Origin of the sequence: Pinibacter aurantiacus (assembly GCF_019130065.1) — a bacterium.
In the GTDB taxonomy this organism is placed as follows: Bacteria; Bacteroidota; Bacteroidia; order Chitinophagales; family Chitinophagaceae; genus Pinibacter; species Pinibacter aurantiacus.
Map to the genome: position 1 here is coordinate 346029 of NZ_JAHSPG010000015.1, position 115343 is coordinate 461371.

83 protein-coding genes (2 of these 83 cut by a window edge) are annotated in these 115343 nt (G+C 41.5%); 45 read left to right on the plus strand and 38 right to left on the minus strand.

All coding sequences use genetic code 11. The annotated features are described in order from the left end of the window. Window positions 1–27, minus strand: the 5' portion of a protein-coding gene (locus KTO63_RS19895; protein ID WP_217793601.1) for a TolB-like translocation protein. It extends 2841 nt beyond the left edge of the window; the window shows 27 of its 2868 coding nt (coding positions 1–27); the start codon lies at window positions 25–27; its stop codon lies off the left edge, out of view. Between the two features lie 290 nt (window positions 28–317). Between KTO63_RS19895 and KTO63_RS19900 the strand changes: the two genes are divergently transcribed. Next, on the plus strand, window positions 318–845 hold the full coding sequence (locus KTO63_RS19900; RefSeq protein ID WP_217793603.1) for a GNAT family N-acetyltransferase: 528 nt from the start codon (window positions 318–320) through the stop codon (window positions 843–845). A 146-nt stretch (window positions 846–991) separates the two neighbouring features. On the opposite strand, the gene KTO63_RS19905 is transcribed toward KTO63_RS19900, so the two are convergent. Together KTO63_RS19905 and KTO63_RS19910 are read right to left on the minus strand one after the other, a co-directional pair. Further along, a complete protein-coding gene (locus KTO63_RS19905; RefSeq protein WP_217793606.1) occupies window positions 992–1795 on the minus strand; it encodes a queuosine precursor transporter in 804 nt (267 codons plus the stop codon). A gap of 88 nt (window positions 1796–1883) precedes the next feature. Continuing rightward, complete coding sequence (locus tag KTO63_RS19910; RefSeq protein ID WP_217793608.1) at window positions 1884–2156, minus strand: hypothetical protein; 273 nt, start codon at window positions 2154–2156, stop codon at window positions 1884–1886. A 169-nt stretch (window positions 2157–2325) separates the two neighbouring features. Here KTO63_RS19910 and KTO63_RS19915 point away from each other — a divergent pair, with 169 nt between their 5' ends. Genes KTO63_RS19915 through KTO63_RS19925 form a run of 3 tightly spaced genes read left to right on the plus strand, consistent with a single transcriptional unit; the run spans window position 2326 to window position 6905 of the window. Then, window positions 2326–4974, plus strand: a complete 2649-nt coding sequence (locus KTO63_RS19915) for a YfhO family protein (RefSeq protein WP_217793610.1) — start codon at window positions 2326–2328, stop codon at window positions 4972–4974. A gap of 2 nt (window positions 4975–4976) precedes the next feature. After that, window positions 4977–5990, plus strand: a complete 1014-nt coding sequence (locus tag KTO63_RS19920) for a glycosyltransferase family 2 protein (protein WP_217793612.1) — start codon at window positions 4977–4979, stop codon at window positions 5988–5990. Between the two features lie 57 nt (window positions 5991–6047). Continuing rightward, on the plus strand, window positions 6048–6905 hold the full coding sequence (locus KTO63_RS19925; protein WP_217793614.1) for a glycosyltransferase family 2 protein: 858 nt from the start codon (window positions 6048–6050) through the stop codon (window positions 6903–6905). An 8-nt stretch (window positions 6906–6913) separates the two neighbouring features. Here KTO63_RS19925 and KTO63_RS19930 read toward each other — a convergent pair whose 3' ends face one another. Genes KTO63_RS19930 through rfbF form a run of 7 tightly spaced genes read right to left on the minus strand, consistent with a single transcriptional unit; the run spans window position 6914 to window position 13356 of the window. Next, window positions 6914–7936: a glycosyltransferase family 2 protein gene (locus KTO63_RS19930; RefSeq protein ID WP_217793616.1), complete on the minus strand. Its 1023-nt coding sequence runs from the start codon at window positions 7934–7936 to the stop codon at window positions 6914–6916. A gap of 16 nt (window positions 7937–7952) precedes the next feature. Continuing rightward, entirely contained in the window at window positions 7953–8825 is an 873-nt protein-coding gene (locus KTO63_RS19935) for a glycosyltransferase family protein (RefSeq protein ID WP_217793618.1), read from the minus strand. Window positions 8826–8863: 38 nt separating this feature from the next. Continuing rightward, window positions 8864–9721, minus strand: a complete 858-nt coding sequence (locus tag KTO63_RS19940; protein ID WP_217793620.1) for an NAD-dependent epimerase/dehydratase family protein — start codon at window positions 9719–9721, stop codon at window positions 8864–8866. 1 nt (window position 9722) lies between these two features. Beyond that, entirely contained in the window at window positions 9723–10949 is a 1227-nt protein-coding gene (locus KTO63_RS19945) for a class I SAM-dependent methyltransferase (RefSeq protein ID WP_217793623.1), read from the minus strand. Between the two features lie 15 nt (window positions 10950–10964). Then, window positions 10965–11510 (minus strand): dTDP-4-dehydrorhamnose 3,5-epimerase, encoded by a 546-nt coding sequence (gene rfbC, locus KTO63_RS19950; protein ID WP_217793625.1) that lies wholly within the window; start codon window positions 11508–11510, stop codon window positions 10965–10967. Next, entirely contained in the window at window positions 11507–12595 is a 1089-nt protein-coding gene (rfbG, locus tag KTO63_RS19955; RefSeq protein WP_217793628.1) for a CDP-glucose 4,6-dehydratase, read from the minus strand. Before rfbG ends, rfbC begins: the two co-directional genes overlap by 4 nt. Continuing rightward, window positions 12580–13356 (minus strand): glucose-1-phosphate cytidylyltransferase, encoded by a 777-nt coding sequence (gene rfbF, locus KTO63_RS19960; RefSeq protein WP_217793629.1) that lies wholly within the window; start codon window positions 13354–13356, stop codon window positions 12580–12582. The genes rfbG and rfbF overlap by 16 nt, the downstream gene beginning before the upstream one ends. 291 nt (window positions 13357–13647) lie before the next feature. On the opposite strand from rfbF, the gene KTO63_RS19965 reads away from it, so the two are divergent. Then, window positions 13648–19758: an Ig-like domain-containing protein gene (locus KTO63_RS19965; protein ID WP_217793631.1), complete on the plus strand. Its 6111-nt coding sequence runs from the start codon at window positions 13648–13650 to the stop codon at window positions 19756–19758. A gap of 94 nt (window positions 19759–19852) precedes the next feature. Here KTO63_RS19965 and KTO63_RS19970 read toward each other — a convergent pair whose 3' ends face one another. The 5 genes from KTO63_RS19970 to KTO63_RS19990 form a co-directional block, all read right to left on the minus strand. Continuing rightward, on the minus strand, window positions 19853–20308 hold the full coding sequence (locus KTO63_RS19970) for a hypothetical protein (protein WP_217793633.1): 456 nt from the start codon (window positions 20306–20308) through the stop codon (window positions 19853–19855). A 95-nt stretch (window positions 20309–20403) separates the two neighbouring features. Then, on the minus strand, window positions 20404–21246 hold the full coding sequence (locus tag KTO63_RS19975) for an FkbM family methyltransferase (RefSeq protein ID WP_217793635.1): 843 nt from the start codon (window positions 21244–21246) through the stop codon (window positions 20404–20406). Window positions 21247–21467: 221 nt separating this feature from the next. Beyond that, complete coding sequence (gene dnaK / locus KTO63_RS19980) at window positions 21468–23372, minus strand: molecular chaperone DnaK (protein WP_217793638.1); 1905 nt, start codon at window positions 23370–23372, stop codon at window positions 21468–21470. Between the two features lie 521 nt (window positions 23373–23893). Then, a complete protein-coding gene (gene tamL / locus KTO63_RS19985) occupies window positions 23894–26194 on the minus strand; it encodes a translocation and assembly module lipoprotein TamL (protein ID WP_217793642.1) in 2301 nt (766 codons plus the stop codon). 149 nt (window positions 26195–26343) lie between these two features. Continuing rightward, a complete protein-coding gene (locus KTO63_RS19990) occupies window positions 26344–31413 on the minus strand; it encodes a translocation/assembly module TamB domain-containing protein (protein ID WP_217793645.1) in 5070 nt (1689 codons plus the stop codon). A 260-nt stretch (window positions 31414–31673) separates the two neighbouring features. On the opposite strand from KTO63_RS19990, the gene KTO63_RS19995 reads away from it, so the two are divergent. Further along, the gene (locus KTO63_RS19995; RefSeq protein ID WP_217793647.1) at window positions 31674–31874 is read left to right on the plus strand and encodes a hypothetical protein; all 201 of its coding nucleotides are present in this window, start codon (window positions 31674–31676) and stop codon (window positions 31872–31874) included. A 284-nt stretch (window positions 31875–32158) separates the two neighbouring features. On the opposite strand, the gene KTO63_RS20000 is transcribed toward KTO63_RS19995, so the two are convergent. Then, window positions 32159–32674, minus strand: coding sequence for a cupin domain-containing protein (locus KTO63_RS20000; RefSeq protein WP_217793649.1), 516 nt, complete (start codon window positions 32672–32674; stop codon window positions 32159–32161). Then, window positions 32674–33639: a hypothetical protein gene (locus tag KTO63_RS20005; RefSeq protein ID WP_217793650.1), complete on the minus strand. Its 966-nt coding sequence runs from the start codon at window positions 33637–33639 to the stop codon at window positions 32674–32676. Before KTO63_RS20005 ends, KTO63_RS20000 begins: the two co-directional genes overlap by 1 nt. Before the next feature lie 277 nt (window positions 33640–33916). Between KTO63_RS20005 and KTO63_RS20010 the strand changes: the two genes are divergently transcribed. From KTO63_RS20010 to KTO63_RS20020, 3 genes are all read left to right on the plus strand, one after another. After that, on the plus strand, window positions 33917–34252 hold the full coding sequence (locus tag KTO63_RS20010) for a hypothetical protein (protein WP_217793653.1): 336 nt from the start codon (window positions 33917–33919) through the stop codon (window positions 34250–34252). 200 nt (window positions 34253–34452) lie between these two features. Next, window positions 34453–34938 carry an FKBP-type peptidyl-prolyl cis-trans isomerase gene (locus tag KTO63_RS20015; protein ID WP_217793656.1) on the plus strand — a complete coding sequence of 162 codons (486 nt, stop codon included), beginning with the start codon at window positions 34453–34455 and terminating at the stop codon, window positions 34936–34938. A gap of 143 nt (window positions 34939–35081) precedes the next feature. After that, window positions 35082–36506 carry an L-serine ammonia-lyase gene (locus KTO63_RS20020; RefSeq protein ID WP_217793660.1) on the plus strand — a complete coding sequence of 475 codons (1425 nt, stop codon included), beginning with the start codon at window positions 35082–35084 and terminating at the stop codon, window positions 36504–36506. Window positions 36507–36654: 148 nt separating this feature from the next. On the opposite strand, the gene KTO63_RS20025 is transcribed toward KTO63_RS20020, so the two are convergent. Continuing rightward, the gene (locus KTO63_RS20025) at window positions 36655–40323 is read right to left on the minus strand and encodes a cache domain-containing protein (protein ID WP_217793661.1); all 3669 of its coding nucleotides are present in this window, start codon (window positions 40321–40323) and stop codon (window positions 36655–36657) included. A 238-nt stretch (window positions 40324–40561) separates the two neighbouring features. Between KTO63_RS20025 and KTO63_RS20030 the strand changes: the two genes are divergently transcribed. Further along, window positions 40562–41032 (plus strand): DinB family protein, encoded by a 471-nt coding sequence (locus KTO63_RS20030; protein WP_217793663.1) that lies wholly within the window; start codon window positions 40562–40564, stop codon window positions 41030–41032. Between the two features lie 114 nt (window positions 41033–41146). On the opposite strand, the gene KTO63_RS20035 is transcribed toward KTO63_RS20030, so the two are convergent. The 6 genes from KTO63_RS20035 to fucP all read right to left on the minus strand — a co-directional run bounded on the left by KTO63_RS20035 (window position 41147) and on the right by fucP (window position 47779). Further along, the gene (locus tag KTO63_RS20035) at window positions 41147–42799 is read right to left on the minus strand and encodes a UxaA family hydrolase (RefSeq protein WP_217793665.1); all 1653 of its coding nucleotides are present in this window, start codon (window positions 42797–42799) and stop codon (window positions 41147–41149) included. Window positions 42800–42998: 199 nt separating this feature from the next. Continuing rightward, the gene (locus tag KTO63_RS20040) at window positions 42999–43658 is read right to left on the minus strand and encodes a beta/alpha barrel domain-containing protein (protein ID WP_217793667.1); all 660 of its coding nucleotides are present in this window, start codon (window positions 43656–43658) and stop codon (window positions 42999–43001) included. Window positions 43659–43863: 205 nt separating this feature from the next. Further along, entirely contained in the window at window positions 43864–44892 is a 1029-nt protein-coding gene (locus KTO63_RS20045) for a sugar kinase (protein ID WP_217793669.1), read from the minus strand. A gap of 171 nt (window positions 44893–45063) precedes the next feature. Further along, window positions 45064–45897, minus strand: a complete 834-nt coding sequence (locus KTO63_RS20050) for an amidohydrolase family protein (protein ID WP_232373259.1) — start codon at window positions 45895–45897, stop codon at window positions 45064–45066. Between the two features lie 206 nt (window positions 45898–46103). Continuing rightward, window positions 46104–46436 carry an L-rhamnose mutarotase gene (locus KTO63_RS20055; protein WP_217793671.1) on the minus strand — a complete coding sequence of 111 codons (333 nt, stop codon included), beginning with the start codon at window positions 46434–46436 and terminating at the stop codon, window positions 46104–46106. A 62-nt stretch (window positions 46437–46498) separates the two neighbouring features. Further along, window positions 46499–47779, minus strand: coding sequence for an L-fucose:H+ symporter permease (fucP, locus tag KTO63_RS20060; protein ID WP_217793674.1), 1281 nt, complete (start codon window positions 47777–47779; stop codon window positions 46499–46501). Window positions 47780–47803: 24 nt separating this feature from the next. Here fucP and KTO63_RS20065 point away from each other — a divergent pair, with 24 nt between their 5' ends. Continuing rightward, on the plus strand, window positions 47804–48091 hold the full coding sequence (locus tag KTO63_RS20065) for a hypothetical protein (protein WP_217793676.1): 288 nt from the start codon (window positions 47804–47806) through the stop codon (window positions 48089–48091). Continuing rightward, window positions 48042–48914, plus strand: coding sequence for an AraC family transcriptional regulator (locus tag KTO63_RS20070; protein ID WP_217793677.1), 873 nt, complete (start codon window positions 48042–48044; stop codon window positions 48912–48914). The genes KTO63_RS20065 and KTO63_RS20070 overlap by 50 nt, the downstream gene beginning before the upstream one ends. 103 nt (window positions 48915–49017) lie before the next feature. Here the strand turns inward: KTO63_RS20070 and KTO63_RS20075 are convergent, their stop codons facing one another. Continuing rightward, a complete protein-coding gene (locus KTO63_RS20075; protein WP_217793679.1) occupies window positions 49018–50244 on the minus strand; it encodes an LA_2272 family surface repeat-containing protein in 1227 nt (408 codons plus the stop codon). A 252-nt stretch (window positions 50245–50496) separates the two neighbouring features. Here KTO63_RS20075 and KTO63_RS20080 point away from each other — a divergent pair, with 252 nt between their 5' ends. From KTO63_RS20080 to KTO63_RS20110, 7 genes are all read left to right on the plus strand, one after another. Further along, a complete protein-coding gene (locus KTO63_RS20080) occupies window positions 50497–51078 on the plus strand; it encodes an RNA polymerase sigma-70 factor (protein ID WP_217793681.1) in 582 nt (193 codons plus the stop codon). Between the two features lie 3 nt (window positions 51079–51081). Beyond that, complete coding sequence (locus KTO63_RS20085) at window positions 51082–52068, plus strand: FecR family protein (RefSeq protein WP_217793684.1); 987 nt, start codon at window positions 51082–51084, stop codon at window positions 52066–52068. Window positions 52069–52143: 75 nt separating this feature from the next. Beyond that, on the plus strand, window positions 52144–54069 hold the full coding sequence (locus KTO63_RS20090; RefSeq protein WP_217793687.1) for an STN and carboxypeptidase regulatory-like domain-containing protein: 1926 nt from the start codon (window positions 52144–52146) through the stop codon (window positions 54067–54069). A 209-nt stretch (window positions 54070–54278) separates the two neighbouring features. Further along, on the plus strand, window positions 54279–56636 hold the full coding sequence (locus KTO63_RS20095) for a TonB-dependent receptor (RefSeq protein WP_217793689.1): 2358 nt from the start codon (window positions 54279–54281) through the stop codon (window positions 56634–56636). 251 nt (window positions 56637–56887) lie between these two features. Beyond that, entirely contained in the window at window positions 56888–57604 is a 717-nt protein-coding gene (locus KTO63_RS20100) for a head GIN domain-containing protein (protein WP_217793692.1), read from the plus strand. A gap of 85 nt (window positions 57605–57689) precedes the next feature. After that, window positions 57690–57908, plus strand: coding sequence for a hypothetical protein (locus tag KTO63_RS20105; RefSeq protein WP_217793695.1), 219 nt, complete (start codon window positions 57690–57692; stop codon window positions 57906–57908). Between the two features lie 194 nt (window positions 57909–58102). Further along, window positions 58103–59791, plus strand: coding sequence for a DEAD/DEAH box helicase (locus tag KTO63_RS20110; protein ID WP_217793698.1), 1689 nt, complete (start codon window positions 58103–58105; stop codon window positions 59789–59791). A gap of 297 nt (window positions 59792–60088) precedes the next feature. On the opposite strand, the gene KTO63_RS20115 is transcribed toward KTO63_RS20110, so the two are convergent. Beyond that, window positions 60089–60823 (minus strand): RNA methyltransferase, encoded by a 735-nt coding sequence (locus tag KTO63_RS20115; RefSeq protein WP_217793700.1) that lies wholly within the window; start codon window positions 60821–60823, stop codon window positions 60089–60091. Window positions 60824–60847: 24 nt separating this feature from the next. Between KTO63_RS20115 and KTO63_RS20120 the strand changes: the two genes are divergently transcribed. Beyond that, entirely contained in the window at window positions 60848–63211 is a 2364-nt protein-coding gene (locus tag KTO63_RS20120) for a BamA/TamA family outer membrane protein (protein WP_217793702.1), read from the plus strand. Window positions 63212–63356: 145 nt separating this feature from the next. Here KTO63_RS20120 and truB read toward each other — a convergent pair whose 3' ends face one another. The 3 genes from truB to KTO63_RS20135 form a co-directional block, all read right to left on the minus strand. Further along, window positions 63357–64037 carry a tRNA pseudouridine(55) synthase TruB gene (gene truB / locus KTO63_RS20125; protein WP_217793705.1) on the minus strand — a complete coding sequence of 227 codons (681 nt, stop codon included), beginning with the start codon at window positions 64035–64037 and terminating at the stop codon, window positions 63357–63359. Between the two features lie 172 nt (window positions 64038–64209). Then, window positions 64210–66687, minus strand: a complete 2478-nt coding sequence (locus KTO63_RS20130) for a DUF5686 and carboxypeptidase regulatory-like domain-containing protein (RefSeq protein WP_217793707.1) — start codon at window positions 66685–66687, stop codon at window positions 64210–64212. A gap of 118 nt (window positions 66688–66805) precedes the next feature. After that, window positions 66806–67888: an aminotransferase class I/II-fold pyridoxal phosphate-dependent enzyme gene (locus KTO63_RS20135; RefSeq protein WP_217793709.1), complete on the minus strand. Its 1083-nt coding sequence runs from the start codon at window positions 67886–67888 to the stop codon at window positions 66806–66808. A gap of 180 nt (window positions 67889–68068) precedes the next feature. Here KTO63_RS20135 and miaE point away from each other — a divergent pair, with 180 nt between their 5' ends. The 7 genes from miaE (at window position 68069) to KTO63_RS20170 (ending at window position 74084) form a co-directional block, all read left to right on the plus strand. After that, window positions 68069–68683, plus strand: coding sequence for a tRNA-(ms[2]io[6]A)-hydroxylase (gene miaE / locus KTO63_RS20140; protein ID WP_217793712.1), 615 nt, complete (start codon window positions 68069–68071; stop codon window positions 68681–68683). A gap of 138 nt (window positions 68684–68821) precedes the next feature. Beyond that, window positions 68822–69598, plus strand: a complete 777-nt coding sequence (locus tag KTO63_RS20145; RefSeq protein ID WP_217793714.1) for a (Fe-S)-binding protein — start codon at window positions 68822–68824, stop codon at window positions 69596–69598. Window positions 69599–69654: 56 nt separating this feature from the next. After that, window positions 69655–70302 (plus strand): alpha/beta fold hydrolase, encoded by a 648-nt coding sequence (locus KTO63_RS20150; RefSeq protein ID WP_217793716.1) that lies wholly within the window; start codon window positions 69655–69657, stop codon window positions 70300–70302. Window positions 70303–70435: 133 nt separating this feature from the next. Next, entirely contained in the window at window positions 70436–70945 is a 510-nt protein-coding gene (locus KTO63_RS20155) for a hypothetical protein (protein WP_217793718.1), read from the plus strand. Window positions 70946–71550: 605 nt separating this feature from the next. Then, window positions 71551–72366, plus strand: a complete 816-nt coding sequence (locus KTO63_RS20160) for a hypothetical protein (RefSeq protein WP_217793720.1) — start codon at window positions 71551–71553, stop codon at window positions 72364–72366. 50 nt (window positions 72367–72416) lie between these two features. Continuing rightward, window positions 72417–73226 carry a hypothetical protein gene (locus tag KTO63_RS20165; protein WP_217793722.1) on the plus strand — a complete coding sequence of 270 codons (810 nt, stop codon included), beginning with the start codon at window positions 72417–72419 and terminating at the stop codon, window positions 73224–73226. Between the two features lie 36 nt (window positions 73227–73262). Then, on the plus strand, window positions 73263–74084 hold the full coding sequence (locus KTO63_RS20170; RefSeq protein WP_217793724.1) for a hypothetical protein: 822 nt from the start codon (window positions 73263–73265) through the stop codon (window positions 74082–74084). A 99-nt stretch (window positions 74085–74183) separates the two neighbouring features. On the opposite strand, the gene KTO63_RS20175 is transcribed toward KTO63_RS20170, so the two are convergent. Continuing rightward, entirely contained in the window at window positions 74184–75521 is a 1338-nt protein-coding gene (locus KTO63_RS20175) for a sensor histidine kinase (RefSeq protein WP_217793726.1), read from the minus strand. Then, window positions 75511–76872 carry a sigma-54-dependent transcriptional regulator gene (locus KTO63_RS20180; RefSeq protein ID WP_217793728.1) on the minus strand — a complete coding sequence of 454 codons (1362 nt, stop codon included), beginning with the start codon at window positions 76870–76872 and terminating at the stop codon, window positions 75511–75513. Before KTO63_RS20180 ends, KTO63_RS20175 begins: the two co-directional genes overlap by 11 nt. A gap of 367 nt (window positions 76873–77239) precedes the next feature. On the opposite strand from KTO63_RS20180, the gene KTO63_RS20185 reads away from it, so the two are divergent. From KTO63_RS20185 to bioA, 13 genes are all read left to right on the plus strand, one after another. After that, window positions 77240–77434, plus strand: a complete 195-nt coding sequence (locus KTO63_RS20185; protein WP_217793730.1) for a hypothetical protein — start codon at window positions 77240–77242, stop codon at window positions 77432–77434. 13 nt (window positions 77435–77447) lie between these two features. Then, the gene (locus KTO63_RS20190; protein WP_217793732.1) at window positions 77448–78707 is read left to right on the plus strand and encodes an efflux RND transporter periplasmic adaptor subunit; all 1260 of its coding nucleotides are present in this window, start codon (window positions 77448–77450) and stop codon (window positions 78705–78707) included. A gap of 135 nt (window positions 78708–78842) precedes the next feature. Continuing rightward, window positions 78843–79520 carry an ABC transporter ATP-binding protein gene (locus KTO63_RS20195; RefSeq protein WP_217793734.1) on the plus strand — a complete coding sequence of 226 codons (678 nt, stop codon included), beginning with the start codon at window positions 78843–78845 and terminating at the stop codon, window positions 79518–79520. Window positions 79521–79674: 154 nt separating this feature from the next. Continuing rightward, complete coding sequence (locus KTO63_RS20200) at window positions 79675–82074, plus strand: ABC transporter permease (protein ID WP_217793737.1); 2400 nt, start codon at window positions 79675–79677, stop codon at window positions 82072–82074. A 173-nt stretch (window positions 82075–82247) separates the two neighbouring features. Next, window positions 82248–84608 carry an ABC transporter permease gene (locus KTO63_RS20205; protein ID WP_217793739.1) on the plus strand — a complete coding sequence of 787 codons (2361 nt, stop codon included), beginning with the start codon at window positions 82248–82250 and terminating at the stop codon, window positions 84606–84608. Between the two features lie 161 nt (window positions 84609–84769). Continuing rightward, the gene (locus tag KTO63_RS20210; RefSeq protein ID WP_217793741.1) at window positions 84770–87151 is read left to right on the plus strand and encodes an ABC transporter permease; all 2382 of its coding nucleotides are present in this window, start codon (window positions 84770–84772) and stop codon (window positions 87149–87151) included. A gap of 160 nt (window positions 87152–87311) precedes the next feature. Then, a complete protein-coding gene (locus KTO63_RS20215) occupies window positions 87312–89738 on the plus strand; it encodes an ABC transporter permease (RefSeq protein ID WP_217793743.1) in 2427 nt (808 codons plus the stop codon). A gap of 186 nt (window positions 89739–89924) precedes the next feature. After that, entirely contained in the window at window positions 89925–92330 is a 2406-nt protein-coding gene (locus KTO63_RS20220) for an ABC transporter permease (protein WP_217793745.1), read from the plus strand. Window positions 92331–92532: 202 nt separating this feature from the next. Continuing rightward, the gene (locus KTO63_RS20225) at window positions 92533–94935 is read left to right on the plus strand and encodes an ABC transporter permease (RefSeq protein ID WP_217793747.1); all 2403 of its coding nucleotides are present in this window, start codon (window positions 92533–92535) and stop codon (window positions 94933–94935) included. A gap of 328 nt (window positions 94936–95263) precedes the next feature. Next, window positions 95264–95944 (plus strand): ABC transporter ATP-binding protein, encoded by a 681-nt coding sequence (locus KTO63_RS20230; RefSeq protein ID WP_217793749.1) that lies wholly within the window; start codon window positions 95264–95266, stop codon window positions 95942–95944. Window positions 95945–96078: 134 nt separating this feature from the next. Further along, on the plus strand, window positions 96079–97491 hold the full coding sequence (locus KTO63_RS20235; protein WP_217793752.1) for a TolC family protein: 1413 nt from the start codon (window positions 96079–96081) through the stop codon (window positions 97489–97491). A 312-nt stretch (window positions 97492–97803) separates the two neighbouring features. After that, on the plus strand, window positions 97804–99522 hold the full coding sequence (locus KTO63_RS20240) for an amino acid permease (RefSeq protein ID WP_217793754.1): 1719 nt from the start codon (window positions 97804–97806) through the stop codon (window positions 99520–99522). A gap of 147 nt (window positions 99523–99669) precedes the next feature. Beyond that, complete coding sequence (gene bioA, locus KTO63_RS20245; protein WP_217793756.1) at window positions 99670–100959, plus strand: adenosylmethionine--8-amino-7-oxononanoate transaminase; 1290 nt, start codon at window positions 99670–99672, stop codon at window positions 100957–100959. A 156-nt stretch (window positions 100960–101115) separates the two neighbouring features. Here the strand turns inward: bioA and KTO63_RS20250 are convergent, their stop codons facing one another. From KTO63_RS20250 to sppA, 6 genes are all read right to left on the minus strand, one after another. Beyond that, window positions 101116–101613, minus strand: coding sequence for a DUF2911 domain-containing protein (locus KTO63_RS20250; protein WP_217793758.1), 498 nt, complete (start codon window positions 101611–101613; stop codon window positions 101116–101118). A gap of 302 nt (window positions 101614–101915) precedes the next feature. After that, a complete protein-coding gene (locus KTO63_RS20255) occupies window positions 101916–102398 on the minus strand; it encodes an SRPBCC family protein (RefSeq protein ID WP_217793760.1) in 483 nt (160 codons plus the stop codon). Window positions 102399–102532: 134 nt separating this feature from the next. Then, window positions 102533–103456, minus strand: coding sequence for a hypothetical protein (locus tag KTO63_RS20260; protein ID WP_217793762.1), 924 nt, complete (start codon window positions 103454–103456; stop codon window positions 102533–102535). 8 nt (window positions 103457–103464) lie between these two features. Beyond that, complete coding sequence (locus tag KTO63_RS20265) at window positions 103465–104910, minus strand: MBOAT family O-acyltransferase (protein ID WP_217793764.1); 1446 nt, start codon at window positions 104908–104910, stop codon at window positions 103465–103467. 248 nt (window positions 104911–105158) lie between these two features. After that, complete coding sequence (locus tag KTO63_RS20270) at window positions 105159–106265, minus strand: ABC transporter permease (RefSeq protein ID WP_217793766.1); 1107 nt, start codon at window positions 106263–106265, stop codon at window positions 105159–105161. Window positions 106266–106725: 460 nt separating this feature from the next. Then, the gene (gene sppA, locus KTO63_RS20275) at window positions 106726–108498 is read right to left on the minus strand and encodes a signal peptide peptidase SppA (protein ID WP_217793769.1); all 1773 of its coding nucleotides are present in this window, start codon (window positions 108496–108498) and stop codon (window positions 106726–106728) included. A gap of 69 nt (window positions 108499–108567) precedes the next feature. On the opposite strand from sppA, the gene folK reads away from it, so the two are divergent. The 3 genes from folK (at window position 108568) to KTO63_RS20290 (ending at window position 111405) form a co-directional block, all read left to right on the plus strand. After that, entirely contained in the window at window positions 108568–109050 is a 483-nt protein-coding gene (folK, locus tag KTO63_RS20280; RefSeq protein ID WP_217793771.1) for a 2-amino-4-hydroxy-6-hydroxymethyldihydropteridine diphosphokinase, read from the plus strand. A 127-nt stretch (window positions 109051–109177) separates the two neighbouring features. After that, the gene (locus tag KTO63_RS20285; RefSeq protein WP_217793773.1) at window positions 109178–109810 is read left to right on the plus strand and encodes a deoxynucleoside kinase; all 633 of its coding nucleotides are present in this window, start codon (window positions 109178–109180) and stop codon (window positions 109808–109810) included. 347 nt (window positions 109811–110157) lie between these two features. Continuing rightward, window positions 110158–111405, plus strand: coding sequence for an MFS transporter (locus KTO63_RS20290; protein WP_217793775.1), 1248 nt, complete (start codon window positions 110158–110160; stop codon window positions 111403–111405). 177 nt (window positions 111406–111582) lie between these two features. Here KTO63_RS20290 and KTO63_RS20295 read toward each other — a convergent pair whose 3' ends face one another. Then, window positions 111583–113799, minus strand: coding sequence for a cation:proton antiporter (locus KTO63_RS20295; protein ID WP_217793777.1), 2217 nt, complete (start codon window positions 113797–113799; stop codon window positions 111583–111585). A gap of 299 nt (window positions 113800–114098) precedes the next feature. On the opposite strand from KTO63_RS20295, the gene KTO63_RS20300 reads away from it, so the two are divergent. Together KTO63_RS20300 and KTO63_RS20305 are read left to right on the plus strand one after the other, a co-directional pair. Continuing rightward, entirely contained in the window at window positions 114099–114866 is a 768-nt protein-coding gene (locus KTO63_RS20300) for an ABC transporter ATP-binding protein (RefSeq protein WP_217793780.1), read from the plus strand. Between the two features lie 214 nt (window positions 114867–115080). Next, a protein-coding gene (locus tag KTO63_RS20305) for a hypothetical protein (protein WP_217793782.1) crosses the window boundary here: on the plus strand, window positions 115081–115343 show its start. It continues 1402 nt past the right edge of the window; 263 of the gene's 1665 nt are visible here — the first part of the coding sequence; its start codon is at window positions 115081–115083; its stop codon lies beyond the right edge, outside the window.

A 115343-nucleotide genomic window follows, 5' to 3' on the forward strand; every position in this document is an offset into this window, starting at 1 on the left:
AGCATTGTTGGGAGTAATACGATTCATCGGTGTGTTATAATTCTTGATCAACCTACTATCTATTTGGTGTACAAAATAGGTATTGACATTGAATAACATGCAATTGAGGGCGGAGAAAATGTGAAATTTGAACCGGAACGCAGATTTTCAAGATTGTCACGATTTGTTATGATTTTTTAGAATTACGATGATTGATTTATTTACCGATAATAAAGCGATCAACCAATCCTCCTTTATTTATCTTCATTAATCATGACAATCTTGAGAATCTGCGTTCTCCCTCCATTTTCAAATTTTCGAATCTTCAAATTTTCAAATTGACTGCGAACAATGTAATTTGCAGCATGGAAGACACGCTCGTTATTCGCCCCGCGGACATTGAAGATATTAATGCTATCGGCTTTCTGGCTTACCAAACATGGCCCTCCGCCTACAAAGACATTCTTACTCTTGAGCAGCTGCAATACATGCTTCAAATGATGTACAGCCCGGCGGCACTGCAGGAACAAATGCTGCAAAAACACCACCACTTCTTCATTGCAGAAATTGACGAACATGAAGTCGGCTTTACTTCCTACTCAGAAACTGAGCCCGGCACCTTTCGAATCCACAAAATATACGTACTCCCCGGCCTGCAAGGCAAGGGCGTTGGCAAGGCACTGATGGATACCATTATTGAAGAGGGAAGAGAGCAAGGTGCAAAGAAGATCCAGCTAAACGTTAACCGCAACAACAAAGCCATCAGCTTCTACGAAAGCAACGGTTTTAAAATCATCAAAGAAGAAGACATTAATATCGGGAACGGGTATTTTATGAATGATTTCGTGATGGAGGTTTCAATTTGAAAATTTGAAGATTTGAAAATTTGAAAATTCGTTGAGTGTGACATTCGTTACAAAAGGCATATTCTCTAAACCCTGGAGATTTAGTCACTCACTTTTAAAGCCTGAACCCAAAGCATTTTCAAATTAACATATTTTCAAATTGGTTGCTAGCCAGCAACCACCGGCTCATCCGACACCGGCGCTCCCATTGCTGCGGCTTTCATTTTCTGAGCGGTTTCGTGACCAAGGTATCGCTCTATCATTCTTTCCATTAAATAGATCAATGGTGTTAAAACGATGGCCATGGTAAACTTGTAAGTGTAGTTCACTATACAAATTGCCAATACAAGCTGCCAGCTCCAGTTGTTACCAATTTTAAAAGCGATGAACAACACAATAAAACTATCTACGAACTGTGAGATAACGGTAGAACCGGTTGCTCTTAACCAAATCCATTTATCTCCTGTTGCTCGTTTAATGCGATGAAACACCGTAACGTCAACTATCTGGCTCACAAGAAAGGCACACAAACTTCCGAAGATGATCCACATGCCCTGTCCGAAAATTGCATTAAAAGCGCCTTGCATATCTGGTACACCCTGGTCCTGCTTGCTTCCCAGCCAAAAATTTGCGCCCGGTAAATGGATCGCGAAATAAAACATTACAAATGCATAACTGATCAACGCAACGGCTATGTAAGAAATCCTTCTAACTGCTTTGGGGCCATAATATTCATTTACAATATCTGTCAGTACAAATTCCAATGGCCACAGTATAACGCCACAGGTCAGGTTAAATGACAAACCTGATTGGCCAAATAAAGTAAAGGACGAAGGCTTCATACCCAGGAAGCTTTCCAGAGAGAATATCTTTCCGCCTATACATTCTGCTATAAGGGCATTTGCCACAAAAAATGCCGCAAAAGCCACAAACAGCTTGGTAGGTTTATCTTTAAGTATCTGGTGTATCATTGGTGAGTTGAGAGTTGAAAGTTGAAAGTGGAGAGTTGTAAGTGGTAAAAGTCTCATGACTTAGAACGTACTACTCATTACTTAAAACTTATTTTAACAATAAATAGATCTGTAAAATAAAGAAAAGTCCGTTTATCAAAAGTAACCAGCGGGGTAATAGGTTTTGCTTTTTGAAAAGCAGCAGCAATAGCACCCAAACATTCACCACCGCGTTTACCACAAAAGAGAGTACATATCCCGGAATTGCAAGTGCATTTTTAAAATTACCATCCGGTAAAAAATGGAAATATTTGGTAAGTATCAGCAGCAAAAAGCAAAGATTGAAGATAAAAGCCACTTTTGCCAATAATGAGATCTTCATAATGGGCGTGAAGATAGGAACGGTTCAGGAATTAGGAGTCAGGAATTAGAAATTAGCTGGATCTGGTTGCATTTTCCCCCTCTAATTCCTAATTCCTGACTCCTAATTCCTAATCCATCATCGGAATCAGTAAAATAGTATTATTTTGCCAACCAAAATTTTTTCAGCAATGCAACCAACCTGGCTTAAGAAGGTCCTACCTCACGTAATTGCAATATTAGTTTTTCTTGTTATTACCGTTATTTATTGTAGACCAGCTCTTGAAAGTGGTGTGACAATGGTACAGTATGATAATACCGGCGTCGAAGGAATGACACATCAGTTAAAAGAGCATCAAAAAGCCACCGGTGTTGCACCGCTCTGGAATACGAATGCGTTTAGCGGAATGCCGAATTTTAATATCTTATATCCGCTGCCTACATCTCCACTAAATATAATAGACAGTGCATTGCATTTGTGGCTGCCACAGCCAATGAGCTTCTTTTTCCTGGCTTGCGTATGTTTTTATATACTCTGTCTATGCGTTGGGATTCGACAGGCTGGCATTGCGATCATTGGTAGTATAGCCTTTGCGTATTGCACCTACGACCCTATCATTGTTGCAGCGGGTCACACAACCAAGATGCTCGCGATGGCATATATGCCGGCATTATTGGGGGGTGTTCTTTTATTATATCGAAAAAAATACATTGCCGGGTTTGTCCTGACAACGTTATTTACCGCCTTACATCTCGCGCAAAATCATCAGCAGATAAGCTTTTACATTTTCATCGTTATTGCGATCGCGTCATTGAGCTTTATCATTTTCTCTGTTAAAAAAGGAGAAATAAAACCAATGCTGATGTCGCTTGGATTAGTTGCCATTGCAGGGTTGCTGGGTCTTGCAGCAAACTCCTGTAACCTGTTGACCATTGCAGATTATACAAAAGACACAAAGAGAGGTGGCGTGTTGGTAATGGACCAAAAAGGAGAAGCTTCTCATAAAAGTGAAGGTTTAACTTCTGAATACGCGTTCATGTGGAGCTATGGTAAAATGGAGACATTCTCTTTAATGTTTCCTGCTATCCAGGGTTACGGTTTCCACTATGCTCAAAAAGATGGCGACCAGTGGATGTTCCCAAAACTGGACGAAAGTTCAAAAACTGCTAAATATTTTTCCGAAAAATTAAATGTTCCTGAAGATCAAGCTGCAGGCTATGCCATGCAAATGAGCCAAAGTCTTTATTGGGGACCGCAACCATCTACTGATGGCCCTGTGTTTTTAGGAGCAGTAGTTTGTATTCTGTTCATCATTAGCATGTTCTTTATTGACAAAGAATATAAATGGTGGCTACTTGCGGCCAGCATTGTTGCCGTTCTGATGGCCTGGGGCAGCAATTTTGCAGCGTTTAACGATATGCTGTTTAAGTATTTGCCTTTGTACAACAAGTTCCGTGCACCATCCATGATACTTGTTATTCCGCAATTATTGTTCCCGCTGGGAGCAGTTTTAGGCATTCAACAAATCTTAGCTGCAACTGACGAGAAGGATACCTGGAACAAAATCAAAAAGGCAGCATACGTTGCAGGTGCCATTTTTGTAATAGTAGGTGGATTTTATTTTACCAGCGATTTCAGTAAAGAAAATAAAGAAAGAAAAGCGGCTTTTGTGGACATGCTGAAAACTGATTCTACCCATATGCAAGCTGCATACAATGCATTGAATCAAAAATACCAGCCGAAAACGGATAACCAGCTCTTCGAGCAACTTATGTTCAATACAGGAAAAGAAGATGTGGCAAGTGGAGTGGTGAAAGCTGTTCGCCAGGATAGGGCCGATTTCCTGAAGAAAGATATTTTGATCGCATTGCTGTACTCCCTGCTTGTGTTTGGATTGCTATATGCATTTATCACAAAGAAAGTAAACGCAACGGTTCTGCTTGTTGGTATTGGCGTGGTGATGGCTATTGAACTGTTTACCATTAACACGAAATATCTAAACAACTACAACTTCGATTCGAAGGAAAAATTCCAGGAAGATGCGTTTCCTATGACTGATGCAGATAAAGCTATTTTGCAGGATAAAGATCCCAACTACAGAGTGCTTAACCTTGCTGAGCGTGCCGATCCTTTCCAGGATGCGAAACCATCTTATTATCATAAATCAGTTGGTGGTTACCACGCTGCAAAACTTAGCATTTACGATGATCTTATCAGCTACCAGCTCTCAGGCAAATTGAATTTACCTGTGCTGAACATGTTGAATACAAAATACCTGATTCAGTCCAACCCGCAAACCAATAAACCAATGGCAGTTCCGAACCCGGAGGCTCTTGGCAATGCATGGTTCGTGAAAGGAGTGCAATATGTAAATGGCCCTGCTCAGGAAATGAAAGCGCTTGATCAGTTCTCACCTAAAGACACCGCTGTTGTGGATGAGAAATACAAGCAAGTTGTAAACGGACAATTTGTATTTGATAGTACTGCATCTATCAAACTAACCAAGTTTGACAACGATGCCATTACTTACGAAAGCAACGCGGCAACTGCACAGTTAGCGGTATTCAGCGAAATTTATTACAAAGACTGGAACGCATACGTAGATGGCAAAAAGACAGATGTGATCAAAGCCAACTATGTTTTGCGTGCATTGGTTGTTCCTGCAGGCAAACACACGATCGATTTCAAATTCGAGCCTAAAGTTTATTTGAGAAGCTTTACCATCGATACGATCGCCGGCTGGTTGATATCAATACTGGCGCTTGGCTGGCTTGTAAAAGAGTTTTTAAACAGTAGAAAATCGACGCAACCGGCACCGGCGCAAAAAAGCAAGGCTTAGCAATGACAGATCTATCGATCATATTTGTAAATTATAAATCAGCCGGATTATTAATTGATTGCCTGGATAGCATTTATAAAGAAACGACAGGCACTTCCTTCGAAATCATTGTAGTAGACAATAACTCTGAAGATAATAGTCAGGAAAAAGTAACCAGGTTGTATCCAGATTTAAAATGGATACAACTTGATTACAATGCCGGTTTTGCACGCGGCAATAACGCAGGCATTCCACATGCTACAGGAAGAAACATTCTGCTCTTAAATACCGATACGATTATCCAGGAAAATGCATTGTATAAAACAGTAGCATTGTTTGAAGCGCATAAGGAATATGTTGCCTGCGGCGTTCAATTGCTGAATACAGATGGCACGCACCAGATTTCCGGAGCGCATGTTATGAAAGGCGGTTTGAATACACTGCTTCCACTGCCTTATCTTGGGAGTTTTGTAAGATACTGGGGCTATAAACTCAATGCAAAAATTCCGAGCGTTACAACTGTTGCTGCCATTACCGATGTAGACTGGGTGATCGGCGCTTTTGTGATGGTAAGAAAAGATGTCCTCTCCCGCTCCGGTTTACTTGATCCCGATTTTTTCATGTACGCAGAAGAAATAGAATGGTGCGCAAGACTAAAGAAACAGGGCAAGCTTTGCTTGTTTGAAGAACCCAAAGTGGTTCATATTGGAGGCGGTACCAGCAGCGACTTTTATGATGAAAAGGAATGGAACAATGGCAAAAATCTCTGGAACCGGAGAGGCCGCCAGGTTATAGTATCAACGCAACTACGCATCCGCAAAGAGTTTGGTATTGGTTGGTTCCTGGTGCTCACATTCTTTTACGCGATTGATGTGCCGGTTTTCTTTTTCGGATTAATAATAGAGAAGCTGTTTAAGGGCAAGAAAGCAAGGTACAGCTGGCAAAATTTTATTGAGTACAGTAAAAACATTGGCGTGTTGCTCAGTTACTTTTTCAAGATGCTTGGCAATAAACCATATTTCTATAAAGTAAAATAAGGAAGTTACAGGCGGTGAAAAAACTCACAACTCACCACTCATAACTCATCACTAACAATGCAGTTATCCATCATTATTATCAACTACAATACTTTTACGCTAACGTGTAATTGCATTCGTTCCATACACGAAAAGCTCATTGGCCTTTCGTATGAAATTGTATTGGTAGATAATGCCTCTGTAGAGCGTGATCCAAACGAATTCAAGACACTGTTTCCCGATATAGTACTAGTTGCCAGCGACACAAATACGGGCTTTACAGGTGGGAATAATCTGGGAATAAAACATGCATCAGGAGAGCACGTCCTTTTGCTTAACAGCGATACCGAATTAATCAACAACGCTCCTAAAATCACTTACGATTATTTAATAGAACATCCTGACACTGGCATGACCACCTGCCAATTGTTGTATCCTGATGGACGGAAGCAATACAATGCCCGCAGGTTTCGCACCATTGGCTGGGAATTGCTGGAAGTATTTCCTTTCTACAAATTGCTGCCTAAAGAAAAGAGAGAGTCTTTAATGCTGCACCATTACTTCGATCATGAGAGAGAAATGGATTGCGATTGGGTGTGGGGCACATACATGATGTTTCCTAAAAGAATAATCGATCAACTGCCCAACAAAGAACTGTCAAACATTTTCTTTATGTACAGCGAAGACACGCTCTGGTGCTGGGAATTCAGACAGTTAGGTTATAAGATCCATTTTCTGCCACAGGCCAAGGTAATGCATATACATAAGGGAAGCTCAAGCAAGGAAAAACATTTGCAGGTTAGAAAAATGGGCATTAAGAACCATGCAGCTTTCATGCATAAGTTCTATCCCGATTGGCGCTGGTATGTGTTCGCTGCTATTTATTACACAAAGCAATATGCAGCATTGACGGCAACCAGATTGCTAAACAAATAAGTTCTCCATTACTTTAGAACAGGTTTTGAATACATTTTCTTGAACATAAGAAATAAGTTCCGGCCAAGCTTGCTTTTATCGATCAATGCCGCAAGCTTTATGCTTGACTCCTTCATTGGATCAAATGGTTTGCCAGGAATCAATCGCTTAGCGTATCCCACAAAAGTATCTACAGTATTCTTAACGCTTAATTCAGTGGTTCCATTTTGCCTTGGTGTTCTTAACAAACGGTGGCACATTGCCTTGCATTCGCTCAATAAAAATGCTTCACCATTTTCAAGAATAACGTTGCGATATTCAGGCCCTGAAGCTTGTACATCCTGAAGATATTTTACAAACCTTTCAAAAGCATCCTGGATCTTTTTATCAGACGAAGTGGTGGTAGCACTTTGATGAATTCTAAAAGAAAAACAAACTTCTTCTGCTGTTACTTTATAACCAATCTTTGTGAGATTCAACCACAGTTCGTAATCTGCGAACAGCAGGCCGGGATAATCAGGAATACCCCCGAGCTTATCGTAGTCAGCGCTTCTCATCAAAAATCCGGTGCCAACAATATCAAATCTCTTAGTCATTATGCTCGTCAGGAAAGACTCCGCATCTTCCACCGCCTGCATTGGCCTTGAAGGTCGTATGACCTTACTTTGAGAATCGATCAAATTAAAGTGCGTCTGAAACAAACTGGCATCAGGGTATTTTTTTATCAACTTTTCCATTACCTCCAGGTAATTACTTTCCAGCACATCATCATGACCTATCAACGTAATAAACTCATTTTTCGGCACACCAACGGTCCTTGCCCAATTTTCTTCGATTGACAAAGATTTATCGGAACGGTAAATAACAATTCTTGGATCATTTAGACTTTCAAGCCATTCCGCAGTACCATCTGTGCTGCAGTTATCAAGTACAATAAAATTGAAGTTGCCGTATGTCTGCGAAAGAATGCTTTTCGCACATTCCTTTACATATTCGCCACCGTTGCGAACGGGTAGTATGATGCTGAATTGAATATTGTTAGATAACTCCACTTGTATGCCTGTTGTTTTAAGAAAGTCTGCCTAGTTTATTTCTTTTAAAATCAAAGTATCCTTTGATGATCATTTGCAAAGATTTAAACTTCTGCAAATTATACAACAAATTGTTTTTGTAAACATGAAGCAGATGTATATCTCTTTTTTTAAAAACCTCAGGGAAGTGCTTCTTGTACTTTTTCTTCATTAACAGATGATTCCTTGTCATGTAGTACAGCCTTACAGGCGGATGCAATGTGCGAAGAGATTTAGCGCCTGTTTTTACTGATCGTCCCTCCTTCAAGGTCCCTAAACTATGCAGCAAATAAATGCCTTTGCAGACCAATGTTTTCCAGCCGGCGAGTGCAATTCTATACGAAAAATCGGAGTCAACTTCGTCTATAAACAAGTCCTCATTCATCAGTCCCACTTCGTTCAAACACTTAATATTAATAAATGTTCCTGATGTAATAATGGCAAGCTCTTCCTGCAAAACAACATGCTCGTTAGGGGTTCGCACCTCGTTACTAAACTCAACTCCCAGCTGGGCTATTTTACTATCATTGATATTTATGGCCCTTACCGTTTCAATATACTTTGAAAAATTGTCGAAAGTAAAGCTTGAATCCTGGTCCATTGTAAGCAACCAATCAAAGCCATTGCGCCTGCATTCTTCCAATGCATAATTTATGCGGGGGCCAATCCCCCTATTTACTCCATCCTGTATAAAGGTTACATTTAAAAAACTGTTGGAAAAGATAGCCGGGTCAATTAATCCTTCTTCTGAATTATCTATCACCCAAAGCTTCTCCAGTTCAGCGGAATAGCTTCCTATATTTTTTTTCACCTCCTCAATATCTGGATTGTAGAGTATGACAACTCCGGCAAGGCGCTTTTTAAAATTCATACGGTAAAAATAGCGTGATTGTTATCTGCCTTAACGTATTACTCAAGATGTAATATTTGACTGATCTTTTTATTATCTCCCCAAAAAGCCATGGGCTCGTAATCGGGGTATGGATAAAATCCGAGATTAAGTTTTATGTCTTTATTTTTCTCTTTCAAATAATTCAGCACCAGTTCTTTCACTGTGATTGGAACGCCACTGCAACAATTTATAACGCCTGTTACTTCTTTTTGTAAAGCAACTTGTACAATATATCCGGCAACTTTTGTCACTGGCAAATAATCGCGAACCTGCTCCCCTCCACTCATATTGAACACGGGTTCACCGGCATCCAACGCTCTATCCAACTGTGATAATAATGATTTGGGATTTTGCCCCTTCCCGTACATGTAAAACAACCGGAGCCATTTAAACGAAAACGAAAAACTATTTTGCAATGCCTCGACTTGTTTTCTCAATTCATCTTTTGCTTTGGCATAATAGTTATCCGGGTGCACCGGCATATCCTCGCTTAGTTTGCCTTCCTGCATTCCGTATTCAAAACAGGTACCGGTTATGTTGATATCCTTAGCTCCGTTCCTAACCATGTTGCTTATAAATTGAAAATGCCTTGGCAGATTAACTTCGTAATGGTAAGCTTCCTTATAAAAAGGCAATCCTTCCCAGGCAAGATGAATAACAACATCCGGCTTGCCGAAAAAATCAAAGTAATCTGTATTATCGTCAAAGAGCGTAAAATCAAAAGCTTTATAGATCACTTGTGAAAACCAGCTAAACTCCTTTGCTTTATCAATGTTTGATGATGAAGCGACCACCATGCATTCGTTCTTCAACAATTCGTTTACCACATAGTTTCCAATAAAGCCTGTGGCACCGGTTACAAGTACCTTCTTCATTTTACAATATTTGCAGTTGAGGTATTGGAATTACGAATTTTCCACCCCAATCTTTAATATAAGCAAGCTGATTCACTATTTCCTCTTTCAGGTTCCATGGAAATATGATGACAAATTCTGGTTTCTGAGCTTTCAAATAAGCTTCGTTCACAACTGGTATATGACTTGCCGGTAAGAACTTATTTTGTTTATGCGGATTGGCATCTACTACAAAATCAATCAGGTCATTCTTAATGCCGCAATAGTTCATCAGCGTATTTCCTTTTGCAGCAGCGCCATATCCGGCCACTCTTTTATTGTTTCTTTTTTGTTCCAATAAAAAACCGAGAAGGTCCAGTTTTATTTTCAGCGCCTTGTCCTGGAAGTTATTGTAGTACTCCATAGACAGCATGCCCTTGTTCTTTTCTTTTAGAAGAAGCGCTTCTACATTTGGAGAAAGGTTTTTTGAACCGTCTTCTTTATGTTTTGCATATATTCTCAACGATCCGCCGTGTGTTCGGATCTCTTCTACGTCAAACATTTCCAGCCCTTGCGCTGCAAAAATTTCTTTTACTGTATAGAAAGATAAATAAGAGAAATGTTCATGATAAATGGTGTCGAACTGGTTATTATCCACCAATTGCATTAAGTGAGGAAACTCCATAGTGATCACACCATCATCCTTCAAAATCGTTTTCATTCCCTTCACAAAATCAACGATGTCAGGAACGTGAGCAAGCACATTATTACCCAACAACAAATCAGCTTTGGTACCTTTATCGGCAAGCTTTTGCGCAAGTGTTGTTCCAAAAAAATCTACAACAGTTTCAATGCCTTTTCCCACTGCTACCTCAGCCGTGTTCGAGGTTGGCTCAATCCCCAACACAGGAACATTTTTTTCCTTGAAATATTGAAGAAGATAACCGTCATTCGATGCTATCTCAATCACCCGTGAATTGCTGTTGAACCCAAAACGGTCGCACATCTTATCAGCATATTTTTTTGCATGTTGCAACCAGCTTGTAGAATAAGAAGAAAAATATACATAGTCGCTATTGAAAATAGCATCAGACTTTTTGTACTCATCTACCTGCACCAGGAAACATTTAGGGCAAGTGTACACCTTCAATGGATAAAAGGCTTCCGGCTCGTTCAATTGCTCCTTAGTTAAAAAAGAGTTCGATGCCGGAGAATTGATGAGATCAATAAAAGTGTCGGTTAATTCTGTTTTACAAAACCTGCAATGCATATTATATTTCGCTTATTATATTCCTTTAAAATTATTGTCTATTAATGGATGGTTCAAATCCCTGTCTGATACATTCACAGCCGCCAAGGGCCATTGAATGCCAATCGCCGGATCATCATATCTTATACCACTTTCCACACCGGGCTTATAAAATTGGCTATGATGGTATATTAATTCCGCATTTTCCGTTACTGCCTGGAACCCGTGTGCAAAGCCCTTTGGAATGTATAACATCTTCCTGTTCTCAGCAGAAAGTTCTGTTCCAAAATATTGCAAAAAAGTTGCCGAATCTTTTCGAAGATCAATTATCACATCATACACCGCACCACTGATGCAACGCACCATCTTTATTTCTTCAAATGGAGGCAACTGAAAATGCATTCCGCGGATGGTTCCTTTTTTAGTTGTAAAAGAATGATTCATTTGCACCCACTCAGCATCGTGCCCAATTTGCGCAAACTCGTCTTTGCAATAAGTCCGGGCAAACCATCCTCTACCATCTCTAAATACATTCAGGTCAATTACAAAACTACCCTGCAGCGATGTTGGTGTAAAAATCATAGCCCAAGGTATTTTTTTATCTGCTCAAAAGTAAAATCGAGTTTGTCTGCGTTCGTTTGCTTGTACCAATTCAAAGTCCATTCTATCGCCTGTGCGGCGTCAAGTTTAGGTTGCCATTCTAATTCCGTTATTGCTTTTGTAATATCAAGTTGCAACAAACCGGCCTCATGCGGCTGATTCTTATCGGAAATATCGTTCCAACTTCCTGCGCCCCAGGCTTTGATTGACACTTCTACAAGTTCTTTAACTGACAAGTGATCTTTGGGTTGCGGACCAAAATTGTAGGCTCCGCTATATTTCGCCGGCTCAGCATCAAGCAGTGCTCCCAGGATCAAATAGCCACACAATGGCTCGAGCACGTGTTGCCACGGACGTACGGCATGTGGATTGCGAACATCAATCGCAAGTTCAGCAATCAACGATCGCACGATGTCAGGAACAATTCTGTCCTGGCTCCAATCACCACCACCAATTACATTTCCTGCCCTTGCGCTGGCTAATGCTTTTTTATGGGAAGCGTATTTCTGTACATTAAAAAAAGAGCTTCTGAACGAATTCACCACCAATTCTGTACAAGCTTTGCTCGCACTGTAGGGATCGTAGCCGCCCAGCACGTCGCTTTCCTTATATAATGTTCCGTTTTCTTTATTCTCGTACACCTTGTCTGTAGTGACCACCACCACAGTACATTTTTTCTGCAGAGCGTTTACTGCTTCAAGCACATTCGCCGTACCTACCACATTTACTTCAAATGTTTCAGCGGGAACTTTATATGATCTTCTAACCAGTGGCTGTGCAGCCAAATGAAAAACAAAATCCGGCTGAAAACTTTCTATCTCAGCATTTAACTTTTGCTTGTCTCTTATATCCGCAATAACACTTTGTTCTATTAAGTTTTGCTCTGCAAGGTGGGCGTACAAACTGTCTGCATATTCCGGTTCCAGCGCATAACCTTTTACGTTAGCACCCAATATGCGCAAAACAGAAACGAACCAACTGCCTTTAAACCCAGTGTGGCCCGTTACAAAAACTTTCTTTCCCCGATATGAATTTTCAAGACGGTTCATCGTTACCAAACTTTCCATTTTGCCTGATTATTTTTCCATAGATCTTCCAATTCAATCTTATCTCTTAGTGCATCCATGCATTTCCAAAATCCTTTATGCTGGTAAGCTACGAGTTCGTTGTCCTCTGTAAGTTTTTCCAAAGGTTCGTCTTCCCACATCATCTGGCTCATATCTGCTTGCAGGTATTTAAAGACTTCTGGTTTCAACACGAAAAAGCCTGCATTGATCCACTTTCCTTCATCCTTTGCTTTTTCTCTGAATGATTCAACTTCGCCATTGGCCGCAAGATCCATCCCGCCAAAACGGGCTTCGAGCTGCACTGCAGTAACAGTGGCAATTTTGTTATGGGATTTGTGAAAAGCAATCAACTCATCCATATTTACGTCGCATACACCGTCTCCGTAGGTCAACATAAAATCTTCGTTACCTATATACTTTTGCACTTGCTGAAGCCTGCCTGCAGTTTTTGTATTAAGACCAGTTTCTACGAGGGTTATTTTGAAATTTTCACTCTGTGTGCCCAGAACTTCCATTTTGTTGTTTGCAACATCTATTGTTATATCCGAATTATGCAAAAAGTAGTGCATAAAATATTCTTTAATAACATACCCTTTATAGCCGAGACAAACGATAAAATCATTAAAACCATAATGACTATAAATCTTCATGATATGCCACAAAATGGGCTTACCACCAATTTCAACCATTGGTTTTGGTCTAATGTCTGTTTCTTCGGAAATCCGTGTTCCTAAGCCACCGGCGAATATGACAACTTTCATTAATATTATTTTTTCTAAGCTGCTAAAATCAACAAACTACACATTACAAAAACTACACTTAACTTAACATAAACCGGGTAAAACTAATACTTTATAGAATACTATCATCAGCCCCGGTCTTTTTTGCTGTTTTTTTATTTCTTTCCAAATCAAGCCAAAACGTTTGTACTAAAGCGTTTAAAAGGTTCCTTATAAAAGCATCTCCCATTCACAAACTAATAACATGAAAATTTAGCACCCTCGAAAAAAAGTGTTTTTTTTGCACCTACCCCAAACTCCCGGTAAACCCTTATGGCATTAGAAAAAGTATTTAAGCCTGTCCTATTTTGTTTTTTATTTGTTTGCTTTTTGACAACTGTGGGTTCTGCCAATGATGGCGGAAAATCACGATTTAAAAAAAACAATGTAAAACTAGACAATACAACCAAAGAAAACGCGCCACCTTGTCCAACGCTTTCCGGCACACTTACAGGAAGTACGACATGCATAAACAGTCAACCAACATTAACGTTTACCTCCACAACCGGCCAGGCTCCATATACAATAACATTTACCAATGGAACTAAAAACTTCACTGCAACGAATGTAAAAAGTGGTGTATCATTTACAGTTGCTGAAACCATTGCAAACAACACTTATTATTCTCTCCTAAGCATTACTGATGCAAATGGCTGTTCTAATAACGTGTCCTCGACCAGCACAGGAACAAACCTTATTGCAAACGGGGATTTTTCACAAGGCAATACCGGTTTTACATCCTCATATCATTATACCCCAAACAATGTTACAGAAGCAGAGTATTATGTAGGATCAAACTCCTACGTTTGGAACCCCCACACTGCCCAATGTTTTGATCACACCAGCGGGAATGGAAATATGATGCTTGTGAATGGAGCACCCACGGTAAATGTGGGCGTTTGGAAACAAACGATAACTGTAACGCCAAACACGAATTATGTCTTCTCGGCGTGGATCGAATCTATTTCTCCCAACAATCCGGCAATGCTGCAGTTCTCGATAAATGGTGTTCAGCTCGGAAATGTGTTTCAGGCTTCCACTACCACGTGCTACTGGCAACAGTTTTATACAACCTGGAATTCGGGCAATAATACAACAGCAGTTATCAGCCTGATCAACCAAAATAATATTGTGCAGGGAAATGATTTTGCGATCGATGATATTGTTTTTTCAGGAATAAAGCCGGCAAACGAAAAGACCTTAGTAGAGGTAAAAGATTGCAGTACGCCTTCGGCGAGCTTCACAGCACCAGATACAGTTTGCGTAAACACACCTGTACAAATCACAAACACATCTGTTGCCGGCAGTAGCTATTATTGGAATTTTTCTGTAGCTGATATCAATAAAACGCCTATCGGACAAAACATAGGCAATGTTGGAGGAATGCTTTCAAGCCCGGTTTTTATCGACATTGTTTCAGACAATGGCAACTACTATGGATTCCTTACCAATTATGTTGGCGGACATCTTATAAGATTTGATTTTGGTAACAGTATGCTCAACACGCCTGTTGCAACGGATCTTGGCAACTTTGGAATAATGCCCTTGCCAATAGGCGTAGAAGGTATACAGGTAGTAAAAAATAATGGAAAATGGTACGCAATTATTGTAGGGGGAAGCGCCATTGCGGGAAATAGTGCCAGGATAATCAAGATAGATTTCGGAACAAATATTGCCAACAATTCTCCTACCGCCACCAACTGGGGCAATCTTGGAAACATGGAGCAGCCAATTGATTTGAACATGTTTGAAGAGAACGGAAATTGGTACGGCTTTACCGTGAACGCAGAGAACAACACTGTTACGAAGTTCTCTTTTGGCAATAATTTCAACAACCCTCCCGCGGCCACCAATCTCGGTGGATTTGGTTTGCTTAGTTATCCGACAGGGATCAATGCTATTCACGAAAACGGCAATTGGTATGTGTTCATAACAAATGCCACCAGCTCAACAATTACGAGACTCGATTTTGGCAGCTCACTAACTAACACTCCCACAGCAGTAAATCTTGGCAATCCAAGCAATGCATTGAATCAGCCAAGGGATTTAATTATCATGCGTTTTTGCGGTCAACTGATTGGTTTTGTAGCAAATGGCAAGGACCCCAATCGCCCATCATCAAACGATCTTACTAAACTTGATTTTAATGACCTGATCACCAATTCGCCAACAGGTACATCTTTGGGCAATATTGCCAATTTCCAGTTTCCGCACTCTTTGTCAAGGCTGTTCCGCGAAGGCTCGGATCTTTATACATTTATTCCAAACGTACAGAATAACACGCTCAGCCGTTTGAAATTCGCAGGAAGCAGTGATGTCAATATTCCCAACTCATCATCGAAGACACCTCCTACCGTCACCTATTCCAAACCCGGCATTTACAACATCAATTTGCTGATGGACGAAGGCTTACCTACTCAAAGTTCGTATTGTAAATCTGTTGTCGTAGTTGCACCCGAAACAGCATTCCTTGGAAAAGACGTATCTACTTGTGACAAGACCTACACAATAGATGGAACAAGACCCAACGCCAAAAGCTATTTATGGAGCAATGGTGCAACCACCCCAACGATAGCGGTTAACCAAACGGGTGATTACTGGGTAGAGGTTACAACAAATGCGCCTTGTCCTGCAAGAGACACCATCAACATTCAGTTTAAAACCTGCGCCATTGCCGGTTTCACCGCACCTGATACAGTATGCGTAAATACGCCACTAAAGATTACGAACACTTCAGTGCTTGGCACCAGTTTTTATTGGAACTTTTCTGTTGCCGATATAAACAAAACGCCTTTAGGTGAAAATCTTGGTAACGTTGGCGGAGCACTTTCAAGCCCGGTTTTTATAGACCTTGTTTCGGATAACGGCAAATACTATGGTTTTCTGACCAACAATATACCAAGTCATTTGATACGATTCGATTTTGGCACCAGCATGACAAATACTCCTGTGGCCACGGACCTCGGCGATTTGGGCGCATTGCCAATGCCGCAGGGGCTTGAAGGTATACAGGTAATTAAAAATAACGGCAAATGGTATGCGATCATGGTTGGAGGGGACCCGGGCGCCGGCAGCACTCCGAGAATTGTAAAGGTAGATTTTGGCACCAACCTGGAAAATCCAAACCCTACCGCAACGAACTGGGGAAATCTTGGAAATCTATTAACTCCTGTTGATTTAAACATCTTCCAGGAAAACGGGAAATATTACGGCTTTACTGTAAATGCCAACAATAACACCGTAACAAAATTTGATTTTGGCACCGACTTTAACAATCCTCCTGTTGCAACGAATCTTGGTGGATTTGGTTTACTCAATTATCCGACGGGCATTAACGCAATTAATGAAAATGGCAATTGGTATGTGTTCATCACAAATGCAGGCAGCTCAACAATTACAAGACTTGATTTCGGCAGTTCGCTAAACAATATTCCTGTAGCTGTTAACCTCGGCAACCCAAGCAACGCATTGACCCAACCGAGAGACCTGACGATCATGCGTTTTTGCGGACAACTGATTGGCTTTGTCGTTAATGGTAAAGTGCTTGGTGGAACAACTGCTAACACACTTACCAAGCTTGACTTCAACGATCTTATTACCAATGTGCCAACCGGCATTAACATGGGCAATAATGCCAACTACAGCTTTCCCCATTCTTTATCGAAAGTTTTCCGTGAAGGAAATGACCTTTACACGTTTATTCCAAATGTCGACAACAACACACTCAGCCGTTTGAAATTTGCAGGAAGCAGCGATGTTGACATTCCGAATTCGCCGTTGCAAACGCCACCACTTATTACCTATTCCAAGCCCGGCATTTACAATATCAATTTGTTGATGGATGAGGGTTTGCCTACACAAGGCTCTTTCTGTAAATCAGTGCTTGTATTACCTGCACCAGATGCACGCCCGACACTGGATACTTTCCTTTGCCGCGGCGACAGTGTAAAGCTGCAGGCTTACTCCAAGTACAGCAAATACTTATGGAACAACGGAGCAACCGATACAGCTATATTCGCCAAAGCTGCCGGCAGTTATTATGTAGAATATGATTACTATGGTTGCAAAGGAAAAGATGATTATACCACTACGGTAAAAGAGTTGCCAATCGTTAATCTTGGCGTTGATACAAGCATTTGTAAAAATGATTCATTGCTGCTTGATCCAAAAAATCTTGGCGCAAAATTCTTATGGCAGGATAAAAAAACGGATAGTGTCTATTGGGTTAAAACGGCCGGCAACTACAATGTAAAAATTACGGACGAATTTGGCTGTGTTCAAAAAGATACGATCGCTGTTGGCATATTCGCTTTGCCAAACGTAGGTTTGCCAGATAGCAGCTACTACTGCAAAAATGACTCGCTGCAATTAGATGCAGGAAAGAATGCAACTATCTATTCGTGGGATAATGGAGAAAGCACGCAAACGATTTGGGCAAAGACCATTGGCAACTATATTGTAAAAGTCACAGATGCGAATGGCTGTGTTAATAAAGACACCAGCTATATCAGTGAAAGAGCTTTGCCGTTGATTGATTTGATCGAGGATACTTCTATTTGTAAAAACGATTCGTTGCTATTAGATGCAGGTGCAAACGCAACGAAATATGTATGGCAGGATGGGTCTTCCAAAAATACTTTCAAAGTAAAGCAAGCAGGCTTTTACAAAGTTGTTATTACAGACAAATACGGTTGCAGCAATAAAGACTCTTTGAATGTTAGCACATTGGAGCTACCGGTAATTAATCTTGCAAGCAACGCTTCTATTTGTAAAAATGATTCTCTCCTGCTTGACGCGGGCACCAATGGCCTGAAGTACTTGTGGCAGGATGGTTCAGCAAATCAAACAATCTGGGCAAAGCAGGCGGGAAATTATGTAGTGGCAGTTACGGATGCCAACAATTGCACAAACAAGGACACTACGGCCCTTTCTATATGGCAATTGCCTGTGATAACACTTGCCGATAACACAACCATTTGTGTCGGAAGTTCTGCCCAAATAAATGCATCCTCGGCAACAGGAACACTGTATCAGTGGGTATCTTCTCCTACGCTATCGGCCGCAAATATTTCGAACCCTATTGCCACTCCAACAGATACAACTAAATACTACTTAAAGGTTACCGACGCCAACAACTGTTCAAACAAAGATTCTATAACTGTGAATGTCGTAGCTGTACCAACAGTTACAATGCGCAAGGATACCGCAATATGTACTGGTTCGTCAATTGTTTTGGCAACACAAGCAACTTCCACGAACAAATATGATTGGTCGCCTGCAGCAACGCTTGACAACCCATCTATTGCAAATCCGACAGCAAAACCAGTAACAAAGACAACGTACATAGTTAAAGCTAGTAATGATGGTTGTGCGTCGAACGGACAAGTGACCATAGATATTTTGCCGCTGCCGACGATCGTGAAAAGTAATGACACTACAATTTGTATTCCTGGCAGCGCACAACTCAAGGCTTCAGGGGGAGTTTCTTACAAATGGTATCCGGTAGTAGGGTTAACCAATGCGCTTATTGCCAATCCTGTTGCAACAGCTAATAGCAGCACTTATTATAAAGTGCAGGTTACTGACGCCAACAATTGCAGCAAGCTGGATTCAGTTTACGTAAAAGTATTACCGCAACCTGTCTTTGCAATTGATCCCGGAAATCCGGCATTGTGTATTAATGATTCGTTACTTATAACGGCCAGCGGAGGTGACGTTTATCAATGGACCCCTGCAACAAAAATACTGAACGCAAATGACGCAGCGGCGACAGTGTTCCCGGCAGCAACAACCGACTATGTTGTTACCATCACCAACAAAACTTGTAACGTATCAGATGTTTTAACGGCGCACATAAAAGTAAATCCTTTGCCATCGATCACTATGCGCAAATCAAACGATATTGATTGCATTAATCCGAGCACAAACATTACTGCTTCGGGAGGTATCGAATACAAATGGTGGCCGGCAGAATACCTGAATGATCCAACAGCAATCAGTCCCGTTGCCAGCGTGCTTCAAAACACGGAGTTCTATGTAAAAGTGACCGACAAAAACACTTGCTCTAACACCGATAGTATAATGGTGAACGTTACCCACGATGGGGAAAACCTATTCGTTGTGCCGAATGCATTCACTCCAAATGGAGACGGTCAGAACGACTGCTTCAACATCCGTCATTGGGGAGTAAATAATAAACTGGTTGACTTTAGCATTTATAATCGCTGGGGCGTGAAAGTGTGGTCAAGCTCAAACATTGCCGATTGCTGGGATGGAACATTTAAAGGACAACCTCAACCGGCTGGCGGATTTGTTTACATTATTCATGCTAAAACAATTTGTGGAGATATAGTTAGAAAAGGACTGGTGATGCTGGTGAGGTAATATTCTCTTTGCGGATCAAAAAATAAAACCAGCCTTGATCGGGCTGGTTTTATTTTTTGTATCAACTATTATCGAAGTTAATGTCGCCTACAAATCAATTAATTCGCGCTAGTGTGAATTTGCCATAATTGTTGGGTTGTCCACTAGTTTGCCAGGCTCCCTGGGTAAGCTTTCCACTTTTATCCCATTTTCCTATCATGGTTTGGGTCACATTCACATTGTTCGCAACACCATAAACAGAAGTCACAGTACAAACAAAAACGCTATCCCTCAGCGTCCATTTGCCAACTGACAAATTTTGCTGCCCACCAGCACTAGACTCAATGATAATAGTACTATCAGGCTTAATTGAAAAGCCAAAATACCTTTCTCCTAAACCAGGTTGCAGATCTACTGTATAAGCACCAGTCCACAATCCTTCAATTGGATAAGTAGTAGGTTTTGTTGCTGGTTGTTGAGCGTTGGTCTTTGTACAGCTACTAATTTGAAATAGACTGATCGCCAGAGCAAAGGCTGTTAGCACTATCGAACCTAAAAGAAGTTTTTTCATTTTCTAAAGTTTAAAAATGGGTTTATCGATAAAGATATTAAATGCCAGAATATAATCAAGCCATTAAAGCATTTCAAAAAAAAGCAATATAATTTCTATTGATGATCAGTCTTGAAACAGTGTATATTTAGTTGTACGTCATAAGCAGGTGCATCAGTGCCACTTCTTGAAAATGGCGTCTTATAAACTTTTACTGCTTCAGCGATATAGTACTTAAACTGATTTCTTTCCAGTATTTGCAGCATCTCGTTTAACTTATACCCTTCATTGAAATTGCCATGATACTCCAAAAACAGATTGCCCACAAAATGCAATTTCTCTTCAATGTCCTTCATCACTTCGTATTCGGCACCTTCAATATCAATCTTAAGAAAATCCACTTTAGCATTGATAACATCTCTTAACCTTACAGCCTGTACGCTTATGGTAGCACCTTTGGTATTATCTGCAACAATGTGGCTACTCATGTCATTGCTGCTCTCAAAATGCAGCGTGGCATTTTCAATCCAAACCGCTTTATTTTCCAACACTACATCTTTAGTATAACCGAAAGACGCCATGTTATCCGTAAGCAATTTAAAATTTTGCGCATCTGGTTCAAATGCGGTAATCTTTGCGGTCGGACATAATTGTTTCAGGTAAATCAAACTCATGCCTATGTGAGAGCCACAGTCTATCACGCGGGCATTTTCGGGTAATTGTTGTTTGTATATTTCATCAACAAAAATTTCGGACAAGCCGTGATACACCTCAAATGCATTCTTATAATGTAAGTTGCCACCAAGAATTTTCAGTGTTTTCAAACTCGTGTCAGAAGAATTCTTAAGATATCTAACATCAAGCCAGCCGACACCTATTTTCTTATATGGATTTGCAAGGGCCGCCTTTGCCTTGCCAACAAAACCTTTTGTGATTTTTCCGAGAAATGAATTTGCCATTTTATTATTACATTATCTAAGCCAGGTGCAATTATTGCAAGTCGCAAACCTAATACTTTAGGCATATATCGCAAATAAAATGATTGAATAATTGAATCATTGGTTTGTCGAGAAAGAACGGAACTTTAGTTTATTCAATTATTCAGTTACTCAGTTATTCGATTATTAAAAAAGCCAGCCTGATTACTCAGACTGGCTTTATATTTTACTGTAACCTGTGATTATTTCACTTCTTCGAACTCTGCGTCAGTTACGTTTTCACCCGCGTCGTGACCGTTGCCTTGCTGGCTACCACCATCTTGTGGTTGTGCGCCACCTGCAGCTTGAGTTGCTTTATAGATCTCTTCGCTTGCAGCTGTCCATGCAGCGTTTAGTTCATTAACTGCAGCATCGATCTGAGCAATGTCCTGCGTTTTGTGCGCTTCTTTCAACTTAGTTAAAGCTGATTCGATAGGCGCTTTTTTATCTGCAGGTACTTTATCGCCATATTCCTTCAGTTGTTTTTCTGTCTGGAATATCAAGCTATCGGCCTGGTTGATCTTTTCAACTTTTTCTTTTGCTTCTTTATCGGTGGCTTCGTTGGCTTTCGCTTCGGCTTTCATTTTTTCAATTTCTTCCTTGCTCAAACCACTACCTGCTTCAATGCGGATCTTTTGTTCTTTACCGGTTCCTTTATCTTTTGCTGTAACGTGTAAGATACCGTTGGCATCGATATCGAATATTACTTCGATTTGAGGAACACCTCTTGGAGCCGGTGGAATACCGTCAAGGTTGAACATACCCAAACTCTTATTTAGATTAGCCATTGGACGCTCACCTTGCAGTACATGTATCTGTACGCCTGGCTGATTGTCACTGGCTGTAGAGAATGTTTCAGATTTTTTAGTAGGGATCGTAGTGTTAGAAGGAATCATTGTTGTCATTACACCGTTCAGGGTTTCAATACCAAGACTCAATGGAGTAACGTCAAGCAACAATACATCTTTCACTTCTCCGGTCAATACAGCACCTTGAATTGCGGCACCGATTGCTACCACTTCATCAGGGTTAACACCTTTGTGTGGTTTTTTACCGAAGAATTTTTCCACCATTTCCTGTACTTTAGGAATACGTGTAGAACCACCTACGAGGATCACTTCGTCGATTTGAGATGCGCTTAAACCGGCATCTTTCAACGCAGCTTCACAAGGTTTCAAACAACGTTCAAACAATCTGTCTGCCAGTTGCTCAAATTTTGCACGAGTCAATTTTTTTACAAGGTGTTTAGGCACACCGTCAACTGCTGTGATATATGGAAGGTTGATCTCAGTTTCGCTTGAAGAAGACAATTCGATCTTCGCTTTTTCAGCAGCTTCTTTCAAACGTTGCAATGCCATAGGGTCTTTGCGCAGATCAACAGCTTCGTCAGCTTTAAACTCGTCTGCTAACCAGTCCATGATGATTTTATCGAAGTCATCACCACCTAAGTGCGTATCACCATTGGTAGATTTTACTTCAAATACGCCATCACCCAGTTCCAGTACAGAAATATCGAATGTACCACCACCAAGGTCAAATACAGCGATTTTCTGATCAGCGTGTTTTTTATCCAAACCATAAGCCAACGCGGCAGCTGTAGGTTCGTTTACAATACGGCGCACGTTCAAACCGGCAATTTCACCGGCTTCTTTGGTGGCCTGGCGCTGAGCGTCATTAAAGTAAGCAGGAACGGTAATTACCGCTTCGTTTACTTCTTGTCCCAGGTAGTCTTCAGCAGTTTTCTTCATTTTTTGAAGAACCATTGCAGAAATTTCCTGTGGAGTATATAAACGTCCGTCAATGTCAATACGAACGGTATTATTGTCACCTTTTGCGACTTTATAAGCCCAGTGGCTGATTTCCTCGGTCACTTCGTCGTGACGGCGACCCATAAATCTTTTCACTGAACTGATAGTATTCTGTGGGTTGGTAATAGCCTGACGTTTTGCAGGATCACCCACTTTTCTTTCACCATTTTTCAAAAATGCCACCACGGAAGGCGTTGTGCGACGTCCTTCATCATTGGCAATAACCACCGGTTCGTTACCTTCCATTACGGCTACGCAACTATTCGTGGTTCCCAGGTCGATACCTATAATTTTTCCCATATAATTGATTCCTTTTAGGTTTGTGTTTAATATATCGCAGAGTAATTGGCAATCCTTATGCCAATGGCAGTGTATGTGAAAAATTGACAGTCTGGGAATAAGGGAGTTGTCAGAGTGGGAATAAAGGGTTATGAGTCTCTCAAAATTGTCAGGCCAGATCGGTCTGAGGAGCGAATCCAATTAAGTCTTCAAACTCCTCGTCTTCAAAAACATCAGGAATCAGCAATTTGTCATCGCCACAACCATGGAGTTCTTTGGCGGCTATATTCCACCCTTCACGTACACCTTTGTCAAAACCTGCATCATTGACACAACACATAAGATTAACTTTATATAATTAATTCATTTACACAAAGTTACAGCATATTCATTCTCTTCGGCATTTTTTGCTCAGCAAATTTAACATGCCGCCCCTATGGGGCTGGTATTGGTATAGCGTCCGTCTGCTTAATGATCTACTAACGTGTCGCCCCGATGGGGCTGGTCCTTCTCAGTTATTCAGTTATTCAGTCATTCAGTTATTAGAACGGATACCCTATGGCAATATTCAGCACCAAATTGTCTTTTCTCCACTGCGAGTTACCTAAATCAATCTGGTCCAGCACCCACTTTTGTCCATCGGGATACCAGGGTTTGCGAAGAGGAATACCGAGATCAAGCCGCAGCACGAGAATGGATACATCAAACCGCAAACCGAAACCGGTATTCACCGCGATGTCATTCAAAAAATGCTTGGTGAACTTTCCACCGGGTTGGGCAGGATTTTCGTTGTATAACCATATATTTCCCGCATCCACGAATACCGCGCCATACACGATGCTGAAAAGTTTGGCTCTCAACTCAGTGTTAAGTTCCAGTCTTATATCACCACTTTGGTCGGGATAAAAACCGCTTGTATCGGGATAAATATATGATCCTGGCCCAACAGAGCGGCTTCTGAAACCCCGCAAGCTATTATTACCTCCGGCGAAGAATTGTTTGACATAAGGTAACGAACTCGAGTTCTTATAAGGGAACCCGACACCTGCGAATATCCTGTTAGCCCAAATAGTGGTCGTTCCAATTTTATGATAGATTCTGAAATCGGCATCAAAGCGGGCATACTGAGAAAACGGTGCGTTGAAGATCTTAGCAGTGTCTCCGTTTTTTATATCATTCTTTGTAAACAGCCCGACGATATTTCCTGAAAGGTCAACTCCGCCTCTGAAATAAAGTCCGTCTTTCCGTCTTGAAGTCAGTAAAGTGTTGTAAGTGTAAGAATAAGTAGAACCGAGGATAAATTGCTTCTCGATTGCCTTTTGCAACGTTACATTATTCTCCGCGCTATCACGATATTGTTGCGTCACATTTATAGGCTGCACGTAGTTTACACTGATTGGATAAAGCTGGTGTTCCTTTGCCAGTGTTTCTTTCCACACATAACCATACGCTACACGAAACGAATTCAGTGTGTATTGTTTCTGTTTGTTCAACCAATCATAACCCAGCGTAATATTTGTTTTTGGCACATAACCACCGCTGGTGTTGAGCTTGAACACCGGCACAATAAATTGCGGGAAAGACAATGTACCTTCGATGCCGTACCGGAACGTATTGTATCCGTTGAACTGGCCGCCATATTGAATTTCAAAGCCTCCATATGTTTTTATCGTAAACAGTTCTCCTCCTTTAAAAGTGTTCCTGTTTTTCCATGCAATGGTAATTTGAGAACCTGTGAGATCGTTTGATTTTGTCGTTCCTGCTATTTCCGTGTTGACAGATTTTTTTGGATATGGTGTCAGATAATAGTAAGTGTTCAACTTCGGCGAATCCACATTTGGTGCATCTTCAAATCGATTCTTTACAAATTTGAAGAGGCCAAGACTTGTCAATCGCTGCAGCGTTTGGTTATGATCTCTTCTGTTGTAAATGCTGTCGGTCTTGAAAAGCATTGCTCTCTCAAACATTTGCGGCTTGTACAAATGTTTCCTATCCACCACATAATAACCTTTGTAGTAAAATGCATTCTTCGCCGTAGTATCGGCGGGATTTACATTATTCAGTCTGTAACTCGGGTAGATGAAAATATCGTTGATTCGGTAAATTTCTTTTGCCGCGGCGGGCGTACCAGTCTTCACTCTTACATACATGTTCACCTGGTTTTTGCCTATGGTACTATCAACATCAACGATGATAAAATCCTGGTTGAAATAGTAGAAGCCTTTGTTCTTCAAACGCGTATCGATGCGCTCCCTCTCTGCTTTGATTACATCCAGATCGTAAGGATCTCCTTTTTTCAGCAACGTTCTCCTTTCAGTGCGGACGATTGCTTTTTTTAAATCGCTACTATCAACATCAAACTTTACTTCGTTAATAGTGTACTGAACACCAGGCACTACAGTATAAATCGCTTCACCCTTCTTCCTTTTAACAACAGTGTCCCCTTTTACGGCTGCCTGGAAAAAACCTTTGTTCTCTAAATGATTAGCCAGTATTTGCTCGTTGATGCCAAGGTTCACGCTGCTCATCAACACTGGTGGTTCGCCAAATTTAAATTTGAGCCAGCCAAACAACCCCTTTTCACTCGTGCGATTTTTTCCGGCGATGTTATAAGCATACAGTTTTATACGCAGCCCCAGGATTGTTTTATTGGGCTTCGGTCTTGTAAGATCTTCCACCTGCTCTTTAATTGCCTTTTTCTTCTTCTTTGAATAAACAGAATCCACCACCTTGATCTTCGAGCCTGTATACAACGCTTCACCCTCCGGCAAATACTTTGTATTGTTGCAAGATGAGATGATGAAAACACCAAATAAAATAATGTATAGAGCGAAAAATTTCATTTTTGTTTTTTATCACTAAGGTCTCAGCGAAGCTGAGACAGTTTGCCACAGAAAAACAGAGGAACAGAAAGTACTGATTGATCTATAAACTAAAACTTCTTCTGTACTTCTGCATTTCTGTGGCAACCTCCAAGATGAGAAGCGTCTTCCTAGTTGTCTGTTTTCTTTTTCTTCCCCGACTTCTCCATCTCCCCATCCTGTCTTTGTTTCTTCTTTCTAAAAATATCTTTGAAACTATTGTAATCAAGTGTAATGATAAAACCAACGCCAGTTTCTACCACATAACCTTCAAGCACACCCTGGTAGTCGCTTCGTTGATACACACGCACCATGTATCGTCCGTCTTTGCTGAGTTTATAAGCGGCTGAAATATTGCTCAGCATTGACGCTGCATTTTGTGTCGCTGCCTGCGGCCCTTCCAGCTGGAAGTTGCTACCAACAGAAACGACCAGTCTGTCATTCAACAAACGTTTTGATACATTCACATTCAAGTCTGTTTTTTGTTGTTCTGTTCCGGTAGAATAGTCTTCTTCTGATTGTACATCAAAATTGATGTCAACAAAATTGATCAGATCGGAAGCAAATTGATTCAACTGGTCTGTGATAAGTTTACTCACACTTTGACGCGCAAATCCTTCCGCCGTCATTCCGCCAGCGCTGGATTCAAACGGGTTATCCTGCACAAACCTGTTGAGCAACAGCAATGCAAAAACCTGCTTGTTTATTTCTGAAGGATCTTGTCGTAAAATGAACAGTTTGTTATTCACTGTAGTGATCACGTCCCTGCCAACCCCGTAGTTATCGTTTTCCGGCAATTGAACATCAAAAGTGATCACAGGTTTCATTAGCTCTCCTTTCATGTTCAGCAATACTTTAAACGGAAGCTTTTGCCTGTACACCGTTTGTTGCGAAGCTGTCATGTCAGATATTTGCTGTTGCACAAGGTCAATTGGTGCAGCGCGGGAAACATATACAGCAGTGATATCAACATCCGCACTGGTAGGCTCGCCTGTCCATGTAAGGCGACTACCTTTTTGAATATCAAATTTGCGGTGAATCATATTGAACGTAAGCTCGTAGGAACCTGCATCCAATTCATAGGAACCAGAAAGTGTTATCTTTCCACTTTTGTCAATGCCTCCATTGAGTGTTGCTTCACCTTTCAGGCTCAGAAAATCTCCATTGCCTTCATCAATGACCAGGCTCAACTCTGCATCTTTCTTTATTTGTATGTTTACATTAACGTCAAAATCGCGCAGAGATGAAATGTTCAGTGAATCCATTTTGTCGAGAAATAAAGAATCATTCTCCGGCGCATCCATATCTACAAAATTTACTACACCATCTCTATTTTCCACGCCGGGCTCGTTTTGAGGAAGCACTACCGTAAGCTTTGTTTTGTCGTCAATGGTTATCGTTCCATCAACCTTAGGCGAACTTTCTGTGCCTTTTACTTTTAGGTTTGTGGTAAGATAGATCTGTCCATAGTAAAGCTTATTGTCTTTCTTGGTAGTATTCAAAGCGCGGAAATTCTTTGAACGGATAGCAAGGTCAAAATTATAGTTGCGCAAATTTGAGGTCAATGCATCTCCATCCAACGTAAACCTGTTGCTTGCAGAGTCGAGTATAGTAAATGTATCCAGATGAATACCTTCCTTATCTATCGCAACAGTGTCTCCCGGAATCATAAAGTAGTTATTCAACATGGTTAAGTTGAATGCCGCTTTATCAAAAACAAGATCGCCGTCAATGGCAGGCTGGCTGACAGTTCCGGACACATCAAACTTGCCAGACAATGCCCCTGACGACCTGGTGATCGCTCCCATTGTGGCACCTTCGATGGTGTTGAGCTGAAGTTTGTTCATCACCAGGTCGAAATGAAAATCGTTGTTATTGACAGACGTTAAATAATACTGCCCTTTTAATGTAACGTCATTTCCTCTTCCTGTGATGGCAACATCTGCATCCAACGCATTCTCAGTGGTGTTGTCCACCTTAATAGCAATGTTGCCAACAGTATCTTTGCGCATCTGGAAATCAGTAATGGTCAGGTCGCTAACAAAATTCATTTTTCCGGTAAGATCATTCACTTTCACATTTCCATTCAACACACCGTCGGCAAATAAAGAATCCGTCTGCACAAAACCCGTTAATGTGGCAATGCGGAAATTGTTGAAATCTACCAGCAGCGGAGCATTTTTCTCCTCTGTTTCGCTTTTAATACTTAGCTTTTGGTTACCATTGCTTAGTTCAAAATCTTTTACATTGATGCCCGTTTTGCCGTAAGAAATACGATTGCTATCGGTCGTACTCCACTTGTTATAATTCAGCAACAGCGAATCTTTTCTCAGAGAAAAAACATAGTCATCTTTTTGTGGTTGTTGAAAATCCAGATCGAAGAAATATTTTTGCTTTCCAACTTTGTCCTTAATACCAATTCTTGCATTGATCTTGTTGTCCTCCAATTTACTGTTGATCGTAATGCCATTCATAGATACGCTTTTGCCAATCATTACTTTTTGCACTCCAATTGTAACCAACGCAGCGCTGTCTATGTTTCCTGCTTTTAGCACAAAGTTTTGTACCGTATCCGTTGCGTAAATAATTGAAGGGGCTTCCATATGCACTCTCCATTCTGGTTCAGAGAAATGACTGCGAAGAGTAATGTCGCGCAGGTCTTTAAGATTAGGTTCGAAAGCCTGTAGTGTTTTATTGTTTCTTACTGTTCCCGTTAAAGTAAAATCATAAGGCCTTAGTTTTTTCATAGCCGTATCATGCATGATCGCGAAATAAGGCTGAATGGCTTGCTGAAAAACTGTTGCCATTTCAGACAGATAATATTTTCCGCGTAATTGCAGATCTGCAATATCGCTGCGCAAGTTTACAAATTGGCCACTGTCTGTTTTTCCGGAAACCAAAATGATACTGTCCATCTGTATGCGCCTTCCGTTCATGATGAGCAATGATTTTGCAATGGACGCCTCTCCTTCCAAACTATCAATGTTCACTCGTGGAAAATCGCCCGTAATCTCACCTCTGTAAATAATCGAATCTGTTGTAAAATGCAATTGTGCCGTTTTCACACTATCCACCATAATGTGAAATTTGGCTGCCGGATCATTGGATGCAAAATTACCTTCGCCTTCTAAGGTGATGTCAATATTCTGATCATGAATCGAAGCGTCTGCCTTCAGCAATTGATCGGCAATCGCGGCATTGAAAAGTAAGTTTTTGTATTCATACTTTTTTATCACTCCACTCTTCAAAGTTCCTTTCACTACGGCATTTGCGGTTTTCGGGTCATAGCCGGTTCCTTTGGCACTAGCCGTTAGCGTGAATTTCCCGAGCATTTCTTTGTTCTGCAAAATGGTGCCGATATCAAGTGATCTTGTTTCTACCACCACATCGTACACTGCTTTGTTTTTATCAGTAAAATTTCTTCCATGCCCTTTTACTTTCGCCGTGCCAAGATTGGTAGTAAGCAACAGATCAGCATTTGCTGCGGTCATGCCTCCGGAAAATTTCCCCTGCAATGCGATCTTGTCCGGCAGTGTAATATTCTTAGGTAAAGTATTGGGTGGTAAAAAAAGATCAAGGTCTTTTTTTCCGGTTGCTATCTTATTGATGGTAAGATTTGCAGCAATATTTTTTACATCAGGCAAACCTTTAATTGTGCCACTTACGTCAACAGATGTTTCATTTAAACCGCTCACCTGCAATTTAGGAATGGTGAGGTTTGACAATTTTCCTCTTACGATACCATTCAGAAGCCATGTTTTTGAAGGATCAGCAAATGCAGGCTGCTTGCGCAAATCCGGCACAAAGGTGAGTATGTCTTTTACCTGCACACGGCTGTTTTGCAAGTTCAGGTCGAGTTGCAAATTTTTCAGATCTTTTGCCAGCGCATCAAATGATGAATAATATATAGTGGCTTCTCTTCGTAGTTCCGTTCCCGGTGTTTTAAGGTACAGTTCTTTGAGATGGGATTCTTTGGAACCATATAAAAATTCTGTTTGCAATTGCTGCAATACAAATCCGCTTTGTTCTTTCAAACTTCCTTTCGTGATCGTGCCTGCTATTTTATCATCGTTATACACAAACCCATCCACATGAAGTGTGAGTGAGTCGGCTTTTATGTGACCGTAATCCATGCCATATTTTTGACGAGGATTATTGTCGTTGTCAAACTTAATATTATTTTGATCCAGTGAAATATTCGCCACGCTTACATCCCAGCCTGCTTCCTTTTGAGCAACAACCTCCTGCTTTGCTTCTTTCGCTACCACTTTTGCCTCTTCTTTTTTTCCTAAACGTATATCTGCAGTTGTTTGCTGAAGCGTTAATTCTTTTAACTTAATGGTCTTTTTTTGCAGATCAATTTTCTGTACGTCTACCCCAAGCTTTGTAAGATTAAGGTTCGTATAAAATGCTGACACATCATTCCTGAAATCAACATTTATTTTCGTGATGTTTATACTTTTTAAAGCAATAGAAACAGCGGAAGGCTTCTGTGCATCCTGAATATCTTTTTCCGATGGCTCGGATTTCACCAACGGTTTGCTTTGATAAATCTTCCCTGATAACCCATCGAGATTGATGCGTGGAATGTCGAAGTCTTTTTTATCCAGATCAAATTTGTCAATCTTTGTATCGAAGTGGTTTAACCAAAGCTCCACATCATTGCCGGTTACCGCATCTTTATACACGACGCGAATTTTATTGAGCGCAATTTTGTTTAAGGAAATATTGGTTGAAGAAGACGTTGTATCCTTTGGTTTCGCAGGCTCTTTACTGGCAAACGCATCTATGATAAACTGGAAATTAAAAGTCGTATCGGGCAGTGTTCGTTTGACTTTTGCTGTAATGTTATCAAGCTCGATGTTATTTACCTCCACATCGCTTCTGAGTAATTTAAGCAGCGCTATATCTACACTTATTTTCCCTCCGTACAGCAACGTGTCCTTTGAGCGATCTTCAAGATAAATATTTTCAAGCACCACGCTTTTTGGCAATCCTATGTAAACGCGTCCAACCGATACTTTTGTTTTTAATTTTTTCTGCAGATAAGTCTCCGCTTTTCCTTTTATGAATTGCTGAACGGGAGGTGTGAGAATAAGCACAACAATAAGTACAAAAAAGATGATAAACCCAACGACTACTTTTAAAATAATACGGATTGTTTTTTTGATAAAAGCAGTATTAAAATTGAGTTTCTTCAAAACCATATTATTAGAAAATAGTTCTTTATTGTTGAAACAAAGCAATTAACAGACCGCCTAAAGTCAAACCTTTTCGCAAATGGTTGCATGAGCTCAGGAACAACCTGTGCATTTATTTCTACAATTATTTGCCCAAAAAGTTTCTGCCGTCTTCACAACATTTTTTACCCGTGAGTCAAATTTGTTTGTAGAAAATAATGCTCAGTAAACGTACATTTTCAAGGGCAGCTTTTGGGCATAGAATTTTAGCTTTAAAAGGCATGAAATCAAACATCATTAAAATTAATGACTACATGCCTCCAAAAGGTAATACGGTACTAAAAGTAATAATGTACCCTGAGAAGCAAGCTACGGTGAGGCCAATGAAGGAGCAGTCAAAAGTGCTTGAGGGATTAAAGTTGAAACATCCGGATTTGCCGGAATGTAACAACTCGACACATAAAGACCGGGTTCTATTTTAAATACTCATTGCCATTATACCTTGACTTTGTTGAACCTTATCTCTGGCTTACTTCAAATTACTTTTCGAAACCATTTTACCATTAACCTATTCTTGAGAATTGCCGATCAGACGATCGGCTTTTTTTATTCCATAACTCGCCGAGTTGTGAATTAATAATTAATAATTAATAATTAACAGAGTGCCGTTTAATATAGACTAATGACAGGGTAAATATCGATCAACGGGAAGTTCCCTTCTGGTGTATATGCCACACCTATTAATTCTTAATTATTAATTATTAATTTATTTGCAAAGCATCCTAATTACACTACCTAAATGGGGATATTGGAGGAGCAAACGCTCCTTTTGGGCTAATTCAAAATCGGCGAAATCGAAGCCGGGTGCTACGGTACAACCAACAAGTGAATATGAACTTCCTGGTGCAGGCTGTGCGCCAAACCAGCTGCCGGCTTTTACAACACACTGAAATCGTTCTCCTGCTTCGAAATTGGGGCCGAGCTTGTGTTCGATCAATTCGCCGGAAGTTGTGATTTCGTAGACAATAAGCGGATCACCGTAATAAAAATGCCAGATCTCATCGGATGCAATTTTATGCAATGCTGAAAACTGGCCCTGTTGTAACAAAAAATATATACTCGTTCCTGCGTTGCGATTTCCTTTAAAATCTTCTGACAACACAGCCTCGGGAATGACCATCTCCGATCTGTACACTTCTTTGAAAGCGCCACCCTCAATATGTTCCTGCAGTTGCAACTTTTCTATCCAATATGCGGGGGACCGGAGCTGGTGGTTATTCATTATTTTTCAATTCGCACTTTGTTCAGGAAAAAGCGTGTCAGTGAATCTTTGATATGAACAGTATCGCTGTACGCAGAAGGAATCACAAAATACAATTTGAAGCTGGAAGAATCCGGTGCCACCTGCATTTGCACATCGTTTCCAAACTCCTTCAATTGTGCATATCTTCTCAATGCCCTGTTTTTGTTGGCAGTTACTTCCAGTACATATTTCAAGGGAATTTTACCACTTGCATCCGGCTGCGATGAACCATTTTGCAAAGCGGCTAAACTATCTGCCCTTCTTTTGATGGCAGCACTGTCTCTCGCAATCAGGTTACTATCGGGCATGTATGCGTTGCCGCTTGACCTGGTGGTTGAGTCAGTCACCACTGCATTCGCAACAGAATCTGCCGCGTCGGTCTCAGTGGTTTTTTTGTGCGCATTGCTTTGATACAAATAATATGCACCACCACCAATAATACCAAGCGTTATCAGGGCTGCAATGCCTATCAAAAGTTGGCGGGCATTATTTCCCGAAGGTTCTCGCCTGGAGAAAGTTTCGTCGTGCCTTCTTGGTTCTGTGGATTCTCTGATAACGGTGAGGTCTTCCAGTTTGGTAGACGCATAACTGCCGGGAGTGAAGCTCAATCGGCCATCTTTGCCTTTTATCAAAGTACCAATGCCATCGATGTACAGCGGGTTACCAATATTGAGCAATTGTGAGCTTAAAGAAATGTAGGATTCGATGTCAGACACAGCCAGCGGACGTATTTTACCCGTATGACTGCGAATAAATTCAATCAGTTCTTCTTCTATTTTAGGGACAGCTTTTGAGTCGTATGTGATGCCGGTAACTGCACTACGTTGCTTCTCAGTCTCATCGGGAATAGCGGCCGCAGGATCAAGCGTGAACGTGCCTATTCCAGGCAAAACCAGTTTTTTGTGCTGGTACAAGTATTGGGAAAATAATATATCTAGTTTCAAAGTATTGGCTTTTTCTTTTACAATTTACAGTAAAAATACGTTAAGCGATTGATTTATAACAGATATATAAAAAGAAATCCTTGATTTTACTGCATTTGAGGCTAAGTCAAAAGGAAAAAGGAAAAATTCAAAAGTAAAAACGACCGCCTGAGGGGACAGTGAGCATAGTGAAGAACTACTGCTTTTTTCAAATACTTAGCCCGACCGCACCATGAGCTTTTGAATTTTGAATTTTTACTTTTGACTTAACACCGAGTACCTTTGCAAGAAAAATTCGATGACTGATCACGAGCTTCGATTCATAGAATATTGGGAGAAAAACAGGGAGAAAGAAAAAAAGATAACAAAGCAATGGTACATAGGCTTACCAATCGGCCTTGCCTTTGCGGTTCCCATCGCCATCAATTTTTCTTCAGGCTGGTACAAAAGGGCACAAATGACCGCCATGGCCGAATTCAACCCAATGGTACTCGTGGTGGCCCTTCTCATTATCATAACATTCATAGCTATTTTTTACAAGCGCCACCAGTGGGATATGAACGAGCAGAGGTATAAGGAGTTTGTGGCCAAAAAAACATTGGAAGAGCAACGACGCTCACAGGCGAATGACTGAATAACTGAATAACTGAAGTCGATATTCAATCAGCTTTGATGGATTCGAACGCTCAATTATTCAATCATTAAACGATTCATTAACTGAACCACTCAGTTATTCAGTTATTCAGTTATTCAATTATTGCCTCTGCCCGCGCAGCTTTCCTCCCCGCACATTTGTCATATTGTTGTATCTTACTACTCCAATACTTACTATAAATGAAGAGAATTGTTTCGTGCTTATCAATCCTGGCCCTGTTGATGATTGGTGCTGCGAGTTGCTCGAAAAAAAATAAATCCTGTGACCCGGTTCCTGTTACACAAGAAGAACCGGATATTCTAAAATATATTTCTGAAAATGGCATTAGTGCGAGTCGCGATAATTCGGGTATTTATTACCAGATCATTACTCCCGGTACCGGAATCTCTCCCGGCAATACATCAAAAGTAACTATCAATTATATCGGCAAGTTGCTTAGCAATGTTGTTTGCGATAGTGCGTCAAATAAGGAGTGGCCCATGACCAGCCTTGTTACCGGCTTTCAAATAGGTTTGCCGCTTATTAAAAAAGGTGGGAAAATAAAACTCATTCTCCCCTCTTCTTACGGCTATGGCTGCACTCCTATTTTGGATGCAAACAACAACGTGAGGGTGACGGCAAATTCCATTCTCGTTTTTGATATAGAATTATTAAACGTTCAATAGATCTTCTCTTTAATTGATTTAGTCCTGCAAAGCGGGACTTTTTTGTGACTAAAATCCTGCTGTTTGCCTGTTTTTTTGTAACGTATGTACATTGAAGAAATATGTATTCATCACACTTTCTTATTTTGCAAAAAAATTAAACATTGAGAGAGGCAATATCCGTATTTGACATATTCAAAATTGGCGTAGGTCCATCGAGTTCCCATACTTTGGGGCCATGGAAAGCTGCACTGCAATTCCTTCAATCGCTGAAAAACCAGGGCAAACTAGATAAGGTAAAATCGCTGAAAGTACTGTTATATGGTTCGCTTGCCAAAACCGGCAAAGGTCACGGAACCGATGTTGCCGTATTGCTGGGCCTTTGCGGCGAGGACCCCGTAACGATTGACGTAAACGAGATCAACAACAAAATACTCGCCATAAAGAACGATTGCAGCTTAACGCTGGACGGAGTTCACAAAATCAACTTCATTGTTGCCGATGATCTTACTTTTCTTTTCAACGAGTCACTTCCCTATCATCCAAACGCTTTAAGTTTCCTTGCAACTTTTGAGGATGGCAACAATATTTGCGAAACCTACTACTCAGTCGGCGGAGGTTTTGTAGTAAAGGAAAATGAATCGATCGCCTCAAAAGACATCGTTCAATTACCTTTTCCCATTGACAAAAGTGAGGACCTGTCGCACTGGTGCATGAAAACCGGGCTGGCAATTCATGAAGTGGTAATGGAAAACGAAAATGCATGGCGCAGCGAGGCTGAAACACGCAAAGGTCTTTTGCAAATCTGGAAAGCCATGCGTGAATCGATCTACCGTGGATGTCACCAACAAGGCATGCTGCCCGGTGGCTTGCTTGTAAAAAGAAGAGCTGCTGACCTGAATAGAAAATTAATTGCCGGTCGCCCTTACAACGATTATGAAAGTTGGGTAGAAGCGATCCGGGCAGGTGGCAATGATTTTAAATATGTGCTTGATTGGGTAAGCTGCTTTGCTTTAGCTGTAAACGAAGAAAACGCTTCTTTTGGCCGCGTGGTAACAGCTCCTACAAACGGCGCAGCGGGTGTTATTCCTGCCGTTCTGCAATACTTTATTGTTACAGACAATGCGTTGAATGATGACAAGATCATTCAGTTTATGTTAACTGCTTCTGAAGTGGGAAGTATTTTTAAGAAAGGCGCTACTATTTCTGCAGCAATGGGCGGATGCCAGGCGGAGATCGGCGTTTCATCTGCAATGGCCGCTGCTGCACTTACCGAAAGCCGCGGTGGCACACAGCGCCAGGCATTGATGGCCGCAGAGATTGCAATGGAACATCACCTCGGACTTACCTGCGATCCTATCGGTGGTCTTGTGCAGGTACCATGTATTGAAAGAAATACAATGGGCGCCATCAAAGCAATTACCGCCTCTTCACTGGCATTGCAAAGCGCACCGGATTTCGCAAAAGTCTCGCTCGATACTGTTGTAAAAACCATGTGGGAAACAGCTCTCGACATGGACAGCAAATACAAAGAAACTGCTGATGGCGGCTTGGCGGTGCATATACCGTTGAGCTTGAGCGAATGCTAAGTTAGTTGAGAGTTGAGAATGGAGAGTTGAGAGTTGTTCTGTGTCGATCATTCTTCACGATATTGTAAAACCTCTGTATCTTCAGAGGTTTTATTTTTCTCAACTCTCAACTCTCAACTCTCAACTCTCAACTCTCAATTCTCAACTCTCAACTCTTCTCCGTGCTCTCCGCCGTTTTCCTGTCAAATAATTTTATCAATGCCGGCACGAGCGACACCAGGCCGGAAATGATTGCCGCAATTTTTGTGGAGACTTCCTGGCGGGTGATGATGAGATATGCAAAGACCATAAGCAAAGTCACAAAGAAAATATTCTGTATCAACTTCCATGTGCCGCCGCGGTTTACAATTCTTCGTAGCCTCTCAATTTCCGGTGTATCTGATTTGCTGATAAGATAATTTCTGAAGCTATACGTCATTAATATCAGACCACCATTTTCTCTGTCCTGGCGAAGCAATCCTTTCTTAAACAAACCGTAAAGCGTATCAGGATTTTTGTAGTTGGTGAACCCATCGAGGGCAAAGTCAAACAAAATGAATTTTTCTTTTTCCGACAACTCTTTCCAAATGTCGTCGTATGTTGGCGTAAGCACAGACTGCATTCTCAGGATATTTGCATAGTTGCTTTTCTCCATTTCTTCTGATTCATAACCGTAGATATGACTATGAGAAATGGTGAATTTTTCATGCCTTAACAATTTATCACCGTTTGTATTTGTTTCTTCCGTCTCCTCTTCGCCTGCTTCGTCAAGTTTTCGACGATGATGCGCCCGTTCTACCTCCTGTAAAAAATCCATATCATGTTCGGCCACGGTTTTAAGATTTACGTGCCTGTCGATCCAAAGCTTATCGGTATGATCACTGATATCTATTCCAGGAAATTCGTTGAGGAACACACGTTTTGCAAGCGCTTTGATCACACGAAAATGAACAATGAGTGCCGCGACAAATATTGACAGCAATATCCATCCAAGAAAGCTTTTGAAAAGATCTGACACCAGGTTAAAGTCCAGCCCAAGCAAACTCGTTTCAATCAACAACACATTGTTATCATTGCTGTTAATCTCTTTCTTATAATAAAACTTAACGGTATTGTTACTCACTCTGTCTGACCATCCATAGTAAGGCGTGTTATTAAAAAAATCAGAATGATCGCTTGGAAGGAAGAGAAACTGTGTGACCACTTTATAAAAACTATCAACACTATTCGGGCGCTTCGGCAGCACCGGGCCAGCCGTATCATGCACATTACTGAAGGCCGAATAAATGCCGTAACCCATCTTATATTTTACATTGTTTTCGAAAGCCTCATCTTCCGGTTGATGGTATTTCGAAATTTTTGTAAGGCTAAAAACTGAATCGATAAAGGAACTACGATCTACAATTCGTTCAGCCAAATAAATTTGGCGCGATTTCACCTGCAAATATTTTTCATGCTCCAATGCATATTTGAAGAAAATAAAAGTAGGCAACACGCTTATTAAAATGATGGACAGAAAAATCGCCCACACATAGTGCTGCAAATAATCCTTATTCATATACCTGAAATGCGGTATGCTACTGATCTTGAAAACCGCCGTCAGCACCATGATAGAGAATATCCATGGAATGGTTAGCCACCATAAACTTCCTGTGTAGAAAACAATCACAAGAGAAATCACAAACAATATAAGTGCAAAAAACAGCAGAATTTTGTTATGCGGATACAAAAGTTTGCGAAGACCTATATTTTCCGCACGCCTGTTCACCGGCACTCCTTTCTTCATGATGTAATAACCGGTAACAGCAAGAAAACACGAGAGCACGGCCATATCAAGGATCAACCAATGCGCATTGCAAAATTCAAAAATGACTATTGATACGAGTACAATCAATGCGATGAGCAATACAAAAAACACCACGAGCTTTTTATAGTACAGCTCTTTTCTTAAGGCTGGCTTCATCCAGTCAGATTCTCCGGGAGAGAACAATAGCGGTGAAACTTTTCTTCCTACAAGGTAATACAAATACAAAAAGAACAACAAAGTGATCAGCACGACACTTATGCATACAAATGAAAATGCGGAGATGTGGTACACAAAATAATTTTGCTCACGCTTATTATAAAAACCGGCAAGGTAAAATGGCAACCCTTTAATAGGCGTGATCAACATTTTAACATCGTTGTCATAAATATTTACTGAAGGAACGAACACACTGTCATTGTGCCGCACTGCATTTATAACTTCCTGGTTATTGTTGCACTCGTCAAACAGATTCTCATGCAATGCCCTGTCCGACTGCGAATGAAACAATACGTCTCCGTCTTTGTCAATAATAGCAAAGCTGTATGGCCGCGGCAACACAGGATTGTAAGTGGAATACATGATGCTACCCAGCGTTATAAGAACGGCTCGCTTTTTCTCATTGCCCACATCGAACTCTTTGTGACTTGGTATAGCAACGTTTGCCGAATATTCGCCACTCGACCATGACAATGTTGGTTGAATAAAAATAGAATCCTTCTTCATCACATACCCCTTCCCAAACCTAATTGCCCGGAAATATTCACGTGCGGAAACGTTGAGGAAACTGAATGCGTTGCTTTTCAGGAAACTCCACTTGGCAATTTGGGTCCCATTTTTCTCCACCCAACTTACATTATCAAGCATCTTATAAGTACGTGGGTAAAAAAAAGCATCAGAGGGCGCAATCTTTAATGTAGTGTCATACAGCGAGAAATTATTTCCATCAATATTTTGATCAAATTCCTTGAGCTGGGCAACCATGCTATCAAGCTCGCGCGAAAAGTTTCGCTTGATCTGCGCGTGCAGATCAAGCATTATCTGATTGGAAATCTTATCACTAATACTGTATGCTTTTACAATCAGCAATGCCATTACAAAGAACACAGGAGCAACGGTTAGCGACACCATCAACATGCGAACATCAGTAATAACGATATTCTCCTGCTTGCCAAGCAAAAAAAGTTTGAGTGTAGGAAGATTAATAATGATCGACAACAACAGCACAATAATCAACAAATATGCCCAGGACGACGATGAGGTTACACCTATCTTGTATCCCTGGTCTTCTATAAAGCCGGCTAAATAAAAGTATTGTCCATTGAACGCAAACGGCAATAAGAAAACTTTATACTTTCCCCCTTCCACTTCCATGTCGTGAATGGTAGCAAACCGAAAAGCATCCTTCTTCATCAATGAGTCAATGTATATGCTATTGTCAATTGCAAGTCCGGGAGATTTATAGATCAATCTTTCCGAGCGCCATTTTCCCGGAGTGGAAGTATCTCTCACTTTTTTGATCAGTAATATGTAATCAAAAGTTTGCTGATGCATTGCCTGTATTGGCTGAATGATCTCATCTATTGATTTTGCTAACACGTCGTGGTTATTTACAACACTGGTATCTGAAGCATCTTTTGTATAACGGAAGATCACGGAATCTGTAACAAATTCAATAGTGCATGTGTCATTTTTTACGGGCTTTGACAACTCATTGACTGTTATCAGGCTCCGTATGCGTTTTCCGGCAAAAGCCGGATCGTGTGTGTAAAGGCTCCATTTGGTAGTGTCGCCTTTGAAAACTTTTGTTTCGTCATGATTCTTTTGAAAATAGTCCGCATACCCTTTTACGCGCTGCTTAAAATCATCTGCCTCTTCGTGCATGATGCGGAAGGCTTTTCTATTGAACTCGCTTTGCTGGCGGGGAATAAACACGAGGTAATTCAATGCAATAAATGCTCCCAACAATGCAATGATTGAAAGCAGGATATACGTATTGCGAAGCAAAGGACCTTTTGAATTATCCTTAGGCATAATAATGTGGTTAGTAATAAAAAAGTAAGGATTGAAAAACCGCGACTGTCTTCAATTGTAAGGGATGGATAGTGTAGCCTAAGAAACAGTAAAAGTTTACTTACTAAAATTAACACTCGGAAACGTAATATGCAAGCGGGTTTCGCGAAAGTTATGCAACATGTTCAACGTTTTCGTCACAACGCAAACAAACACACCGATGCTTTTGTTTGTATGTGTCAAAGAAAATTTTACAGCAATGAAATTACAACAATTGATCGCGCAACATATCCTCGACGTTCACAATGGCGTCAACTGGACCGAGGTTAACATAGCAGATACTTTAAAAGATGTGTCGTTCGAAATGGCCGTTACGCAAACGAAGGCTTCGAAAAATACCATCGCTTCTTTGTTGTACCACGTAACATTTTACAACAAGGTGATGTTGAAACGGCTCCAGGGGAATCCTCCTGTAATTAATGATGCGAATGGTTTTGACATGCCCGCATTGCCCGATGAAGCGGCGTGGGAGAAGCTCAAAGAAAAAAATATGGCTTCTGCAAATGCACTTGCAGAAGCCATACAAAATATTCCTGATGAGAAATTATTTGAACCCATTTTGCCCGGCTATTCGCAAACGTATAAATCGTTACACGGTATTGCAGAACATGCGCATTATCACCTGGGACAAATGGTGTTGTTGAAAAATCTGATCAATCATGGTGCGTAGGGGCGAATCGCATTCGCCCTGCTACACAAAATTCTGTTCGATCTTTATTTTGGTGCTGTCCATTCGCGCATTTGGCGCCGCATCCCGAGAATGCAGGGCGAATTCGATTCGCCCCTACAACGACACACCGCGTTTCCACGGAATGAAATCATCCTGGCCGTGACGTACTGCCGCCACTTCAATTTCGCCGCTGGCAATCCCGATCACATATTCCAAAATTCTTTCGCCTGCCTGCTGAATGGTTTCTTCACCTTCAATGATCGTTCCGGTGTTGATGTCGATAATATCGCGCATTTTGTTGTACAACTTTGTATTGCTCGCCAATTTCGCAACAGGAGTGATTGGGTTACCTGTTGGCGTTCCCAAACCTGTAGTAAACAATACGACAGTAGCGCCGGAGGCAACTTCTGCAGTGGTTGATTCCACGTCATTACCGGGTGTGCATAATAAGTTCAATCCTGGTTTTGAAACTTTTTCCGGATAATCCAACACGTCCACAACTGGTGACGTACCGCCTTTCTTTGCTGCACCGGCAGACTTAATGGCATCTGTGATCAATCCGTCTTTGATGTTACCCGGAGATGGATTCATGTCAAATCCTGAACCTACTGCTTTCGCTCTGCTGTCGTATGTACGCATCAGGTGAGAGAAGCGGTCAGCGATATCAACGGTTACACATCTGTCACTAAGATTTTGTTCTACGCCGCACAATTCAGGAAACTCAGATAAGATAACAGAACCGCCCAAAGCCACCAGCAGGTCTGAAGTATAACCAATGGCCGGATTTGCCGAGATACCCGAGAACCCGTCAGATCCGCCACATTCCAGGCCTATGCAAAGCTTGCTTAGCGGTGCAGGTTTCCTTTCATTTTTGTTGGCCAATATCAATCCTGCAAAAGTTTGTTTGATCGCCTCAGAAATGAAGTCGGATTCCTTTCCGATTTTCTGTTGCTCCAAAACAAACAATGGCTTATCGAAATTCGGAACACGTTTTTTAATTTCTTCTTTCAAAATATCAACCTGCGCATGCTGACAGCCAAGGCTCATTATCGTGGCACCTGCAACATTCGGATGCGTAATATAACCTGCAAGCAATGCACACAACGCGTCTGAATCATCTCTTGTGCCACCGCAACCGCCATCGTGTGTAAGGAACTTAACGCCCGTTACGTTTTCGAATAAACGTTTGTTGTTGCTCTTAGTGTAATCAGCGCTGATATCGGCCTGCAAAATATCTTCAACACTTTTACCTGCTTTATACAGATCGATCAGCTGTTTTGCCTGGTGCTGATAAGTAGCATTGCGGCCATAGCCCAAATCCTCTACCAGCGCCTGTTGCAGCACTTCAAGGTTTCTGTTCTCGCAAAACACCATTGGTATAACGAGCCAATAGTTGCCGGTACCAACGCTTCCATCGTTGCGGTGGTAACCGTTGAACGTACGGTTCGCATATTTTGAAACGTCAGGTTTTACCCAATTCGTTTTTCTGTCCCCCGTTGTAAAATCGCTTGCTGCGTGTTTTACGTTGCCTATACTGATCAGGCTTCCCTTTTGCAATGGCTGCTGCGCTTTGCCAACCAGCACGCCGTACATGTGAATGGAATCACCCGGATTCAGATCTTCCGTAAGAAATTTATGCTTGGCTGCAACATCATCATGCAGCGTATAACTGTTTCCGTTATAGTCAATTTGTTCACCTTTTTTCAGGTCTGTCAGCGCTACCAGAACATTATCATCCGGATGCACTTTTAATACGCGTTGCTTCATTACGTTGTATTTATAAATCAGTTTGCTAGGCGCAAACTCTATTTGATTTCTTGTAGCCTCGGTCCGTGAAGACACGAACCTGGGCTTTGTTTGTTTACTTTTACCGATCGTTGTTGACAACTCAGGGCGAATGCGATTCGCCCCTACCATTTTCAATTTTCAACTTTCAATTTTCAATTTCTCTCTAACTCCCACCACATTACTTGCTCTCCTTGATCAACTCCAAAGCTCGTTTGGTTTCTTTCTCCAGCAGATCATAGCTTTTGTTTTCCAACACAGCTTTACTGATCAGTTTACTACCCATACCCACTGCACAAACACCCGCTTTGAACCAGGTTGCAATATTCTCTTTCACAATTTCAACGCCCCCTGTTGGAATGAATAATTGTCCCTGGAAAAGTTCTTTGATAGAGCTCATGAACTCAGGCCCCAGGATATTTGCGGGAAACAGTTTGATCAACATTGCATTGTTTTGCTGCGCAGTGTAAATCTCCGTAGGCGTCATGCAACCTGGGATCCATAGCATATCCTTTGCTTTGGCAATAGCCGCCACTTCAGGATTTACGATTGGAGAAACCAAAAAGTCTGCACCTCTTTCAATAAATGCATTTGCTTCCTCAGCGCTTTTAACCGTACCAATACCGAGGTACAGATCAGGCGCTTCAACTTTCAATTTCTCTTTTAAGAAAGAAAAATTGTCCAATGCCTTTGGGCCGCGATTGGTATATTCCAATACACGCACGCCGGCTTTGTATAATGATCTGATTATCTCAAGGCTCACTGTTGCATCGTCCCAATAAAACAATGGCAACATGCCCTGATCCAATATGCTTTGAAGTATTTCTTTTTTTGAAGCCATGTGATAAGTTGTTCGTTGTTAGTTATTAGTTGTTTGGTGTTGTTGAAACTGTTAAAAATTGTAGCTGGTAGCGTTGATGTTTCTGTGCGTCATAACTCTCAACTCTCAACTCTCAATTCTCAATTCTCCACTCTCCATTGCTAGGGCTAATACGATTCGCCCCTACCATTTTCCCCGCCTGACTGACACAGTCGGGCAGGAATTTTCAACTTTCAATTTTTAATTTCCCTTTTATTTCCTCCGCGCTCATTTTCGTCGCGTCGCTTTCGATGAACAGCTTTTGATATGCCGCGGCTGTCGCAAACTCTAGCGTTTCCTGGGACGACAATTCATTGTACAAACCATAAATGATGCCACCCATAAAACAATCCCCGCTTCCCACTTTGTCCACTATTTTCTTCGCGAAATATTCATGTGAAACAAACAGTTTGTCATCATTAAACAATGCGGTGTAGTAATTAATTCCCTGCTCTGCGTGATCGAAGCGGAACGTGTTTGCCACTGTTTTTACCTTGTCAAATTGCTGTAGAATCGCCTTGCTTGTATTCTCTGCCTGCAGCAAATAATGTTCTTTTGTACTGCTCTCGTTAATGATTGAGGAGTCAACCTGAACGCCAAGCATTTTTTCTGCTGCCCAAACATTCCCCATGACAACGTTGCAATACTTTACCAACTCAGGTATTACATCATGTGGTTGTTTGCCATACTGCCAAAGCTTTGCACGATAATTCAAGTCGATAGAAACGGTAATATTTTTTCTTGATGCAGCCTCAGCAGCTTCTTTGCATACATCTGCAACATTTTGATTCAACGCCGGAGAAATAGCACTGAAGTTGAACCAGCTCACATCATTTAACACTTCATCCCAATCAATTGTTCCTGTTTTCAAATTGGAGAAGGAAGAATAATTTCTGTCGTAAATAACACCCGCATTTTTAAGATCCTTTCCTTTAGGCAAATAGTACAAACCAATGCGCTCGCCACTGTACAACATTTTAGAAACATCTACTCTGTTGCTTTCAAGATAGGCAGCAATTTGCTTTGCCATCATGTTATCCGGCATGGCAGACATGTAAGCCGATGGCACATTCCATAGCGCCAACGCAGTTGCTACATTGCCTTCTGCGCCACCAACATAAAAAGATAAACTATTTTCCTGCAGCCATTCGCCGTTTGTATCCGGGCAAATGCGCAGCAAAATTTCTCCAAATGATAATACTTTTCCTTTTTTCATTATCAATCTTTTATAGGAAGTTGTTTGTTGTTAGTCTTAGTTGCAGTAATAACCCAAAATTACCAACAACCTGCAACTAACAACAATCAACTAAAGAACTTTTTAACCCTTCGACAGGCTCAGGGTAACACTCGACCGAAGCTGTCAGGCTGAGCCTGTCGAAGCCTCAGTTTAGAGGTTATAAAAACTTACCGCGTTTCCTCCATAAAATGCATCTTTCTCGCTTTGTGAAAACGACGCAAAATACTCATCCACAATATTCTTCATCACATTGTATGACGCGGCGATATTGCACACCGGCCAATCTGAGCCAAACATCAGCCTGTTCATGCCAAAGGTTTCCACCACCACGTCCAGGTAAGGATAGAAATCTTCTTTCTTCCAGTTTTTCCAATCAGCCTCTGTTACCATGCCTGAAATTTTACAGGAAACATGCCCGTGATCTTTAAAAGCGCTGATGTCTTTTTTCCAATCGGCAATTTCCTGCGCTTTTATCAAAGGCTTTGCCAAATGATCTATCACAAAGGGCTGGTCTGCAAACTTCTTTACAAACTCAATTGAATATTTCAGTTGATCGTTGAAGATCAAAATATCGTAGGTGTAACCAAACTTTTTCAATAATGAAATGCCTTTCAGAAAATCTTCGCGCAACATATGGTCACGTTGCGGTTCGCCCTGCAGTATATGCCTGAAACCTTTTAGTTTTTCAAACTGTTTGTAGTGGGCCAATCTTTCTTCTACATTTCCAGATTTCAGATCTATCCAACCCACTACACCCTTGATAAAATCATTGCTGGCAGCATTTTCCAACTGAAACCCGGTCTCGGCTTCAGACTGATCGGCCTGCACAACAACGCATCCATCAAGGCCATTTTCTTTCAGTATCACTTCTAAATGTTGTGGCAAAAAATCGCGTTGTATCACACTCATCTCTTCACTGATCCAGCTATCGCGAACAGGATCAAATTTCCAGAAGTGTTGGTGGGCGTCTATTTTAAGTTTCAAGTTGTTAGTTGTTAGTTGATAGGCTTTAAGGGTAATCTTTAATTTCTTTTGCATCATCTCCGTTGACTGAAGTCAACGGCAATGAATTAGGTTTAGAACGCTGAGTTATCTTTTGTCGGTCTTGAAATTTATATTCCTGAATGCATGCAGCACGCAAAGAATTCTTAATTCATAATTCTTAATTCCTAATTCTTAATTTTCAATTCCTAATTGGTTTCAAATATTTTATCCATAATAATCCACTTCTCTCCTTCCTTCGCCCATGGTAGCGGTTGCTGAAATTTCCACATCAGCTTTTCCCATTCCTGCACTTTTTCGTTGCCGGCATCAGCGGCTCCTTTTGCTTCAAAACTGAATGAGTCGGTTGTCTCCATTATCATGAACAAACGGTTGCCGGTTCTGAATATCTCCATGCTCTCAATACCGCTTCCCTTAATGCTTTCCAATATTTCCGGCCAAACGGCTTTATGATAGGCTTCGTATTCTTTAATCAATGCAGGATCATTTTTCAGATCGAGTGCAAGACAATATTTTTTCATAATCACAGTATCTCTTTAAAACCAGGAATTTAAATTTCGACTCTTTAGTTTTTACTTTTCCATTAGTGTACTGCTGCTAATACCTCTACATTCTTATCTACTTCTTCAACACCAGTTTTATATCCTTTTACCGCAAACCATGCTATAACAGCAAAGCATACCAAAGCTACCAGGTAACCATATTGTATGCTGTTTGTCGCGTCTGCAATTTTTCCCAATACAGGCGGCAACAAAGCTCCACCTACAATAGACATTACTATCAGGCTTGATGCATTTTTTGTATCTGCTCCTAAATTTCTAATTCCTAAGGAGAAAATAGTAGGGAACATGATACTCATAAAAAATGCAATTCCTATTAATGCATATACTACCACCATGCCTGAAGCAAAGACTGCTATAAGTGTAAGCACAATATTAATCAGGGCATACAAACACAATAATTTATTGGGCTTGATGTATTGCATAAGAAATGTACCAACGAATCTGCCCAACATGAATGCCAAACCATATACGGCCAAATAATTGGCTGCCGACTCTCTGCTGATTCCTGCGGCTTTGGTAACGATCACAACAAAAAAGCTACCCACGCAAACCTGGGCGCCTACATAAAAGAATTGCGCAATTACAGCGCCTCTTAATTGTTTGAATGCAAGAGCATGAAACAATCCTTTTGTTTCGCCTTGTTCTTCCTTATCAGTGATGTCCGGCAGTTTAGTAAGGTATATCAAAACAGCCACGACCAGGATAACAATACCCAATATTAAGTATGGCATTTTTACGCTTGCAGCTTCCGAGTGCAGGTACGCAGCTTTACTTATTGCGTCCATTTGCGCCACCTGATCATCTGTTATATCATGCCCTTTCATTAGAAACCATTTACCGGCTATTGGAGCTACCACGGCTGCCAATCCGTTAAATGACTGAGAGAAATTTAGCCTGCGAGCTGCTGTTTCTTCTGAACCAAGTACAGCTACATAAGGATTAGCTGCGGTTTCTAAAAATGTCAACCCACACGCAATAACAAAAAGCGCTCCCAGAAAATAAATGTATTGCATGGTATTAGCTGCGGGTATGAATAAAAATGAGCCGATTGCAAAAAACAACAAACCCAGCAATATGCCTGATTTATAACCGTATTTACGCATCACCATACCTGCAGGCAACGCCATTATAAAATAGGCGATAAATATCGATGAATCCACTAAGGATGATTCAAATACCGACAGGCTAAATACTTTTCGCAAGTGGGGGATCAATATGGGATCAAGGTTGTGCACGAACCCCCATAAAAAAAACAATGAGGTAATTAAGATAATCGCGAGCTTGTTTTTGTTGGTAGGCATAGTAAAAAAGCAATTCGTTATGTTATGAAAACAAAGAAACTATTTTTCCGGCGTTCGGGTTTTCCCCTATTTATCCAACTATTAAGCTATTTTAACATCATTTTGCCTAAATTGCGGTTTTGGGAGATAAATTATGAAATAGAGCGGAACAGATTTTCGCACATGAGAATGCATCTGCTGAGTTCCCTGCCCCACCAAGGCCATTCAGGCGGGCATCTGACTAAAATAATCGCTGCGCCAGCGGCAAACAAAATATATCCGGATGAAAGCGAAACTGCTGAAAGTATTGGTCACGCCCACCCGCTCATTTAATGTGCGAGAAGACATTGTTCCGAATGTGATCAATAAATGGCACTACCATCCTGAAGTGGAAATTATACAGGTGCACAAGGGCACTGGCACTCGTTTCGTGGGTGATGACATTAAACACTTTGCTCCGGGAGACATCGTATTGCTTGGCTCTAACCTGCCACATTATATCCGCTACGATGATCCTTATTTAAGTGTGACGGAAAGCAAAACGCCTTTTGCGACGGTTATACATTTTACTGAGAATTTCTGGGGAGAGCAATTTCTGTCGTTGCCGGAGAACGCACCTATTAAAGTCTTTCTTGAAAAAGCGAGATACGGTGTTGCGGTCGAAAAAAAATATGCCGAACAGATCAGCGCTACTATTAAAAAAATAAGAAGCACCGAAGGCGCAGAACGAATCATCGCATTGCTGGAATGTCTGACGGCATTTTCAAAGATGGAGAAAATCACCACGCTCTCATCTATAGGCTACCGCAACGATTTTCAGCTGCAGGAAAATGAGCGTATGACTGCCATCTACGATTATGCATTCAAAAATTTCAGGCAAAAAATTTCACTTGATGATATCGCTGCAGAAGCCGGACTTGTAACCAATTCATTTTGCCGCTACTTTAAAAGCCGTACCGGCAAAACATTTACAGGATTTCTTATAGAACTGCGGGTTGGTTACGCCTGCAAGCTATTGATAGAAAACAGAAGAACGATAAAGCAAATTTGTTACGATTGCGGCTTTAATAATTTCACCTGCTTTCACAAATATTTTAAGGCTAATACAGGAAAGACACCACAGCAGTATTTGAACGAGTATTTGGAGAAGGAGTGACTGAATAACTGAGTAACTGAATAACTGAACTTGAAAGACAACTTCCTTCAATTATTCAATCATTCAGTCATTCAGTTACTCAGTTATTCAGTTATTCAGTTATTCAGTTATTAAAAAAGCTCACACCCACTGTCCAGCCAAACCACGCGTAAGTATTATCCCACCAATGCATTACACCATACGAAGGCATGGCTTGTTTGTAATCTTTCACGTCCGTGTGTTGATCGGTGTAGTAAACTGAGAACGATGGACCCGCATACAATGTGAGACCTTTTGCAACGGTGAAATTGAAGTTGGCCGAAAGCTTTTGTAGAAGATTGGTGTACTGCCAATCACCGGTGTACATGTACTGCGAGGTAATTTCAGGATTGATGCTAATGTTATTCGCCAGCTTCACTGCACCTCCAAAACCAGCACCAAAAGTATACAGCCTTTTGTTGTCACTTGGGTTGGCGCCACCTAATAAAATGCCATAAAAATTCTTAGTGCCCGAGCGGAAAGCAACGTTCACGCTATTGGTCTCATTGGCATAAACGGAGAATTGATAAAAACCATTCTTGGCAATGTTGATCAACCCAATGCTGCAACCTTCGGAAGTGTCGGCAATATTGATAAGACCGATTTGCACACCCTTCAGTTTTTTTGTGTGATTCACAAGTCCCGCGACCTGGAGCCCTGCCACTTCTTTTGTGCCGTTGAACAAACCCGCTACAGTCATACCTGTCACCTTTCCGTGCACATTGTTAACAAGTCCTCCGATTTGAAATCCTTGTACATTTCCATTCACAATGTTTGTCAATCCCCCAACCTGTGCACCAACAACACTTTTGGCAACATTGTTATACAGGCCGGCAACTTGTATGCCAATAACACTATCACCTACCGTATTAAATAGCCCCGCAATTTGTGCACCCCTTGCTTTCTTACCAACTGTATTAAACAGACCTCCTACCTGTGCTCTTGTCACACTATCACCAACTGTATTAAATAAGCCTGCGACCTGTGCTCCCAGTACGTTTCCACCGACAGTATTAAACAAGCCCGCTATTTGTGTGTACGCAACATTTTTTTGATCGATGTTGAACAACCCGGCAAATTCAAATCCGGTTACGCTGTTATTTTTTCCTCCAAGCACATTGAATGAAACACCTCTTATGTCAAGGACTTGCCTGCCATTCGTTCCAACTCCCGGAGCAAATGATATTTGTGCGGGCACTACCGGGCCAAATGGCCATGCTTTCTTCTGCGTTGTATCTTTGTCCTGCGCGTTTGCCAATGTCAAAATATTCGCACAAACCATTACCGCTATACATTGTTTAACTATTCTCATATTGATTCTTTTAGAGTGAGACAACGAAGTGGTGCTCGACCCCTATGAAGAATTAATAATTAATAATTAATAATTAACAGGTGCTTCACTCATGAATTTCTCGAACATACTTCGAGTGACCCCCTCTTAATTATTAATTATTAATTATTAATTTTTCCTCTTCATGGGGGTAAACCCTTCTCCGCTTGTCATACTGGAAAGAAAAAATTGGCAGAAGCTATTATATTTGAACCAAGTTATCAACGTATAAGAATGGAAATCAGCCATCCGCAAAGTAATGCCTTGCTTACGAGCGACTGGAAAAACAACTTCGAATCGGCTTTTAAAACACATTTTAAAGGCTTGCATGCCTATGCATTTACAGTTGTAAAGGACTCCGCCATCGCCGAAGAAATCGTACAGCAAACATTTTTTAAGATATGGGAAAAAAAGGATCAACTGAATATTGACACTTCTCTCACCGCCTATCTATACAAAACAGTGTATAACCACAGCCTCAATCATTTAAAACATGAAAAAGTGAAACAGGCCTACCAGGCACATACCGTTCACCACATGAAAAACAATACCGACAATGCCGAAAAGAAAGTGCTGCTTACAGAGCTTCAGCAGAAAATCAGTGTGGCACTTAGTGAATTGCCAGAACAATGCCGCACCATTTTCCAGATGAGCCGCTTCGAAGAATTGAAGTACAGTGAAATTGCACAGCGTCTTGGCATTGCTCCCAAAACCGTTGAGAACCAAATGGGCAAAGCGTTGAAACTCCTGAGAGTAAAACTTGTGGACTATCTGCCCATCATTTTAATCATCTTACCCAACCTGTTAATCCAGTAAAGAATGAATACAGATCTACACGATATAAATGATGAACTGCTGGTAAAATTCCTGCTGGGAGAAGCATCTCCCGCAGAAAGCATCAGCATTTCTCAATGGATCGCCTCCTCTGCCGATAATGAAAAATATTTCAATGACTTCAAACTGATCTGGGATAACAGCCTTGAGCTCGCCGCAAAAAGTACCGTTGACGAAAATGCAGCATGGCAAAGGTTTCAGCAAATGGTGGTAGAAAAAGAAGAGGTTGCCAAAGCACCGGTAGTTTCTATTAGCAGGAAAAATAATTGGCTGAGAGTTGCCGCAATCATATTCGTTGTCATAACCGGCGCAATTAGTTATTTCATATGGCAGGCAAATAAACCGGCCGCGCAGGTAAATATTGCCTCTACCAATACGACTCTTAACGATACACTGCCAGACGGATCTTTGGTGACACTGAACAAAAACACAAAGATTTCTTACGCTGATAATTTCAAAGGCAAAACAAGAAACATAAAACTACAGGGGGAAGCTTTCTTTAAAGTAGCAACAGACAGAAACAAACCGTTCATTGTAAATGTAAATGATGTTACCATCACTGTACTGGGAACTTCTTTCAATGTAAAAAATAACAATGGAGAAACCGAAGTGATTGTCGAAAGCGGGCTTGTTCGCGTGGAGCATGGGGGCAAAAAAGTAGATTTAAAACCAAATGAAAAGGCGTTAATCAACAGTAGCGATACGGCTTTACAAAAAGAATCCTCAACAGATAAATTGTACAACTATTATAGCAGCAGGCAATTTGTTTGCGACAACACGCCATTGTGGAAGCTTGTAGAAAAACTAAATGAGGCTTATAATGTGAACTTCACGATTGAGAATCCGTCTTTAAAATCTTTACCACTTACCACCACATTTAATGACGAATCTTTAGATAATGTTTTAAAAATCATTTCACAAACGTTGGATGTTAAAGTGGAAAGAAATGGAAATAACATTATTCTGAAGTAAAAACAATGACGACGAGCGACGAACAAATTTATAGGCAGAAAAAGAATTTGTTCATAGCATAAAACAAAAGAGACCATGCAGAGATTAACCCTGATTATACTTGTACTAACAACTTTTCTATTTCACAAAAACGCAGGTGCACAAAGCATTCTAAACAAAACCATTACCGTAGAAGTAACCCGTCAGCGAGTGGAAGATGTGTTGGAGATCATCAGCAACAAAGGTGATTTTTATTTTTCTTACAATAGCAATATCATTAACAGAGACAGCCTTGTAACCATATCTGCCCAAAACAAAACGATTAAACAAATTCTTGATCTCATCTTTAGATCGGGCTATGAGTTTAAGGAAAGCGGCAATTATATCATTATTCGCCGCGCACCTATCAAGCTCACTTTGGTAACCAACCAGGCTGTGAGTGAGGATAACTTTTTTACCGTAACAGGATATATCATTGACGAGCAAACCGGCGAAAGGGTTAAGGATGCAAGCATTTATGAAAAGCAAAAACTACTTATAGCCACCAGCGATGACAACGGCTATTTTAAACTAAAAATCAAAAACAAGTACAAGAGCATTGCACTTACGGTCAGCAAAGAAAATTACCAGGACACGACCGTGAGCATTCAACCCAACTACAATCAGCAGATACGTATAGCCATTGTGCCAATTGACATTTCCAGCCGATCGATTATCATAACGCCGCAAAGCTTGTACGCGCCAGACTCCATTTATGTTGCCGTTCAACAACCAGATAGTAGTATCTGGCTGTACACGTATAAGAAGCTTGACTCATCATTGGTAGAAACTACCAGGCTGGGTCGCTTGTTGCTTTCATCACGATTGAAAATACAATCCGTTAACCTGAACAAATTCTTTACCGTACGTCCAGTACAGGTTTCGGTGCTTCCCAAAGTAAGCACGAACGGGAAGCTGAACTCGCAGGTGGTTAACAATTTCTCAGTCAACATTCTCGGCGGTTATTCCGGCGGTGTAAACGGGTTTGAAATGGGTGGTTTATTCAACATTGACAAAAAAGATGTGAAGTATTTTCAGGTCGGCGGCTTGTTCAACAGTGTTGGTCAAAGTGTAACCGGCGTTCAGCTTGGCGGCATTAACAACACTGTTATGGACAGCGTTGTAGGTATGCAGGTTGGTGGTATTACCAACTATGTTAAGAATAGTTTTCACGGTGTTCAGTTGGGCGGCATCTACAATCATATCGGCAAAAGTGCAACAGGCCTGCAGGTTGGCGGCATTGCAAACTATTTGAGAAATGACTTGCAGGGCATGCAACTCGGAGGCATATACAATCATGTAAACTCCGGAACACAAGGTGCGCAAATTGCAGGCATAACCAACTACTCAAACCGTTACATGAACGGCTTTCAACTTGCAGGCATTGCCAATGTTACAAATGATTTGCAAGGTGTTCAAATAGCAGGAATTGTTAACTACGCAAAAAAAATGAAAGGCCTTCAAATCGGATTGATCAACATTGCTGATACTTCTGAAGGTGTGAGCCTTGGATTGATCAACATCATTTTCAAAGGCTATCACAAACTTGCGTTTTACAATAATGAAGTAACTGGTGTCAACATTGCGTTCAAATCAGGCACAAAATATTTGTACTCAATTCTAACGGCCGGCGCAAAGCTGGACAACAACCAAAAGGCCTACAGTGCAGGATACGGGCTCGGTACAGACATCTCCTTTACTCCACGATTTGGCATCAACCCCGAGCTTACAGGCAGTTTAATTTATTTAGGAGATTTTGATAACGCCAATATTCTTTCTCGTTTCAATCTAAATGTTCATTACAACATCACCAGGCACGTGTCTATTTTCGGCGGCCCGGCGTATAGTTTGTACTATTCCCAACAAATAACAAAGAATCCCGGCTATGCAACTGTCATTCCCTCAGAAGGTTATAATGTGCACACCTTTGACAATCATCTTACTGGATGGATTGGGTGGAATGTGGGCGTGGCGTTGTTTTAAGGGAAGAGAGCACGCTGATGACGCTGATTGAACTGATCTACGCAGATTATTTTATTGGGTATTCAGTAATATATTTCACCATTCCTGAAATTCAGTTTCAACACTACATGCTACACTAAAAGAATTCTTAATTCTTAATTCCTAATTTCTTTTCTCTCGTAGGGGTAAAACATTCTTCGGTTGTCACACTTCCATAAACCTTACAAAGTATGACAGCAAAGACTTTAAGGCACTTGTTTTTAACAACAGCTTTACTATTGACCCTTTCTTATGTGACCAACGCACAACTTACTCAAACGATTCGCGGAACGGTTACAGATCAATTGTTACAAAAATCATTAGATGGTGTAACAGTTATTATTACAGATCTTAACAGAACAACAACGACTGCCGCAGATGGAAGCTTCAAGTTTACGAACGTACCTGTAGGCCTGCACCACCTGCATGTAACGCATATTGGCTATAAAGACGGAACCATTGAAAACATCACGCTAAACTCCGGCAAAGAATACGTCGTATCAATTTCTCTTGATGTAGATCCCAAAGCGCAGGAAGAAGTTATCGTGAAAGCAAAGAGCAAAAGAAACAGGCCGCTTAACGAAATGAGCCTTGTTAGCGCAAGAGCGTTCACCGTTGAAGAAACACAAAAATATGCCGCAGCAGTAAATGATCCTTTGCGCATGGCAACAAGCTTCCCAGGTGTTATTGGAGCAGATGACGGTCGCAACGACATTGTGATCCGCGGCAACTCCCCTACTGGATTATTGTGGAGAATGGAAGGCATGGACATTCCAAATCCCAATCACTTCAGCAACCCGGCAAGCAGTGGTGGCGGCATTAGTATATTGAGCGCACAACTGCTTTCAAATTCGGATTTCATAACCGGTGCATTTGCTGCAGACTACGGTAACGCATTAAGCGGCGTGTTTGACATACATTTAAGACAAGGCAACAATGAAAAAAGAGAGTACACTGCTCAGGCTGGTGTGCTCGGCTTGAACCTTGCTGCAGAAGGACCTTTCTCAAAAAATTACAAAGGCTCCTATCTGGTAAACTATCGCTATTCTACTTTAAGTATACTGGATAAAGTTGGTGTAAATGTTGGCGATGGTACTACAAACTTTCAGGATCTTTCTTACAATATTTTCCTGCCTACAAAGAAAGCAGGAGACTTTACCATCTTTGGTTTTGGAGGACTAAGCAACCAGGGTTACGATGGAGAAAAGGATTCATCAAAATGGGAAGATGACTACGACAGAGTGAGATCAACATTCACATCAAACACCGGGTTCACCGGCATTAAACACAACATTGCGCTATCCCGCAGCACGCGCCTTACTTCCGGCGTAGGGTATTCTATCGTCGGGGCAAAATACAATGAGAACTACGCGGAAAAACCGGACAGCGTTGTGAACACATACAATGACAACTACACCACAAAGAAACTTTCTGTTACTACCACACTTAACCACAAGATAAATTATCAGCAAACCCTTCGTGCAGGCATTATTGCCAACTTTTACAACTTTGATTACTATCAACGTTCAAGAGAAAATCCAACGAAGCCTGTCACTGAAAAAATAAACACCGCCGACAAAACCCAGACCATTCAAGGCTTTGCAGAATGGCAATACAAACCATTGAACAATGTAACAATTGATGCGGGGCTGCACTACTTGCAACTATTGTACAACGACTCAAAATCCATCGAACCACGTGCAGCCATCAAATGGGATGTAACGAAAACCAACACAATTGGATTTGCCTATGGCCGCCACAGTCAAATGCAGGCACTGGGTGTCTATTTTGCCGAAACTACGGACAACACGGGCAAAGTATATCATCCCAATAAAGAGCTGGGCTTCACCAAAGCAAATCACTATGTGTTCTCGTACAGTCATCTGTTCTCAAGGAATCTTCGTTTCAAAACAGAGTTTTATTACCAGCAATTATTAGACGTTCCTGTTAGCACAAGCGACACAAATACCTTGTCAACACTGAACTTAATGGGCGACTACACCACGGACCCAATGGTAAACAATGGCAAGGGTAAAAACTATGGCGTTGAGATTTCCCTGGAAAAATACATGAGCAACTACTTTTATTTTCTTGCGAGTGGTTCTTTGTTTCAATCGAAATACACCGCATCAGATGGCATTGAAAGAAACACGCGTTTCAATAGCAACTACGCAGCAAACTTTACAGGTGGCAAAGATTTTGTGTCCGGCAATGGCCGAAGAACGTTTGGTGTAAACATAAAAGTGATCTACACAGGAGGATTCAGAGACACGCCGATAGATGTAGAAAAATCGCAAGCTTACGGCTATACTTATTACATCGACAAGGAAGCCTACAGCCTCCAAAACCCGGCATACTTTAGAACCGATCTACGTTTGAGCATGAAGTGGAACAGAACAAGACATACCAACACTTTATCCCTAGATCTACAAAACCTTACCAACAGACAAAACTTTTACGGCCAATATTTTGACCCAACAAAGGGCACCGTTCAAACTGCCTATCAAACAGGACTGATACCAGTGTTGAATTATAAAGTGGAATGGTGATGCCCGGAGCGCAGGAATTAGGAATTAAGAATTAGGAATTAAGAATTCTTTCTGTGTGTTATTTGGAATTAATAGCAGGCAGCGTTTCTGCTTGTCAAATTTCAAATCAAAAATTTCAAATCCATCAAATCATGACAATCATGAAAATCAGCGTTCCCATCACAACTCATTACTCAAAACTCACAACTCATAACATAACCCTTAAAACATCCAATAACTAAAACGCAATTTTAAACTTTTTAAAAACCCAAATGATGAAACAGATTAGTGTGATTATCGCCTCTATTGCAATTCTTTTTTCAATGAATGCCTGCAAGAAAGTTGTTGGTGAAGGACCTGTGGTAACGCAGGAAAGAACGACCTCTGCATTTACTGCATTGCATTCCAAAATATCAAGCGATGTTTTCTTTAGCAATGGAAATGAATACAAGATAAGGATCGAAGCCCAGCAAAATATCATTGACGTAATGGAGACAATCATTAGCGGAAGCGAATTGCAAATAAGATTCCGAAATGATGTAAATATAAAATCCCACGAAGCCATCAGAGTGTATGTTACTGCTCCGGAAGTAAAAAGCTTTACGCAAAGTGGCTCAGGTACGGTGAATGTGCAAAATGATTTGACAGTTGATAACCTGAACTTACAGATAAGTGGTTCAGGAAACATCAAAATAAGCAAGGTGGAGGGTGATCAAATCTCATCACACATTAGCGGTTCAGGCAATATCCAGGTTGCGCAAGGCACAGCAAATAAAGTGAATGCAGACATCAGCGGCAGCGGTAATATTGACCTGATAAATGTGTTGAGCAAAAATGCATCCACCACCACGAGCGGCTCAGGTGGCATCAAAGTATATGTAACAGATAATCTTGATAGCAGGATCTCTGGCAGCGGCACCGTTTGGTATCGCGGCAATCCTCGCGTCAGTGCAAATATTTCAGGATCAGGGAGAGTTACTCCTTATTAATCAAGTCAAGTCAGCAGCGAAGTGCAATTCTGCTTCGCTGCATTTTAAACATTCGCATTTATTTAACCTTACAAAACTTTTAACAATGACCATTCATCCACAATTCACGTACAACGAAACCGGCGAAGCAACAGGCGTGTTCCTTAACATGCAGGACTGGCAGGCACTTTTGCTCGAAAGCAACAAGGAACTAAAGCCACAAGCCAGGGGCTTTGTTTTGCAAAAGAGCAAACCCGCTCAAATCGTTTGCTGGGGCGAATATCCGATCAACTCAGAAGGTGAGCTGGTGCGATCATTTATGTGAATGCGTAACGCTAAATGCTAAATGCTTAATGCTTAATGCTTAACGCTTTGTGTGCTGCACTTTCAGCGTTGGGCGTTCTGCGTTAAGCTTTCTGCCTATCTCCTTATATATAATTACATTTAATACAGCTACTTATATGCCCTTTCTTTCTTGCTTTTTTTAGTGTACCTTTGCGCAAATTTTTATTTTATATTATGATGACATTTGAAGAGTTGGGTATTGACGAGCGATTGGTAAAAGCTACATCAGCATTAGGATTTGTGAATCCCACGCAAATACAGGAAAAAGCGATCCCTGTTTTGCTTAGCGGCACTAAAGACTTTATAGGTCTTGCGCAAACTGGTACAGGTAAAACTGCCGCATTTGGTATTCCATTATTGCAAGTTATTAATGCTGCAGAGAAACACCCCCAGGCGCTAGTGGTATGCCCCACAAGAGAACTGTGCATGCAAATTGTGAACGAAATTGAATTGTTCAAAAAATTCATGACAGGCGTGCAGGTAGTAGCCGTATACGGCGGAACATCTATCAGCACACAAATTCGCGACCTAAGACGCGGCGTACAAATAGTTGTAGCCACACCGGGTCGCCTTATCGATCTTATCGAAAGAAAAGCCATTCAGCTTGACAAAATTGAGTATGTGGTTCTTGATGAAGCAGATGAAATGCTGAACATGGGTTTTCAGGATGATATCGAGTTTATTTTACAAAACACTCCAAACCGTAACAGCACATGGCTTTTCAGCGCTACCATGCCACCGGAAATCCGCCGCGTGAGCAAACGCTACATGAAAGAGCCTGTTGAAGTTACTGTGGGTAAAGTAAACACCGGCAATAAAAACATCGATCACCAATACTATATTGCGGCGGCACCTAACCGTTACGAAACATTAAAAAGGATCATCGACTTCAACCCGGGCATCTACGGTATCATTTTCACGCGTACCAAAATGGATGCGCAGGAAATTGCTGAGCGCCTTACCCGCGAAGGTTACGACATCGATGCTTTACACGGCGACCTTACACAGGTTCAGCGTGACAAGGTGATGAAAGCTTTCCGCGAAAAAACGTTACAGCTGTTGATCGCTACAGACGTTGCGGCTCGTGGTATCGACGTTCAGGGTATCACCCACGTTATCAACTACGAATTACCTGATGACGTTGAGGTATACACGCACAGAAGTGGCCGTACAGGTCGTGCGGGTAACACCGGTATTTGTATTTCCATCATCCACAATCGCGAAGGTTTTAAACTTCGCCAGATCGAAAATATCGTTCAGGCTAAATTTAACCGTCTTGATATTCCTTCCGGTAAAGATGTTTGCCGCAAACAGTTCTTCTCTTTTATGGAGAAACTATTGCAAGCAGATATCAGCCACGGCGACTACGAAACGTATGTACCAATGCTGGAAGAAAAATTTGCTGATGTTTCTAAAGAAGATGTATTGAAACGTGTTGCTGCGATGGAGTTTGACCGTTTCCTTAAATATTACGAAAACGCTGAGGATCTTAACATCCGTGAAGAGAAAAGAGTTCGCAGAGATGGGCGTGAGCAAGGTGGACGTGAGTTTGGCGGACGCGATCAGGGTAATAGAAGACGCGATACAGCTGGACGTGAGTTTGGCGGTAACGGCGGCGGTGGCAACTATCAACGCTTGTTTGTGAACCTTGGCACCAAAGATGGTTTTTACAAAGCAAGTTTCCTTCAGTTCATCCTCGACATGAGCGACCTTAAGAAAGAAGTACTGGGCCGCATCGACATGAAAGAAATGAACAGCTGGATCGAAATCGATAAGAACTCTGCCGGTAAAATGATCAAATCAATCGACGGCAAAACTTTCAAAGGCAGACGCATCCGCATGAATGATGCGAATAGTCGCTAATTTGAGAATTTGAAAATGTGAAAATTTGAAAATGAGGGGTGCAGGATTCTTCAATTCTTTTTATCACTTTGAAGGTTGAAAATATAACCAGGTACTAAGCGTTAGTACTACTATAAAGCTGAAGTTGCGTCGCACACTTCAGCTTTTTTAATTTGAAAATTTGAAGATTTGAGAATTTGAAAATGCAAGGTGCTACTTCAGAATTGTAACAAAATCTCAGAAATTCGAGATTAAATGTTTTGTCCTGAAAGTTGCGTCAAAAGCATTTTCAAATTCTCAAATCTTCAAATTTTCAAATTAAATTAAGTGTGACAACACTATCCCCGTCGCAACCGCCGCATTCAAGGACTCTGCCTCGCCAATTCTTTTGATGGTGATCTTGCGTGTAGCCAGTTGTTGAATCGTCTCGCTAATGCCTTTTGATTCGTTGCCGGTAACGATAATGCCGCTTTCTATTTTTCCTATTTTTTCAACGGGTTCACCGTTTAACAGGGTGGCATATACGCCAAGCGAAGAGTGTTCCTTGATGAATTGCGGTAAATCTGCATACAAAACCTCCACCCTTGCAATGCTGGCCATGGTTGACTGCACCACTTTGGGATTGAAAACATCTGCCGATTCTTTATTGCAAACGACTTGCTGAATGCCGAACCAGTCGGCAATTCTCACCAAAGTCCCCAGGTTGCCCGGGTCCTGGATGCCATCAAGAGCAAGTATAATTTTATGATCTTTCGTAACAAATGCAGGTTTCCGGAAAACACAAAGCACTTTATTGGGAGTCGTAAGAAAAGAAATACGCTCAAGTTCAGATTCGCTGACAACATTTACCTGCTCCTGTTTCAACCCGGAAAGCACGCTAGCGTTGGACTCCAGCCAATCTTGCACCGCAAATATCTCTATCGGCGGTACATTTTTACAAAGTAAAAGTTCGTGAACAATTTTGGGGCCTTCCGCTACAAATACGTTTTCTTCATCTCTTAATTTTTTCTGGCTTAAACTTTGAATATATTTGGCCTTCGATTTTACCAACATTTATTATTAGCGTTTACTTTCTTTATGATATTTAAGCGGCAAGTTACTTCATCCACCTTCATTTACAGCACTTGCCTGGCATTGGTACTTGTTTTCTTTTTGGGATCGTGCCTTACGGTAAAGAACTTTCCGCCAAACAAACCCTTCGTCTTCAAATCAAATATAAAAATTGAAAGTAAGCAGTCCATTAACCAAAAGGATGAATTAAAGGAAAAACTGCTGAACCAGCTCGACGACAGCATTAAGAACCGACTTGTTACCAAAATGCTTGTTCGGAAAAAGCTCGACAAGCCGCCTGCTTTTGACACTTCATATGCCGTTCGCAGCGCCGCTTTCATGAGGGCACTCCTGAAGAGCCAGGGCTACATGAGCGGAAGTGTAAGATGGGATACTACCCTTGTCGTTAAAAGGAAAAAGAAGAAGCAACAACTGCGGGTTATAACAACGTTTACAGTTAGTCCAGGCGTGCTTACCACAATTGATTCAATCAGTTATAGTTTCAGAGATACGACTTTGCAGGGCCTTACAATGCGCAACATGCGACGCTCAGACCTGAAAAAAGGTGATGCTTATAAAAAAGAAGCAATTGCCGGCGAGCTGGACAGGCTGATCGATGTGTTTAAAAATAACGGCTACTACAAAATCAGTCGCGAAGACATTTACGCAGAAGTTGACACAGTGGAGGCATTGCTTATCAACCCAAACATCGATTTGTTCGAGAGAGCGCGTCTTTTATCTGAGCTCCAGAAAAAAAGGGAAAAACCTACAGTAGACATCGTTTTCAAACAAAGGGCAAAAGAAAACCCTTCACATTTAAAGAGGTATTATCTTGACAAAATTTCCATTTACCCGGACCTCAGCATCAGGGAAGACAGTGTGGAAACGCCATACAAGAAGGATACGGTTCGGGGCATAACCGTTCTTTCAAGATACAATCTCTTCAAACCAAAATTCGTAGTAGACAACAACTATCTGAAACCCGGCGCACTGTACAGTCAGCGCAACTATATACGAACCATCAACAGCTATAACCAGCTGGGCGCATGGCAGCAAACAGCCATCGATATTTTCTCTAATGATTCACTTGGCAAACTAAATATGGATGTGCGCCTCTATCCTGCTGTGAGGCGCAACCTGAACATCGGTTTGGAAGCCAGCCGTAACGAAAGTGATGTGGTTGCCACTAACTTGTTTGGTCTCGGTGTTACATTTGGCGTTACTGACAAAAACATTGCTAAACAATCTGTACAAAGTAGCCTTAACACACGTTTTGGTGTTGAACTGGGCCAACAATTGCTGCAAACCATTCAGACTTCGGTTAACTATACGCTACACTTTCCTAAATTCATCTTGCCATTCAAAGACAGTAGCCGTGTAAAGGGAAAAATCAGTACCGAGGGAACCAACCTTAGCATCAACGCATCAAACACCCTGAGAAAGGATTTTTATACCATTCAAAATGCCAACATTTCCTGGTCGTACGATTGGACAAAGGGTCGTGAAATCACCAGGAGAAACAAAATATACTTATTTAACTACAGCCCAATAAACCTTGAATATCAGCACGTTATTCCAACAGACAGCTTACGTGGTTTGATAAAAGAGGCCCCCAATCTCTACTATACTTTTCAGGATGGTTTTATTATCAGCCAGAACTTCAGGTTCCAGGTCATCACCACAAAAGGAAAACATACAACATCGGTAAAGACTGGATTGGAGCAGAGCGGTGGGGTTCTTGGTCTGATAAAAACACTCGATGTAGACGCTAAACTCTTTCGTTTTGTAAAAACTTTTATCGATTACAGCCACAATATTACCTACAAGAAGACGGCCCTTGCATTTCATGCTTATGGTGGCTATGGATTTTCCTATGGCAAAACCAAAGACAGCTTGGGCAACATTATACCCGAACAGGCATTGCCGGTAACCCGTGGATTCACGGCAGGCGGCCCTAACAGTATGCGTGCGTGGCGTGCCAGACAATTGGGGCCCGGTTCCTCAAGATTTTACAACGATCTTAGCCAAAATCTCGACCGCTTCGGAGACATTCAACTGGAAGGAAACGTAGAATACCGCTATAATCTGTTTAGTATTGGAAGCCTGAAAGTGAAGAGTGCGATTTTCGCCGACATGGGGAATATATGGCTGCGCAACAACCAGGGGCAGGAAGGATTAAACAATGGCGTTTTCAAATTTAACCGCCTGTATAAAGACCTCGCAGTGGGCGCCGGCACCAGCTTGCGTTTCGACTTTGATTATTTCCTCATTCGCCTTGACTGGGCTTACACCTTTAAAAATCCTTACTACGCCGACTATCACTACGGCTGGTTCCAGCAAATCAAATTCTTCGACGGACAGTTTCAGTTGGGGATCAATTACCCGTTTTAAATGTGAGAATTTGAAAATTTGAAGATTTGAAAATGGAGGGTGCAGCCGCAAAACAGCTGCTTTATCTTCTCGCAATTCAGAGATTAAACGCTCCCAGTGGGGAGTCGCACAAAAAGCATTTTCAAATTTCCAAATCCTCAAATTTTCAAATTTCGAGCTTTGCTTCAAAGCTTGAAATACTCTCCGCCTGATCAAGCGTAAACTCTCCTATTCGAGTCCGGCAAAGCTTGCTTAGGTAGCCGCCGCAGCCGAGGGCTGCACCGAAATCGTTGGCAAGGCTGCGTATATAGGTGCCTGTGGAACAAACCACTCTGAAATCTATTTTGGGAAGATCAATAGATGTGATCTCAAATTCTTTGATGGTGATGGGGCGGGCATCAAGCTTTACTTCTTTTCCTTTCCTGGCTAACTCGTACACTCTTTTGCCATCTACTTTAATAGCGGAATGTATGGGCGGCACCTGCATAATTTCCCCGGTAAACTGCTTAGTCGCCTCGCGGATCTGCTCCGGGGTAATGTGAGCATACTCTTTCAGATCGATTGGTTCGCTTTCGAGGTCGTACGTCGGCGTAACAGCGCCGATGGTGATGGTGCCGGTGTATTCTTTCTCCCGCGCCATGTATTCGTTGATTTTCTTGGTAAACCTTCCCGTGCACACGATCAACAAGCCGGTAGCCAGCGGATCGAGCGTTCCGGCATGTCCCACTTTTTTAATCTTGATCAGATTGCGAATTTTCCTGATCACGTCAAAAGAAGTCCATTCCATCGGTTTATCAATCAAAATCACCTGCCCCTCGTCGTACTTGTTTTTATAAATGCGTTCCAAGTGCTATTTTTTGCGAAAATACAGAGTGATCAGGAATTAGGAGTTAGAAATTAGAAATTAGGAGCCCTTCGCGTGCAACAGGAGGAAGAATCGCTGACTTGAATCTGCTTAACTTTCATAAGCGTCTTCGCGCACACGCAAATTCTAACTCCTAACTCCTAACTTCTAATTCCTAATTTCCTCTCGGCGGCGCCAGCAAATTAATCCCCAGCCTAAACCCCGTATACGCCTTCTGCCCATATTCAAATCCCCAAACAAAATCTGCGCGGAGGATGCGGAAAACATTTTCCAGCCCCACACCGGCCTCAATGTAGCTGCTGTGATCGTTGATGTAAAATGTATTCATGCTGCCGACCAATTGCCAGTTCAGCTTTCGGAACAGCGGAATTTTATTGGTGAGAAACCCATTGAAGTGATGTTCTATATGTGCTTCGCCATACAGCGTAGCGGTATTGCTGAATTTGTAGTAAGGTAACAAAAGGAAGCCATTGAAATAATTGGTCACCATGGTGATCTGGTTGCCGTTGAAATGCTTGTAATCCGGCACCTGCACTTCTTTTGCCCTGTAGAAACCACCGGCAGAAATATTGTATTTAAAAGTTCCTGCCAGTTTCAGATTCAGATCATCGTTGACGCCTATGCGCCATTTTCCATAATCAACATCGCTGCCAAACAATCCCTTAATGCCCATAGTTACGCTGGCCGTAAAGGTTGGATATTTTGAACTGATCTCAAATCGTCTGTCCGGAAACTCAATGTAGCGACTGCCAGGTCTCCAGCTTACACTTAATGACAACATCGAAGCCTGGTGGCGTGTAAAGTTTTCAGACATCAGATCGGTTGGGTAATTTGGCGTATAACTTCGCGTATCCCAGGCCTTCCAGGATTGATCGGTCGTATTTTCAAGTGGCATTCTATCCTGGTATTGAAACCCGATCCTTGCTGTAAGCCCATCTGCAATGCCTTTTGAATAATCGATCCTGCCGCTCCATGCCTCGTATATCTTCATATAATTGTGCATCCAGATCAGGGAGGAGAAACTATTGAAAAGAGGGTCGATGGGATTGCTATTATTGAATTGATAAACGTTTTTACCACCACCTATCGAAAAGCTGGACGGCCGTTTCTTGCCCACATCATAAGAAGCTGTGAGATAGGCATTCAAATGCCCGTTACTAAAACCGTAGCGGATAAGCGGCGAAATGGAAACCGATCTGCTAAAGCCCGTGGAGTCGAGTCTTTTTGTGTAGGTCACCCGCGCATTAATCACCCATCCTTCAACTGTATTAAAGCTCACTGATTGTGCCAGCGGGAAAATAGTAAGTGTTGATCTGTTCTTTTGCCTGGAAATGGTTTGCCCCACAAACAAAATACCGGGCACAGAAGGCTTGTTGCGGATCCTGTCGATGGAATCCAGGTAACGCGGATCTTCGCGCAATTTCTCCAGGCTGTCTTTTTTATGATAGTCTCTTAGCTCTTCTGTCTGCAGTGGAACCGGACGTATCGTGTCCCAGTACAAACTATCTTTTTTGTTACTGCCCTCTTCATATTTCAAAACAGTATTGTCGAAGAATTTTTTCTGGAACTCCGGATGCACATCAAACTTCGAATAGATGTTTACAAAATTGCCGTACAGATCAAACCCGAAAACTTTAATGGCCGGATATACCACCTGTGTTTTTATTACCCACACATTCGTATCAAACGGCACATACAACTGGTTGATGCGTAATGTATCGAGAAACTGCATTTGCGACTCCTTTGTAATCTCCAGCTCCACACTGTGAATGCGCCAGTCATTGTCTGTAATGTTGATATAGCCGCTGAACAACGGCTCATACTTCCTTTTTGGAATTACCTTGATGCGGTTGACCTCGCGGCCATCCTCAATAAAACTTCCTTCAAATTTGTATTTGTAAAAATTCAGCGCATTATCTGCAATCGGAGAAATAAAACCACGCGGATTTAAGTTGGGGCCGAGGTCAACATTGTTCTTATAAAACGTGACAAACTGTGGCAAGCTGAATCCAAAGCCGTCTCTTTGTCCACTTACTTTTGTCGACAAGACTTCCACTTTAATTTTATCGTTTTGCGAAGAATACTTCATCACAGATTCTGAGAGGTACATCATTTTCTTCTTGCTTGTATCACCATCTTCAAAATCAATTTTCTGCCCCATGAATTTATTGGGATAGTCGCGCAGCTGCATTTGTCCTTTGATGTACACTTCACATTGAAACGTGTCAAGTTGTTTCAAATAAAACGGACGTTTTTTTATGGCGTTTCTTATTATCTCATACGCGGGATCTTCGCCACCCGGCCTCACCACTACTTCCGCCAACGAAAGTTGCTGGCGTGATAATTGAAAATTCAATACAACATCCTCGCTGCCTATCGTAATTTCTTTTTCTTTCCTTTCATAACCCACATACTGGCACACGATGGTATATGTACCGGGCGCTAATTGCAAAAAATATTTTCCTTCATTGTTGGCAGTAGTGCCATGTGTAGAGTTTTTGATAAGTATAGAAGCGAAGGGCAACACAGCACCTTTATCATCAGTAACGGTTCCGCTTATTCTACCAGCATAGGTGAAGAAAGAAACATGCAAGAGCAGTAGGCTCGCGATGAAGCGTATGGTGTGGTTCATAGTTAAATATAATAACAAAAAAACTGAATGCTAAATACATGACAGCGAACACATCATATGAAAAAGTTAAATGACATCTTAAAAAAAAATTAAAAGCAGCAACTTAATTTGCTACCAATTATAATAAGCATTCAACTAATCGCGTCACTTCTTCCCTCGTATTAAAGGCATGCAGCACAATACGCAACCGCTCCTCCCCTTTTGGCACCGTTGGATACAGTATGGGACGAATGTCAAAATTATTTTTCTGCAGTTGCGCCGCTACTTCTTTTACCGCTTCATTGCCCGGAACAATAACGCCCTGTATGGCAGTCGCCGATTGCATTTTTGTATATCGAAGCGGTGCATGTTGAAATTGCGCGATTAGTTCTTTCAAGTGCATTCTTTCTTTATGCAAAGAAGGAATCAGTTCATAACTTTTTTGAATGGCATTTACGGAAGCTTCGGGCAAAGCAGTTGTATAAATAAAAGATCGTGCATAATTGACAAGATAATTTCTCAATGCGTCAGAGCCAACAATGGCTGCACCATGTATGCCCATTGCTTTTCCGAAAGTATAGACCCGTGCAAAACAATGCCTGTGCAGTTGCGTGTGCTGCGACAATCCCTCACCATGTTCTCCAATAACACCAATTGCGTGCGCTTCATCCACAATAAGATTTGCATTGTAACGGTCACACAGACTAACCAAAGTGTGCATTGGGGCCATATCGCCATCCATTGAGAAAACAGTTTCCGTCACCACAAAAATATTTCCCTTTGCAAGGCTCAGCTTTTTTTCAAGATCAGCCATATCGTTGTGTGCAAACGAAAACGAAGTGGCGAAACTCAGCCTCAGGCCATCGCGTATACTTGCATGTGACAACCCATCGTAAATGATGGTATCACCTTTTTGCGCAATGGAACTTAACAAGCCGAGATTAGCATCAAATCCCGAATTAAAAATTAATGCGGTTTCTGCGTCATGAAATGTCGCTAACTGCTTTTCTACATTTTCTATCAGCGCATAATTTCCGGCCAGCAAACGTGATCCTGCAGAACCGTGCTTCAAGTTTTCATCCGGTTTGATCAGGTTATTTGTTGCAATGCCCAAATAATCATTGGAACAAAAATCAATCATCCCTTCCGTTAGCTTCAACGTTCTGTAAGCACCTGCTGCTTTTCGCTCTTCCAGTTTTTTATGCAGAAAATCCTCGTTCATAAAAAGCAAGTTATGAGTTTTGAGGAAAGGTTTTGAGTTTTGAGTAATGAGTTTTGAGTTTTCATGTGCAGCTCTATCAAAGAAACAAATACAATCTGATACGTAAACAGAACACTATTACGCCCGCGGCCACAAACTCATAACGCATTACTCAAAACCCAAAACTCATAACTTTACGCGATGGAACCTACAGAATCAATAAACGTCAAAAACATACTGGGTCTGCAATTACCTACAGATCCACGCTGGGTGAACCTGGCGGAGATTTCGCTGGAGGCGGTTTTAACCGATCACGCATATTGCGAGCAAAAAGCAGCCACCACCTGTATTTCGCTTATCCAGCGATATTCTGACAGGGTGGAACTGGTAGAAGAACTTGCTCCAATCGTTACGGAAGAATGGGGACATTTCCGGTTGGTTCTGGCAGAACTCAAAAAGCGAGGGCTTAAGCTGGGCAAGCAACGGAAGGACCTGTACGTAAACGCATTGCTGGAGTTCCAGGTAAAAGGCGGCAGCGTGGAAGACACCCTCCTCGACAGATTGCTGACCATGGCACTTATTGAAGCCCGCAGTTGCGAGCGCTTCAAACGACTGAGTGAAGGCCTGGAAGATCCTTACATGCAAAACTTTTATCGCCGCTTTATGGAAAGCGAAGCGGGCCACTACAAGCTTTTCATCGAACTGGCAGAAATGTATATCGACAAAGAAAAGGTTCGCAAACGCTGGAAAGAATGGCTGGATTTTGAAGCGGGCCTGATGCAAAGCATGGAAGTGCGCGGGGACAGGATTCATTAGGTAGTTGAGAATTGAGAGTGGAGAGTGGAGAGTGAGGAATTCACGATAACTCTCAACTCTCAACTCTCCACTCTCAATTCTCAACTCATAACTCACTACTTTTTCCTAGTTTTACACCCAACCAAAAAACTATCAACGATGCAGGTTCCTGTAATGGCGGAAATGTTTGCGAACGGACAATCACCAGACGTACTATTTTGGGTTGGATGCTCCGGAAGTTTTGATCAACGTGCTCAGAAAATAACCAAAGCTTTTGCTACCATTCTTACTAAAGTAGGAGTGAATTACGCCATTCTGGGAAAAGAAGAAATGTGCACAGGAGATCCTGTTCGACGCGCCGGAAACGAATTTATGTTTCAGATGATGGCGTATCAAAACATACAGATCCTCAACAACTATGGCATCAAAAAAATCGTAACCGCCTGTCCGCATTGTTTCAATACACTTAAAAATGAGTACCCTGACCTTGGCGGTAATTATGAGGTTATTCACCACGCGACATTTCTGCAACAACTGATTGATGAAGGCAAAATAAAAATGCAGGAAGGCGGCGTTTACAAAGGCAAAAAAATCACTTACCACGATAGCTGTTACCTCGGTCGCGCAAATAACATTTATGAAGCTCCGCGGAAAGTGCTGGAAGCATTGGATGCTGAACTGGTGGAAATGAAACGTTGCCGCAGCAAAGGATTGTGTTGCGGTGCCGGTGGCGCTCAAATGTTTAAGGAAGAGGAAAAAGGCGATATCCGCATAAATATTGAACGTACCAACGAGGCCCTCGAAACAGGCGCTTCTGTAGTAGCGTCCGCTTGTCCGTTCTGCAACACCATGCTTACAGACGGCGTTAAAAACAAAGAAAAAGAGAACGAGGTGGCTGTGCTGGACATTGCTGAGCTGGTGGCGATGTCAATGTAATTTTCAAATTAGCACATTTTCAAATTGTCCTTCAATTTTCAAATTCGGCTGTACTCATGAACGCATACTTCATTTCCGGTTTGGGCGCAGATAAAAGAGCCTTTAAGCACATTAAGGTTCCGGAAAAGTTCCATCCTGTTCATGTTGACTGGATCGAGCCCTTGAAGCGGGAAACTATACAGGCATATACAAAACGGCTCTCCACCATAATTGATGATACTGAGCCGTTTATATTAATCGGCCTTTCCTTTGGCGGGATCATTGCTTGCGAGCTGGCCAAAATTACGCGTCCGCAAAAAGTCATCATCATCTCCAGCGTTACTACGCACACTGAAATCCCCTACATGTACAGATTGGCAGGCAAATACAGCCTTGACAAATACCTGCCTTACACTTACATGTTGAAGGCAAACGCAACATTGTTCTGGCTCTTTGGGCCATTGACGAACGAAGCAAAGGTGCTTCTGGGAGATATCATAAAGGATACTAATCGTCACTTTTTTAAATGGGCGATCAGTCAGATTACCCGATGGAAAAATGATACCAAACCCCAAAACCTCTTACAGCTCCACGGAAAAAAAGACAAAATCTTCTGGAACTCCAAAGCCCAATACTACATCGATGGCGGCGGGCACTTCATGGTCTTTACTCACGGCGATGTGATCAACAGCTTGCTGTTGAAATTTGAAGATTTGAAGATTTGAGAATTTGAAAATTCATTCTGTGTCCCATTCACTTGTAACATGTGCAACAAGATTGTGTTAGAGAAGCATGACGAACCTGAACAATTCTCAAATTTTCAAATTCTCAAATTTTCAAATTGCCTACCTTCGCTCCATGAATCTCGAATACAAAGATCTATTACCCGAGGGTTTTGCACCGTCATCACGAGTTTGGGTGTACCAGGCGAGCCGTTTGTTTACTATAAATGAAGCCTTACAAATTGAAGGTCTGCTGGAAGAATTTGTAAACAGCTGGAATACACATGGAACGCCTGTTAAAGGCTTCAGTACATTGTTTTTCGGACAGTTTGTTGTGCTGATGGCAGATGAAACTGATGCAGGCGTAAGCGGATGTAGCACTGACAGTTCTGTTCGCGTAATCAAGCAAATTGAGCAAACCTACCAGGTAAATATGTTTGACAGGCAAATGCTGGCATTCGTCGTAAAAGACAAAATTCAAATGTTGCCGCTTGCGCATTTAAATCATGCCATTGAGAACGGTTTTGTAACGCCGGACACTTTGTATTTCAACAACATGGTACTTACAAAAGATGAACTGGAAACGAAATGGATCATTCCAGTAAAAGATAGCTGGCTGGCTAGGAAAATCGCCAAAACAGTTTAGGGACAATTTGAAAATGTGCTGATTTGAAAATTTGAAAATTGCGTTCAAGTGTAACAAACCCTTCTGGCACAGTCCTGTAGTATGTGTTACAAATGAATGCAGCGCACAATGCATTTTCAAATTCTCATATTTTCAAATTGCATTTCAGACTCCTCCATCACTATTCTACTTTTACTTCTATTATTATTTCTGTATAAATTACCTGTCTTGCTATTGACATGGCCTTTTGAACTCTTTACTTTTACATCGCCGTCCTACCTAATCCAACTATTCCCATCAAGCTTACTTCACTGATTTCACAAACATTTCTGCCCCCTGAAAATTAACAGCACATATTTGTTGTCAACCCCTTTTTTGCACCTAAACCTTGTGTTATGAAATGTCCTGCTCATTTGTTTGCACGGCACTCCTGTTGCTTCTACATACTGCAAACACTAACAGCAATGGCCCCATAATGAACATGTTGGGACCAATTCACTTCTTCAACAATTCGGGGAAAGAATCTGTCGTTTTCGAAAGTCAGACAGCAAATGTTTGTCCGTACACTATAAAAATGTTTTCACAACGGAGCCTCTAACTATTAATATAAACCTAAAAACGTTTTTATGAGAGTACGAATTTCAACTATTGCTTTGACCCTTGTCATCCTTTACACTGCAGGTTGTAAAAAAGCTTATGATTACATTGAAAAGAACCCAACCGGAACCTGCGACGCATGTAAGATCACACAGTTTGTGACTTACTCCGGTTCTTTTAAAACTGCACGCGACGTCAGTTATGACAAAAAAGGAAACATCATCAGCATTGTTGCACAAACAGACAATGTTCCTAACTACGACTATTACTTCCGATATGACAATAAAAACAGAATTGCAGAGCGGATAGCAGTGTATCATGGCTCACTCGGCGGCGCTATATTATGGGACTCTTACAGATATTTTAAGGATAAGATCGTCGACACCCTTTACACATATTCGGGGAATTATCATGATCCCGCGCCTCCGGTAAATAACTATATTGGTAAGACCTATGAAGAACTTAAACTGGACGCCCAAGGCAGAATCATCGAAGCCACATTCGTTCCTGGATTTGGAAATCCAAATCAGACTGTCAGTTACAAATATGATTTCAACGCAAATCTTTTACGTGACCCTAAGTCGCTTTATGACAACAAAATCAATGCTTACCGAACCAACAACATGTGGCAGCTAACACTTAGAGATTACAGCGCCAACAATCCCATTGACATTCCGGGAATAGATCAGCAAACTTACCCGCAAATTGTAAGCTATAACACTTACGGCCTTCCCACTAAGTACAGAACCAACCGCTATGCACCTAACTCGCTTTACACGTTTGGTTTCATCTACGATTCGCTGGAAGTAAAGTACGATTGCGATTTGTCTAAAATAAATTATTAAAAGTCCGTACGCTATACAACTTTGACCATTAACCATTAAACCTTAAATGTATGAAAGTTAAAAACCTTATCATCGCGGTATTTGCCTTTGGGTTATTTGCATTAAGCAGCTGCAAAAAACTGTATGACTATGTAGAACACCATCCCACAGCCACATCTGATGCATGTAAGATCACACAGTTTATCGTTTCTGAAAACGGGCTAACAGTGATCTTTGATGTTACCTACGACAAAAAGGGAAATATGACAAGCGTCGTCGCCCGCGAAGGATACCCTGTTTACATGAACTTCGATCAGTATTACAGATACGACAAGCACAATCAACTGACAGATCAGATTGTTGCTTACCATGGGTATTCCGTTCCAATTACCTGGCACTCTTATCAATATGCCCACAACAAGATTTTCGATTCTGTCTACTTTAACAGCGGCAATCTGTCTGACCCCAAACCTCCGGTCAATGCGCCTCCAAGTGCCAAAGTTTTTTACAACTTCACAACAGATAACGATGGACGTATCATAAGTGTAACGTCAACCGGCAACTACAATAATTCTTTCCAATACGATGCCAAGGGAAATCTCGTCCGCACTTTCCCTGCTACCTACGACAATAAAATAAATCCTTACAGAACAAATGAAGTGTGGCAGCAAGTCTTTTGGGACTATAGCGCAAATAATCCAATTGCATACCTGGCTCCGCCCAATTACTCCCTTGCGAAAATCGTGAGCTACAATTCTTATGGCTTGCCTACAAAATACGTGGCCTATGATGGCTTTCAATACAACACCAGCAAGTTTGGATTTGCATTTGACACGCTGGAAATCAAGTACGCCTGCGACATCTCCAAAGTAAATTACTAACCCTGCTTTACTACAAACACTAAAAAACGCTCTATTATGAAAAAAGCAACTGGTACACTCCTTATCATTATTGCAACGTTTTACATCACGGGATGTAAGAAACTTTATGACCAGGTAGACAAAGATCCCGGACAGGAATTTAAATACTGTGACATCAAAAAATTCAAGGTCTGGTTCAACGACAGTTACAATGAATTTAATGTCATCTACAACAACAAGGGACAACCGAAGGATGTTTTAGGCATCAATCCTGATACACCTTTAACACACTTTAGTTTCGATCAACATTTCCGTTACGATAAAAAGGGACGACTCACAGATTGGATATTAAATCCCCCCGGACAACAGCAGGTTTGGCTATGGGACACTTACCGCTATTTATCACCTACACAAGTGCTGGACACCACTTATGCACTTTATGGCTACGGTTCCTACATTACGGACCCACGTCCTCCTCTTGTGCCCATCGGCCCGATTCGCGTAAGACTCTTCGATTATGACCAATATGGACGAGTAATAAAAATGACCAACGCCCAAAACCCCAGCGAGGTTACTCTTTACGAGTACGATGCAAATGGTAATTCAACTTTCTATCCATCGAATGCCTACGATAGCGCTGTAAATATGATGCGCACAAATAAAATATGGATGTTCGTAAATAATAACAGCGATGTAAACAATCTTCGGGCCAACTACTACGGCTCAAATATATTTACTTACAACTCTTATATGTTGCCAACGTCAATGGAATTGGTACCCCGAGATCCTTTTACGGACGGAGAACAATTCATGACCGCTTTCGTATTCGACAAAATGGTGATTGAGTATGATTGTAAGGGAAATCCGAAGTTTTATTAGTGACTGAGTAAACTGAATAACTGAATAACTGAACATGAAAGTGCGGTCTGCATCAGTTATTCAGTTATTCAGTTACTCAGTTATTGTACTATTTGAGTTTCAAAAGTAAAGCGTAAACACCGTCCCCTCTCCTTCTCTCGACTGCACCTGGATATTGCCTTTGTGCAGCAGCATGATTTGTTTGCAGAGGCTCAAACCTATGCCACTACCGGTTTTCTTCGTGCTGAAGAATGGAATAAAAATTTTGTCTGCCACTTCGGGAGACATGCCGGCACCATTGTCGGCAATCTTTAAAATGGGTCTGTTGTTGGGTTGAATATATCCAGATAAAATTATCGATGGATGCGAAACCTCTTTTACCGCATCGATAGCATTCACCAATAAATTGATCAGCAATTGCTCAATTAAACTTGTATCTACATCTACCATTAACGACGGATCTTTCAACACAATATTCAGTTCAATATTTTTATGCAAAAGAGTTGGCTGCATCAAGGTATGCAGGTTTTCGAAAAGATCGCGCATATAAACTTTCTGCAAGTTGGGAGTAGTGATCTTATTGAAATTGCGATAGGCTTCCGCAAACTTCAGCAGGCCTTCACTTCGCTTTTTTATCGTTTCTACGCCCAGTGTAAAATCTTCCGGCACAGTGTTGCCGTTCTCTTTTCCGTACACTTCCAAACGATTTTTCAAAGTCTCTGCCAAGGAAGATATAGGGGCGATAGAGTTCATGATCTCATGCGTCATTACACTCAGCAATCGTTGCCATGCTTTGCTTTCCGTTTCATCCAATGCTTCACTCACGTTTTGAAAAGCGATCAGTTTAAATATCTTTCCATCGGTTTGAAAAAGCGTTGCAGACAATAATATCTTCAATGAGTTTTGTTCCTTATTGATCGTTACTACCTCATGTTCATTAGTATTCAGCTTGATCAAATGCCTGTACAAATTTTCATCGCGCTTCTCCAATGAATGAACCGTCTTCAGGTAAGGAATACCAAACATTTTCTTGAACGATTCGTTGATCCATCCAATCTCTCCCGAATTCAACTCATAAGATAAAATACCGGTATCCACCAGTTCGAGTATCTTCTGCAAATACTGATACTGCGTTTCCCTTTCCTTTGTAATGATCTTAAATGTTGAATTGATTTCGTTAAAGCCTTTACGTAATAGTTGAAACTCAGACGGCGCATGCTTCTCATCAAAGTACCTTGAGAAGTCACGATAACGTACCGACTCCACAAACTGCGAAACTTCCGTTTCCGCTTTTTTATGAAAGCGATAAAAACTCCAAACCAGGTAGATGATAACCGGCAAAGCAACTACAGCAAACAGGTATTGCTGCTTGTTTAAAAAATAAGCTTCTGCGCAAAGCACAATAAAAAGAAGGAGCACCTGCAAAAGGATTCCCCACTTGTAGCGTCTAAATGTCATATTTACTTAATCGGCGGTATAAAGCAGTTCTTGTAAGACCAAGCTCTTTGGAAGCTTTTGTGATATTGCCATTGTGTTTTTCTATTACACGAAGAATGGTATTCTTTTCAACCTCACTCAATAAATTTTCATCCTTCTCATCGTTATGCACGCTTGCATTTTCTATCGGAGAAAACAACAAATCCTTATCCTGCAGCAAAGCTTCCTCAGCCATAATCACTGCACGCTCAATGGTGTATTGCAGTTCGCGCACATTGCCGGGATAATGATAATTGATTAGTTTATCAATCGCCTTTTCTGAAAACTCCATTTTCGGTTTCAGGTATTTATTGGCGTACATATTCATAAAATGCTCTGCCAGCATTGGAATATCTTCTCTTCTTTTCCGTAATGGTGGCACAGTAATTTCAACAGTGTTGATGCGATAGATAAGATCCTTTCTGAAACGCTGCTCATTACTAAGCTCCTGCATAGACACGTTGGTCGCGCAGATTAAACGAATATCTATCGGAAATGACTGGTTGGTTCCAAGTTTGGTCACCTGCCTGTTTTGCAATACAGTCAATAGTTTTGCCTGCTGCTGCAATGAAATATTTCCAATCTCATCCAAAAAAAGCGAACCGGTGTTTGCCGCCTCAAATCTGCCCTGCCTGTCCTCACGGGCATCCGTAAACGCTCCTTTTTTGTGACCAAACAATTCACTCTCAAAAAGCGACTCTGTCAGGGCACCGACATCTACTTTTACAAAAGGTTTATCTGCGCGAAGTGAACGCTGGTGTACCGCTTTCGCGATCAAATCTTTACCGGTGCCGTTTTCACCAAGAATTAAAATATTGGCATCTGTCGGAGCGATCTTTTCTATTTTGTAAAAGATGTCCTGCATCAGCTCAGACTTTCCAAGCAACTCCTTGCCTATTACAGAATCCGCTTTGTCTTTATCTCCATTGCCGCCATTGCCACCCAGGCTCTTTTTCAGCGCATCCTTAATCGCCGTTATCAATCTTTCATTGTGCCATGGTTTTACCACAAAATCCGTCGCCCCTTCTTTCAAACATCGCACTGCCAAATCAATGTCGCCGTAAGCTGTAATCATAATAACAGCGCCGCCAAACTTCATTTCGCGTATCTTCTTCAACCAGAAAATTCCTTCATTGCCTGTATTAATAGAACTGTTGAAGTTCATATCAAGCAGGATAACATCAAATGAATTTGAAGTCATTAGAGAGCGTATATTTTCGGGATTTTTTTCTGTAATAATGCTCTTGGCCTCTGTCTTCAACAAAAGTCTCACAGCGGTAAGCACATCAGTATCATCATCAATCACTAGTACGTTGGCGTTTTTCAGTAACATGGGAAACAAAGCAGATTAAGGTAGTAGAGTAATGTTTCATCAAATGTACCATTCAAAATCGGGATTTGAAATTTGCCGTTTGAAAATAACTGAATAACTGAATGACTGAATAACTGAAGTTTGTGTGTAACATACCTCCTATCCCAACGTCTCTATTATTCAATAATTCAATGACTCAACCCGTCAGTTATTCAGTTATTCAGTTACTCAGTTACCCTACCATCCCAAAAGCGTACGGAAAATGTATCATTACCGAACACTGGTTTTTGCATACGGATTATAATCAATTGAAAAAAAGCGACTTATGATTTGGCACAGCTTTCCGTAATATTGGTATACACAAAATTCGACAAGAAAATTTTCAGCCATGAACCTTGTCACAAAAAAAAGTTTGCCTGCAATTATGATCACTGCGATGATCATCGCGTTCATCCCGATTTTCGTGGTTGCGGGCAACTGTTCTAACAGATGTGCTGACGTGCCAAAGGTACAAGTTCAGCAACCAGAACAAGAAGACGTAGTGATCGGAAAGTTTCACGAATTGATTTTGCTTTACTTATAAAAACAACTAAACGGTGGATAGAGTAATAGAAAAAAAGAAATGGTCCTCGAAAAGAATAATGACGATCGGAGCGATAACAGGCATTGTACTATTGGTTGGCGCCAGCGTTTATTACACTTCAGGCAATTCGAAACTAAACGTAGATTCGGAACGCATCACTATCAGTGAAGTAAAAAAAGGACCTTTCCAGGAATCAATTCCTGTGAACGGCGTAGTACTTCCCATCACCACAATTTATCTTGATGCCGCTGAAGGCGGACGAGTAGAAGAAAAGTATGTGGAAGATGGAACAGTAATGAAGAAGGGGCAGCCCATCCTGCGCCTTTCCAACACAGACCTTGCCCTGAGCCTTGTAAACCAGGAAACACAGGTTTACAACCTGCTGACGCAAATGCAGATTGCGCAAAACGCTGCTCAACAAAATACAGTAAGCAAGCTCAACCAAATGACAGACGTTGACAATTCATTGAAAGAAGCTGAGCGTATTTACAAACTGGACAAACATTTGTACGAGCAAAAGGCCATCGGTTCGCAGGAATTCCGCCAGGCTGAAAACACTTATAACTATCAACTACAGAAGAAAAAACTTTCTGAAGAAATTTTAAAACAAGATTCTGTTTCAACAAGACAGGGTGTTACGCAAGCGAAACAATTGTATAATGGTTCGCAAAACGCCCTTGACCTTACGCGAAAAAAAGTTGGCGATCTTGTTGTACGTGCACCGGTTGACGGTCAACTAACATCTCTCGATGTGGAAATTGGCCAGAATAAAAACAAAGGCGAAAGACTTGGACAAATTGATGTATTGAGCGGCTACAAAGTTCGTGTAGATGTTGATGAACACTACATTTCACGAATCTTTACCGGATTGAGAGGAACTTTTACTTTTGCAAATAAATCATACACGCTGCAAATCAAAAAAATATTTACGCAAGTAACGAACGGACGTTTTCAAGTGGATATGGAGTTTGTAGGTGAAGTGCCGCAAGGCATTCGTCGCGGACAAACTTTGCAAATATTACTGGCACTCAGTGATGAACGCCAGGCGTTGCTTGTACCACGCGGAGGCTTTTATCAACAAACAGGTGGAAGCTGGATATTTAAAGTAAGTGATGATGGCAAAACAGCTTACAGGGTGAACAACATTCAACTGGGCAGCCAAAACACCGACTATTACGAAGTATTACAGGGCCTGAATCCTGGAGACAAAGTGATTACTTCCAGCTATGAGAATTATGGAACAATGCAGGAACTGGTGTTGAAGAACAAGTAAAAATTTATAAGTAGAAAGTCAAAACCAGAACCTGACAGTTATAGTCGCGAAATTTCCACAACGAGCTTTTGACTTTAAACTTTGACTTTTTGCTTACCAACAACTATTAACTATCAACTAACAACTATCAAAAATATGATCAAGATTACCAACCTTGAAAAAATTTACCGGACCGAAGAAGTTGAAACGATTGCGCTCAACAAATTGACAATTGATGTGAAAGAAGGAGAATTCGTTGCCATTATGGGGCCTTCTGGTTGTGGCAAATCAACACTGTTAAACATATTGGGATTGCTGGACGATCCGGATGGTGGCAGCTTTATTTTCAATGGTGTTGAAGTGGCACACTTCAATGAAAGAAAAAGAGCCGACATGCGCAAACACAATATTGGTTTCGTATTTCAAAGTTTTAACCTTATCGACGAACTAACCGTTTTTGAAAACGTTGAACTTCCGCTAATATATACCGGCGTTAAACCTGCAGATCGCAAGAAACGTGTAGAAGAAGTGCTCGACAAAATGCAGATCATGCATCGCCGCAACCACTACCCACAGCAGCTTTCAGGTGGCCAGCAACAACGTGTAGCTGTCGCAAGAGCAGTGGTTAACAATCCTAAATTGATTCTCGCCGATGAGCCTACAGGTAACCTCGACTCATCAAATGGTAACGAAGTAATGGAACTTCTAACCGACCTCAACGAACAAGGCACTACCATCGTAATGGTTACCCACAGCGAACACGATGCACGCTTTAGCCATCGCATTATCAGGATGCTGGATGGAACGACTGTTACAGAGAATATTCTGATCTAATTAATAATTAATAATTAAGAATTAATAGGGCGTCAGCCCTTATTATTTCGAACACATCGCAAGTTTGAAGACAACTTCAACTACTGCACCTATTAATTCTTAATTATTAATTATTAATTGAACCCTCAGGTTGATAACTATCAATTAAACAGTCATGATCAAAAACTACTTCAAAATAGCCTGGCGCAACCTTACACGCAACAGAGCGTACACCATCATCAATGTGCTTGGTCTCACACTTGGCGTTGCATGTTGCATACTGATCTATACATTGATCATGCACCATTTAAGTTTTGATAATTTTCATAACAACAAGGATAGAATTTACCGCGTGGTTAGCGAGTATCATGATGGCGATGAATCAGGATATAACCAGGGCCTGCCTTCTCCTGTTGGCAAGGCCATTCGCAACACTACTACCTTTGCTGAACAAGTAGCAAGGGTGATCAGCTTCGACAACGAGTTAATCTCTCTGCCAAAGGAAAAAGAAGTAAAAAAGTTCCAGGAACCTTCAGGTGTTGCATTTGTAGAACCTGCTTTCTTTTCGATCCTTAATTTCCCATTGGTGATGGGCAATCAAAGCACAATGCTTAGTAGTCCTAACACTGCTGTTATTACTCAAAAATTAGCGAAGAAATATTTTGGTTCTGAAGAAGCAGCGATGAACAAAACCATTCGCGTTGAAAATAAAACAGACTTCATTATTACCGGCGTTTTAAAAGACCTTCCAAACAATACAGACAGACACCAGGAAATTTATGTTTCATATGCTAACCTAAAAGACTACAGCGAATGGATGGCGGATGATGCGAACGCATGGCACGGCACATACAGTGAATGCCATTGCTTTGTGTTATTAAAAAAAGGAGTAACCACAGCAACAGCCAACGCAGCATTGGCGCAAATAGTTAAAAACAACTACGAAGGCCGCGAAGCCAAAGCAAGAAAATATACAGTGCAGCCATTGGCAGACATTCACTTCGACACAAAATATGACGCCAATACCGACAAAAAATATCTGTGGGCGCTGGCCTTCATTGCAGTGTTCCTAATCACTACAGCGTGTGTTAACTTTATTAATCTTGCGACGGCACAGGCATTGAATCGTTCTAAAGAAATAGGCATCAGAAAAGTATTGGGCAGCATGCGGTCACAACTTTTCTGGCAATTCATTGCAGAAACTTTTATCATCACTTTTTTTGCATTCTGTCTTGCTTATTGGATCGCAAAAATGACCGTTCCTTATCTCAATAGTTTGCTTCACGTTGAGATGGAATTAACCTTCTTTCGAAACTATCAGCTGCTGCTTTTTTTACCGTTGTTGCTGCTCGCTGTTGTATTTCTTTCCGGCTCATATCCCGGCCTTGTATTGGCAAGGTTTCAACCGGTATTGGCATTAAAGAGTAAGCTTTCGCAAAAACATATCGGGGGTTTTTCTTTGCGCCGCATCCTGGTGATCACACAGTTTGCTATTTCACAAATGCTCATCATTGGCGCCATTGTTATAGCAAGTCAAATGCATTATTCGCAAAATGCAGACATGGGATTTACAAAAGATGCAATAGTTATCCTTCCCGTACCTGATACCACGAAGGTCAAAATGAATAATATGCGCGACAGGCTTTCGTCGTTAGCAGGTGTTGAAAAAATCAGTCATGGTTTCTCACCGCCAGCCGCTCAAAGTAACAATTCATCAGGTGCATTTTATAACAACAACCCTGAACCTGAACACTGGTCAGCGAATCAAAAAACAGCAGACAATGATTATATCAACACATTCGGTTTGCAATTGATCGCCGGAAGAAATTACGTGCCCTCAGACACCGCGAAAGAATACGTAGTAAACGAAACATTTGTAAAGAACCTGGGGTTGCAACCGAAGGACATACTTGGAAAAAATATTAGCGTGAATGGTCCTAATCACAGATTCCCGGTTGTTGGCGTGGTAAAAGACTTCTACAATCTTTCCTTTCATAGCAAGATCGAGCCACTTGTTATTTACCCTGATTATGGTCGTTACCAAAACTGCGCGATCAAAATGAACATGAACAACATTAAATCCCTGTTACCTGCTTTTGAAAAAATATGGAACGAAGAATATCCCGATTATGTTTATAGCTACGAATTTCTTGATGACAAGATTAACAAGTTCTACGAACTCGATGTAATGATGTTGCGTCTCATACAAATATTTACAGGCATTGCTGTATTTATTGGCTGTCTTGGATTGTATGGACTTGTTTCATTTATGGCCGTAAGAAAAACAAAAGAAATTGGAGTAAGAAAAGTGTTGGGCGCGAGCGTTCCTAACATACTCTGGATATTCGGCAAAGAGTTTTCAAAACTGTTATTGATCGCCTTTGTCATCTCTGCACCTATTGGCTGGTGGACAATGCATAAATATCTTGAAGATTTTGTGTACAGGATAAACATTGGAGCGGGCATATTCATGCTGTCTATACTGGCAACATTTGCTATTGCCGTTGTAACGGTGGGGTATCGTTCGGCTAGAGCAGCGTTGGCGAATCCAGTGAAGAGTCTGCGTACTGAATGACAAACCGGAAATACCAATTAATAATTAATAATTAATAAAGAATAGGGCACCACCCATTTCGATCTCGAGCACATCTATTGCTTTAAAAGCTTACTGGGTGCAGCACTTATTAATTCTTAATTATTAATTATTAATTGAACAAACAGCAATTTCAAAACCACAACCACACCACCATGTTCAAAAACTTCTTCAAAGTTGCCTTTCGAAACCTGCTGAAAAGAAAAGGTTTTACGATCATCAATATCAGTGGTCTGGCTATTGGCATGGCCAGTGCAATTTTGATTTTGCTGTGGGTGCAGAATGAAGTCAGTCGTGATCGATTTCATGAAAAAGGCGACAGGATTTATAGAGCCTACAATAAAAGCATTTTTGACAATAAGCTGCAGTGCTGGAGCACTACCCCGAAAATACTCGCACCTACCATACAAAAAGATTATCCAGAAGTAGAAGAAGTAACAAGAGTGCATTGGGGAGCAAACTTACTTTTCTCTCTTGGTGACAAAAGATTAAATGTTCGCGGCACAATGGTAGATTCAGGATTTCTTCACATGTTCAGTTTGCCTTTGGTGAAAGGCAATCCTGACAAAGCATTGAGCAATACCTATTCAATCATCGTTACAGAAAAACTGGCAAAGAAACTTTTTAGTGATGAGGACCCGATGAATAAAGTTGTGAAAATTGACAACCGGGACAACTTTACAGTAACCGCCGTCATGAAAGATCTGCCGAACAACACTATGTTCGATTTTGAATACCTGTTGCCATGGTCTTACATGAAGGCCCGTGATTGGGATGATGATAACTGGGACAACAACTCTACGATGACTTTTGTAATGTTGAAGCAAAATGCCAGCATCACAGCTTTCAACAACAAAATAAAAAACATCACTTACGATCATTTAAAGGGGCGTGAAAAAATAGAAGTGTTCATGTATCCTTTGGAAGATCAATATTTATATAATCGTTTTGAAAATGGAAAGCCCGCAGGCGGCCGTATCACCACCATTCGCGTTTTCACAACCATTGCAATGCTTATTCTGCTCATTGCCTGCATCAACTTTATGAACCTAAGCACCGCGAGAAGTGAAAAACGTGCCAAAGAAGTAGGCATCAGGAAAGTTGTAGGTGCCATGAAAAGTTCGCTCATCACACAGTTTTTAGGAGAGTCCGTTCTCATTGCTCTAATAGCGGCTGTCATCGCTATTGTGCTGGTACAACTTGCATTGCCTTCTTATAACTTGCTCGTAAAAAAGAATCTGCGACTTGAATTCGGCAATCCTTATTTCTGGTTAGCGGGCCTTGGCTTTGTCTTGTTTACAGGATTAATTGCGGGAAGCTATCCGGCGTTTTTCCTATCATCGTTCAGGCCCGTAGCCGTATTGAAAGGCACGTTCAGAAAAGTGAGCGCATTGATCACACCCCGCAAAGTATTGGTAGTGGCACAGTTCACCTTTGCCATCGCTTTGATTATTTGCACCATCATCATTCAACATCAGATCAACTACGCACAGCAACGCGAAACAGGTTATGATAGAACTAATCTCGCCTACGTTTTCCTTTGTGGTGATATGGAAAAGAATATGCAGCTTATTAAAAATGATCTGATAAGCCAGGGCATTGCAACAAACATAAGTAAAACCAGTGCGCCTATAACCGAAAGTTGGAGCGACTCCTGGGGTTTTGAATGGCCGGGAAAAGATCCCAATGACAAAACTGATTTCTACCGTTTCTGCAGTGATGGCAACCTCGTTAAAACAACCGGCATGAAGATCATACAGGGCCGCGACATTGATCTTATCAACTATCCTACTGATTCTACTGCCCTTGTACTAAATGAATCAGCAGTCAAAGCAATGAATCTTAAAAATCCCATCGGCACACCAATAAAAGACAACGGCATCGATTGGCACGTTGTGGGTGTGGTACAGGATTTCATTCTGCAAAATCCTTACGAACCAATGCGACCCATGGTTGTGGAAGGGCCTAAAGGCTGGTTCAATGTCGTGCACATAAAATTCAACGAGGCAAACGGCATGCAAAAGAATATTGCCGAGACCGAAAAAATATTCAAGCGCTACAATCCTGAATATCCTTTTGAATACAAATTTGTAAATGAAGAGTACGCGCAGAAATTTGCAGACGAAGAAACAACAGCCACACTCGCAAGACTTTTTTCTGCATTAACCATCTTCATTTCCTGCCTTGGTCTTTTTGGCTTGGCCACTTACATGGCAGAAAACAGGATCAAAGAAATTGGTGTCCGCAAAGTACTCGGTGCATCAGTCGCAAATATTACAGCACTGCTATCAAGAGATTTTTTACGCCTTGTAATTGTTGCCATCGTTATTGCTACACCCATTGCATGGTGGGCAATGCACAACTGGTTGCAACATTACACCTATCGTGTTCCCATAAGCTGGTTTACATTCATCGTAGCCGGTGTGCTGGCAATTGTTATTGCCCTTGCCACTGTAAGCTACCAGGCGATTAAAGCAGCTGTGGCGAATCCGGTGAAAAGTTTGAGAACTGAGTAAAACAATTAAGAATTAAGAATTAGGAATTAAGAATTCCTGTTTGTCGGTTATGCTTTACTAATGGCGAGCGCAAAGGATGTGTGAGAAAAATGAAATATGCAGCACATAAAGCATTCTTAATTCTTAATTCCTAATTCTTAATTTATAAAATCAACCACACCATGATAAAAAACTATCTCAAAATCGCTTTCCGCAACCTCTGGCGGCATCGCGTTTTTTCTTTCATAAATATACTGGGATTGACAGTAGGCATGACGGCATGCTTTCTTATTTTCCTATACGTAAAATTTGAGTTGAGCTATGACAAATTCAATTCAAAGGCTGCAAATATTTACAGGCTGAACACAGACATCAAAACGCCAAGTGAAACGATCAATACGAGCGTTACTGCATGGCCGTTCGCACCAAACATTAAACGGGAGTTTCCGGAAGTAGAGACATTTACACGAGTTAACAACGGAAGTTTTTTGGTAAGAAAGGGAGATGCGAAATTCCAGGAAGACAACACGCTCTTTGCTGACTCAACTTTCTTCGACGTCTTTGATATAAAGATGCTCAAAGGCGATCCTAAAAAGGCGCTTAAGGACATGTTCAGCATTGTATTTACAGAAGATGCCGCAAAAAAATATTTCGGCAACGAAGATCCCATTGGTAAACAAGTGCTCTTAACGGGAGATGGTATCCCTTCAACAGTTACCGGCATCATTCAAAATATTCCTGAAAACTCTATTCTCAAAGGCGACATGCTAGTGTCGATGAGTACGCTTACGCAACACCTGAACAAAGGTCTTGACCAGCAATGGGGCAATTTTGGAGCTACATCATTTTTGCTGCTGAAACCCGGTGTTGATCCCCGTGCGATGGAAAAGAAATTTCCCGATTTCATCGAACGCAACAATGGCAAGGAAAGAAAAGAGAGCCAGATGTTCTACACTTTTACACTAGAACCTTTAAAAGACATTTATCTGCTTTCCACCAGGGACGGCAATAAGTTGGGCAACATGAACAACGTCGACATTTTCTCGATCATCGCTGTTTTCATTTTGCTGATTGCCTGCATCAACTTTATCAATCTTACTACCGCACGTTCATCTGAAAGAGCAAAAGAAGTAGGCATCAGAAAAGTTGTGGGTGCCGCAAAATCGCAAGTAGCGAGACAATTCATTGGTGAGTCAGTTATACTTTGCATCATTGCATTCCTGCTTACTGTATTGTTGTCTGTGTTACTGTTACCGTTGTTTAATAAACTCGCAGGCAAAGTGGTAAGTCATGGCATCTTTACCAACTGGCAATATTTGTTATTGCTGTTCAGCGCAGCCATTGGCATTGGTGTATTGGCCGGTGCATACCCCGCATTGATACTTTCTTCTTTCAAACCTGTGGTTGTTTTGAAAGGAAGATTTGCAACCGGCACAAAAGGTATTTTATTACGCAAAGGTTTGGTGATTGCCCAGTTCTCTATTTCAGTGGTACTGATCATTGCAACACTTGTGGTGTATTCGCAAATGAGTTACATGCGCAAACGCGATCTCGGTTTTTCAAAAGATCAAATGCTCGTTGTTAGCACACAGGGCGACCCTGCAAGATTTGCACTGAAAAATGCCGTGAACAGTTTACCCAACGTGAAATCAACCGCTTTATCTTCAAGTGTTCCGGGCAGTGGCAATCCGGGGGCATATTCTGAAATTGAAAATAAAAAAGGCGACCTGCAAATTGCAAACCTCGATCTATACTTTGTTGACTGGAACTATATTCCGCAATACAAAATTAAAATGGTGGCTGGAAGGTCATTCTCTAAAGACTTTGGCACCGATACCACCCAGGCGATGGTGGTGAACGAATCGGTTACGAAATTGTTGGGTTACTCAAGTCCGCAGGAAGCAGTGGGCAGAAAATTCAAACAATGGGGCCGCGAAGGAAAGATCATCGGCGTAATGCAGGACTTTCATTTCCGCTCGCTGCAACAACCGATCAAACCGCTTACCATGCGCATTGAACCGGATGGCTGCGACCTGCTTTCTGTAAACATTACCGGGGGCAACGTTCCTGCTACCCTCGCCAGCATTGAAAAAAAGTGGAAAGAAATGATTCCCAACCGTCCGTTCAGTTACTTCTTCATGGATGAATTTTTCGACAGGCAATATCGTGGTGAAGAGCGATTTGGCAATCTTTTCCTGAACTTTGCGATCCTTGCGATCTTCATTTCCTGCCTCGGGCTTTTGGGGCTTGCATCGTATAGCACGATGCAGCGTACCAAAGAAATTGGTGTGAGAAAAGTTTTGGGCGCATCTGTCACAAACATCACCGCCTTACTTTCAAGCGACTTTATTAAACTCGTTTTGATAGCTATTGTTATTGCATCGCCGCTGGCATACATTGGCATGCACAAATGGCTGGAAGGCTTTGCCTATCGAACATCTGTAAGCTGGTGGGTCTTTTTACTCGCCGCCCTTACTGCGATATTCATCGCCTTGTTTACGGTTAGCTTTCAAGCGATCAAAGCAGCGGTGGCGAATCCGGTGAAGAGTTTACGAAGCGAGTAAACGAATTAATAATTAATAATTAACAATTAACAGGGCATCAGTCATTACAATTCCGAACATAACTATTGCTGGAAAAAATCACTGAGTGTTACACCCATTAATTGTTAATTATTAATTGTTAATTGAAAAAAAGACGACTAAGACTATCTATTAGACTGACATGATTAAAAACTACTTAAAAATCGCTCTACGCAACATCATCAGAAGAAAATTCTTTTCTGCGCTAAATATTTTTGGCCTCGCCATAGGCATTGCATTTGCATTTATCATTGCGGGATATGCCTGGGAGGAAGCTGGCGTTAATCACAACATCGAACATGTGGAACGGTTCTATTTATTGAAAAGCGAATGGAAGGAAGGTTTCGTCGTCGGCTCTGAACTAAAAACACCTCCGGCGTTGTCGAAAGAATTGCGCAGACAATATCCAAACCTTGTTGAGACTTATTATCGTTGGGATTGGGTAAGTTCTTTTCTCTCTGTGGGTGAAAAGCATTTCAGGGATAGTCTGCAAATCGGAGACTCTACATTTATCACAATGTTTAACTTTCCGGTATTGCACGGCAACAAACGAACGATGTTTGACAATCCGGATGCCGTAGTGATCACGGAATCCAAAGCCATGAGGCTTTTCGGGCAAACAGATGTCGTTGGCAAGCGAGTTACGATCGATAACTATTCAGGCAAGCAACACGACTTTACCGTAACCGGTGTGCTGAAAGATCTGCCTTTCAATTCCGTCACTAATTCTATCATACCAGTAAATGCATCCATCAATTCAACGTTCCTGGGTATTAACGGACTCTTGTTTTTCTACGGAGACTATGAACTCAATAATTGGAACTTTTCATCTTTAACAAGTTATATAAAACTAAAAGAAGGGGTAAGACCAGAGGCGCTGGAACAACCTATCAAACAACTCATCAATAGCAATGCAGATGACTATATCAAAAACAATCTAACCATAAAACTTGCGCCGCTGGCAACTTTCAATCTAGATGCCAATAATGGATTGATCAGAAAAATGATCATCACACTTTCATTGATCGCGGTTTTTATTCTTTGTATGGCGGTGATCAATTTTATCAACATTTCCATTGGTTCATCCGCTTCACGACTCAAAGAAATTGGTGTAAGAAAAGTATTGGGCGGCATGCGCAAACACATCATCCGGCAATTACTTACAGAATCTGTCATTACCGTCCTGTTAGCGATGATCATTGCGTTGGGCATCTACCAGGGCTCACGTTCCTTTTTTGGCGAAATATTTAATTCGGATATTCCATCGTTGCTCTCCTTTCCAATACACTTTATCATTCTCCCGATAGTTTTAATTTTACTGATCGGCGCCACAGCCGGTATCTATCCTGCATTTGTTTTGTCAGCCATAAAATCGGTAGAATTGGTGAAAGGGAAAATGCGATCCATCAAAGAAAACATTACGTTACGCAGAACTCTTATCGGAGTTCAGTTTGGCATCGCCATTATTGTGTTAACGTCAGCCATCATTATTACGCAACAGGTGTTTTACGTGTTGAATAAAGATCTTGGATTTAGCAAAGATCAAATCATTAACGTCGCACTGCCTCGCAACTGGACAGCCGAAGGTGTTGCGAGTATGCAGACATTGAGAAATGAAATCGCCGGCACAAAAGGTGTTACTGCAGCTTCACTTACTTACTCAGTGCCCAACAGAAATGCAATTTCCATGGCAAGGTTATACACCTCAAAACAAGACTCCGCCCATGCAATCGGCGTAAATACATTTATAACTGACGAACAATTTGCGAAGACTTTTGAAATAAAAATGGCCGCCGGAAAATTCTTTAATGATCCGGGTGATAGATATGACTCAGCAAAGATCGTTATCAATGAAACAGCTGCTAAAACTTTGGGATTTACCTCTATGCAGGATGCCATCGGAACATCACTAAGAATGACTGATGATGCGCAGACATATATCATCAGCGGCATTGTAAAGGATTATCACTTCGAATCCAAACATGAAAGTATCAAACCGTTACTGTTTTACAATGTCCGCTACTGGAACGCTTATCGTTTTATTTCTTTAAAACTTGCTGGCAGCAACCTACCGCAAACGATCGCTGCGGTGCAAACAAAATGGAATGCTTTAATGCCTGCCACGCCGTTTGAGTATTCTTTCATGGATGATACCATACAGAAGGCTTATCAAAATGAAATTCATTTAAAGAAGGCTGCATATACCGCGACGCTGCTAGCCGGTGTCATTGTGATGCTGGGTATTGTAGGATTGATTTCTTTAAGTATACAAAAACGCATAAAAGAGATTGGCATCAGGAAAGTGTTGGGTGCCACTGCATCGAGCATTATTTCACTGTTCATTCGCGACTTCATCATCGTAGCTGCAGCATCAGGAATTATTGCTTGCCCGCTGGCCTTCCTTTTCATGAAGCATTGGCTCAATGATTATGCTTATAGAGTTTCCATAACGCCTATGCCTTTTGTAATTGCGTTATTTGCTTTACTAAGTACAACCATCGGCCTGATCAGTTTCCAGGTGGTGCGCTCGACGCTGTTGAATCCGGTGAAGAGCCTACGAAGCGAGTAGCTTCGTTAATTAAGAATTAAGAATTAGGAATTAAGAATTCTTGATTGACGATCGTGCGCTACATATCTCGAGCATTAAAACTGTCAAAAAAAATGTGAATTATGCAACACACAAAGCATTCTTAATTCTTAATTCTTAATTCTTAATTAAAGCAATACATGCAGATAACTATTAATCAAGAATGTCATGATTAAAAACTACATAAAAATCGCCTTCCGCACCATCCTGAAAAACCCTTTCTATTCCATCGTGAATATGCTGGGTTTGGCAACGGGTATTGCGTTTACGTTTGTCATTGCAGGCTGTGTGTGGAGTGAGCTGCAGGTAAACCGAAACCTTAGCAACTACAAGAACCAGTATATCATTCTAAGCAAATGGAAGAGTCCTGATATGGGGTTTGAACTGGCAACTGAAGCACCACTTGCAAAGGCGTTGAAAGAAAATTATCCGACACTGGTTAAAAATTATTATCGCTTCGATGGCATCACTTCTAATGTTTCTAAGGGCGATAAAATGTTTAGAGAGAGTATGCAGATTGGAGATTCGACATTGCTTAGCATGTTTGGTTTTCAATTATTGTATGGTGACCCACGCAATGCTTTCAGCGATCCATTTTCTGTAGTGATCACGGAAGAAAAAGCGATCAAGTATTTCAACAAAACGGACGTAGTTGGTCAAACACTCACCATAGAAAGTTTCTCAGGTTCCAAACATGATTTTACCATTTCAGGTGTAATGAAGACGCCTGAAAGAAATAGCGTAACGAAACTTACGGCGGATAACAACAATCAATTTTATTTGCCGGAAGCGAGCACGGCGTTCTTCGGTCGCGACATGACCACCTGGCAAAATTTCTATATCGTAAACTTCATTGAATTGCAAGACGGCGTTTCGCCAAAAATGCTTGAAAAGCCAATTGCCCATTTAATGAAAATGAATGCGCCGCCAATGGTTCCCGAAAACATGAAGCCAACATTGGAGTCGCTGAAAGATTATTATCTCACCGCATCAAACGGTTTGGTAAAACGAATGCTTTACACGTTATCCTTCATTGCATTCTTTATTCTACTTATGGCCATTATCAACTTTGTGAACATTTCCGTGAGCCGTTCTTCTTCGCGCATGAGAGAGATTGGTATTCGCAAAGTAATGGGTGGCATGCGAAAGTCATTGATATTGCAGTTTCTTATTGAGTCAATCGTGCTGGTAGGCGCCTCGACAATCATTTCGCTTTTCATGTACCAGCTTTCAAAAAATTATTTCGCCACATTACTCAACCGGCCTGTGCTTTCTCTTTTTGATTTCCCTGTGGCCTTTGTATTTATACCGCTTGCAATTATCGTCGTTATTGGATTGCTGTCCGGCATTTATCCTGCACTTGTTTTGTCTTCTTTAAAATCTGTAGAGTCTTTAAAAGGCAAACTGCAAACGAAAGAAAATATCTGGTTGCGCAAATCGCTTGTAGCATTTCAGTTTTGCATTGCCAGCATCGTTTTTATTGCGGCGCTGGTTGTCTCGCAACAGATCAATTTCTTCTTCAGCAAAAGCATTGGGTTCGACAAAGACTACATCGTAACCGCTCAGCTTCCGAGGGACTGGACGGAGAAAGGCGTTAATCACATGGAAGCCACACGTAACGAATTCAGCAGAATGCCGCAAGTGGCCGATGTTGCTTTGTCATACGAAATCCCTAATGGCGCAAACATTGGCGCCGCGGCAATCTTCAAAACCTCCACAGATTCTACACAAAGCGTGGCCGCGCAATTGTTGGTCACTGATGATCACTATACTTCAACCTACAACATTGCGATGTCTGCAGGAAATTTCTACAAACATCCCCGCGGTGCATATGATTCTTCAAAGGTGGTGATTAATGAAACAGCAGCTAAGGCCCTCGGTTACAAAAGCGCCCAAGATGCAGTGGGCCAGTCATTGTCTGTCGTGGGCATTCCTGTTATTTTTAACGTAGCAGGTGTAACAAAAGATTTCCATGCGGGGTCAATGCAAAAAGCGATCAGTCCTTCCATTTTCATGAATGTAAACTTCATACAACGATACCGCTATCTTTCTTTCAAACTGAAACCCGGAAATGTTGCATCGAGCATTGAAGCATTGCAAACGAAATGGTCGCAGCTTTTACCCGGTTCTGCATTTGAATATTCTTTTATGGATGACGAGTTAAAGAAAGTATACACCACAGAACTACAATTGAAACGGGCCGCGTACGCAGCTTCTGTTTTAGCACTGATCATTGTATTGCTGGGTATAATTGGATTAACATCACTCAGCATTCAAAAGCGAACAAAGGAAATTGGCATTCGTAAGATACTGGGCGCGCCGGTATTCAACATCATCGGTTTATTTATGAAAGACTTCCTGCCGGTGCTGTTCATTGGAGGCGTCATTGCTTGTCCGCTGGCTTTCATTGTTCTGCGACGCTGGCTAAACGACTATGCATACAGAATCGTCCTTACTTCTCATCCGTTTATTTTTGCCATTGTGATACTAGGTTTCATAACAATAGCCGTGATCGTTGTACAAACGATTAAAGCCGCGGTGGCGAACCCGGTGAAGAATTTAAGAACAGAGTAAACCAATTAATAATTAGTAATTAATAATTAATAATTCTTTGTATACAACATTCATGATCAAAACCAACAGTATAATTGATAAACAAATAACTCAACAAACAATGCCCGAACAGCACTTTGCATGCAACACCTATTAATTCTTAATTATTAATTATTAATTCCTGACGAACTACACATTTAACCCAACAACACCATTAGCAACCATGTGGAAACACTATCTTGTAACCGCCTTTAGAAATTTAAAAAGACAAAAAGTTTTCTCCGGCATCAACATCACCGGGCTTTCATTGGGTATTGCCACCTTTCTTATTCTGGTAAGTTATGTGCAGTATGAATTTAGCTACGATGCCTATTTCCCCAATCACAAAAATGTTTATCGCATCGATTATGCGGAGAAACAGAACAATGACTACATTCTTAAAACTTCCCGCACGCACACCGCGTTGAGCACCGTTGCAGGCAAGCAGGTTTCGGAAATACAATACATCACCAAGGCCTACTATGAAGAATGTCTGTTGTTCAATGACAGGGCGAAGGAACACTTGAATTGTTTGTGGGTAGACAGTTCATTCCTGAACGTTTTTGATTTGCCATTGATAAGGGGAAACAGAGATAAGGCGTTGGTGGCACCGTTCTCGGTAGCCATTTCTAAATCTGTTGCCAATTCATTTTTTGGCACTGAAGATCCCATTGGCAAAACAGTTTACTTTAATGAGCACGTTCCTTTAAATGTCTCTGCTGTTTATGAAGACATTCCATCTAATGCCTCGCTTCAGCACAAGTTTTTGATTTCCTTCACCACTTTGGACAAAATGTTGAATTGGAATGGCTACGGCGATTTTGGCGGTGCATGGGCCTTTACTTTTGTTTCGCTTTATCCTCAAAGCAATATCAATGCAGTAAACAGTAAACTGGAAAAAATTGCAAGCGATAATATCAGCAGCTTACGCACGAGACATTTGACAGGTTCTTACTCTATGCGCCCGATAACGGATGTTCATTTTGCAACCGGTCTTACCGGCGACATTGAACCGGTGAGAAACAAAACATTGTTGTATGCATTGTTGTCGGTTGCTATTTTCATTTTGATTGCGGCGTGGGTTAATTATATCAATCTCTCGCTGGCGCAATCATTCCAGCGAGCAGATGAGATTGTAGTGCGTAAGGTATATGGCGCGGGACTTTCCCACATCACGCAGCAGTTCATGACGGAAGCTTTTTTGATAAGCATCATCACTTCCATTATTGGCTTCACCATTTATTTCATGTTGCAAAGCTTTCTGTCACATTACATCGCAACCAACTTTGCATCGACCAGCTCGTTTGTTCTGACGTTGTTAATGTGCATTCCTGTCATCATGCTTTGCACCGCGTTGATCGCTATCTATCCGGCGCGGGTGATTGCGAAATACAAACCTGCTTTTATTCTCAAACGTCAGTATAACAATGGCAGCAATAAAAATATTTTGCAAAAAGGCTTAGTAACGTTTCAGTTGTGTTTATCCGTTTTTACGATCGGTTATACCATCATTGCTTTCAAACAAATCAATTACATGCGGCATTTTGATGTAGGCTTTAATACCGATCAAACCATTAGCCTGCGCGGCCCGGCTTCACGCAATATGGATAGTGTACGCTACCAGCATTTTGTTGCTTTCCGTAACGAGGTATTGTCGAACAGCGCATTTAGCTCCGGAACCGCGTCAATGAATATTCCCGGACAGGAACTCCGCTTTCATGATGAAGGTGTAAGACTCGTCGGTGGCAATAATGAAAAAAAACAGTCCTACTGGGTTTCACAAATTGACGACGGTTATATTGGCACTTTTGGTTTGCAGTTGTTGGCCGGGAGAAATATCGGGGAGCGTGATAAAGGCAACGGTTGTATTGTAAATGAATCCGCTGCTAAGGCTTTGGGCTTTACTTCTCCACAACAAGCCATCAATGCGCAGTTGTTATCAGGAAAAGATAAACCATTACAAATTGTTGGCGTAATTCAGGATTACCACCAGGAGTCTTTGCGCAAAAAAGTGGAGCCTGTTATTTTCAAATTCGAGCATCCTTTTGAATTCGGCTATTATACCTTTCGCACAAAAACCGCATCGCGCGGAGATGCTCTAAGCTTCTTGCAGGACGCTTACAAAAAGCATTTTCCTAACGATCCGTTTGTTTACTATTTCATGGATAACTTTTTTGCAAAGCAATATGAGAGCGATGTGATATTTGGCAAGCTGCTCGCGTTGTTCAGCATAATGTCGATCGTTGTTGCGAGTCTTGGTTTGTTTGGTCTTGCCTCATTAAACGTCCAGTTACGTACAAAAGAGATCGGCATTCGCAAAGTTGTGGGCGCATCGGTTTCATCTATTTTACTACTGTTATCGAAAGACTATATAAAGCTTACGATCATTGGTTTTATCATTGCCTCTCCTATTTTGTACTACATCAATAACCAATGGCTCAGCCTGTTTTCATACCGCATCAGTCTCCATTGGTGGATGTTTGTATTGCCCGGTCTTATCGTGCTTTTAATCGCGTGGGGCATCGTTTGCATCCAATCGTTAAGAGCCGCGAATGTAAATCCGGTGAGAACGCTAAGAAGCGAGTGAAAATAGTGGAGAGTGGAGAATTGAGAGTTGAGAGTTCTTTACAATGAAAATTTCCGGCACAAATGGAATTCTTGTGTTGAGCAAATATGCCTAGCCATCAACTTAACTCTCCATTCTCCACTCTCAATTCTCAACTAAAAAGCGAACATCAATTGTATCAAAAACGAACAAGGGCACAAAGCCTACTCTCCATAACTATTTGTTTTTCAATCACAAACACGTTTGGCGGTATATTTGGTTAAACTGGCATGGAGCTGTTTATGGTGAGCGATAATAGATTTCGGACATCACTCTCAACTCTCAATTCTCAACTTTCAACTAAAGAACCATGATTACACTGCGACATATTTCCAAGTGGTACAACATCGGCGGAACAAGGGCCTTTGTTTTAAAAGATATCGATTTGCAGATCAATACGGGTGAGTTCGTTTCTATTATGGGACCGTCGGGTTCAGGTAAATCAACGCTGCTGAATGTGATCGGTATGCTGGACGAACCATCTGAAGGCGATTATATTTTCATGGATCAACCGATGAACTCACTGAAAGAAAAACAACGTTCAGCCCTGTACAAAAAGCACATCGGCTTTGTGTTTCAGGCGTATCACTTAATTGACGAGCTGACTGTATATGAAAACATTGAAACGCCGCTTATTTACCAGGACATAAAAACCTCTGAAAGAAAGGCGCTGGTTTCGGATATCCTTGACCGCTTTAATATTGTTGGTAAAAAGGATCTTTTTCCTACACAATTATCAGGAGGCCAGCAGCAACTTGTGGGTATTGCAAGAGCGCTGATCAGCAATCCACAATTGATTTTAGCTGATGAGCCTACCGGCAACCTAAACTCTAAACAAGGTGAAGAAATCATGGAACTCTTCACAGAACTTAATAAAGAGGGTGTTACCATTATACAGGTTACACATTCAGAAAAAAATGCTGCTTACGGAAGCAGGATCATTAATCTGCTGGATGGAAGAATAGAAGTTCAACCGGCAAGTGTACACTAGCCACATTCATATTAAGTTGTTCGTTGCTAGTTATTAATTGTTAGCGTTTATTTTCGAATAGTCGCTACCGAATCCTAACAACTAACAACCGTCAACTAACAACTATTTTTCCTTTTTCAAAAGAACAACGAGTAATGGAATACAAAAAAATTATTTGCGGACTGGCTTTGGTAATCGGATCGTTTACAACACACGCACAGGTAATGACGCTGCAGCAATGCATAGAAACCGCAATTAAGAACAACATAGAGATTCAACAGTCTGAACTGGATGTGCAAACTGCGGATGTTTATCATCAACAGGCGAAAATGAATCTGCTGCCCTCTATTTCCGGTTATGTTGGTCATAGCAACAACAAGGGACGCAGTATTGATCCCGGCACAAACAGTTACATCGACCAGCAATTCACTTCGGCAAACTATAGCCTGAATGGCAATTTGATTTTGTTCAATGGTTTATCGTTGTTGAATTCTATTAAACAAAACAATTTGCTCTTTGATGCGAGTAAAAAAGATTGGCAACAAAAGAAAGATAATACGGCGCTAAGTGTTGTTACGTCTTACCTGCAAGTGCTTGCGAATGAGGACTTGTACGTGATTGCACAGAACCAGGCATCGCTTACAAAGAGCCAGGTTGATCGGTTGGAAATCTTAAACAGTGACGGCGCCATCGCTCCTTCCCTGCTTACAGATTTGAAAGGACAGCTCGCGAATGATGAGCTCACGATTGTAAACGCAAAGACAGCTGTGGAAACTGCCAAGCTCAATTTGTGTCAGCTGATGAATGTGCCCTACAATTCAAAGCTCGAGCTCGAACGCAGCGGAACAGAAACCATTCCCGCAAAATATGATTTTACTGCGCAACAGGTTTATGAAACAGCTGAGGACAATTTACCGATGGTGAAGGCTGCCAACCTGCGCACACAGAGTTATAATAAAGCGGTGAAAGTTGCACAGGGTTATTTGTATCCGCAGCTGTCGCTGAGTGGCTTGTATGCAACGAATTTCTCCAGCATTTTTTATAAACCAATTGCAGGTAATGTGGTAGATGTTTCTACTCCTAATTATGTGATGGTAAACGGTGGAAAGTCCAACGTATATTCACCGCAGCAGCAGTATGAGGACTATAAATACTTTGATCAGTTGAAGAATAACTACGGTAGCACTTTTACACTGGGTTTGAATATTCCCATCTTCAATAATCTTTCCGTTCGCAACAAAGTAAAGCTTGCAAAGATCCAGGAAAAGAATGCCGGCTTGCAGGAACAAAATACGCTCTTGCTTTTGCGCCAGGCGGTTGATCAAGCACACCTGAACATGACTTCCGCTTATGATCGCTATGGCATTTCTACCAAACAGGTAGCTGCGTTTAAAGAATCATTCGGAGCAGCGGAAGTACGCTTTAATGCAGGCGTTGGCACTTCTGTTGACTACCTCACTGCAAAAAATAATATCGACAGGGCAAATATTAATTTGACTACTGCGAAGTACGAATACATTTTCAGAACAAAGGTGCTGGACTATTACCAGGGCAAGCAGTTGTACTAGTAGAGACGCATGATAATGCGTCTCAAAAAAACCGCATGATAATGCGTCTCTGAAAAAGCGCATGATAATTCGTCTGCCCGTAGAGACGCGTTGAACGCGTCTCCGTAGCACCCAAAACATGATACGTTAAAACAACATCCCCGCCTTTTGGGCTACACATTTCAGGTGTTACGGAGACGCATTATCATGCGTCTCTACCGAGATTCGTGACCAAGGATGGGCATTTGTGCCACGCATCCCGATACGCGTTTCCCCCATCCGCGTCTTTTTCGCTTTTTTTCCATAATTTGACCGCCAAATTAAACATACTGCATGTCCAACTCTTTGTTCCGTAAGAAATCGATAGCTAAAATTGTCAAGGATGCCGAACAAGGTTTTGGCGATGGTCACGACGCCGGAGGTTTGCATAAGATTCTCACTGTAAGGGATTTAACATTTATGGGCATTGCCGCCGTGGTAGGTGCGGGCATCTTTTCTACCATCGGCACCGCAGCATTTAATGGTGGCCCGGGCATTTCTCTCCTATTCATAATTACAGCTGTTACCTGCGGATTTTCGGCACTTTGCTATGCTGAATTTGCGAGTCGTGTGCCTATCGCAGGGAGTGCTTACACATATGCATACGTATCATTCGGTGAATTGATCGCGTGGATCATTGGCTGGGCCTTGATCCTGGAATATGCCATCGGAAACATTGTGGTGGCCATTTCATGGAGTGGTTACTTTAATAATCTTTTGATGGGCTTAGGCGTTCACCTGCCCGGCTGGCTCTTGAACGACCCTTCCACGGCTTTTAAAAATTTCACCAACGCAACTGCAGAACTCGCTTCCGGCAAGACTTTGACAGATGATGCAAGACAAATGTTCCAGGGTTACATTAGCACATGGAACAGCGCCCCTATTGTTGCGGGCAAACATTTCTTCATCAATTTGCCGGCTTTCATTATTGTTGTACTGATTACAACCCTTGCCTACATTGGCATTAAAGAAAGCAAGAAGACGACCAACTTCATGGTGATCTTTAAAATATTGGTGATCATTTTTGTGATCATCCTCGGTTTCTTTTATGTAAAACCTGCTAACTGGCATCCATTCCTACCAAACGGATTTGGTGGCGTGCTGGCGGGTGTATCTGCTGTATTCTACGCCTATATTGGCTTTGACGCCATTTCAACAACGGCGGAAGAATGCCGCAATCCGCAAAGAGATCTTCCACGCGGCATGATCTATTCACTTATAATTTGTACCATTTTATACATCCTCATCGCTTTGGTGCTTACCGGTATGGTGAATTATTCAGAATTAAAGGTGCCCGATCCTTTGGCTTATGTTTTCCATAAGATCGATCAAAAGTGGATCAGCTATATTATTTCAATCAGCGCAGTGGTGGCTACAACCAGCGTTATGCTTGTATTCCAGGTGGGACAACCGCGCATCTGGATGAGCATGAGCCGCGATGGATTGTTGCCAAAAAGATTTTCTGAGGTGCATAAAAAATATAAAACGCCTTCTTATGCAACGATCATTACAGGTATTGTGGTAGGCGTACCAACACTGTTTATGCCAATGGATATGATGACCGACCTAACCAGCATCGGCACTTTGTTTGCGTTTGTATTGGTTTCTGCAGGTGTTTTGTTGTTACCCAAAAATGAAAACAGACATGGCGGTTTCCGTTTGCCTTATATCAACGGACGTTTCATTGTTCCTATTCTGTTCATCGTTTTCATTTATCTCATGAAAGACAGAATCGTTACCTCGGCACAAAACCTTGGTAAGGATAGTTTGCAGGAAGTGTTGTTCCTTGTGTATATGTTGATTGGTGTAATTCTTTCTTCACTAACATTCATTCGCTCCTATTCGATGATACCTATCTTAGGTGTTTTATCCTGCGCCTATCTGCTTATTGAAATCCCTGCCATTTCCTGGGTTTGGTTCTTTGTGTGGATGGCTGTAGGGCTGGTGATTTATTTCTTTTATGGATATAGGAAGAGCAGGCTTGCTGCGCAGCAAGGAAATTTGAAAATTTGAAAATGGGTTGCTAACTCAACATTCATAAATAAAAGGAGACATTCATTAAAAGGATGTCTCCTTTTTTTGCGGAATCTTGCACAGAAAGAATTTTCAAATTTTCAAATCTTCAAATTTTCAAATTGCCAGCCGGTGTACCTTTGTTGCATGCAGACACTACAGAAACGCGACCAGTCCGTAATCTGGCATCCTTTTTCTCCTCTTAAAAATATGCCAGAGCCGATTCCTATTGTGAAGGGCGAAGGTGTTTATATCATTGATGAATCAGGCAATAAATATATAGATGGTATCAGTAGCTGGTGGGTAAATATCCATGGGCACGCGCATCCATATATTGCTGAAAAAATTTACAAACAGGCGCTGCAGCTTGAGCATGTGATCTTTGCGGGTTTCACTCATTATCCGGCAGTTGAACTGGCGGAAAGACTATTACCCATTTTGCCAGGCAAGTTTTCTAAAATATTCTATTCCGATAATGGTTCCACCGCCGCAGAAGTTGCCATTAAAATGGCGATTCAATATTGGTGGAATAAGAGCAACAATGAGGCTCCCGTAAAAAAGAAAATACTTGCGTTTGAACATTCTTATCACGGCGATACATTCGGCGCTATGAGTGTGAGCGAACGAGGCATTTTCACCAAAGCATTTCACAACTATTTGTTTGACGTTGTTTTCATCGACACGCCAACAGCAGACAACATCGACCAGCTAACATCTTTCATTGCGGCCAATGGTCATGAAATTGCCGGCTTTATTTACGAACCATTGATACAAGGTTCCGGTGGCATGCGCATGTATGATGCCGGATTGATGGACATATTGTTGGAAACGGCCAAACAACACGAAATCATTTGCATTGCCGATGAAGTAATGACGGGCTTTGGACGCACGGGTAAAATTTTCGCGAGTGAGTATATGCAGGTAAAGCCCGATATCGTTTGTCTGTCGAAAGGATTGACGGGCGGAACAATGGCACTTGGCATTACAGCCTGCAACGACAAAATTGTGGATGCATTTACTACTGATGACAGATTGAAAACATTCTTTCACGGTCACTCTTTTACAGCAAACCCGTTGGCATGTTCTGCAGCATTGGCGAGCCTCGATCTTTTGCAAAGAGAAGAATGCAAAGCTTCGATCAAAAATATTTGCGAGCAGCATTCAAACTTCCTGAAAGTGCTTAACCAAAAGCATAGCCCTGTCGTAAAAAACATTCGTCAAACAGGCACCATCATTGCCTTTGAGATTAGCATTGGTAAGGATGAATATTTAAATACAGTGAACAAAGACTTCAGCAGGCTGATGATGCAACAAGGCGTTTACCTAAGACCACTTGGCAACACTGTTTACATCATGTCTCCATACTGCATCACCACGGAGGAATTGCAGAAAGTGTACAGGGCGCTGTTAGGTTGGATTTTATTAATTGAGAGTTGAGAGTTGAGAATGGAGAGTGAATGCTTAATGTCATAGCAATCATTATAAAAAAGAAGTCGCATCAAATTTGATGCGACTTCTTTTTATCTTTTCGCGTTGAAAATGATTTTCAAACTTCAAGCAACTCTCAACTCTCCATTCTCAACTCTCCACTAACTAACTTTTCACCGGAATGGTCACTTGCGTTTTATCCCATGTGATTAAAATATCACTTCCTTCTACTCTTATAGTAAGCTGCTCAACAGCGCTGTCGATCTTTTTAGATGGCACTTTCACTTGCAGCACATCTTTGTCTTTGTTTTTGGTGTAATCGTAAGCACCCCACTGTTTCAACTGACCGTTTAAAATAACTGTCCACTCGCCTTCTGCAGGAATAGTGAACAATGTATAAGTGCCGGCTTTAACTGGCTTGCCACCAAAAGTTGCGTCTTTTTTGAAAGTGATCTGAGTTGCTTCATCCGCACCCGTTCTCCATACCTCGCCATATTTTACCAGGCTGCCGAAGATCTCTCTGTTCTTTTTATATGGTCTGCCGTAAGTGATCTCAATGTTTTTTGCACTTACAGTGTCATGAGGACTAGCTCTTTGCTTTTGCTGTGCAAATACTGGAAGCATGAAAGTCGAAGCAATGAGTAAGAATAACAGGTGTTTCATTATTATAAATTTTATGTAAAACAATGTACGATCAATTCACAAATTATGCCAGAGAATGAATGATGAATTATGAAGGATATATGATGAATGGTTTGAGAGGCAGAACGCCCGCCTGAATGACTTTAGTCGGGCAGGCTGATTTTCATGATTATCATGGTTTGTCAAGATTTTTTGTTGTATTTCAACATCAGAACCAATTCAGCTGCAGTTGCGTCGCACCCGTCAGCATTTGTAATTCTTATCGGCAAAAAATTACAAAATCATAACAAATCATGACAATCATGAGAATCTGTGTTCCTTCTCTATCTTAGACCCTGCTCTTTAAATCTGGCAAGGCTTTTCTCCATTATAGGGCCCAATTGCTGGTCATACACCATGCTGGCAAATTTTTCCCAGGGGTACCATTTCACTTTGAAATCAAAATACCATTGCACCGTGGTCATATTATCATGTGCAACCAAATAATAACCGGAAGTGAATATTGTATTTTTTTGGTGCCACTCAGCTTTGATCGTACTATCGGAAGTAGACACAATGTCGATACTTACCTGATCAGACGTAAGCGATGTTGCCGAAGGATATTGTTTGTTTGTAAATGTATCAACATACAAATTCCATTTCTCCCAGTTGCGGATGTCGGAAAGATATTTGCGCACAGAATCAAAAGGAGCATCTATATCCGTCGCTCTTGATACTTTAACAGTAGAAGGCATGAACGAGGAAATAATAAATACCAGTCCAAAAAGCACCACCGCGCTGATGATGGCGAGTTTTAAAATTTTCATGCTGCAAGTAAAGTAATTAATAATTAATAAAGAATAATTAATAGGCTGAACGCAAAACGCCCAACGCGGAACGCAGATTGCACCACCGAAACAGTCATGCAAGGCAGCTTGCACATAAGAACAGCGTTAAGCTTTCAGCGTTCAGCATTAAGCGCTTTTTTCAAGTCCTCCACCAGCATTTCCGTCCTTCTGTCAACACCGGATTTTACCAAATGGTATGGTGTGTCAAACATAAGCGAGTCAACCATTCTGTAGCGTTTCGCAGATCCGGCCAACACAAATTTTTGTTTCAGTGCTGCTTCCACCATTTCAAGTTTTGCAGCAGAATTATCATACGAAGAATCCTGGTAAGCAGGAAAAGAAACAATAAAAGATGCTTTCTTCTCTTCTACTTTACGTTGAAATTCTTTGATCATCTCTATGTTCACCGGGTTGTACTCAGCAGTTATTTTATACGGGGCAAAATAGGGCCGCTTCATTGTCCAGTGCAGTGTTTCATCGCCAAACTGATTGATTGTATTTCTGCGGTATTGCGGCGGATTGGTGTTTGTTCCAAAATATTCTGTTGGCTTGAATTTCGTCAGCGCATACCTTGGAACCAAAGGCAGCAAGCGATAGACTTGTGCAACGTTCAGCAATTTTATTTTCGATTTATTAACATCGAGCACCGTCCGCAAAAGTTCGTCTGTTCCAATATCATAATCCTTAAAGAAATGTTCATATTCGGGAATAAGCACCACCACATCGCCGGGTTGTACATACTGAATAGTATTGTCGAGCATGTAGTGCAAAGTCAACAAGGCGTGAACGCCCGTGTTGACAGGGTTTAGGTGCAATGAGTCTTTCAATATCTGGCTATTCAGACTGAACATCAGATTGGAGCCGCCAACTAGTATCAACCGCCTCGATGGAACATTTTTTAGCAACGAATCTTTTTTTAAGCTCGTAAAAAGCGAGGTATCCGCAGCCCTGGGCGTTGGTGGTAACAATATGCCCACCAAAAAGACCAGGACAAATGGCAGTAAGAAACAACCCAGGTAATAAAAAAGTCTTTTCATTGGTGCGGCTAAAATTGAAAGTAAATGAATGTTTGTTCCTTCGTGCTATAGTTGATGATGACCCAAATTATTGCGTAGTAGGACAACCAGCGGATGTATCTTCTCTTCACACCTCCAATCCTTGCAATGGCGTAAGGTTGCTCTCTTCCCATCCATTCCACGATCAGGAAAAACAAAATGAACAACAGCGTTTTCTTAGCGTCGTTGATGCTGTAGAAATTTGGCGCGGAAAACAGGGAACGCGAAAACATGTGTTTGATATAAGCCAGCGCATGGCTCATGTCTTTTGCCCGGAAAAATATCCACGCGAAACACGTTAAGCCAAATGTAAGCAGCATCGAAAACAACTCTTTGAGAGTCGGGAAAGTCTTGCCCGCAGCTACTATTTGCAGGTTGTCACGATTTTTATTCGTGAGTAAAAGCGGCATGAAATAAATAGCATTCAATCCGCCCCAAACAATGAATGTCCAGTTGGCGCCATGCCAGAAACCACTCACCAAAAAGATGATAAAAGTATTTCTCACTTTCATCCATGTGCCGCCTTTGCTGCCACCGAGCGGTATGTACAAGTAATCTCTGAACCAGCTCGAAAGTGAAATGTGCCAGCGTCGCCAGAATTCGGCAATGTCCCTGGAAAAATAGGGATAGGCGAAATTTCGCAACAGCTCGATGCCAAAGAGCCTTGCCGTTCCCAAAGCGATATCGGAGTAACCGGAAAAATCTCCATATATCTGGAATGCGAAGAAAATTACACCGAGTACCAATGTACTTCCGGAAAATGACGATGGATCGCTAAAGATCAAATTAACATACTGCGCACTCTGGTCTGCAATGATGATCTTCTTAAACAGCCCCCACAATATTTGTCGTAAACCATCGACCATTTTCGAATAATCAAATTTGCGCGACTCTTTGATCTGCGGTAAAAGGTGCGTCGCTCTTTCGATTGGTCCTGCCACGAGCAGCGGGAAAAAACTTACGAACAATGCATACTCCACAAAGTTCCGTTCAGCCTTGATCCTGTCACGATAAATATCAAATACGTACGACAGGCCATGAAAAGTATAAAACGAAATACCGACCGGTAGAATAACGGACAGCGTCCACGGATTTACATGCAGGCCAACATTTGAAATGGCTTCCGCAAACGAGGTGACGAAAAAATTGTAGTATTTGAAAAAACCGAGAAAGCCCAAATTGATCGTAATACTCAGCCACAACCATAGTTGCTTATTACGCCGCGTCGGGGCATTCATAATTTTCAGCCCGGTAAAAAAATCGAGGAACGTAGAAAACGCAAGCAGGAACAAAAACCGCCAGTCCCAGCAACCATAGAAGAAATAGCTGGCAATGAGCAGTAAAATATTTTGTTGTTGAAGGGTTTTAGTTACGCGCCAATACAGTAAAAAAACCACCGGTAAAAATAGAGCAAAGGCAAAGGAGTTAAAAAGCATTGGTCTGGTTTAAGCGTGCAGCTTAAATGTAAGAAGGAAAAGTAAGAAGTAAAAATTCAAAAGCAAAAAGATGGCACACGGATGACACGGATTGGACTGATTTACACGGACTTTTTTACAAGTTGAATAACTGAGTAACTGAATAGCTGAGTTCAACTTCCACTTTGCGTTTCAGTTATTCAGTTACTCAGTTATTCAATTATTGATCGTGTAAATCAGTCCAATCCGTGTCATCCGTGTGCCATTATTTATTCCCACTTAAACGTCTTCACGGCCGCGGCATACACTACAACACCCCAAATAGCAAGAATGCCGATCTGAGGCCAGCAGTCGGTTAAATGAGCGCCTTCAAATGCTATTTTACGCATGGCGTCGTTAAAGTGCGTTAAAGGCAAAATGCGGCAGAGGGGCTGCAACCATGCCGGAAATGCGTCTATAGAAAAGAAAGTACCTGCGAGTAAAAATTGCGGCAGTGTAACGATGTTTGCCAAAGGCGGGATAACACTTTCACTTGTGGCCAGTCCGCTTACAATAAATCCAAAACCCATAAACACCAGCAATGCAAGAAAACTTAACGCCATTATTTCCAGGAAAGTTACCCAGCCATTCACCAGCGTAAAGTTGAAAGCAAAGTGGCCAAGTGCGATAATGATAACGGCTGTAATGAGTTGAAATATTACGCGACTTAATCCTTCTCCTAAAATAATCGAAGTGCGATTAATAGGCGTTGCAAAAAAACGCTTCAAAACCAATTGCTGACGAAGGTTGAAAAATAAGAAAGCCACACCAAATACGCCTGCGCTTAACAATGAGAAACCCATTTGTCCGGGCAAAATAAAATCAATGGTTTTGTATTCACGCACTGTTTCGATATCGGGAACGATGTGTGCTACGGATTGTCTTTCGGCAAATTTTATCTTATCGATCTTGGAAATAATGTTTTCCAGGTATGGTAAAAAAGCAGCGATCTTGTCGGCACTGGCCGTGGTTGATTTGAATTTTGCCAGGTACTCAACATTGCTGTTTGGCTCCTTTGCCTTTTCTATTGAAAGAATACCTGTGATTCTTCCTTTGATAAGATCAGATTGAATTTCCTGATCTGTTTTATCTGTTATAAATTTTATGTTGCTATGAAGCTTTATCGAATCGAGTAAGACGTTGTTTGTATCGCTGTGTTTGTCCAGCACAATTTTAAACGACGGTCCAGTGCTGTTTCCGATGAAGCCAAAAACCAAAATAAAAATGAGTGGAAAAAATATACTGAAAATAACTGCCGACGGACTTCTCAATATTCCCTTTAAACTTGCTTTAGTAATCGCCAGCATTGCCCTGCCCTGGCTGTAAGATTGCTGCATTCTGTGTGGTTGAGTGGCGAAGGTACGGCAATGTGCTAATTTGAAAATGTGCTAATTTGAAAATGTCAGGTGCTCCATCAAAATTTAGATGTTACACCTGACATTTTCAAATTTTCAAATTCACATATTTTCAAATTTCGAAACTGGCGAGATTGCTTCGGCTGTTTACACTTTTTGACCATTCTGTTTATTATTCGTCACCATTCTCGGCTGGGCCTCGCAATGACGTTGCCGCTTTTTTGCATTTCCACCAAACAAGCAGCTATTGAAAGCCCAGCATGTTGCGCGTCATTGCGAGCCCTAACGGAGAAAGAATGAATGATGACTTCGACGTATCCAATAATTAGAGTCAGGGCGAAGCAATCTCAGGAAGAATGACCTCGCGAACAACAAGACAAAAAAAATGCTTCAAGGCGCACCTCAAAGCATTTTCAAATTTTCAAATCTTCAAATTTTCAAATTATTCAACGATCATTTCAAAAGGCAATTTCGTCTGCGCCACGCCCATCATGGCTTTTATAGCTTTGAGGCCATTGTATGCTCGATAGCCTTCTTCACCCACTTCTTCTTTAATTGCGTCCTCTTTTATGGTGTTGGCTTTGGTAACTTTTTGGAAACTGCTTAGCATTTTGTCAAGGAAGCTTACTGGCTCCGGATATTCTTTTACGCGGTATTCCTTTAGTTTCGCCATTCTCGCAGCGCAATCAACCGCATCCTGTATGTTGCCAAGTCTGTCAACAAGGCCAAGGGCCTTACCTTTTGAGCCAGTCCACACACGGCCTTGGGCAATGCTGTCAGTATAAGCAAATGACAAGCCTCTTCCATCAGAAACACGTGTAAGGAAAGTAAAGTAAATGCTGTCCACATCGTTCTGAATGTATCTTCTTTCTATGTCTGATAGCGGTTGTGAAATGCTTGGAACCGATGCGTGCTCCGCGGTTTTTACACCGTCAAAAGTCACACCCAATTTGTTTTTGAAAAAGCCGGAGAGATTAGGCATCATACTAAAAACACCAATAGAACCTGTGATGGTATTCGGTTCTGCAAAAATGCTATCTGCATCGCAGGAAAGATAATAGCCACCGGAAGCGGCATAATCTCCAAAGCTTAGGATGACCGGCTTCACTTTTCTTACAAGCGAAATTTCACGCCAGATATTTTCACTGGCCAATGCGCTTCCCCCGCCGGAGTTGATGCGGAACACAACAGCTTTCACCGTATTGTCATAACGCACCTTGCGCAGGTAGCTGCGAAACTTCTCACCACCAATTTGGCCTTCGCCGCCTTTTCCATCTACAATGTCACCTTGTGCATATATCAAGGCAATTCTGTCGGAACCCTTGCCATCCTTGAAATTTACAGCTGCTTCGTATTTGCCGATCGGCACAAAATTGATCTTATTTTCCTGCTTTACGCCAAGCTTTTCTTTTAATTCAGCTTTCACTTCATCATCATATTTCGCCGCGTCAAGGAGTTTGTATTTTACTGCGTCATTGGTAGACTGAATTGCCAGATCATTTGCGAGTTTATGCAACAAAGTCGTGTCAACGCTTCTTTGTTCTGCAGTGTTTAGCAGGAAGCGCTCATAAAGATCATTCAACAGTTCCTGTGATTGCAGGCGGTTGGCATCCGTCATTTTATCGGCTCTGAAAGGCTCTGTAGCACTTTTGAACTTACCTGCGTAAAATATCTGCGGATCGATTTCCAGTTTGTCCAGTGCATTTTTAAAGAACATGTATTGAATGGAAAAACCCTTCCATTCCAACCCTCCTTTAGGATTGCAATAAATTTTATCCGCTACATTGCCCACGTAGTACGCTTTCTGGCTCATCATGTCGCCATAGGCATAAATAAATTTCTTGGTTTTCTTAAACTCGAGCAATGCGTTTCTAACTTCTTCGCTTGTCGCAAATCCGTTGGGATTGTCGTTACATTTCAGGTAAATGCCTTTTATGGAAGAGTCGGTTTCCGCAAACTTGATCAGGCGGATCATGTCATACAAACCGGGTGCATCGTATTGTTCTTCGGAAGAAAGATCTGCGATTGGATTCTCCTGTTTTTGTTCACGGATCGGTTTACTGAGATCAATGAATAAAACTGCTTTTTCTCCAACCTGAACATCTTTTTTTGCAGTTACACTGCCTACTACTCCGGCCAAAATAAAAACCCCAACAACTGCAAAAACGATCAGGGCCAGCAGGGAGGCAAGAAAAAATTTCAAAAATTGTCTCATTAATATTCAGGTGTTTGTGTGAAACTATTCAAAAATAAAGATATTTGAAGCGATCAATATTTTCAATACATGAATAAGGCATATTTGCTGATAGGCGGCAATGTCGGAAACAGGTTGCAAAATCTCGCCAGAGCAGCCAAAATCATCCAGGAAAACTGCGGAAAAATCACCCTTTTTTCTTCAGTTTATGAAACGGCGGCCTGGGGTTTGGAGGATCAACCGGCTTTTCTGAACCAGGCACTGGAGCTGGAAACTTCTTTTAGCGCGTCCGAACTCATGAGCCGCTTACTTTGGTGCGAGGAAGAGATGGGGAGAAAACGAATGGAAAAATATGGCCCGCGCATTATTGATATGGATATTTTACTGTTCAACAACGAGATACACATCTCGTCACACATAACCGTTCCGCATCCGGCCCTACCCGTGAGACGCTTTGCCCTTGTACCCTTGAACGAAATTGCATCTTCGTATATACATCCCGTTTTGCGCAAAACAATCCACCAACTATTGGAGGAATGCGCCGACAAACTGGATGTGAATAAATATGAATAACATGTTGAGAGGCAGGATATATATTTGCGCGAAATCGTGAAACGTGAATGGTGAATCGTGAATAGATGGTTAACAATCGAACTCCCATTCACGATTGACGTTTCACGATTCTCGACCTCACTCTACCATGAAGTACAACTTTATTACAATAGAAGGGAATATTGGTGCCGGGAAAACGACGCTGGCGCATTTATTGGCAAAACGTTTCAATGCAAGGCTCATCCTGGAGGAGTTTGCGGATAATCCGTTTCTGCCTAAGTTTTATGAAAATCCGCAACAGTATGCTTTTCCGCTGGAGTTATTCTTCATGGCTGAAAGATTCAAACAATTAAAGGAGTTGTTGCAACAAAAGGATCTTTTTCAAAACGTTACCATTTCAGATTATTTGTTTACCAAATGTTTGCTTTTCGCAAAAGTAAACCTGCCGGATGATGAGTTTCGCCTTTATCAACGTTTGTTTGAAATTATACATCAGCAACTTATTCAACCGGACCTTCTCATCTACCTTCATGCGCCTGTAAAAAAACTGCAGGAAAATATCCGTCGCCGTAACCGTCCTTACGAGCAGGCTATTCCTAACGAATATTTGTTCAATATTCAGGAAACATACACGCACTACATCAAGCAACACGATATTAAAACGCTTTTCATCGACGCGTCCAACGCAGATTTCCTTAGCAATGACATTCATCTCAATATCATTCTGGATGCGCTGGATAAAGATTATGATGATGGACAGCACTATTTGACGCTGCCATAAGCAGCGAATTAAGAATTAGGAATAAGGAATGCTTTCTGTGAAGCATTCAGAATGATGGCTGATATTTTTTTCTGTTCAACGAGGCTTCGACAGGCTCAGCCTGACAGCACGAACTGGGTGTCAGGCTGAGCCTGTCGAAGCCCGTCCGAACTGGATTCATCCGGGCGGGCCTTCTCGCTAAAAGCATTGTCAACAAACAAATCTGTGTAAATTCGTCTAATCAGTGTCATCAGCGTGCCATCAAAAATCATGAAAATCTGCGTTCGTTACCCTTCACTTTCAAATTTTCAAATCTGCAAATTTTCAAATTGCCGTAATTTCGCGTCGTTTAATATTCTAACACTACAATGGAAAGTCAGCAGCAAAAACCATCTCCTTTCGAAGTATTATCAGTTAAAGAGTTCAGATTTTATATAGTTCAGCGTTTCTTTTATACCATGGCTTTGCGCATGGTCACCACAGTGGTTGGCTGGCACATGTACCAACTTACAAAGAGTCCTTTTGCATTGGGCCTGATCGGTTTGTCGGAAGTAATACCGGCGGTAGGACTGGCGCTTTATGCCGGGCACTATATCGACAAAAATGATAAGCGAACGGTTCTGCTTCGTTGCATTGTAAGTTACCTGTCGTTGGCTTGCTGCCTTGTTTTTTTGTCCACAGGTTTCTCGGAACAACATATTCATAAGAACATTATTCTCTCCTTATTTTACGTAATTATTTTCTTCACAGGTGTTGTACGTGCATTTGCAGGGCCTACCTCCAATGCAATAGTGGCGCAGATTGTACCGCGGGAGAAATTGCCAGGTGCCATTACCATGGGACAAAGCACCTACCTCACTGCGAGCATCCTGGGACACGCTTCGGCAGGTTTCTTAATTGCCTACGTAGGTTCTGCCATAACGCTTTCAGTGGTTTGCCTGTATGCGGCCATTGCCGCAACTGCGGTGGCATTGATCAAACGAAAACCAATCGTGAGCCTTGATGTAAACAAACGTACATGGGAAAGTGTAAAAGAAGGATTGCGATATGTCTTCAAAACAAAAGAATTGTTGGGCGCAATGTCGCTTGACCTGTTTGCCGTATTATTTGGCGGCGCTGTTGCATTGATACCCGTTTTTGCATCAGACATTTTAAAAGTAGGGCCCATTGGCTTTGGATGGCTGAATGCCGCTACAGACATCGGTTCTGTGGCCAGCATCCTTACCATGACCATCTTCCCTCTAAGAGGTAAACAAGGAAAAATATTATTGTTTGCAGTTGCAGGCTTTGGCTTGTGTATCATCACCTTCGGTTTGTCACAGGTATTCTGGTTGTCGTTTGCAGCCTTGCTTGTCAGCGGAACGCTGGATGGCATTAGCGTTGTGGTGCGTGGAACCATTCTTCAATTAAAAACACCTGATGAATTACGTGGTCGCGTTTCTTCCGTAAGCTCCATGTTCATCAGTTCCAGCAACGAATTGGGATTGTTTGAAAGTGGTGTTGCCGCGAAATTATTGGGCGTCGTTCCTTCGGTTATCTTCGGTGGCTGCATGACCCTCGGCGTAGTGATCTTTACATGGTTCAAGGCGCCGTCTTTACGGAAGATGGAGTACTAGCCGCTGCGAAACGCAGGCGGCAATGTGGGAATTTGAAAATTTGAAAATTCTTTCCGTGTGACATTCCCTTTTATAATTCACTCTCAGAATATTCGAGAGATAACAAATAAATAAGAACTGATCCACCCTCAGCATTTTCAAATTTTCAAATTTGCATATTTTCAAATTGAAGAGTTCTCAGAACTCTTCAATCTTCTTCTTATCCCCCACTATCCACACAATATCATCCCACGCAAATTCTGTGTCGGAATGTGGGTTTAGAATACGTTCGCCGTTTCTTTCGATTCCTACAACGAGGCCGTTTGTTTTTTCGCGGAGTCCGGAGTTGCGGATCGTTTTGCCGGTTAAGTGATTGTGGCTGTCAACAATGATTTTATCAAGCACCATTTCATCTTCTTGTGTCGGTGGCTCAGACTTCTGAGCTTCTATAACCGGTCTGAAATTCTGCATTTGCTGGTCTGTGCCGATGACCGCAATTTTATCGTAGGGGTAAATAACTTCTTCGCGGGTGGGCGTCCTTATAAAATTGTTGCCGCGCTCAATAGAAGCGATGTTTATGCCATACTTTTCACGCCAGCCAAGATCGATCAGGCGCTTGCCTATAAAATCAAGATTCGGGCTCACATCGAAATAAGCAAGGTGAGCATCCCATGGTGAAAGATCTTCTTTGCCATCTACATATTCAATCGTCTCGCGATCATTCAGATTGGTAATAAAACGTTTCTCTATCCGCTGGTAAAACGATTGTAATTTCTTCGAAAAAATTAGCAACACGATCGCCATGATGACTGCTGCTATACCAATGGAAAGCCAAAAAGAAAAGAATTGGCGGAACAAAAATCCAACCAGCAATACAGCAATTACATTTCTCGAAGCCTCCAACATCAGCAATGGGCCTCTGTTGTATTTATTATCCAACCAAAGAAATCTTGAGTGCTCGCTTCGAACTTGCTTCACCATCAATGCCCACAAAAAAGGCGACATGATGCCAAACGCAATAAAGATGGAGATAGCAGTAGCAAGCCTTGCGTTATTTATTTCACGGCTTATAAATGGCGCCACATAATAGGATGTTAACAACACAACGGCCACTATCATTACTCCATTTATGATGATGATGCCTCCATAGGCTCTCAATACTTTTTTCCAATCGCTTTCTGCCTGTATTGTTTGTGTACCCGCGCTGTAACGGTCAATTGCCCTGAGCCACCTGTTTGGCAAAACTTTTACAAGCCAGTTGTACAGCGGGTTTGCAAGCTTCATCATGTATGGCGTGGTAAATGTTGTGATCACGGAAACGCCCACAGCAATTGGATATAAATAACTGCTTGTGACTTTCAAATCCAAACCAAGTGTGGCAATAATAAAGGAGAACTCCCCTATTTGCGACAAGCTCACACCGCTTTGTACAGACTGCTTTAGCGGTTGTCCTGATAACAGCGCTCCAACCGTCACATTCACTGTTTTACCAATAATCACCACTGCGGTTATAAGTAAAACGGGACCTGCATACTCTATAAGCAACTTAGGATCGATCAACATGCCCACAGACACAAAGAACACCGCGCCAAAAAGATTTTTTACTGATTTCACCAACTTATCTATATGTTCCGCTTCTGTCGTTTCCGCCAATATTGATCCCATGATGAATGCGCCGAGTGCTGCAGAAAACCCCACACTGGACGCAACGACAACCATCAGCAAACACAATCCGCAGGATACTACCAGCAGCGTTTCGTCACTCATTAAATTGCGGACCCTTTTCAGGAAGGATGGTAACAGAAATATTCCCGCCAAAAACCAAAGACACAGGAAGAAAAACAATTTACCTATGGAGAATAATAATTGAGAGCCTTCAAAATCGCGGCTCACACTTAATGTAGTTAACAACACAAGCAATAACACCGCTGCAAGATCTTCTATGATGAGGATACCCATTACCACTCCGGCAAACCTTCTCGTCTTTAAACCTAACTCATCAAAGGCGCGGAACACGATGGTGGTAGAAGAAATAGCAATGATACCACCAAGAAACATACAATCTATTTGTGACCAGCCGAGAAATCTTCCGGTTGCATAACCCAATATGGTCATGCAGGCAACTTCGAATATTCCGGCAATCGCAGACGAGCCACCACCCTTTGCAATTTTCTTAAAACTAAATTCAAGACCAAGTGCGAACAACAAAAAAACAACTCCAATTTCACCCCATGATTTTACACCTTCAATGTCCCCGATTGTTGGGTAAAGCGTCATGTTTGGCCCCACCAGCAAGCCGGCAATAATATAGCCAAGCACAACCGGCTGCTTTAATTTCTTGAATATTAAAGTAACAATACCGGCCGATCCTAGTATCAATGCTAAATCCGTAATAAGTGTCGGTAAGTGATTCATTAGCCATTCAGTTTTAATTATAATCGTCTGTAAAAAATATCAGTAAGGTGTCGGATTACGATTGCGCTGTGATAAGGTTGGAATTGCGATCGTGAATCGTCTATCGTGAACGGTGAATGGTGAAACGCGAATCGTAAATGATACACCCGAAACTAATCCACCATTCACGTTTCACCATTCACGTATCGAGGTCTCTGTGCGGCAAGCTATTTGTGCAATAAAACTTAATTTTTACCACATAAACAAAAAACAAACGGCTTAATTATCTATTTGCTAAATTTCAGTTCTAAAATCTTGCCATGAGCGTGATTCATATCAGCAATTTGAAAAAAGAATACAGCGGCAATTATGTATTGAAAAATATCAACCTCGATTTTGACAGCGGTCAGATCATCGGTTACATTGGCCCTAATGGCGCTGGAAAAAGCACAACGATAAAAATTCTCACCGGTATCATACAGGAGTTTGAAGGTGATGTAAATGTACTCGGCATGGACATTCGTAAAAATGCGATCGACGTAAAACAACGCATCGGATACATTCCTGAAAATGCAGTGTTGTATGAGGTGCTCACGCCCGTAGAATATTTGCGTTTTGTAGGAGGCTTGTATCAACTGGATGAAGCAACTATTGATCGTAAAACCAATGAACTTCTGCGCCTGTTCGATCTGCATGATAAAGCAAATGTTCGCATGAATAATTTCAGCAAAGGAATGCGCCAGAAAGTGCTGCTCATTTCCGGACTCATCCACAATCCAGATATTATTTTCCTTGATGAACCGTTAAGTGGACTTGACGCAAACGCTGTGATATTGGTGAAGGAAATTTTATTGCAATTAAAACTTGCAGGAAAAACCATCTTCTACTCGTCGCACATTATGGATGTGGTGGAAAAAATAAGTGACCGAATCGTGATCATCTATAAAGGCGAAGTGATTGCTGATGGCAGCTTTGAAACACTTCGATCCGAAGCGCATAAAGGTTCCCTGGAAACGATCTTCACATCCCTTACCGGCAACGAACAACACCAATCAACGGCGGGCGAATTTGTGGAAGCGTTGAAATAATTTGAAAATTTGGGGATTTGAAAATTTGAAAATGAGAGAGCACACAGATGACACGGATTAGACTGATTTACACGGATTTTTCCGAAGGCACTCACAAATCTGACACACAGAGTAGCCAACGAATAAATGCTATTGTGTCACACAGAAAGAATTCTTAATTGAATATCCTTCGAGTGCCTCTCTATTAATTACTAATTATTAATTATTAATTGCCTTGAACAAACTGCTCTTAAAACTAGTCTATCTCTTCCGCTCTCTAATGCCCACGGAGGTTGACTTTGATAAAATGATGATCATTGTAAAAGCAAAGCTTACAATGGATACACGTCGTGTGTATTTGAATTATAAGAGTGCGAAGCAAAAAGAAAATCGCAATCATCTAAACACCGTTTTGCTGATATATGGCTTCTTCGGCTTGATGATAGGTTTCCTGGTCTTCGCACTGCCGTCATTTTTGTTGTGCATGATCATATTTCA

Coding starts and splice junctions, on each gene's coding strand:
- KTO63_RS19905 (WP_217793606.1), bottom strand. CDS start 1,795: ATGATACACCAGATACTTAAAGATAAACCTACCAAGCTGTTTGTGGCT.
- KTO63_RS19910 (WP_217793608.1), bottom strand. CDS start 2,156: ATGAAGATCTCATTATTGGCAAAAGTGGCTTTTATCTTCAATCTTTGC.
- KTO63_RS19915 (WP_217793610.1), top strand. CDS start 2,326: ATGCAACCAACCTGGCTTAAGAAGGTCCTACCTCACGTAATTGCAATA.
- KTO63_RS19920 (WP_217793612.1), top strand. CDS start 4,977: ATGACAGATCTATCGATCATATTTGTAAATTATAAATCAGCCGGATTA.
- KTO63_RS19925 (WP_217793614.1), top strand. CDS start 6,048: ATGCAGTTATCCATCATTATTATCAACTACAATACTTTTACGCTAACG.
- KTO63_RS19935 (WP_217793618.1), bottom strand. CDS start 8,825: ATGAATTTTAAAAAGCGCCTTGCCGGAGTTGTCATACTCTACAATCCA.
- KTO63_RS19940 (WP_217793620.1), bottom strand. CDS start 9,721: ATGAAGAAGGTACTTGTAACCGGTGCCACAGGCTTTATTGGAAACTAT.
- KTO63_RS19945 (WP_217793623.1), bottom strand. CDS start 10,949: ATGCATTGCAGGTTTTGTAAAACAGAATTAACCGACACTTTTATTGAT.
- rfbC (WP_217793625.1), bottom strand. CDS start 11,510: ATGATTTTTACACCAACATCGCTGCAGGGTAGTTTTGTAATTGACCTG.
- rfbG (WP_217793628.1), bottom strand. CDS start 12,595: ATGGAAAGTTTGGTAACGATGAACCGTCTTGAAAATTCATATCGGGGA.
- rfbF (WP_217793629.1), bottom strand. CDS start 13,356: ATGAAAGTTGTCATATTCGCCGGTGGCTTAGGAACACGGATTTCCGAA.
- KTO63_RS19965 (WP_217793631.1), top strand. CDS start 13,648: ATGGCATTAGAAAAAGTATTTAAGCCTGTCCTATTTTGTTTTTTATTT.
- KTO63_RS19970 (WP_217793633.1), bottom strand. CDS start 20,308: ATGAAAAAACTTCTTTTAGGTTCGATAGTGCTAACAGCCTTTGCTCTG.
- KTO63_RS19975 (WP_217793635.1), bottom strand. CDS start 21,246: ATGGCAAATTCATTTCTCGGAAAAATCACAAAAGGTTTTGTTGGCAAG.
- dnaK (WP_217793638.1), bottom strand. CDS start 23,372: ATGGGAAAAATTATAGGTATCGACCTGGGAACCACGAATAGTTGCGTA.
- tamL (WP_217793642.1), bottom strand. CDS start 26,194: ATGAAATTTTTCGCTCTATACATTATTTTATTTGGTGTTTTCATCATC.
- KTO63_RS19995 (WP_217793647.1), top strand. CDS start 31,674: ATGAAATCAAACATCATTAAAATTAATGACTACATGCCTCCAAAAGGT.
- KTO63_RS20000 (WP_217793649.1), bottom strand. CDS start 32,674: ATGAATAACCACCAGCTCCGGTCCCCCGCATATTGGATAGAAAAGTTG.
- KTO63_RS20010 (WP_217793653.1), top strand. CDS start 33,917: ATGACTGATCACGAGCTTCGATTCATAGAATATTGGGAGAAAAACAGG.
- KTO63_RS20015 (WP_217793656.1), top strand. CDS start 34,453: ATGAAGAGAATTGTTTCGTGCTTATCAATCCTGGCCCTGTTGATGATT.
- KTO63_RS20025 (WP_217793661.1), bottom strand. CDS start 40,323: ATGCCTAAGGATAATTCAAAAGGTCCTTTGCTTCGCAATACGTATATC.
- KTO63_RS20030 (WP_217793663.1), top strand. CDS start 40,562: ATGAAATTACAACAATTGATCGCGCAACATATCCTCGACGTTCACAAT.
- KTO63_RS20035 (WP_217793665.1), bottom strand. CDS start 42,799: ATGAAGCAACGCGTATTAAAAGTGCATCCGGATGATAATGTTCTGGTA.
- KTO63_RS20040 (WP_217793667.1), bottom strand. CDS start 43,658: ATGGCTTCAAAAAAAGAAATACTTCAAAGCATATTGGATCAGGGCATG.
- KTO63_RS20045 (WP_217793669.1), bottom strand. CDS start 44,892: ATGAAAAAAGGAAAAGTATTATCATTTGGAGAAATTTTGCTGCGCATT.
- KTO63_RS20055 (WP_217793671.1), bottom strand. CDS start 46,436: ATGAAAAAATATTGTCTTGCACTCGATCTGAAAAATGATCCTGCATTG.
- fucP (WP_217793674.1), bottom strand. CDS start 47,779: ATGCCTACCAACAAAAACAAGCTCGCGATTATCTTAATTACCTCATTG.
- KTO63_RS20065 (WP_217793676.1), top strand. CDS start 47,804: ATGAAAACAAAGAAACTATTTTTCCGGCGTTCGGGTTTTCCCCTATTT.
- KTO63_RS20070 (WP_217793677.1), top strand. CDS start 48,042: ATGAAAGCGAAACTGCTGAAAGTATTGGTCACGCCCACCCGCTCATTT.
- KTO63_RS20075 (WP_217793679.1), bottom strand. CDS start 50,244: ATGAGAATAGTTAAACAATGTATAGCGGTAATGGTTTGTGCGAATATT.
- KTO63_RS20080 (WP_217793681.1), top strand. CDS start 50,497: ATGGAAATCAGCCATCCGCAAAGTAATGCCTTGCTTACGAGCGACTGG.
- KTO63_RS20085 (WP_217793684.1), top strand. CDS start 51,082: ATGAATACAGATCTACACGATATAAATGATGAACTGCTGGTAAAATTC.
- KTO63_RS20090 (WP_217793687.1), top strand. CDS start 52,144: ATGCAGAGATTAACCCTGATTATACTTGTACTAACAACTTTTCTATTT.
- KTO63_RS20095 (WP_217793689.1), top strand. CDS start 54,279: ATGACAGCAAAGACTTTAAGGCACTTGTTTTTAACAACAGCTTTACTA.
- KTO63_RS20100 (WP_217793692.1), top strand. CDS start 56,888: ATGATGAAACAGATTAGTGTGATTATCGCCTCTATTGCAATTCTTTTT.
- KTO63_RS20105 (WP_217793695.1), top strand. CDS start 57,690: ATGACCATTCATCCACAATTCACGTACAACGAAACCGGCGAAGCAACA.
- KTO63_RS20110 (WP_217793698.1), top strand. CDS start 58,103: ATGATGACATTTGAAGAGTTGGGTATTGACGAGCGATTGGTAAAAGCT.
- KTO63_RS20115 (WP_217793700.1), bottom strand. CDS start 60,823: ATGTTGGTAAAATCGAAGGCCAAATATATTCAAAGTTTAAGCCAGAAA.
- KTO63_RS20120 (WP_217793702.1), top strand. CDS start 60,848: ATGATATTTAAGCGGCAAGTTACTTCATCCACCTTCATTTACAGCACT.
- KTO63_RS20130 (WP_217793707.1), bottom strand. CDS start 66,687: ATGAACCACACCATACGCTTCATCGCGAGCCTACTGCTCTTGCATGTT.
- KTO63_RS20135 (WP_217793709.1), bottom strand. CDS start 67,888: ATGAACGAGGATTTTCTGCATAAAAAACTGGAAGAGCGAAAAGCAGCA.
- miaE (WP_217793712.1), top strand. CDS start 68,069: ATGGAACCTACAGAATCAATAAACGTCAAAAACATACTGGGTCTGCAA.
- KTO63_RS20145 (WP_217793714.1), top strand. CDS start 68,822: ATGCAGGTTCCTGTAATGGCGGAAATGTTTGCGAACGGACAATCACCA.
- KTO63_RS20150 (WP_217793716.1), top strand. CDS start 69,655: ATGAACGCATACTTCATTTCCGGTTTGGGCGCAGATAAAAGAGCCTTT.
- KTO63_RS20155 (WP_217793718.1), top strand. CDS start 70,436: ATGAATCTCGAATACAAAGATCTATTACCCGAGGGTTTTGCACCGTCA.
- KTO63_RS20160 (WP_217793720.1), top strand. CDS start 71,551: ATGAGAGTACGAATTTCAACTATTGCTTTGACCCTTGTCATCCTTTAC.
- KTO63_RS20165 (WP_217793722.1), top strand. CDS start 72,417: ATGAAAGTTAAAAACCTTATCATCGCGGTATTTGCCTTTGGGTTATTT.
- KTO63_RS20170 (WP_217793724.1), top strand. CDS start 73,263: ATGAAAAAAGCAACTGGTACACTCCTTATCATTATTGCAACGTTTTAC.
- KTO63_RS20175 (WP_217793726.1), bottom strand. CDS start 75,521: ATGACATTTAGACGCTACAAGTGGGGAATCCTTTTGCAGGTGCTCCTT.
- KTO63_RS20180 (WP_217793728.1), bottom strand. CDS start 76,872: ATGTTACTGAAAAACGCCAACGTACTAGTGATTGATGATGATACTGAT.
- KTO63_RS20185 (WP_217793730.1), top strand. CDS start 77,240: ATGAACCTTGTCACAAAAAAAAGTTTGCCTGCAATTATGATCACTGCG.
- KTO63_RS20195 (WP_217793734.1), top strand. CDS start 78,843: ATGATCAAGATTACCAACCTTGAAAAAATTTACCGGACCGAAGAAGTT.
- KTO63_RS20200 (WP_217793737.1), top strand. CDS start 79,675: ATGATCAAAAACTACTTCAAAATAGCCTGGCGCAACCTTACACGCAAC.
- KTO63_RS20205 (WP_217793739.1), top strand. CDS start 82,248: ATGTTCAAAAACTTCTTCAAAGTTGCCTTTCGAAACCTGCTGAAAAGA.
- KTO63_RS20210 (WP_217793741.1), top strand. CDS start 84,770: ATGATAAAAAACTATCTCAAAATCGCTTTCCGCAACCTCTGGCGGCAT.
- KTO63_RS20215 (WP_217793743.1), top strand. CDS start 87,312: ATGATTAAAAACTACTTAAAAATCGCTCTACGCAACATCATCAGAAGA.
- KTO63_RS20220 (WP_217793745.1), top strand. CDS start 89,925: ATGATTAAAAACTACATAAAAATCGCCTTCCGCACCATCCTGAAAAAC.
- KTO63_RS20225 (WP_217793747.1), top strand. CDS start 92,533: ATGTGGAAACACTATCTTGTAACCGCCTTTAGAAATTTAAAAAGACAA.
- KTO63_RS20230 (WP_217793749.1), top strand. CDS start 95,264: ATGATTACACTGCGACATATTTCCAAGTGGTACAACATCGGCGGAACA.
- KTO63_RS20235 (WP_217793752.1), top strand. CDS start 96,079: ATGGAATACAAAAAAATTATTTGCGGACTGGCTTTGGTAATCGGATCG.
- KTO63_RS20240 (WP_217793754.1), top strand. CDS start 97,804: ATGTCCAACTCTTTGTTCCGTAAGAAATCGATAGCTAAAATTGTCAAG.
- bioA (WP_217793756.1), top strand. CDS start 99,670: ATGCAGACACTACAGAAACGCGACCAGTCCGTAATCTGGCATCCTTTT.
- KTO63_RS20250 (WP_217793758.1), bottom strand. CDS start 101,613: ATGAAACACCTGTTATTCTTACTCATTGCTTCGACTTTCATGCTTCCA.
- KTO63_RS20255 (WP_217793760.1), bottom strand. CDS start 102,398: ATGAAAATTTTAAAACTCGCCATCATCAGCGCGGTGGTGCTTTTTGGA.
- KTO63_RS20260 (WP_217793762.1), bottom strand. CDS start 103,456: ATGAAAAGACTTTTTTATTACCTGGGTTGTTTCTTACTGCCATTTGTC.
- KTO63_RS20265 (WP_217793764.1), bottom strand. CDS start 104,910: ATGCTTTTTAACTCCTTTGCCTTTGCTCTATTTTTACCGGTGGTTTTT.
- KTO63_RS20270 (WP_217793766.1), bottom strand. CDS start 106,265: ATGCAGCAATCTTACAGCCAGGGCAGGGCAATGCTGGCGATTACTAAA.
- sppA (WP_217793769.1), bottom strand. CDS start 108,498: ATGAGACAATTTTTGAAATTTTTTCTTGCCTCCCTGCTGGCCCTGATC.
- folK (WP_217793771.1), top strand. CDS start 108,568: ATGAATAAGGCATATTTGCTGATAGGCGGCAATGTCGGAAACAGGTTG.
- KTO63_RS20285 (WP_217793773.1), top strand. CDS start 109,178: ATGAAGTACAACTTTATTACAATAGAAGGGAATATTGGTGCCGGGAAA.
- KTO63_RS20290 (WP_217793775.1), top strand. CDS start 110,158: ATGGAAAGTCAGCAGCAAAAACCATCTCCTTTCGAAGTATTATCAGTT.
- KTO63_RS20295 (WP_217793777.1), bottom strand. CDS start 113,799: ATGAATCACTTACCGACACTTATTACGGATTTAGCATTGATACTAGGA.
- KTO63_RS20300 (WP_217793780.1), top strand. CDS start 114,099: ATGAGCGTGATTCATATCAGCAATTTGAAAAAAGAATACAGCGGCAAT.